Source organism: Pseudomonas sp. N040 (assembly GCF_015637705.1).
Classification (GTDB): domain Bacteria; phylum Pseudomonadota; class Gammaproteobacteria; order Pseudomonadales; family Pseudomonadaceae; genus Aquipseudomonas.
Genome location: NZ_JADOBE010000001.1, coordinates 453,602 through 567,232 on the forward strand (window position 1 = coordinate 453,602; position 113,631 = coordinate 567,232).

General features: G+C 64.4%; 107 protein-coding genes (2 of these 107 only partly in view). 57 read left to right on the forward strand and 50 right to left on the reverse strand.

Annotation, left to right across the window (positions count from 1 at the left end; all coding sequences use genetic code 11):
• The 7 genes from ISX93_RS02130 to dnaA form a co-directional block, all read right to left on the reverse strand.
• On the reverse strand, positions 1–175 hold the 5' end (the start) of the coding sequence (locus ISX93_RS02130) for an acetyl-CoA acetyltransferase (protein WP_195777033.1). 1,058 nt of this gene lie to the left of the window's left edge; the window shows 175 of its 1,233 coding nt (coding positions 1–175); the start codon lies at positions 173–175; its stop codon lies off the left edge, out of view.
• Positions 172–1,602: a carotenoid oxygenase family protein gene (locus ISX93_RS02135; RefSeq protein WP_195777034.1), complete on the reverse strand. Its 1,431-nt coding sequence runs from the start codon at positions 1,600–1,602 to the stop codon at positions 172–174. The genes ISX93_RS02130 and ISX93_RS02135 overlap by 4 nt, the downstream gene beginning before the upstream one ends.
• Positions 1,603–1,678: 76 nt before the next feature.
• Complete coding sequence (locus ISX93_RS02140) at positions 1,679–2,593, reverse strand: winged helix-turn-helix transcriptional regulator (protein ID WP_195777035.1); 915 nt, start codon at positions 2,591–2,593, stop codon at positions 1,679–1,681.
• A 3-nt stretch (positions 2,594–2,596) separates the two neighbouring features.
• A complete protein-coding gene (gene gyrB, locus ISX93_RS02145) occupies positions 2,597–5,014 on the reverse strand; it encodes a DNA topoisomerase (ATP-hydrolyzing) subunit B (RefSeq protein ID WP_195777036.1) in 2,418 nt (805 codons plus the stop codon).
• Between the two features lie 3 nt (positions 5,015–5,017).
• The gene (gene recF, locus ISX93_RS02150) at positions 5,018–6,118 is read right to left on the reverse strand and encodes a DNA replication/repair protein RecF (protein ID WP_195777037.1); all 1,101 of its coding nucleotides are present in this window, start codon (positions 6,116–6,118) and stop codon (positions 5,018–5,020) included.
• A gap of 11 nt (positions 6,119–6,129) precedes the next feature.
• Positions 6,130–7,233: a DNA polymerase III subunit beta gene (gene dnaN, locus ISX93_RS02155; protein WP_195777038.1), complete on the reverse strand. Its 1,104-nt coding sequence runs from the start codon at positions 7,231–7,233 to the stop codon at positions 6,130–6,132.
• Positions 7,234–7,272: 39 nt separating this feature from the next.
• Positions 7,273–8,715, reverse strand: coding sequence for a chromosomal replication initiator protein DnaA (gene dnaA / locus ISX93_RS02160; protein ID WP_195777039.1), 1,443 nt, complete (start codon positions 8,713–8,715; stop codon positions 7,273–7,275).
• Between the two features lie 492 nt (positions 8,716–9,207).
• On the opposite strand from dnaA, the gene rpmH reads away from it, so the two are divergent.
• The 22 genes from rpmH to ISX93_RS02270 all read left to right on the forward strand — a co-directional run bounded on the left by rpmH (position 9,208) and on the right by ISX93_RS02270 (position 31,375).
• On the forward strand, positions 9,208–9,342 hold the full coding sequence (gene rpmH, locus ISX93_RS02165; protein ID WP_195777040.1) for a 50S ribosomal protein L34: 135 nt from the start codon (positions 9,208–9,210) through the stop codon (positions 9,340–9,342).
• Positions 9,343–9,359: 17 nt separating this feature from the next.
• Complete coding sequence (gene rnpA / locus ISX93_RS02170) at positions 9,360–9,764, forward strand: ribonuclease P protein component (RefSeq protein WP_195777041.1); 405 nt, start codon at positions 9,360–9,362, stop codon at positions 9,762–9,764.
• Positions 9,757–10,002 (forward strand): membrane protein insertion efficiency factor YidD, encoded by a 246-nt coding sequence (yidD, locus tag ISX93_RS02175; RefSeq protein WP_195777042.1) that lies wholly within the window; start codon positions 9,757–9,759, stop codon positions 10,000–10,002. The genes rnpA and yidD overlap by 8 nt, the downstream gene beginning before the upstream one ends.
• Positions 10,003–10,004: 2 nt before the next feature.
• On the forward strand, positions 10,005–11,678 hold the full coding sequence (gene yidC / locus ISX93_RS02180) for a membrane protein insertase YidC (protein ID WP_195777043.1): 1,674 nt from the start codon (positions 10,005–10,007) through the stop codon (positions 11,676–11,678).
• A 66-nt stretch (positions 11,679–11,744) separates the two neighbouring features.
• A complete protein-coding gene (mnmE, locus tag ISX93_RS02185) occupies positions 11,745–13,115 on the forward strand; it encodes a tRNA uridine-5-carboxymethylaminomethyl(34) synthesis GTPase MnmE (RefSeq protein WP_195777044.1) in 1,371 nt (456 codons plus the stop codon).
• Between the two features lie 458 nt (positions 13,116–13,573).
• The gene (gene mnmG, locus ISX93_RS02190) at positions 13,574–15,466 is read left to right on the forward strand and encodes a tRNA uridine-5-carboxymethylaminomethyl(34) synthesis enzyme MnmG (RefSeq protein ID WP_195777045.1); all 1,893 of its coding nucleotides are present in this window, start codon (positions 13,574–13,576) and stop codon (positions 15,464–15,466) included.
• Positions 15,467–15,501: 35 nt separating this feature from the next.
• On the forward strand, positions 15,502–16,113 hold the full coding sequence (gene rsmG, locus ISX93_RS02195; RefSeq protein WP_195777194.1) for a 16S rRNA (guanine(527)-N(7))-methyltransferase RsmG: 612 nt from the start codon (positions 15,502–15,504) through the stop codon (positions 16,111–16,113).
• A 17-nt stretch (positions 16,114–16,130) separates the two neighbouring features.
• Positions 16,131–16,919 (forward strand): ParA family protein, encoded by a 789-nt coding sequence (locus tag ISX93_RS02200; protein WP_195777046.1) that lies wholly within the window; start codon positions 16,131–16,133, stop codon positions 16,917–16,919.
• A 9-nt stretch (positions 16,920–16,928) separates the two neighbouring features.
• Positions 16,929–17,801 carry a ParB/RepB/Spo0J family partition protein gene (locus ISX93_RS02205; protein WP_195777047.1) on the forward strand — a complete coding sequence of 291 codons (873 nt, stop codon included), beginning with the start codon at positions 16,929–16,931 and terminating at the stop codon, positions 17,799–17,801.
• 135 nt (positions 17,802–17,936) lie between these two features.
• Positions 17,937–18,344 (forward strand): F0F1 ATP synthase subunit I, encoded by a 408-nt coding sequence (locus ISX93_RS02210; RefSeq protein ID WP_195777048.1) that lies wholly within the window; start codon positions 17,937–17,939, stop codon positions 18,342–18,344.
• A 17-nt stretch (positions 18,345–18,361) separates the two neighbouring features.
• Positions 18,362–19,228: a F0F1 ATP synthase subunit A gene (gene atpB, locus ISX93_RS02215; RefSeq protein ID WP_195777049.1), complete on the forward strand. Its 867-nt coding sequence runs from the start codon at positions 18,362–18,364 to the stop codon at positions 19,226–19,228.
• 59 nt (positions 19,229–19,287) lie between these two features.
• The gene (atpE, locus tag ISX93_RS02220; protein ID WP_195777050.1) at positions 19,288–19,545 is read left to right on the forward strand and encodes a F0F1 ATP synthase subunit C; all 258 of its coding nucleotides are present in this window, start codon (positions 19,288–19,290) and stop codon (positions 19,543–19,545) included.
• A gap of 53 nt (positions 19,546–19,598) precedes the next feature.
• Complete coding sequence (locus ISX93_RS02225) at positions 19,599–20,069, forward strand: F0F1 ATP synthase subunit B (protein ID WP_195777051.1); 471 nt, start codon at positions 19,599–19,601, stop codon at positions 20,067–20,069.
• A gap of 12 nt (positions 20,070–20,081) precedes the next feature.
• Entirely contained in the window at positions 20,082–20,618 is a 537-nt protein-coding gene (locus ISX93_RS02230; RefSeq protein ID WP_195777052.1) for a F0F1 ATP synthase subunit delta, read from the forward strand.
• Positions 20,619–20,639: 21 nt separating this feature from the next.
• Positions 20,640–22,184 carry a F0F1 ATP synthase subunit alpha gene (gene atpA, locus ISX93_RS02235; protein WP_195777053.1) on the forward strand — a complete coding sequence of 515 codons (1,545 nt, stop codon included), beginning with the start codon at positions 20,640–20,642 and terminating at the stop codon, positions 22,182–22,184.
• A 64-nt stretch (positions 22,185–22,248) separates the two neighbouring features.
• Positions 22,249–23,109 carry a F0F1 ATP synthase subunit gamma gene (gene atpG, locus ISX93_RS02240; protein WP_195777054.1) on the forward strand — a complete coding sequence of 287 codons (861 nt, stop codon included), beginning with the start codon at positions 22,249–22,251 and terminating at the stop codon, positions 23,107–23,109.
• Between the two features lie 30 nt (positions 23,110–23,139).
• Positions 23,140–24,516 carry a F0F1 ATP synthase subunit beta gene (gene atpD / locus ISX93_RS02245; RefSeq protein WP_195777055.1) on the forward strand — a complete coding sequence of 459 codons (1,377 nt, stop codon included), beginning with the start codon at positions 23,140–23,142 and terminating at the stop codon, positions 24,514–24,516.
• A gap of 42 nt (positions 24,517–24,558) precedes the next feature.
• Positions 24,559–24,981, forward strand: coding sequence for a F0F1 ATP synthase subunit epsilon (locus ISX93_RS02250; RefSeq protein ID WP_195777056.1), 423 nt, complete (start codon positions 24,559–24,561; stop codon positions 24,979–24,981).
• Positions 24,982–25,078: 97 nt separating this feature from the next.
• Positions 25,079–26,443, forward strand: coding sequence for a bifunctional UDP-N-acetylglucosamine diphosphorylase/glucosamine-1-phosphate N-acetyltransferase GlmU (gene glmU / locus ISX93_RS02255; protein ID WP_195777057.1), 1,365 nt, complete (start codon positions 25,079–25,081; stop codon positions 26,441–26,443).
• A gap of 117 nt (positions 26,444–26,560) precedes the next feature.
• A complete protein-coding gene (locus tag ISX93_RS02260) occupies positions 26,561–27,331 on the forward strand; it encodes a DeoR/GlpR family DNA-binding transcription regulator (RefSeq protein ID WP_195777058.1) in 771 nt (256 codons plus the stop codon).
• A gap of 10 nt (positions 27,332–27,341) precedes the next feature.
• Positions 27,342–29,177 (forward strand): glutamine--fructose-6-phosphate transaminase (isomerizing), encoded by a 1,836-nt coding sequence (glmS, locus tag ISX93_RS02265; protein WP_195777059.1) that lies wholly within the window; start codon positions 27,342–27,344, stop codon positions 29,175–29,177.
• A gap of 122 nt (positions 29,178–29,299) precedes the next feature.
• On the forward strand, positions 29,300–31,375 hold the full coding sequence (locus ISX93_RS02270) for an LTA synthase family protein (protein WP_195777060.1): 2,076 nt from the start codon (positions 29,300–29,302) through the stop codon (positions 31,373–31,375).
• A gap of 105 nt (positions 31,376–31,480) precedes the next feature.
• Here the strand turns inward: ISX93_RS02270 and arfB are convergent, their stop codons facing one another.
• Genes arfB through ISX93_RS02290 form a run of 4 tightly spaced genes read right to left on the reverse strand, consistent with a single transcriptional unit; the run spans position 31,481 to position 34,008 of the window.
• Positions 31,481–31,894: an alternative ribosome rescue aminoacyl-tRNA hydrolase ArfB gene (gene arfB / locus ISX93_RS02275; RefSeq protein WP_195777061.1), complete on the reverse strand. Its 414-nt coding sequence runs from the start codon at positions 31,892–31,894 to the stop codon at positions 31,481–31,483.
• A gap of 18 nt (positions 31,895–31,912) precedes the next feature.
• On the reverse strand, positions 31,913–33,115 hold the full coding sequence (locus ISX93_RS02280) for an MFS transporter (protein ID WP_195777062.1): 1,203 nt from the start codon (positions 33,113–33,115) through the stop codon (positions 31,913–31,915).
• Between the two features lie 33 nt (positions 33,116–33,148).
• Positions 33,149–33,619, reverse strand: coding sequence for a DUF2721 domain-containing protein (locus ISX93_RS02285; RefSeq protein ID WP_195777063.1), 471 nt, complete (start codon positions 33,617–33,619; stop codon positions 33,149–33,151).
• Between the two features lie 35 nt (positions 33,620–33,654).
• Positions 33,655–34,008: an NADH:ubiquinone oxidoreductase gene (locus tag ISX93_RS02290; RefSeq protein WP_195777064.1), complete on the reverse strand. Its 354-nt coding sequence runs from the start codon at positions 34,006–34,008 to the stop codon at positions 33,655–33,657.
• Positions 34,009–34,099: 91 nt separating this feature from the next.
• Between ISX93_RS02290 and ISX93_RS02295 the strand changes: the two genes are divergently transcribed.
• On the forward strand, positions 34,100–35,062 hold the full coding sequence (locus ISX93_RS02295; protein ID WP_195777065.1) for a CobW family GTP-binding protein: 963 nt from the start codon (positions 34,100–34,102) through the stop codon (positions 35,060–35,062).
• A gap of 1 nt (position 35,063) precedes the next feature.
• Here ISX93_RS02295 and ISX93_RS02300 read toward each other — a convergent pair whose 3' ends face one another.
• From ISX93_RS02300 to ISX93_RS02325, 6 genes are all read right to left on the reverse strand, one after another.
• Positions 35,064–35,696 (reverse strand): DedA family protein, encoded by a 633-nt coding sequence (locus tag ISX93_RS02300; RefSeq protein ID WP_195777066.1) that lies wholly within the window; start codon positions 35,694–35,696, stop codon positions 35,064–35,066.
• 133 nt (positions 35,697–35,829) lie between these two features.
• Positions 35,830–36,237 carry a DUF3301 domain-containing protein gene (locus tag ISX93_RS02305; protein ID WP_195777067.1) on the reverse strand — a complete coding sequence of 136 codons (408 nt, stop codon included), beginning with the start codon at positions 36,235–36,237 and terminating at the stop codon, positions 35,830–35,832.
• A gap of 120 nt (positions 36,238–36,357) precedes the next feature.
• The gene (locus ISX93_RS02310; protein ID WP_195777068.1) at positions 36,358–37,347 is read right to left on the reverse strand and encodes a hypothetical protein; all 990 of its coding nucleotides are present in this window, start codon (positions 37,345–37,347) and stop codon (positions 36,358–36,360) included.
• Positions 37,348–37,414: 67 nt separating this feature from the next.
• Positions 37,415–38,170: an SDR family NAD(P)-dependent oxidoreductase gene (locus tag ISX93_RS02315; RefSeq protein WP_195777069.1), complete on the reverse strand. Its 756-nt coding sequence runs from the start codon at positions 38,168–38,170 to the stop codon at positions 37,415–37,417.
• Positions 38,171–38,273: 103 nt separating this feature from the next.
• On the reverse strand, positions 38,274–39,641 hold the full coding sequence (locus tag ISX93_RS02320) for a glutamine synthetase family protein (RefSeq protein ID WP_195777070.1): 1,368 nt from the start codon (positions 39,639–39,641) through the stop codon (positions 38,274–38,276).
• A 94-nt stretch (positions 39,642–39,735) separates the two neighbouring features.
• Positions 39,736–41,127: an aspartate aminotransferase family protein gene (locus ISX93_RS02325; protein WP_195777071.1), complete on the reverse strand. Its 1,392-nt coding sequence runs from the start codon at positions 41,125–41,127 to the stop codon at positions 39,736–39,738.
• 122 nt (positions 41,128–41,249) lie between these two features.
• Here ISX93_RS02325 and ISX93_RS02330 point away from each other — a divergent pair, with 122 nt between their 5' ends.
• On the forward strand, positions 41,250–42,029 hold the full coding sequence (locus tag ISX93_RS02330; RefSeq protein WP_195777072.1) for an SDR family NAD(P)-dependent oxidoreductase: 780 nt from the start codon (positions 41,250–41,252) through the stop codon (positions 42,027–42,029).
• A 218-nt stretch (positions 42,030–42,247) separates the two neighbouring features.
• On the forward strand, positions 42,248–42,907 hold the full coding sequence (locus ISX93_RS02335) for a GntR family transcriptional regulator (RefSeq protein WP_195777073.1): 660 nt from the start codon (positions 42,248–42,250) through the stop codon (positions 42,905–42,907).
• A gap of 778 nt (positions 42,908–43,685) precedes the next feature.
• On the opposite strand, the gene ISX93_RS02340 is transcribed toward ISX93_RS02335, so the two are convergent.
• Entirely contained in the window at positions 43,686–44,093 is a 408-nt protein-coding gene (locus ISX93_RS02340) for an SMI1/KNR4 family protein (RefSeq protein WP_195777195.1), read from the reverse strand.
• Positions 44,094–44,235: 142 nt separating this feature from the next.
• On the opposite strand from ISX93_RS02340, the gene ISX93_RS02345 reads away from it, so the two are divergent.
• Positions 44,236–44,697, forward strand: coding sequence for a methyltransferase family protein (locus ISX93_RS02345; protein WP_195777074.1), 462 nt, complete (start codon positions 44,236–44,238; stop codon positions 44,695–44,697).
• Positions 44,698–45,108: 411 nt separating this feature from the next.
• On the opposite strand, the gene ISX93_RS02350 is transcribed toward ISX93_RS02345, so the two are convergent.
• Both ISX93_RS02350 and ISX93_RS02355 read right to left on the reverse strand, forming a co-directional pair.
• Complete coding sequence (locus ISX93_RS02350; protein ID WP_195777075.1) at positions 45,109–45,477, reverse strand: VOC family protein; 369 nt, start codon at positions 45,475–45,477, stop codon at positions 45,109–45,111.
• Between the two features lie 59 nt (positions 45,478–45,536).
• Entirely contained in the window at positions 45,537–46,370 is an 834-nt protein-coding gene (locus ISX93_RS02355) for a Tim44 domain-containing protein (protein ID WP_195777076.1), read from the reverse strand.
• Positions 46,371–46,569: 199 nt separating this feature from the next.
• Here ISX93_RS02355 and ISX93_RS02360 point away from each other — a divergent pair, with 199 nt between their 5' ends.
• Entirely contained in the window at positions 46,570–47,928 is a 1,359-nt protein-coding gene (locus ISX93_RS02360) for an amino acid permease (RefSeq protein ID WP_195777077.1), read from the forward strand.
• Here ISX93_RS02360 and ISX93_RS02365 read toward each other — a convergent pair.
• The 4 genes from ISX93_RS02365 to ISX93_RS02380 all read right to left on the reverse strand — a co-directional run bounded on the left by ISX93_RS02365 (position 47,906) and on the right by ISX93_RS02380 (position 53,168).
• Positions 47,906–48,877, reverse strand: a complete 972-nt coding sequence (locus tag ISX93_RS02365) for a magnesium and cobalt transport protein CorA (protein ID WP_195777078.1) — start codon at positions 48,875–48,877, stop codon at positions 47,906–47,908. The genes ISX93_RS02360 and ISX93_RS02365 overlap by 23 nt on opposite strands.
• A gap of 33 nt (positions 48,878–48,910) precedes the next feature.
• Complete coding sequence (locus tag ISX93_RS02370; protein WP_195777079.1) at positions 48,911–49,399, reverse strand: hypothetical protein; 489 nt, start codon at positions 49,397–49,399, stop codon at positions 48,911–48,913.
• Between the two features lie 146 nt (positions 49,400–49,545).
• Entirely contained in the window at positions 49,546–51,741 is a 2,196-nt protein-coding gene (gene uvrD, locus ISX93_RS02375) for a DNA helicase II (protein WP_195777080.1), read from the reverse strand.
• Positions 51,742–51,956: 215 nt separating this feature from the next.
• Positions 51,957–53,168 (reverse strand): MalY/PatB family protein, encoded by a 1,212-nt coding sequence (locus ISX93_RS02380; RefSeq protein ID WP_195777081.1) that lies wholly within the window; start codon positions 53,166–53,168, stop codon positions 51,957–51,959.
• A gap of 223 nt (positions 53,169–53,391) precedes the next feature.
• Between ISX93_RS02380 and ISX93_RS02385 the strand changes: the two genes are divergently transcribed.
• Together ISX93_RS02385 and ISX93_RS02390 are read left to right on the forward strand one after the other, a co-directional pair.
• Positions 53,392–53,844, forward strand: a complete 453-nt coding sequence (locus tag ISX93_RS02385) for a bacteriohemerythrin (RefSeq protein WP_195777082.1) — start codon at positions 53,392–53,394, stop codon at positions 53,842–53,844.
• A gap of 42 nt (positions 53,845–53,886) precedes the next feature.
• Positions 53,887–54,345, forward strand: a complete 459-nt coding sequence (locus ISX93_RS02390) for a bacteriohemerythrin (protein WP_195777083.1) — start codon at positions 53,887–53,889, stop codon at positions 54,343–54,345.
• 15 nt (positions 54,346–54,360) lie between these two features.
• Here ISX93_RS02390 and ISX93_RS02395 read toward each other — a convergent pair whose 3' ends face one another.
• From ISX93_RS02395 to trhP, 3 genes are all read right to left on the reverse strand, one after another.
• Positions 54,361–54,693 carry a YnfA family protein gene (locus ISX93_RS02395; protein ID WP_195777084.1) on the reverse strand — a complete coding sequence of 111 codons (333 nt, stop codon included), beginning with the start codon at positions 54,691–54,693 and terminating at the stop codon, positions 54,361–54,363.
• 108 nt (positions 54,694–54,801) lie between these two features.
• Complete coding sequence (locus ISX93_RS02400; protein ID WP_195777085.1) at positions 54,802–55,302, reverse strand: SgcJ/EcaC family oxidoreductase; 501 nt, start codon at positions 55,300–55,302, stop codon at positions 54,802–54,804.
• An 89-nt stretch (positions 55,303–55,391) separates the two neighbouring features.
• On the reverse strand, positions 55,392–56,762 hold the full coding sequence (trhP, locus tag ISX93_RS02405) for a prephenate-dependent tRNA uridine(34) hydroxylase TrhP (protein ID WP_219840972.1): 1,371 nt from the start codon (positions 56,760–56,762) through the stop codon (positions 55,392–55,394).
• Between the two features lie 230 nt (positions 56,763–56,992).
• Here trhP and ISX93_RS02410 point away from each other — a divergent pair, with 230 nt between their 5' ends.
• From ISX93_RS02410 to ISX93_RS02440, 7 genes are all read left to right on the forward strand, one after another.
• Positions 56,993–57,922, forward strand: coding sequence for an alpha/beta fold hydrolase (locus tag ISX93_RS02410; RefSeq protein ID WP_219840973.1), 930 nt, complete (start codon positions 56,993–56,995; stop codon positions 57,920–57,922).
• Positions 57,923–59,194 (forward strand): MFS transporter, encoded by a 1,272-nt coding sequence (locus tag ISX93_RS02415; protein WP_308705272.1) that lies wholly within the window; start codon positions 57,923–57,925, stop codon positions 59,192–59,194.
• 144 nt (positions 59,195–59,338) lie between these two features.
• Positions 59,339–60,754 (forward strand): DUF1329 domain-containing protein, encoded by a 1,416-nt coding sequence (locus tag ISX93_RS02420; protein ID WP_374987647.1) that lies wholly within the window; start codon positions 59,339–59,341, stop codon positions 60,752–60,754.
• A gap of 135 nt (positions 60,755–60,889) precedes the next feature.
• Positions 60,890–61,912, forward strand: coding sequence for a Leu/Phe/Val dehydrogenase (locus tag ISX93_RS02425; RefSeq protein ID WP_195777087.1), 1,023 nt, complete (start codon positions 60,890–60,892; stop codon positions 61,910–61,912).
• A 103-nt stretch (positions 61,913–62,015) separates the two neighbouring features.
• The gene (gene pdhA, locus ISX93_RS02430; protein ID WP_229731974.1) at positions 62,016–63,110 is read left to right on the forward strand and encodes a pyruvate dehydrogenase (acetyl-transferring) E1 component subunit alpha; all 1,095 of its coding nucleotides are present in this window, start codon (positions 62,016–62,018) and stop codon (positions 63,108–63,110) included.
• Entirely contained in the window at positions 63,103–64,089 is a 987-nt protein-coding gene (locus ISX93_RS02435; protein WP_195777089.1) for an alpha-ketoacid dehydrogenase subunit beta, read from the forward strand. The genes pdhA and ISX93_RS02435 overlap by 8 nt, the downstream gene beginning before the upstream one ends.
• Positions 64,090–64,220: 131 nt before the next feature.
• Positions 64,221–65,330 (forward strand): dihydrolipoamide acetyltransferase family protein, encoded by a 1,110-nt coding sequence (locus ISX93_RS02440; protein ID WP_195777090.1) that lies wholly within the window; start codon positions 64,221–64,223, stop codon positions 65,328–65,330.
• A gap of 205 nt (positions 65,331–65,535) precedes the next feature.
• Here ISX93_RS02440 and ISX93_RS17270 read toward each other — a convergent pair whose 3' ends face one another.
• Together ISX93_RS17270 and ISX93_RS02450 are read right to left on the reverse strand one after the other, a co-directional pair.
• Positions 65,536–68,445 (reverse strand): HD domain-containing phosphohydrolase, encoded by a 2,910-nt coding sequence (locus ISX93_RS17270; protein ID WP_195777091.1) that lies wholly within the window; start codon positions 68,443–68,445, stop codon positions 65,536–65,538.
• 92 nt (positions 68,446–68,537) lie between these two features.
• Complete coding sequence (locus ISX93_RS02450; RefSeq protein ID WP_195777092.1) at positions 68,538–70,151, reverse strand: phytoene desaturase family protein; 1,614 nt, start codon at positions 70,149–70,151, stop codon at positions 68,538–68,540.
• Between the two features lie 118 nt (positions 70,152–70,269).
• On the opposite strand from ISX93_RS02450, the gene ISX93_RS02455 reads away from it, so the two are divergent.
• From ISX93_RS02455 to ISX93_RS02465, 3 genes are all read left to right on the forward strand, one after another.
• Positions 70,270–70,803 (forward strand): PadR family transcriptional regulator, encoded by a 534-nt coding sequence (locus ISX93_RS02455; protein ID WP_195777093.1) that lies wholly within the window; start codon positions 70,270–70,272, stop codon positions 70,801–70,803.
• 150 nt (positions 70,804–70,953) lie between these two features.
• On the forward strand, positions 70,954–72,681 hold the full coding sequence (locus tag ISX93_RS02460; protein WP_195777094.1) for an N-acyl-D-amino-acid deacylase family protein: 1,728 nt from the start codon (positions 70,954–70,956) through the stop codon (positions 72,679–72,681).
• A 99-nt stretch (positions 72,682–72,780) separates the two neighbouring features.
• On the forward strand, positions 72,781–73,680 hold the full coding sequence (locus ISX93_RS02465) for an alpha/beta fold hydrolase (protein ID WP_195777095.1): 900 nt from the start codon (positions 72,781–72,783) through the stop codon (positions 73,678–73,680).
• Between the two features lie 107 nt (positions 73,681–73,787).
• Here the strand turns inward: ISX93_RS02465 and ISX93_RS02470 are convergent, their stop codons facing one another.
• The 3 genes from ISX93_RS02470 to ISX93_RS02480 are packed head-to-tail and all read right to left on the reverse strand — an operon-like array spanning position 73,788 to position 75,607.
• On the reverse strand, positions 73,788–74,237 hold the full coding sequence (locus ISX93_RS02470) for an SRPBCC family protein (RefSeq protein WP_195777096.1): 450 nt from the start codon (positions 74,235–74,237) through the stop codon (positions 73,788–73,790).
• A 13-nt stretch (positions 74,238–74,250) separates the two neighbouring features.
• Complete coding sequence (locus ISX93_RS02475; RefSeq protein WP_195777097.1) at positions 74,251–74,658, reverse strand: GFA family protein; 408 nt, start codon at positions 74,656–74,658, stop codon at positions 74,251–74,253.
• Positions 74,659–74,707: 49 nt separating this feature from the next.
• Entirely contained in the window at positions 74,708–75,607 is a 900-nt protein-coding gene (locus tag ISX93_RS02480; protein ID WP_195777098.1) for an EamA family transporter, read from the reverse strand.
• A gap of 288 nt (positions 75,608–75,895) precedes the next feature.
• Between ISX93_RS02480 and ISX93_RS02485 the strand changes: the two genes are divergently transcribed.
• A complete protein-coding gene (locus ISX93_RS02485; protein ID WP_195777099.1) occupies positions 75,896–76,831 on the forward strand; it encodes an FkbM family methyltransferase in 936 nt (311 codons plus the stop codon).
• A 73-nt stretch (positions 76,832–76,904) separates the two neighbouring features.
• Entirely contained in the window at positions 76,905–78,131 is a 1,227-nt protein-coding gene (locus tag ISX93_RS02490; protein ID WP_195777100.1) for a serine hydrolase domain-containing protein, read from the forward strand.
• A gap of 15 nt (positions 78,132–78,146) precedes the next feature.
• On the opposite strand, the gene ISX93_RS02495 is transcribed toward ISX93_RS02490, so the two are convergent.
• The 3 genes from ISX93_RS02495 to zwf all read right to left on the reverse strand — a co-directional run bounded on the left by ISX93_RS02495 (position 78,147) and on the right by zwf (position 80,615).
• A complete protein-coding gene (locus ISX93_RS02495) occupies positions 78,147–78,554 on the reverse strand; it encodes an acyl-CoA thioesterase (RefSeq protein ID WP_195777101.1) in 408 nt (135 codons plus the stop codon).
• A 47-nt stretch (positions 78,555–78,601) separates the two neighbouring features.
• The gene (locus ISX93_RS02500; protein ID WP_195777102.1) at positions 78,602–78,958 is read right to left on the reverse strand and encodes a DUF1304 domain-containing protein; all 357 of its coding nucleotides are present in this window, start codon (positions 78,956–78,958) and stop codon (positions 78,602–78,604) included.
• A gap of 232 nt (positions 78,959–79,190) precedes the next feature.
• Positions 79,191–80,615 carry a glucose-6-phosphate dehydrogenase gene (gene zwf, locus ISX93_RS02505; RefSeq protein WP_219840978.1) on the reverse strand — a complete coding sequence of 475 codons (1,425 nt, stop codon included), beginning with the start codon at positions 80,613–80,615 and terminating at the stop codon, positions 79,191–79,193.
• Positions 80,616–80,732: 117 nt separating this feature from the next.
• On the opposite strand from zwf, the gene hexR reads away from it, so the two are divergent.
• Positions 80,733–81,599, forward strand: coding sequence for a transcriptional regulator HexR (gene hexR / locus ISX93_RS02510; RefSeq protein WP_195777104.1), 867 nt, complete (start codon positions 80,733–80,735; stop codon positions 81,597–81,599).
• 115 nt (positions 81,600–81,714) lie between these two features.
• Positions 81,715–81,906 (forward strand): transcriptional regulator, encoded by a 192-nt coding sequence (locus ISX93_RS02515; RefSeq protein WP_195777105.1) that lies wholly within the window; start codon positions 81,715–81,717, stop codon positions 81,904–81,906.
• Here ISX93_RS02515 and ISX93_RS02520 read toward each other — a convergent pair.
• The gene (locus ISX93_RS02520; RefSeq protein ID WP_308705273.1) at positions 81,878–82,831 is read right to left on the reverse strand and encodes a LysR family transcriptional regulator; all 954 of its coding nucleotides are present in this window, start codon (positions 82,829–82,831) and stop codon (positions 81,878–81,880) included. The two genes, ISX93_RS02515 and ISX93_RS02520, sit on opposite strands and share 29 nt — an antisense overlap.
• Before the next feature lie 186 nt (positions 82,832–83,017).
• Between ISX93_RS02520 and ISX93_RS02525 the strand changes: the two genes are divergently transcribed.
• The 6 genes from ISX93_RS02525 (at position 83,018) to ISX93_RS02550 (ending at position 90,229) form a co-directional block, all read left to right on the forward strand.
• Positions 83,018–84,433, forward strand: a complete 1,416-nt coding sequence (locus ISX93_RS02525; RefSeq protein WP_195777106.1) for an acetyl-CoA carboxylase biotin carboxylase subunit — start codon at positions 83,018–83,020, stop codon at positions 84,431–84,433.
• Between the two features lie 16 nt (positions 84,434–84,449).
• Positions 84,450–86,258, forward strand: a complete 1,809-nt coding sequence (gene oadA / locus ISX93_RS02530) for a sodium-extruding oxaloacetate decarboxylase subunit alpha (RefSeq protein WP_195777107.1) — start codon at positions 84,450–84,452, stop codon at positions 86,256–86,258.
• Positions 86,259–86,439: 181 nt separating this feature from the next.
• A complete protein-coding gene (locus ISX93_RS02535; protein ID WP_195777108.1) occupies positions 86,440–87,381 on the forward strand; it encodes a sodium-dependent bicarbonate transport family permease in 942 nt (313 codons plus the stop codon).
• A 1-nt stretch (position 87,382) separates the two neighbouring features.
• Positions 87,383–87,685 (forward strand): P-II family nitrogen regulator, encoded by a 303-nt coding sequence (locus ISX93_RS02540; protein WP_195777109.1) that lies wholly within the window; start codon positions 87,383–87,385, stop codon positions 87,683–87,685.
• 206 nt (positions 87,686–87,891) lie between these two features.
• Positions 87,892–89,025, forward strand: a complete 1,134-nt coding sequence (locus ISX93_RS02545) for a PilT/PilU family type 4a pilus ATPase (RefSeq protein ID WP_195777110.1) — start codon at positions 87,892–87,894, stop codon at positions 89,023–89,025.
• A gap of 61 nt (positions 89,026–89,086) precedes the next feature.
• Entirely contained in the window at positions 89,087–90,229 is a 1,143-nt protein-coding gene (locus ISX93_RS02550; RefSeq protein WP_195777111.1) for a GGDEF domain-containing protein, read from the forward strand.
• 42 nt (positions 90,230–90,271) lie between these two features.
• Here the strand turns inward: ISX93_RS02550 and ISX93_RS02555 are convergent, their stop codons facing one another.
• From ISX93_RS02555 to ISX93_RS02575, 5 genes are all read right to left on the reverse strand, one after another.
• Positions 90,272–90,697, reverse strand: a complete 426-nt coding sequence (locus ISX93_RS02555; protein WP_195777112.1) for an MAPEG family protein — start codon at positions 90,695–90,697, stop codon at positions 90,272–90,274.
• Between the two features lie 79 nt (positions 90,698–90,776).
• Positions 90,777–91,367 carry an MliC family protein gene (locus ISX93_RS02560; protein WP_195777113.1) on the reverse strand — a complete coding sequence of 197 codons (591 nt, stop codon included), beginning with the start codon at positions 91,365–91,367 and terminating at the stop codon, positions 90,777–90,779.
• A 26-nt stretch (positions 91,368–91,393) separates the two neighbouring features.
• Entirely contained in the window at positions 91,394–91,816 is a 423-nt protein-coding gene (locus tag ISX93_RS02565; protein ID WP_195777114.1) for a hypothetical protein, read from the reverse strand.
• 39 nt (positions 91,817–91,855) lie between these two features.
• On the reverse strand, positions 91,856–92,779 hold the full coding sequence (locus ISX93_RS02570) for a PliI family lysozyme inhibitor of I-type lysozyme (RefSeq protein WP_195777115.1): 924 nt from the start codon (positions 92,777–92,779) through the stop codon (positions 91,856–91,858).
• Positions 92,780–92,782: 3 nt separating this feature from the next.
• A complete protein-coding gene (locus ISX93_RS02575) occupies positions 92,783–94,501 on the reverse strand; it encodes an amidohydrolase (RefSeq protein WP_195777116.1) in 1,719 nt (572 codons plus the stop codon).
• A 160-nt stretch (positions 94,502–94,661) separates the two neighbouring features.
• Here ISX93_RS02575 and ISX93_RS02580 point away from each other — a divergent pair, with 160 nt between their 5' ends.
• The gene (locus ISX93_RS02580) at positions 94,662–95,723 is read left to right on the forward strand and encodes an NAD-dependent epimerase/dehydratase family protein (protein WP_195777117.1); all 1,062 of its coding nucleotides are present in this window, start codon (positions 94,662–94,664) and stop codon (positions 95,721–95,723) included.
• 97 nt (positions 95,724–95,820) lie between these two features.
• On the opposite strand, the gene ISX93_RS02585 is transcribed toward ISX93_RS02580, so the two are convergent.
• The 4 genes from ISX93_RS02585 to ISX93_RS02600 form a co-directional block, all read right to left on the reverse strand.
• Complete coding sequence (locus tag ISX93_RS02585) at positions 95,821–97,017, reverse strand: ABC transporter permease (protein ID WP_195777200.1); 1,197 nt, start codon at positions 97,015–97,017, stop codon at positions 95,821–95,823.
• Between the two features lie 127 nt (positions 97,018–97,144).
• A complete protein-coding gene (locus ISX93_RS02590; RefSeq protein WP_195777118.1) occupies positions 97,145–98,359 on the reverse strand; it encodes an ABC transporter permease in 1,215 nt (404 codons plus the stop codon).
• Positions 98,359–99,042, reverse strand: coding sequence for an ABC transporter ATP-binding protein (locus ISX93_RS02595; protein ID WP_195777119.1), 684 nt, complete (start codon positions 99,040–99,042; stop codon positions 98,359–98,361). Before ISX93_RS02595 ends, ISX93_RS02590 begins: the two co-directional genes overlap by 1 nt.
• Entirely contained in the window at positions 99,039–100,208 is a 1,170-nt protein-coding gene (locus tag ISX93_RS02600; RefSeq protein ID WP_195777120.1) for an efflux RND transporter periplasmic adaptor subunit, read from the reverse strand. Before ISX93_RS02600 ends, ISX93_RS02595 begins: the two co-directional genes overlap by 4 nt.
• 218 nt (positions 100,209–100,426) lie before the next feature.
• Here ISX93_RS02600 and ISX93_RS02605 point away from each other — a divergent pair, with 218 nt between their 5' ends.
• Positions 100,427–101,323 (forward strand): D-hexose-6-phosphate mutarotase, encoded by an 897-nt coding sequence (locus ISX93_RS02605; protein ID WP_195777121.1) that lies wholly within the window; start codon positions 100,427–100,429, stop codon positions 101,321–101,323.
• 222 nt (positions 101,324–101,545) lie between these two features.
• Here the strand turns inward: ISX93_RS02605 and ISX93_RS02610 are convergent, their stop codons facing one another.
• The 3 genes from ISX93_RS02610 to purE all read right to left on the reverse strand — a co-directional run bounded on the left by ISX93_RS02610 (position 101,546) and on the right by purE (position 103,757).
• Entirely contained in the window at positions 101,546–102,079 is a 534-nt protein-coding gene (locus ISX93_RS02610; protein WP_195777122.1) for a DUF3299 domain-containing protein, read from the reverse strand.
• Between the two features lie 94 nt (positions 102,080–102,173).
• Positions 102,174–103,262 (reverse strand): 5-(carboxyamino)imidazole ribonucleotide synthase, encoded by a 1,089-nt coding sequence (locus ISX93_RS02615; protein WP_195777123.1) that lies wholly within the window; start codon positions 103,260–103,262, stop codon positions 102,174–102,176.
• 3 nt (positions 103,263–103,265) lie between these two features.
• Complete coding sequence (gene purE / locus ISX93_RS02620; protein WP_195777124.1) at positions 103,266–103,757, reverse strand: 5-(carboxyamino)imidazole ribonucleotide mutase; 492 nt, start codon at positions 103,755–103,757, stop codon at positions 103,266–103,268.
• Between the two features lie 252 nt (positions 103,758–104,009).
• On the opposite strand from purE, the gene ISX93_RS02625 reads away from it, so the two are divergent.
• From ISX93_RS02625 to ISX93_RS02635, 3 genes are all read left to right on the forward strand, one after another.
• On the forward strand, positions 104,010–105,005 hold the full coding sequence (locus ISX93_RS02625) for an AraC family transcriptional regulator (RefSeq protein ID WP_195777201.1): 996 nt from the start codon (positions 104,010–104,012) through the stop codon (positions 105,003–105,005).
• A 118-nt stretch (positions 105,006–105,123) separates the two neighbouring features.
• Entirely contained in the window at positions 105,124–106,152 is a 1,029-nt protein-coding gene (locus ISX93_RS02630; protein ID WP_195777125.1) for a histone deacetylase family protein, read from the forward strand.
• A 47-nt stretch (positions 106,153–106,199) separates the two neighbouring features.
• Complete coding sequence (locus tag ISX93_RS02635; RefSeq protein ID WP_195777126.1) at positions 106,200–107,300, forward strand: polyamine ABC transporter substrate-binding protein; 1,101 nt, start codon at positions 106,200–106,202, stop codon at positions 107,298–107,300.
• A 43-nt stretch (positions 107,301–107,343) separates the two neighbouring features.
• On the opposite strand, the gene ISX93_RS02640 is transcribed toward ISX93_RS02635, so the two are convergent.
• On the reverse strand, positions 107,344–108,255 hold the full coding sequence (locus ISX93_RS02640) for a LysR substrate-binding domain-containing protein (protein WP_195777127.1): 912 nt from the start codon (positions 108,253–108,255) through the stop codon (positions 107,344–107,346).
• A 271-nt stretch (positions 108,256–108,526) separates the two neighbouring features.
• Here ISX93_RS02640 and ISX93_RS02645 point away from each other — a divergent pair, with 271 nt between their 5' ends.
• Positions 108,527–109,951 carry an aspartate ammonia-lyase gene (locus ISX93_RS02645; RefSeq protein ID WP_195777128.1) on the forward strand — a complete coding sequence of 475 codons (1,425 nt, stop codon included), beginning with the start codon at positions 108,527–108,529 and terminating at the stop codon, positions 109,949–109,951.
• 213 nt (positions 109,952–110,164) lie between these two features.
• On the opposite strand, the gene ISX93_RS02650 is transcribed toward ISX93_RS02645, so the two are convergent.
• Positions 110,165–110,980 carry a helix-turn-helix domain-containing protein gene (locus ISX93_RS02650; protein WP_195777129.1) on the reverse strand — a complete coding sequence of 272 codons (816 nt, stop codon included), beginning with the start codon at positions 110,978–110,980 and terminating at the stop codon, positions 110,165–110,167.
• A gap of 181 nt (positions 110,981–111,161) precedes the next feature.
• On the opposite strand from ISX93_RS02650, the gene ISX93_RS02655 reads away from it, so the two are divergent.
• On the forward strand, positions 111,162–112,604 hold the full coding sequence (locus ISX93_RS02655; RefSeq protein ID WP_195777130.1) for an alanine/glycine:cation symporter family protein: 1,443 nt from the start codon (positions 111,162–111,164) through the stop codon (positions 112,602–112,604).
• Positions 112,605–112,709: 105 nt separating this feature from the next.
• Positions 112,710–113,631: the 5' portion of an asparaginase gene (locus ISX93_RS02660; RefSeq protein WP_195777131.1), read on the forward strand. 86 nt of this gene lie beyond the right edge of the window; 922 of the gene's 1,008 nt are visible here — the first part of the coding sequence; the start codon lies at positions 112,710–112,712; its stop codon lies beyond the right edge, outside the window.

Below are 113,631 nucleotides of genomic sequence, written 5' to 3' on the forward strand. Positions count from 1 at the left end.
CGGCGGCAAAGTTGCCGATATGCGCGGCCTGCACCTGATCTGCCGGCAGACTGCATTCCGCCAGGCCACTCTGCACCACCCGCTGCATTTCGCCGGCCAGATCGCTGCCTTCGCGCTGCCAGTGGCGGGCAAAGTCGCTTTGCGCGCCACCGAGGATCAGCACCCTGCGGCTCATGCCGATCCCTGTGGCTTGAGATCCCGGCCTTCCACCCAGCAGGCATGGAAGCCTAGCGGCACGCGTTGCGGAATCGCCAGCCGGGTACAGGGCCCCGCTTGCAGGTCACGGGCATCGTAGATCCACAGCTCCGAGCGGTTGTTCACTTCGTCCTGCACAAAGCTCAGCAGGTAACCGTCATCCTCGTTTTGTGCCTGAGTGCCTGGGGCAAACGGGCTTTCACTGCCGTAGATCCCCTGGCCAAAACGCACCTGCTGATGCTTGCCGGTAGCCAAGTCGTACTTGCGGATGCCGTCGAAGCGCAGGGTAGGGCGGGGTCCGATGGTCACGGCATAGCCGTAGCGGGTCGGATAGCCCTGGTCGCGCGGGTTGATGCTGGGGAATTCGGCGTTTACTTGGTCGAGGCAGCGCTCGCTGGTTTGTCCGGTTTGCAGGTTGAAGCGCCACTCCCACAGCTCGGCATTCATCTGCAGGTTCTGCAGCATGCGCTCGAACTCACTGGCAGTGCTGTCTTCACTGTTGGCCACCGGGCTGGTCACCTTGTGAGCCAGCATGACCACCTCATCGCCTTCTTCCCAGGAATTCACCACGTGGTAGATGTAGCAGGGCGCGGCACTGAACCAGCGCACATCGGCCGCCGTGCCATGCCGTGGAATGATGGCAAAGCGTGAGCCCAGCTCCGGCCGATAAACGCTGCGCCAGCGCCCGCGCTGCAGTGCTTCGGTATCCACACAAACCGGCAGGTCCATGAGAATCGAATAATGCTCGGTGATCGCCATATCGTGGGGCAGGCGCGGGCCCGGCAACTCCACCGGGATCAGGCTGAGCTGTTCGCCGGCGGCGCTGACCACCCCGTAATGCAGGTAGGGCGGGCGCACCGAGTACTCGAAGAACATCATCTCGCCGGTACGCGCATCCACTTTCACATGCGCCGAGACTGCGGTTGTGCGCTTGCCGGCGAAGTCATCGACGCCCAGGGTTTGCAGGCTGACGGGATCTACCCGGTAGGGCTCGCCGCACTGGTACCAGAGCGCAAGCAAAGCACCATTGTGAAACTTCACATCGGTGTTGGCGGTGTCCTTGTAGGGCCGGCCAAGGGTCAATTTCCTTACCGGCTCGCGAATGCCCTGCCACTGCGCTTCACCGGTACTGCGCTCCAGCTGCAGCCCGGCTGTTTCGATCCAACGGTTGCGATAGATGGCGTGGCCATTGGCAATCTCCACGGCGTGGAGCATGCCATCGCCGTCGAACCAGTGATGCCGGCCTTCGGTCGCGCGCTGCGGATTGGGTCCGTTACGGACATAGACACCGGCCAGGTCCGCGGGAATTGCACCCGCCAGCACCTCCAGCGGGGCTTCGATTTCTTCTGTGATGGGTGCATAACTGCCGAGCAGGTAGGGGTTGGCTTCTGGGGCAATGCTGTTCATGGTCGCTCCTTTGCTTGCATAGTGAAACTATCTTTGGTTTCACTATGCAAGTCAACCAGCCAGCCACGAACCTGCCCTACGGCGCCTGCAGGCTGCTTGCCGACAGGCTCTGCAGGGTGACCGCAGTGCCGCAACTGCTGCAGCGCAGTTGCGGCTGCAACCAGTGGCCGCAGGGCAAATGACGCATGCAGGTTGCAGCCTGGGTCGCCGGGCGCAGCCAGCGATCGCCCCACTCGATCAGCGCGACAATCAGCGGAAACAGCTGCAAACCAGCTTCGCTGAAACGGTAGCGTGGCCGTTCGGACTGCTGCTCGGCGACGCGCAACAACACGCCGCCATCGCACAACCGTGCCAACCGATCCGCCAGGATATTCGGCGCGATGGCCAGGTGCCGGGCAATCTCGCTGTAGCGCTGCACCCCGTAAAAGCCGAGGGCGACAATCAGGGCGGTCCAGCGATCACCGAGAATTTCTGCCGCGCCCAGCCATTGCCCCGGCGACGATTCGGCGCGCGCACGCCGCAGCGGCTTGGGCAGGTGGCTGAGGTCGGGTACTGCGCCGGGACAGTCGAGATGGATGTCGCGGGCCAGGATGGGCTCCGCGCAGACCTTGCAGACCAGTGCCGGTACCAGGCTGTTTCCGCAGCAGTGAATGAGCGGCGCAGGAGCTGGCGGTTGCCCCGCCGCGCCACGATTCCAGGCCTGTGCCAGGCTGACCACCGGCAACAGGGCCTGCCCGGCAGCCGACAAGCGATAGCCGTGCGCTGTCGCCTCCAGGCAGCGCATTGCCAGCAAATGCTTGAGGCGGGCCGCCAGGGTGCTGCGCGGAATAGCCAGCGCCAGAAGCAACTGGCCAAATGTCTTTTCCTGCAACAGCAGCGCCTGGACCAGCGCCAGGGACCAGCGCTGGCCGAGCACATCCAACACCGCCGGGACAATGCTGGATGCCACATGAGCCGTGACATCCAGCGCCTGGGTCGAATGCGTCGGCACCGGTCAGAAGTCCAGGTTGGAGACCGCCAGTGCGTTGCTTTCGATGAAGTCCCGGCGTGGCTCCACCGCATCGCCCATCAGCGTGTTGAAGATCTGGTCCGCCGCGATGGCGTCTTCGATGGTGACCCTGAGCATGCGCCGTACGGCCGGATCCATGGTGGTTTCCCACAACTGCTCGGGATTCATCTCGCCCAGCCCCTTGTAGCGCTGGATGCTGTGGCGCTTGGTGCTTTCCGCCATCAGCCAGGCAAGGGCATCCTTGAACGTGGCAACCGGCTTCTTGCGCTCGCCACGCTGCACATATGCCCCCTCTTCCAGCAGGCTGTTGAGCTGATCACCCAGCGTGGTCACGGTCTTGTAGTCATTGCTGGCAAAGAAATCACGGTTGAAGGTGATGTAGTTGGACAGCCCATGGGAGATCAGTTCGACTTCCGGCAACCACAGGTGACGCTCGCGGTCTTCGCGCAGGCTGGCCTTGTAGACCAGGCCGGATTTCTCGACCAGGCGCAGGCGCGCTTCGTACTGCTCCAGCCAGGACTGCATGGCGGCCTGATCGGAGAGCTGCTCCAGGCTGACGCGTGGCAGGTAGACGAAGTGCTCGGTGAGCTCCTGCGGATACAGGCGTGACAGGCGCTTGAGGGTCTTCATCACCAGACGGTAATCGTTGACCAGGGTTTCCAGCGCCAGTCCGGACAGCCCCGGGGCACTTTCATTGACGTGCAGGCTGGCCTCTTCAAGCGCCGACTGGGTCATGTATTCGTCCATGGCGTCGTCGTCCTTGATGTACTGCTCCTGCTTGCCCTTCTTCACCTTGTACAGTGGTGGCTGGGCGATATAGATGTAGCCGCGCTCGACCAGCTCCGGCAATTGGCGGAAGAAGAAGGTCAGGAGGAGGGTGCGGATGTGCGAACCATCGACGTCAGCATCGGTCATGATGATGATGTTGTGGTAGCGCAGCTTGTCGATGTTGTACTCGTCGCGGCCAATGCCGCAGCCCAGTGCCGTAATCAGCGTGCCGACTTCCTGCGAGGAAATCATCTTGTCGAAGCGCGCCTTCTCGACGTTGAGGATCTTGCCCTTGAGCGGCAGGATCGCCTGGGTCCGGCGGTTGCGACCCTGCTTGGCCGAGCCGCCCGCGGAGTCACCTTCCACGATGTAGAGTTCGGACAGGGCAGGGTCCTTTTCCTGACAGTCGGCCAGTTTTCCCGGCAGGCCGGCGATATCCAGGGCACCTTTGCGCCGGGTCATTTCACGCGCCTTGCGCGCGGCTTCACGGGCCCGCGCCGCATCGATCATCTTGCCGACCACGGCCTTGGCTTCGTTGGGGTTTTCCAGCAGGAAGTCGGCGAAGTATTTGCCCATCTCCTGCTCTACCGCAGTCTTCACTTCCGAGGACACCAGCTTGTCCTTGGTCTGCGAACTGAACTTCGGATCCGGCACCTTGACCGAGACAATTGCCGTCAGGCCTTCACGGGCATCATCGCCGGTGGTGGCGATCTTATGCTTCTTGGCCAGGCCTTCCTGCTCGATGTAGTTGTTCAGGTTGCGCGTCAGGGCCGAGCGGAAACCGGCCAGGTGGGTACCACCGTCGCGCTGCGGAATGTTGTTGGTGAAGCACAGCAGGTTTTCATTGAAGCTGTCGTTCCACTGCAGGGCCACCTCGACACCGACACCGTCATCACGCTGCACGTTGAAATGGAACACCGAGTTGACTGCAGTCTTGTTGGTATTGAGGTACTCGACGAACGCGCGCAAGCCACCTTCGTACTTGAACAGCTCCTCTTTGCCGCTGCGTTCATCCTTGAGCACGATGCCGACCCCGGAGTTGAGGAACGACAGTTCACGCAGGCGCTTGGCCAGGATATCCCAGCTGAAGTGGATGTTATGGAAGGTCTCGGCCGAGGGCTTGAAATGGATCTGCGTGCCGGTACTGTCGCTGTCGCCAACGATGCGCATCGGCTCCTGCGGCACGCCGTGAACATAGGTCTGCTCCCACACATGCCCGCTGCGGCGGACGGTCAGCAGCAGCAGTTCGGAGAGGGCGTTCACCACGGACACGCCGACGCCGTGCAGGCCGCCAGAAACCTTGTACGAGTTGTCGTCGAACTTACCGCCGGCGTGCAACACGGTCATGATCACTTCGGCAGCGGAGACACCTTCTTCCTTGTGCATATCCACCGGGATCCCGCGGCCATTGTCGCGCACGGTAATCGACTCATCGGTGTGGATAGTGATGCTGATGTCGTTGCAATGGCCAGCGAGCGCTTCGTCGATCGAGTTGTCCACCACCTCGAAGACCATGTGGTGCAGACCACTGCCATCATCGGTGTCGCCAATGTACATACCGGGACGCTTGCGGACAGCATCCAGGCCTTTCAGCACCTTGATACTGTTGGAGTCATACGTATTGTTTTCGCTCATGCCTTACTCCCGGTAATCGTGGGTCTGGGTAATTCGACCATGTTCCACGTGGAACATGGCAACTGGCGTATCCGTCTGCCAGCATTCCCGCAGTATCTTGTGGTCAACGCAGGTTATGAAAACCTGGCAGTTCAAATCTTCGAGCAAGCCGCAAAGAGCATGCCGGTGGTGCTCATCCAGCTCGGAAGGCAAATCGTCTACCAGGTAAACGCACTCGCCGCTGCGTGACTGATTGACCAGGTAGCCCTGGGCTATCTTCAGCGCACACACCACCAGTTTCTGCTGTCCGCGGGACAGCACATCGACGGCGTTATAGGCGCCTACTCGAAGGCGCAAATCTGCGCGCTGGGGGCCGGCCTGGGTGTGGCCGAGTTGCTGATCGCGCAGCAGCGAAGTGCTAAGCACCTCGCTCAACTCCCGATCCTTGTCCCAGCCGCGGTAGTAACTCAACACCAGGTCAGGAAGGACCAACAACCGGGATAACGTCGCCTCAAACAGGGGCTTTAACGCCTGAATGTAGCTGCGCCGATAGGCGTCGATTTCATCACTGGCAACGCTGAGTTCGCGACTCCAAGCTGCTTCCGAAGCGGCGTCAAGTGTACCACGGCGCAACCACGAGTTCCGCTGACGCAGCGCCCTTTGCAGGCGCTGCCAGGCCAGCAGGAAGCGCGGTTCCACGTGGAACACTCCCCAATCGAGAAACTGTCGCCTGATGCGCGGATTGCCTTCCAGCAGACGGAAACTGTCCGGATTGATCAGCTGCAAAGGCAACGCCTGGGCAAGCTGGGCAGCGCTGCGGACCGACTGGCCATCGATGCGGATCTGAAACTCGCCAGCCCTTGAGCGCTGCACACCCAGTTGACGAGTGCCCACAGCAGATGCCAGTTCGCCAAAAATGGTCAGCGCCGGCTGCTCATACTCGATGACGGGCTGCAGGCGGGTACTGCGAAATGAGCGGGCCAGGCCGAGCAGGTGCACGGCCTCGAGCAGGCTGGTTTTTCCGCTGCCATTGTCGCCGGAAAGGATGTTGATGCGCGGGGAGGGTGACAATGTCACCGCGTGCAGATTGCGCAACGCGGTGACGTTCAAGCGGAGGAGGGACACTGCTATTGGGGCTACAGGCGCATCGGCATGACGACGTAAGCGGACTCGTCGTTATCGAACTCCTGCACCAGCGCGCTGCTGTTGGAATCGGAAAGAAGCAGACGAACCTTTTCCGTGGTCATCACCGCCATGACATCCAGCAGATAGCTGACGTTGAAACCAATCTCCAGATTGCCGCCGTTGTAGTCGACCGCTACTTCCTCTTCGGCTTCTTCCTGCTCGGGGTTGTTCGCCTGGATCTTCAACTGGCCGGCAGCCAGTTGCAGGCGGATACCACGGTACTTCTCGTTGGACAGAATGGCGGTGCGGGTGAAGGCTTCTCGCAGCGCCTGACGATCGCCGACCACCAGCTTGTCGCCACCCTTCGGCAGAACCCGCTCGTAATCGGGGAACTTGCCATCGACCAGTTTGGAGGTGAAGGTGAACTCGCTGGTGGTCGCGCGAATGTGATGCTGGCCAAGCACGATCGCCACTTCGGCATCCGGCTCGGTGAGCAGGCGCGCCAGCTCCAGAATACCTTTGCGCGGGACGATGATCTGGTGCTTCTCCTGCTGCTCGATCGGCGCAGAGAGCGAGCACATCGCCAGACGATGGCCATCGGTAGCCACCGCGCGCAGCACGTTGGCGCCGACTTCCAGCAGCATGCCATTCAGGTAATAGCGGACATCCTGCTGCGCCATAGCGAAACTGGTGCGCTCGATAAGCCGGCGGACCTTGGCTTGCGGCAGGTTGATAACCAGTGAAGTCTGGCCTTCCTCGGAGGTCGGAAAATCATTGGCGGGAAGGGTCGACAAGCTGAAGCGGCTGCGCCCGGCCTTGATCAGGAGCTTCTGCTCATCGAGCTTGATGTCGATCAGTGCATCCGCCGGCAGGCTCTTGCAGATGTCCATCAACTTGCGGGCGGGGACGGTGATCTCGCCCGGCTCGGCAATCTCGTCCAGGGCAACCCGGCCAACCAGCTCAACCTCCAGGTCGGTACCGGTCAGGGACAACTGCTGGCCTTGCACCACCAGCAGGACGTTAGAAAGAACCGGCAGTGTCTGGCGGCGCTCGACTACGCCGGCAACCAACTGCAGGGGTTTCAACAGGGCTTCGCGCTGGATGGTGAAATGCATGGTCTGGTCCCTTTGCCTAGGTGTTGTAATTAGTGGTGATCAAGTAGTCAGGGTGCGTAGCAGGTTTTTGTAATCCTCACAGATGTCCGCGTCGGATTCCCTGAGTTCAGCAATCTTACGACAAGCATGTAAAACCGTTGTGTGGTCACGCCCACCAAAGGCATCACCGATTTCCGGCAAGCTGTGGTTGGTCAGCTCCTTGGACAGTGCCATGGCTACCTGGCGCGGCCTGGCGACGGAGCGCGACCTGCGCTTGGACAGCATGTCGGAAATCTTGATTTTGTAGTACTCGGCAGCCGTGCGCTGAATGTTATCAATGCTGACCAGCTTATCCTGCAATGCCAGCAAATCCTTCAGCGACTCGCGAATAAGCTCAATGGAAATGTCCTTGCCCATGAAGTGCGCGTGCGCAATCACGCGCTTGAGTGCGCCTTCCAGTTCACGGACGTTAGAGCGGATTTTCTGCGCGATGAAAAATGCCGCATCATGCGGTAAGTCGACCTTGGCCTGTTCGGCCTTCTTCATCAGAATGGCCACACGGGTTTCAAGTTCGGGCGGCTCGACCGCAACTGTCAGGCCCCAGCCAAACCTGGACTTCAGGCGTTCTTCCAGGCCATCAATTTCCTTGGGGTAGCGATCGCTGGTAAGAATGACTTGCTGGCCACCTTCGAGCAGTGCGTTGAATGTGTGGAAGAACTCCTCCTGGGAGCGTTCCTTCTTGGCAAAGAATTGAATGTCATCGATCAAAAGCGCATCGACCGAGCGGTAAAAGCGTTTGAACTCGTTGATCGCATTCAGCTGCAGGGCCTTGACCATGTCGGCAACAAAACGCTCGGAATGCAGGTAGACAATCTTTGCGTTCGGGTTCTTCTTCAACAGGTGATTGCCAACCGCATGCATCAGGTGCGTTTTACCCAAGCCAACGCCGCCATATAAAAACAGCGGGTTGTAGCCATGCTTCGGGTTATCCGCCACCTGCCACGCAGCAGCGCGGGCCAGCTGGTTGGATTTTCCTTCGACAAAATTTTCGAAGGTGAAGGTGCGATTGAGGTAGCTGCTGTGCTTCAGCCCGCCTTCGACCTGGACGGTGCGCTCCTGCGATATCGGTGTCTGCTGCTGATTCGGCTCGGCGGCAACAGCCTTGGCCACAGCGGCAGCCGCGCGTGTTTCGGTAACCGCCGCGGTCTCCGGCTGAGTTGCTGTGGCAGTAGCACTGTGCATGGGCAACTTGTTGTTGCGCTTGCTGCCAATCACCAGACTCAATACCGGCGGTGCGCGATCGGCACGCTCATCCAGCAACTCGAGAAGGCGGCCCAGGTACTTTTCGTTGACCCAGTCGAGAACAAAGCGATTGGGTGCAAAAACACGCAGCTCATCTCCTTCGGCTTCCGCTTGGAGAGGGCGTATCCAGGTATTGAATTGCTGGGCAGGCAGTTCGTCACGCAATAGTTCAACACACTGCAACCAAAGTTCCACAGACACGCGGTATTCCTCGAAACGGTAAAGAAAAAGCGAGGTTAATTGTACCGGCCAGCCCTAAGGTTATCCACAAGGGAATCCCCGCAAAGTGATGTAACTCCGGTTTATTGGTTGAATATTAAGCGCATGATCGCCAAAAATTACCGCTTGTGGATAACGCTGCCTGCCCGCCTCAATGATCTGCAAATAATCATCTAATCAGGCAGTTGCTTCTTATCAGTAAAAGTCTACGCACAAGTTATTCACAGTGTTATGCCTGTTCGGGCAGCTGCGCCAACTCAGCGACACTGCAGCGACATGCTCTGCTGAAACAGCAGTACAACGATCGCCCGCCTACCTTCCGGCGGGCCCTTGATCAGGGGTTTTGCACGTTATGGTTTCCTTGCAATTAAAAGTCCGGATGAAATTGACCTGAAGGGCTTGTTTCTCTAGAATGGCCGGTCTCTTTAAACGGGGGCTGCCTTCAGCTCCCCCAGTAACCACCAGGTAAGCATCATGAAACGTACTTTCCAGCCAAGCACAATCAAGCGCGCTCGTACCCACGGTTTCCGTGCTCGTATGGCTACTAAAAACGGCCGTATCGTTCTGTCGCGTCGCCGTGCCAAAGGTCGCAAGCGTCTGACCGTTTGACCGATTCAGCTTGCCGGGTGAGTCTGGACTTCAGCAGGGAAAATCGCCTGCTGATTCCACGTCAGTTCAAGGCTGTTTTTGACTCTCCCAGCGGCAAGATTCCTGGCAAGAATGTTCTGCTTCTTGCCCGCGACAACGGTCTTGATCATCCACGCCTGGGCTTGGTGATCGGCAAGAAAAGCGTAAAGCTTTCCGTTGAACGTAATCGCCTCAAACGCCTGATACGTGAATCCTTCCGCAAGCATCAAGCATTGCTTGCCGGATGGGATATCGTGATCGTTGCGCGGAAAGGAATCGCTGACTCGGACAACGTCGAGATTACCCGACAGTTCGACAAATTCTGGAAGCGCCTGCAGCGCACCCAGAAAGCTGAAACGCAACCTGTCATCGACTCAGGAGTGGCGCCAAGCCAAGATGCGTAAACTGGCCCTCGGCACGATCCAGTTTTACCGTTATGCCATCAGCCCGCTGATGGCCAGCCACTGTCGCTTCTATCCCAGCTGTTCCTGCTATGCCCATGATGCCATCGAGCAGCATGGCCTGATGCATGGCGGCTGGCTGGCCCTGCGCAGACTGGGCCGCTGTCATCCCTGGAATCCCGGTGGATTTGACCCCGTACCGCCACCTAAATCTCCCCGATCCCCTTCGCTGGTCGAGTAATCATGGATATCAAACGCGCACTTCCGATAGTCGCTCTGGCTGTTGTTTCCTACCTGATGGTTTTGCAGTGGAACGAAGACTACGGGCAGATAACTCAATCGCCGGTTGAAAGCTCGGCTGCGCAAGCAGCGCCGAGCATTCCTGATGATTCAGCGACTGCCGCTGTCAGCAGCAGCGATGTGCCGACGGCTGACCTTCCCCGCGACAAACCGGCCGAGACTGAATCCGCCACAAGCAGCGATCTGATTCGCGTAGAAACAGATGTGTTGCAACTGGCCATCGATCCTCGCGGTGGCGACATTGTTCAGCTCAATCTGCCCCAGTACCCACTGAGCCAGAAGCAGCCGGAAGTACCCTTCCAGTTGTTCAACAACAGCCCGCAACGCCTGTATGTCGCCCAGAGCGGCCTGACCGGGACCAACGGTCCGGATGCCCGCGCATCGGGTCGTCCCCTGTATGCCAGCGCGAAACGTGAATACCGCCTGCAGGACGGCGCCGAGCAGCTGATTGTCGACCTGCATTACAGCGATGCCGGGGTCAACTACACCAAGCGCTTCACCCTGAAACGTGGCCAGTACGATCTGACCGTCAGCTACAAGATCGACAACCAGGGTGCAACTCCCTGGACTGGCAATCTGTTTGCGCAAATCAAGCGCGACGCCAGTGGAGATCCTTCATCGACCACTGCAACCGGCACAGCCACCTACCTGGGTGCTGCAATCTGGACGGCAGAAAAGCCCTACACGAAGATTTCCATGTCCGACATGGATGACAAGCAACTCAGCGAAAAGGTTCAGGGCGGCTGGGTCGCCTGGCTGCAGCACTACTTCGTGACAGCATGGATTTCACCGAAAGATGAAACCAATCAGGTAACCGCACGCAAGGACAGCCAGGGCAACTATCTCGTTGGCTTTACTGCCGCCGCCCTGAATGTTCCTGCAGCCACCCAGGCAGAAACCAGCGTGTCCCTGTACGCCGGTCCTAAAATTCAGGGCATGCTGAAAACCCTGGCCCCCGGACTGGAACTGACTGTCGATTACGGCATTCTCTGGTTTATCGCCCAACCGATTTTCTGGCTGCTGGAACATATCCACAACCTCCTGGGCAACTGGGGCTGGTCGATCATCATCCTGACCCTGATCATCAAGCTGATATTCTTCCCGCTCTCCGCCGCCAGCTACAAGTCAATGGCCCGCATGCGCGCGGTAGCGCCAAAACTGGCCGCTCTGAAAGAGCAGTTTGGTGACGATCGACAGAAGATGTCCCAAGCCATGATGGAGTTGTACAAGAAGGAGAAGATCAACCCCCTGGGCGGTTGCCTGCCTATTCTTGTGCAAATGCCGGTATTCCTTTCGCTTTACTGGGTGCTGCTGGAAAGCGTCGAGATGCGCCAGGCGCCCTGGATGTTCTGGATTACCGATCTGTCGATCAAGGATCCGTTCTTCCTGTTGCCGATCATCATGGGTGTGACCATGTTCATCCAGATGCAACTGAACCCGACCCCACCGGATCCGATGCAGGCCAAGGTGATGAAAATGATGCCGATCATCTTCACCTTCTTCTTCCTCTGGTTCCCTGCCGGTCTGGTGCTGTACTGGGTGGTCAACAACATCCTGTCGATTGCCCAGCAGTGGTACATTACCCGGCAGATCGAGGCCGCCAGCAAGGCAGCCTGATCAGAGCCAGTCCAAAGACGCCCCCTCGTGGGGCGTCTTGCTATCCAGCATCAGGAGAGCCCGGCAATGACCAGCAACCTCAAGGACACCATTGCCGCCGTTGCTACGGCGCAAGGCAGGGGCGGCGTCGGCATTGTCAGGGTATCCGGACCCGCTGCGCGCGCGCTCGCGGTTGATATCGCCGGCAAGCAACCGATTCCCCGTCACGCTCACCATACTGCGTTTCTTGGCAGCGCTGGTCAGGTCCTGGATGAGGGCCTGCTGCTGTACTTCCCCGGGCCGAACTCCTTCACCGGCGAGGACGTTGTCGAGTTGCAGGGGCACGGCGGACCAGTCGTGCTGGACATGCTCATGCAGCGTTGCCTCGAGCTGGGCGCCAGACAGGCACGGCCAGGCGAATTCAGTGAGCGGGCCTTTCTGAACGACAAGCTTGACCTGGCTCAGGCAGAAGCGATAGCCGACCTGATCGAAGCAAGTTCAGCGCAGGCAGCACGCAATGCCGTGCGCTCACTGCAGGGCGAGTTCTCCCGCCGCATCAACAAGCTGACAGAACGGCTGATCGACCTGCGCATCTATGTGGAGGCCGCCATCGATTTCCCCGAAGAAGAAATCGATTTTCTCGCCGATGGCCATGTCCTGAACTTGCTCGATGGCATCCGCGCAGAATTGCAGTTGGTCCTGCGCGAAGCCAATCAGGGAGCCTTGCTGCGGGATGGCATGACTGTGGTCATTGCCGGCAGACCGAATGCCGGCAAGTCCAGCCTGCTCAACGCGCTGGCCGGCCGGGATGCCGCGATTGTCACCGCCATTGCCGGCACCACCCGCGATGTTTTGCGTGAACATATCCTTATCGATGGGATGCCGCTGCATATCATCGACACGGCAGGGTTGCGCACAACCGAAGACCAGGTCGAAAAAATCGGTGTCGAGCGCGCCTTGAGCGCCATCGCTGAAGCTGACCGCATACTGCTGGTGGTTGATGCTACCGCCGCCGAAGCGGCAGAACCTTTCGCCCTTTGGCCAGAGTTTCTGCAAGAACGCCCGGACCCGAAAAAAGTTACCTTGATCCGCAACAAGGTCGATCTGTCGGGAGAAGCGGTTGCCCTGGAAACCTGCAGCGATGGACATGTCACCATCAACCTGAGCGCCAGGTCGCTGTCCGGCCTGGAGCTGTTGCGTGAACACCTGAAATCCTACATGGGCTTTGCCCAGACCACGGAAAACAGCTTCAGTGCACGCCAGCGCCACATCCAGGCCTTGCATGAGGCACAAGCCTCGATCGAGCACGGAAGGGCCCAGCTGACCTCTACCGGCGCAGGAGAGCTGCTTGCTGAAGACCTCAGACAAGCCCAGCAGGCACTGGGAGAAATCACCGGCGTTTTCAGTTCGGATGATTTGCTAGGTCGGATTTTTTCGAGTTTCTGCATCGGAAAGTAGTCTCAGCCGGCTGCTCGCTGGCAAAAAACGACTACCCAGCAGGACGGATTTCAGCAAATTTGCAACAATTACCTCCCTGAACCCTGTGGGAAAGTCCGGGTGAGCCCAGTACATAAGCTTGGGTTAGAAGCAGGGATAACTCGCCCTGTGCATAACTATCACTTCCACACACAGCATACCTACCGCTTCTCCCCCTGATACGGGCAGCTAAATCACAGATTTTCATTCTTCAACAGCCCTTTATTAATAAGGCTTTCAGACTGTTATCAACAGAAACAGTCCACACCATTAATAAAAACAAAAAGAGTCTTTATAAGAAATCTTTCTTTTTATTCTTGTTAATAGAGCTTTGCTGACAGGCTGGCTATTTTTTGTTCAAAAGCTTCATTCGGTCAGGCTAAATCCCTATACTTGTCGACCTTTCCAAATCCCCTTTTTGAACAGGCACGAGGTGCGTGGTGGATTTCCCTTCCCGTTTTGATGTGATCGTGATCGGTGGCGGGCATGCCGGTACCGAAGCTGCCTTGGCAGCGGCACGCATGGGCGTGAAGACACTGCTGCTCACGCACAACGTGGAAACCCTTGGGCAAATGAGCTGCAACCCCGCCATCGGCGGGATCGGCAAGAGCCACCTGGTCAAGGAAATTGATGCGCTGGGCGGCGCCATGGCCCACGCGACGGACAAGGGCGGTATTCAATTTCGCATTCTCAACAGCCGCAAGGGGCCCGCTGTACGTGCTACGCGGGCTCAGGCAGATCGGCTGCTTTACAAGGCGGCTATTCGCCAGGTTCTGGAAAACCAGCCCAACCTGTGGATATTTCAGCAGGCTTGCGATGATCTGATTGTGGAAAACCATCGGGTTCGCGGTGTGGTTACCCAGATGGGGCTGCGTTTCCTCGCGGAATCGGTAGTTCTTACGGCAGGAACCTTCCTTGGGGGACTTATCCACATCGGAATGCAGAACTATTCCGGTGGACGGGCCGGCGATCCGCCAGCGATCGCACTGGCCAAGCGCCTGCGCGAACTGCCGCTGCGGGTCGGACGCCTGAAAACAGGCACGCCCCCGCGTATCGATGGTCGCTCGGTGGATTTTTCGGTGATGACCGAGCAGCCTGGGGATACACCGCTGCCAGTGATGTCCTTTCTCGGCTCACAGCAAGAGCATCCCGCGCAGGTCAGCTGCTGGATTACTCATACCAATGCACGCACCCACGAAATCATCGCCAGCAACCTGGACCGTTCTCCCATGTATTCGGGAGTGATCGAGGGTATCGGTCCGCGCTATTGCCCATCCATCGAGGACAAGATTCATCGCTTTGCAGACAAGGACAGCCACCAGGTATTCATCGAGCCGGAAGGTCTGGATACACACGAGCTGTATCCGAACGGTATTTCGACTTCACTGCCCTTCGATGTGCAATTGCAGATCGTCCGCTCGATTCGCGGTATGGAAAATGCCCATATCGTCCGCCCGGGTTATGCCATCGAATATGACTACTTCGATCCGCGTGATCTGAAATACAGCCTGGAAACCAAGGTCATCGGCGGGTTGTTTTTCGCCGGACAGATCAACGGCACCACCGGCTACGAAGAAGCCGGCGCCCAGGGGTTACTGGCCGGCACCAACGCGGCGCTCCAGGCACAAGGCAGGGAGGCCTGGTGCCCACGCCGCGATGAAGCCTACATCGGTGTACTGGTCGACGATCTGATCACCCTGGGTACCCAGGAGCCCTATCGGATGTTCACTTCGCGTGCGGAGTACCGGTTGATTCTCCGCGAAGACAATGCTGATCTGCGTTTGACCGAAAAGGGCCGTCAGCTGGGTCTGGTGGATGATCGGCGTTGGGCCGCCTTCGAGATCAAGCGCGAAGCTATCGAACAGGAAGAGCAGCGCCTGAAGAGCACCTGGGTGCGCCCCGGGACTCCACAGGGCGATGCTATCGCTGAGCGTTTCGGTACGCCGCTGACTCACGAGTACCACTTGCTCAACCTGCTCGCGCGCCCCGAGATTGAATACTCTGGCTTGATCGAGATTACCGGCGCAGGAGCGAGCGATCCGCAGGTTGCCGAACAGGTCGAGATCAAGACCAAGTACGCCGGCTATATCGATCGCCAGCAGGAAGAAATCCAGCGCCTGCGCGCCAGTGAAAGTATCAGTCTGCCGCTCGATCTCGATTACAGCGCTATTCCCGGACTGTCCAAGGAAATTCAGCACAAGCTGGGACAGAGCCGCCCGGAAACCCTGGGCCAGGCTTCACGTATTCCAGGTGTAACCCCAGCCGCGATTTCCCTGCTGATGATCTATCTGAAAAAGCGCGAAGCGGGCCGGCAACTGGAGCAGAGCGCTTGAATTCTGCGGTAACCGCGGCACACGCCGACGAGTTGATGATGGGTGCCCACGAACTGGGCATCGAGATCAGTGCCAGGCAGCAGGAAAAGCTGCTGGCTTACCTGCAACTGCTGATCAAGTGGAACAAGGCCTACAACCTGACGGCGGTGCGCAATCCGGACGAGATGATATCGCGTCATCTGCTGGATAGCCTCAGTGTCCTGCCGCATGTTGCAAAAGCCGGTGAGTACTGGCTCGATGTGGGTAGTGGTGGCGGCATGCCAGGCATTCCGCTAGCCATCATGTTCCCTGAGCGACAATTCACGCTGCTTGATTCGAACGGCAAGAAAACCCGTTTTCTCACCCAGGTACAGCTTGAACTGCAGTTGGACAATGTCACGGTAGTGCATGCTCGAGTCGAAGACTTCAAGCCTGAGCGTCCGTTCGACGGCATTTGTTCGCGGGCCTTTAGTTCACTGGCAGACTTTGCCGACTGGACCCGTCATCTGGGTAATAACCAGACGTGCTGGCTGGCGATGAAAGGCGTTAATCCGGATGACGAGCTGCAGGTCCTTCCATCCGACTTTCATCTTCAGCACACCCATGTGCTGCGGGTGCCCGGTTGCCAAGGTCAGCGTCATCTGCTGATACTGCGCCGCACGATTTAACAGAGAGACCGGTATTCATGGCCAAGGTATTAGCGATTGCCAACCAGAAAGGTGGTGTGGGTAAAACTACCACCTGCATCAACTTGGCGGCATCCCTGGTAGCCACCAAGCGCCGTGTGCTTTTGATCGATCTGGATCCGCAAGGCAACGCAACGATGGGCAGTGGCATCGACAAACATGCCCTTGAACACTCGATCTACGATGTGCTGATGGACGACTGTGATCTGGGTACGGCAATGCAGTATTCCGAGCACGGTGGTTACCAGCTGCTTCCGGCCAACCGGGATCTCACCGCTGCGGAAGTCGCTTTGCTGGAAATGCAGATGAAGGAAAGTCGCCTGCGCAATGCGTTGGCGCCAGTCCGGGAAAATTACGATTACATCCTCATCGATTGCCCGCCGGCCTTGTCCATGCTGACGGTGAACGCCCTGGTTGCAGCAGATGGCGTAATCATTCCCATGCAGTGTGAATACTTTGCCCTGGAAGGCCTTTCCGACCTGATCAACTCGATTCAGCGCATCGCCCAGGCGCTGAATCCTTCACTGAAGATCGAAGGTCTGCTGCGTACCATGTATGACCCCCGGATGAGCTTGACCAACGATGTCTCATCGCAGTTGAAAGAACATTTTGGCGATCAGCTGTACCAAACCGTTATTCCGCGGAATATACGCCTGGCTGAAGCGCCGAGTTTTGGCATGCCCGCGCTGGTGTATGACAAGCAGTCGCGGGGCGCATTGGCCTATCTGGCCCTGGCAGGAGAAATGTCCCGTCGGCAACGCAACAACAATCGGGCTGCTACGGCATAAGGAATTCACATGGTTCTCAAAAAACGTGGGCTTGGCCGTGGCCTGGATGCGCTGCTCAGCGGCAGTAGCGCTGCGGCACTGCAGCAGGAGGCAGCCAGGAGCGACACCAGGGAACTGCAGAATCTGCCGGTTGATTTGATCCAGCGCGGAAAGTACCAGCCACGCCGGGATATGGATCCGGCGGCACTGGAAGAACTTGCCCAGTCGATCAAGGCGCAAGGATTGATGCAGCCGATAGTGGTTAGACCGATCGCTGGCGGTCGTTTTGAGATTGTTGCCGGCGAACGCCGGTGGCGGGCAACCCAGCAAGCGGGGATGGATACGATCGCGGCACTGGTTCGGGATATTCCTGATGAAGCTGCGATTGCCATGGCGCTGATTGAAAATATCCAGCGCGAAGATCTCAATCCCATCGAGGAAGCATTTGCCCTGCAACGCTTGCAGCAGGAATTCCAGCTGACCCAGCAGCAAGTTGCCGAAGCGGTTGGCAAGTCCCGGGTCACAGTTGCCAATCTGCTACGTCTTACGGCTTTGCCCGAGGAGATCAAAACCCTGCTTTCGCATGGTGATCTGGAAATGGGCCACGCCCGAGCGCTGCTCGGCTTACCTCTGGAAAGTCAGGTCGAGGGTGCGCGGCATGTTGTCGCACGGGGTTTGACGGTAAGGCAAACCGAAGCCCTTGTGAGGCAGTGGTTGAGTAGCAAGGAGCGACCGGTTGCGGCGGTAAAAGCAGACCCGGATATCACCCGCCTGGAACAGCGCCTGGCAGAGAAACTGGGCTCTCCAGTGCAGATCAGGCATGGCCAGAAGGGCAAAGGCCAGTTGGTTATCCGCTACAACTCACTGGACGAATTGCAGGGTGTCCTGGCGCATATTCGCTAAGCTGCATGCTTGGTCGGAAACTGTCGACTGGCGGTTGAACGGGGTTACCCCCACGCATATACTTCCCCGGCTAAATTTTCGGTAGTGAATTTGCCAGTTTGATTGACTGGCAGCCGAGAGAGGGGATCACCACTGATGGATGTGCGCATGCAAACCCGCTTGCCGCTTCATCGATTAGCTGTTTTCAAGGTGCTGATTGCCCAGCTGATTGTTGTGTTACTGATTTGCGTACTACTGTTGGTCTGGCGTGGCTGGATTGCTGGCTATTCAGGTTTGTTTGGCGGAGCGATAGCCTGGCTACCAAATCTGTACTTTGCCAAAAAGGCATTTAGTTTCAGCGGTGCTCGCGCAGCCCGGGAAATACTCAGATCGTTTTATGCCGGTGAAGCGGGCAAGTTTGTACTGACAGCAGTGCTTTTTGCACTGGTGTTTGCAGGTGTGAGGCCAGTGGATGCTCCAGCATTGTTCGGAGCTTTCATCGCGACCCAGATGGTCGGCTGGTTCGCACCTTTGCTGATAAAGGCTAAACCTTCGAGACCTTAAGAGCGGTTGAGGTAAAAATGGCAGCAGAAAGCATTTCGGGCTATATCAAACACCATTTGCAGAATCTGACCTATGGCCAGCTTCCCAGCGGCGAATGGGGTTTTGCCCACAGCGCCGAACAAGCCAAGGAAATGGGCTTCTGGGCTGTGCATGTGGATACGCTTGGCTGGTCGGTATTCCTGGGTTTCCTCTTCATCATGTTGTTCCGTGCTGCCGCCAAGCGCGCCACCAGCGGTCAACCGGGGGCTTTGCAAAACCTGGTTGAAGTGATGGTCGAGTTTGTCGACAAGAGCGTAAAGGATACCTTTCACGGCCGGAATGCCGTTATCGCCCCTCTCGCGCTGACCATTTTCGTCTGGATATTCCTGATGAACTTGATGGACTTCGTTCCAGTGGATTGGTTGCCAAAGCTTGCAGCAACAATCAGCGGCAACGACCACCTGTTCTTCCGTGTAGTTCCGACGACTGATCCGAATGCGACTCTGGGCATGGGTATATCGGTATTTGCCCTGATCATCTATTACAGCATCAAGGTCAAGGGTATTGGTGGCTTCCTCGGTGAACTGACCCTGCATCCATTCAACAGCAAGAATGTTGTGGTTCAGGCTTTGCTGGTTCCGGTCAATTTCCTGCTGGAGTTCACCACCTTCGTTGCCAAACCCTTCTCGCTCGGCTTGCGGCTGTTCGGCAACATGTATGCCGGTGAGTTGATCTTCATCCTGATTGCTGTGATATTCAGCGCCGGACTCCTTCTGGGTGTATTCGGTCTGGCCCTGAACTGGGCGTGGGCTGTCTTCCACATTCTGATTGTTACCCTGCAAGCCTTCATCTTCATGATGCTGACCATCGTTTACCTTTCGTTGGCGCATGAAGATAGTCATTGATTACGTTGTACTTTTTTGCAAAACCTTTAACCAATACGACATATAAGTCGGGAGGAAAGATGGAAACTGTAGTTGGTCTAACCGCGATCGCCGTTGCACTGCTGATTGGCATGGGTGCCCTGGGTACTGCCATTGGTTTTGGTCTGCTTGGTGGCAAGTTCCTGGAAGGCGCAGCGCGTCAACCAGAAATGGTTCCAATGCTCCAGGTAAAAATGTTCATCGTCGCAGGTCTGCTGGACGCCGTGACCATGATTGGTGTTGGTCTCGCGCTGTTCTTCACCTTTGCAAACCCCTTCGTTGGTCAAATCGCAGGCTAATCACTCGGCTTGAGTGATTGGTGTGATGGACAACGAAAGAGCGAGGTGTTGGCGTGAACATTAATGCAACCCTGATTGGTCAGTCCGTTGCGTTCTTCATTTTTGTAATGTTCTGCATGAAGTATGTATGGCCTCCGGTCATCACTGCCCTGCATGAACGGCAAAAGAAGATCGCCGATGGTCTGGACGCGGCCAACCGTGCTTCCCGTGATCTAGAGCTGGCCCACGAAAAAGTGGCCCAGCAACTGCGCGAGGCTAAAGGCCAGGCAGCTGAAATCATTGAGCAAGCGAAAAAGCGTGCGACCCAGATCGTTGATGAAGCCAGAGATCAGGCTCGCGTCGAGGCGGATCGCGTAAAAGCGCAGGCTCAGGCAGAGATCGAGCAAGAAATCAACGGTGTCAAAGACGCATTGCGCGCCCAGTTGGGTGGCTTGGCAGTGATTGGCGCTGAAAAGATTCTTGGTGCGACCATCGATCAAAATGCGCATGCGGAGCTGGTTTCCCAACTGGCAGCCGAAATCTAAGCGGGGGCAATCATGGCAGAACTGACCACGCTTGCCCGACCTTACGCAAAGGCAGCCTTTGAGTATGCGCAGAGCCAGAATCAGCTGACCGCATGGTCGGCGATGCTGGGCCTGGCGGTTGCAGTCGCTGGTGATGCGACTCTGCAGCAGATACTCAAGGCTCCGCGTCTGACGGGCGAAGAAAAAGCCAACACGTTTGTTGATGTGTGTGGCGACAAGTTGGATGCCAAGGTACAGAACTTTATCCACGTACTGGCTGAAAACGACCGTCTTCTGCTTTTGCCGGAGATTGCCGAACTGTTCGAGCTTTTCAAGGCTGAACAGGAGAAGTCGGTAGACGTGGAAGTCACCAGTGCCTTTGCATTGAATAATGAACAGAAAGACAAACTCGCCAAGGTTCTCAGCGCACGGCTCAGCCGGGAAGTGCGTTTGCACGCTACGGAAGACTCTACCCTGATCGGTGGTGTCATCATCCGTGCCGGCGACCTGGTTATCGATGGCTCGGTTCGCGGAAAAATCGCGAAACTGGCCGAAGCGTTGAAATCCTGAGTTTGAAGGGGCAGCAGAGCAATGCAGCAACTCAATCCTTCCGAAATAAGTGAAATCATCAAGGGACGTATCGAGAAACTCGACGTCGCTTCCCAAGCCCGCAATGAAGGCACCGTTGTAAGTGTCTCTGACGGTATCGTGCGAATTCATGGTCTTGCCGACGTAATGTACGGCGAGATGATCGAGTTCCCCGGTGGCGTTTACGGCATGGCCATGAACCTTGAGCGCGACTCTGTCGGCGCCATTGTTTTGGGTGCCTACCAGTCGCTGGCTGAAGGCATGAGTGCCAAATGTACTGGCCGCGTCCTGGAAGTCCCGGTTGGCCCGGAACTGCTGGGTCGTGTAGTCGATGCCCTGGGTAACCCGATTGATGGTAAAGGCCCTCTGAACAACGTCGCTACCGACGCTGTGGAGAAGGTTGCACCGGGCGTGATCTGGCGCAAGTCAGTCGACCAGCCGGTACAGACCGGCTACAAGGCGGTTGATGCCATGATCCCGGTTGGCCGTGGCCAGCGCGAGCTGATCATTGGTGACCGTCAGATTGGCAAGACCGCCCTGGCGATCGATGCCATCATCAACCAGAAGAACAGTGGCATTTATTCGGTCTACGTAGCTATCGGTCAGAAGCGTTCGACCATCGCCAACGTGGTGCGCAAGCTGGAAGAAAACGGCGCCCTGGCCAACACCATCGTCGTGGTGGCCAGTGCTTCCGAATCCGCTGCGCTGCAATATATTGCCCCGTACTCCGGCTGCACCATGGGCGAATACTTCCGCGACCGCGGCGAAGATGCGCTGATCGTGTATGACGACCTGTCCAAGCAGGCCGTTGCTTATCGTCAGATCTCCCTGTTGCTGCGTCGTCCGCCAGGCCGTGAAGCTTATCCGGGCGACGTGTTCTATCTCCACAGCCGTCTGCTGGAGCGCGCATCGCGCGTTTCCGAAGAGTACGTAGAGAAGTTCACCAACGGTGCCGTGACTGGCAAGACCGGTTCCCTGACCGCTCTGCCAATCATCGAAACCCAGGCTGGCGACGTTTCCGCGTTCGTACCAACCAACGTGATTTCGATCACCGATGGCCAGATCTTCCTCGAATCGGCAATGTTCAACTCCGGTATCCGTCCGGCCGTTAACTCCGGCGTTTCGGTATCGCGTGTTGGTGGTGCGGCCCAGACCAAGATCATCAAGAAGCTTTCCGGTGGTATCCGTACCGCTCTGGCGCAATATCGTGAACTGGCAGCCTTCTCCCAGTTTGCTTCGGATCTGGACGACGCCACGCGCAAGCAACTTGAGCATGGCAAGCGCGTTACCGAGCTGATGAAGCAGAAGCAATTTGCGCCGATGTCGATTGCCGATATGTCGCTGTCGCTGTATGCCGCTGAGCGTGGATTTCTGAACGACGTCGAAGTGGCGAAGGTTGGTAGCTTCGAATCTGCCCTGCTTGCCTACTTCAACCGGGATCATGCTGCCCTGATGGCGAAGATCAACGAGAAGGGTGACTTCAACGACGAAATCGATGCAGGGATCAAAGCCGGTATCGAGAAGTTCAAGGCCACTCAAACCTGGTAAGTCGCAGCGGAGGTTGTAAAACCTCCGTCTGCTAAACCGATAGGTTTTCCTATATAGGTGTTGCATGGCAGGCTCAAAAGAGATTCGCACGAAGATTGCGAGCATCAAAAGCACGCAAAAGATCACCAACGCCATGGAAAAAGTGGCGGTCAGCAAGATGCGCAGAGCACAAATGCGCATGTCTGCGGGTCGTCCTTATGCTGAGCGTATCCGTCAGGTTATCGGCCATTTGGCCAACGCCAACCCGGAATATCGTCATCCATTCATGATCGAGCGCGAAACAAAGCGTGTTGGTTATGTAGTGGTCAGTACTGACCGTGGTCTTTGCGGTGGTTTGAACACCAACTTGTTCAAAGCACTGGTCAAGCACATGGCAATCAATCGCGAGCAGGGCATCGAGATCGATCTGTGCGTGATAGGCAGCAAGGGCGCGGCGTTCTTTCGCAGCTTTGGCGGCAATGTAGTTGCGGCGATCAGCCATATCGGCGAAGAGCCATCGATCAACGACCTGATTGGTAGCGTCAAGGTAATGCTGGACAGCTACATGGCGGGTCGTATTGATCGCCTGTTCGTGGTGGCTAACAAGTTTGTCAACACCATGACGCAACAGCCGGCAGTGGAACAGCTGGTTCCGCTAGTCGCGGACGAGAGTGCCGAGCTGAAGCATCACTGGGACTACCTGTACGAGCCGGACGCCAAGCAACTTCTTGATGGTCTGCTGGTTCGTTATGTCGAATCCCAGGTCTATCAGGCGGTGATCGAAAACAACGCTTGTGAGCAGGCTTCGCGGATGATGGCGATGAAGAATGCCACCGAGAATGCCGGTGACCTGATCAGTGAATTGCAGCTGATCTACAACAAGGCCCGTCAGGCAGCGATCACGCAAGAAATTTCGGAAATCGTCGGCGGCGCAGCCGCGTTGTAAGACAGGTTCAAATTTTCAGAGGAACCAGACATGAGTAGCGGACGTATTGTTCAGATCATCGGTGCTGTTATCGACGTGGAGTTTCCATGTGAGCAGGTACCGAACATTTATGACGCACTGAAAGTTCAAGGTGCAGATACCACCCTGGAAGTTCAGCAGCAGCTGGGCGACGGCGTGGTGCGTACCATTGCCATGGGCTCGACCGAAGGGTTGAAGCGAGGCCTGGACGTATCCAACACCGGTGCAGCGATTTCCGTACCGGTGGGCAAGGCAACGCTCGGCCGCATCATGGATGTGCTGGGCAACCCGATCGATGAGGCTGGCCCAATCGGTGAAGAAGAGCGCTGGGGCATCCACCGCGATGCGCCATCCTTCGCTGAACAGGCCGGTGGCAACGAACTGCTGGAAACCGGGATCAAGGTTATCGACCTGATCTGCCCCTTCGCCAAAGGTGGCAAGGTTGGTCTGTTCGGTGGTGCCGGTGTCGGCAAGACCGTAAACATGATGGAACTGATCCGTAACATCGCCATCGAGCACAGCGGTTATTCCGTGTTCGCCGGTGTGGGTGAGCGTACTCGCGAGGGTAACGACTTCTACCACGAGATGAAGGACTCCAACGTTCTGGACAAAGTGGCCCTGGTCTACGGCCAGATGAACGAGCCGCCGGGCAACCGCCTGCGTGTAGCCCTGACCGGTCTGACCATGGCCGAGAAGTTCCGTGACGAAGGTAACGACGTGCTGTTGTTCGTCGACAACATCTATCGTTATACCCTCGCCGGTACCGAAGTATCTGCACTGCTTGGCCGTATGCCATCGGCTGTAGGTTACCAGCCGACCCTGGCGGAAGAGATGGGTGCCCTGCAAGAGCGGATCACCACCACCAAGAGCGGTTCGATCACCTCGATCCAGGCCGTCTATGTCCCTGCGGATGACTTGACCGACCCGTCCCCGGCGACCACTTTCGCCCACCTCGACGCTACCGTCGTACTGTCGCGTGACATCGCCTCGCTGGGTATCTACCCGGCGGTGGACCCGCTGGACTCCACCTCGCGCCAGCTTGATCCGCTGGTGGTAGGGGTTGAGCACTATGAGACCGCGCGTGGCGTGCAGTACGTTCTGCAGCGTTACAAGGAACTGAAGGACATCATCGCCATTCTGGGTATGGATGAACTGTCGGATGCAGACAAGCTGATGGTATCCCGCGCACGGAAAATCCAGCGCTTCCTGTCCCAGCCGTTCTTCGTCGCCGAAGTATTTACCGGTTCGCCAGGCAAGTACGTGTCCCTGAAAGACACCATTGCCGGTTTCAGCGGCATCCTCAAGGGCGAGTTCGACAACCTGCCAGAACAAGCTTTCTACATGGTCGGCGGCATTGACGAAGTAATCGAGAAAGCTAAGAAACTGTAATCCCCGAGCGCCCGTTCGCGGGCGCTTAAATGAGGCAAGCGTATGGCTATTACAGTCCATTGCGACATCGTTAGTGCTGAAGCAGAGATCTACTCCGGCCTGGTTGAGATGGTTATCGCTCACGGCAATCTCGGTGATTTGGGTATTGCGCCCGGTCACGCGCCCTTGATTACCGACCTGAAGCCGGGTCCGATTCGCATAGTCAAGCAAGGCGGCGAAGAAGAGGTTTTCTACATCTCTGGCGGCTTTCTCGAAGTACAGCCGAGCATGGTGAAGGTCCTCGCCGATACCGTTCTGCGTGCTGCGGATATGGACGAAGCTTCGGCTCAGGCAGCAGTTCAATCTGCACAGAAAGCCCTGGGCGAAAAAGGCGCCGAGTTTGATTACGCTACGGCGTCCAATCGGCTTGCCGAAGCAGTTGCCCAGTTGCGGACCGTCAAGCTTCGCCAAAAGTATCGCAGTTAACCCTGCGCTGCTTCAGGCCACAGAAGTAAAAGGGTAGCCTTGGCTACCCTTTTTTATGCCTGCATTAACCGCTGCAGACTTCATCAGGAAGATTGCCATGTCACTGAATATCGTCATTCTTGCTGCCGGTCAGGGTACCCGCATGCGCTCAGGCATGCCCAAGGTGCTGCACCCGGTTGCGGGAAAACCCATGCTTGGCCATGTGATCGACACTGCCCGCACGCTTGCACCCCGCAGCATCCATGTGGTGATCGGGCATGGTGCCGATCTGGTAAGACAGCGCCTGCAGGCGGACGACCTGAATTTTGTGGTGCAGGCAGAGCAGCTCGGCACCGGGCATGCGGTGGCGCAGGCGACCCCCCACGTCAGTGCAGAGCAGGTGCTGATTTTGTATGGCGATGTGCCGTTGATCCAGTCGGCCACGCTGCAACGCCTGCTGGCCAAGGCCGGGCCCGACCGCCTGGCACTGCTGACGGTTACCCTGGAAGACCCCACCGGCTACGGGCGGATCATTCGCGATGCCAGCGGCAGCGTGCAGGCAATCGTCGAGCAGAAGGACGCCACTGCACAGCAGCAGGAAATCCGCGAAGGCAATACCGGCATCCTGGTGGCACCGGCCAGCCGGCTGAGCGACTGGCTGGGTCGGCTGTCGAACAACAATGCCCAGGGCGAGTATTACCTGACGGATGTGATTGCCATGGCGGTGGCCGATGGCCTGGTGGTGGCAACCGAGCAACCAGTGGATGCCATGGAGGTGCAGGGCGCCAACGACCGCATCCAGCTGGCCGAACTGGAGCGGCATTACCAGCAGCGCGCCGCCCGGCAACTGATGGCACAAGGCGTGACCCTGCGCGATCCGTTGCGCTTTGACGTGCGCGGTGAGGTACAGGCGGGCCGCGACATCCTGATCGATGTCAACGTTGTGCTGGAAGGCCGGGTGATCATCGAGGATGACGTGCAGATCGGGCCGAACTGCGTGATCAAGGACAGCACGCTGCGCCGCGGTGCGGTGGTCAGGGCCAATTGCCATCTGGAAGGCGCGGAGCTTGGCGCGGGCAGCGACTGCGGGCCGTTTGCGCGTCTGCGTCCGGGCGCGGTGCTGGGTGCTATGGCGCATGTCGGCAATTTCGTCGAGATCAAGAATTCCCGTCTAGGTGATGGCTCCAAGGCCGGCCATCTGACCTACCTGGGCGACGCCGAGATCGGCGCCAACTGCAACATCGGCGCCGGCACCATTACCTGCAACTATGATGGTGCCAACAAGTGGAAAACCGTGCTGGGCAATGATGTGTTCATTGGCTCGAACAATTCGCTGGTGGCACCGGTCAGCGTCGGCGATGGCGCCACCACCGGCGCCGGCTCGACCATCAGTCAGGACGTTGCCCCTGCCGCACTGGGTGTCGGCCGGGCCAAGCAGCGCAACATCGAAGGCTGGAAAAGGCCGGAGAAGATCAAGAAATAGCCGTTCCGGCGGATACGCGAAAGGCCGCCAATGCGGCCTTTCGTCCGTTCAGAGGTTGACTAGACTGGCATATTGGGTTTTGATTCGCGCCAATATCTTTCGAATCGAAACAAGCCAATGTCAAAGCGCAACACGCCGCAACGCCGACACACCATTCTCGGCCTGCTCAACGAGCAGGGCGAAGTCAGTGTGGACGAACTGGCCCGGCGCTTTGCCACCTCCGAAGTCACCATCCGCAAGGATCTGACCGTACTGGAGAGCAATGGCCTGTTGCTGCGCCGTTACGGCGGCGCCGTGCCGGTACCACAGGAGCTGATAGCCGAACCGGCACAGCCGGTCTCACCCGGCAAGCGTGCCATCGCCCGGGCGGCGGTGGCACGCATCCGCGAACATGCGCGGATCATTATCGACAGCGGCAGCACCACCGCCGCGATGATTCCACAGCTGGGGCGCAAGCCCGGACTGGTGGTGATGACCAACTCGCTGAACGTGGCCAACGCACTGCGCGAGATCGAACATGAGCCGGTGCTGCTGATGACCGGCGGCACCTGGGATCCGCATTCGGAATCCTTCCAGGGCCAGGTCGCCGAGCAGGTGCTGCGCTCCTACGATTTCGACCAGTTGTTCATTGGTGCCGATGGCCTGGACATTGCCCGCGGTACCACGACGTTCAACGAATTGCTTGGTTTGTCGCGGGTGATGGCCGAAGTCGCCCGCGAAGTGATTGTGCTGCTCGAGTCGGACAAGCTCGGTCGGCGGATTCCCAACCTGGAGCTGCCCTGGAGCAGTATCCATACCCTGATAACCGACGAGCGCCTCGATCCCGCGGCGCGCTCACAGATTGAAGCCTGCGGCGTGGAAGTCATCTGCGCGGTGCTGGGCAACTAAGGAGAAGAATATGTGTGGCATCGTTGGCGCCGTCGCCGAGCGGCCGATTACCCCGATTCTCGTTGAGGGCCTCAAGCGCCTCGAATACCGCGGCTATGACAGCGCCGGTGTCGCCGTGATCAGTCCGTCCGGCGTGCTCGAGCGTTGCCGCCGCTCGGGCAAGGTCAGCGAGCTGGCCCAGGCCCTGCAGGGCGCGCCGCTGGAAGGCCGGGTCGGGATCGCGCATACCCGCTGGGCGACCCACGGAGCCCCCTGCGAGCGCAATGCGCACCCGCACTTTTCCGGGGCCGAGCTGGCCGTGGTGCATAACGGCATCATCGAAAATCACGAAGCGTTGCGCGAGCGGCTGAGCGGACTGGGCTATGTGTTCAGCTCGGACACCGATACCGAGACCATCGTTCACCTGCTGCACCTCAAGCTCAAGGAGCATCCGGAGCTGGCCGATGCGCTCAAGGCGGCGGTTGCCGAGCTGCACGGCGCCTACGGCCTGGCGGTCATCAGCAGCGCCCAGCCGGATCGCCTGCTTGCGGCCCGCAGCGGCAGCCCGCTGGTGATCGGCCTGGGCCTGGGCGAGAACTTCCTGGCCTCCGACCAGCTGGCGTTGCGCCAGGTGACCGACCGTTTCATCTATCTGGAAGAAGGCGACATCGCCGAGATCCGTCGCGACGGCCTGCAGATCTGGGATGTCACTGGTGCCCCCGTGCAACGTGAGCCGGTGCAGTACCACGAAGGCGCCGAAGCCGCCGACAAGGGCACCTTCCGCCATTTCATGCTCAAGGAAATCCATGAGCAACCGAGCGTCGTGCAGCGCACCCTGGAAGGTCGGCTGGGCGCCGATCATGTGCTGGTCCAGGCCTTCGGGGCGCAGGCCGCCGAGCTGTTCGCCAGGGTCCGCAATGTGCAGATCGTCGCCTGTGGCACCAGTTATCACGCCGGCATGGTGGCGCGTTACTGGCTGGAGGCGCTGGCCGGGATTCCCTGCCAGATCGAAGTGGCCAGCGAGTTTCGCTACCGCAAGGTGGTAGTACAGCCCGACAGCCTGTTCGTCAGCATCTCGCAGTCCGGTGAAACCGCCGATACCCTGGCCGCCCTGCGCAATGCCAAGGCCCTGGGCTTTCTCAGCAGCCTGGCGATCTGTAACGTCGGCACCAGTTCGCTGGTGCGCGAATCGGACCTGACCCTGCTGACCCAGGCCGGCCCGGAAATCGGCGTGGCCTCGACCAAGGCCTTCACCACCCAGCTGGTCGCCTTGCTGCTGCTGACCCTGGCCCTGGGCCAGGTGCGCGGCAGCCTGGACAAGGCCGTGGAGGCCGAGCTGGTGGAAGAGCTGCGCCGGCTGCCGACCCACCTCGGCGAAGCGCTGGCGATGGACAAGAAGGTGGAGAAGGTCGCCGAACTGTTCGCCGAAAAGCACCACACCCTGTTCCTCGGCCGTGGCGCACTGTATCCGGTGGCCATGGAAGGTGCGCTCAAGCTCAAGGAAATTTCCTATATCCACGCCGAGGCCTATCCGGCCGGCGAGCTCAAGCACGGGCCGCTGGCGCTGGTCGACAGCGACATGCCGGTGGTCACGGTGGCGCCGAACAACGAACTGCTGGAGAAGCTCAAGTCCAACCTGCAGGAAGTTCGCGCGCGCGGCGGCGAACTGATCGTGTTCGCCGACCAGCAGGCCGGCATGGGCAACGGCGCCGGCACCCACGTGATCGGCATGCCGCATATCCATGATGTGCTGGCGCCGATTCTCTACACCCTGCCGCTGCAGCTGCTGTCCTACTACGTCGCCGTGCTCAAGGGTACCGATGTCGATCAGCCACGGAACCTGGCCAAGTCGGTGACGGTCGAATAGAACCGGGAAACCGCCGCGGGGTGACGGCTCGTCCGCTCAATTAGGCCGGACAGCCGTTGCCCCCTAGAATGTGCGCGCCAGGTGTAGCCACCTCCATTGAACCAGCACGGAACCGCATCAGCATGAGCTTGCCCAATACATCATCCAGCCAGGGCTCTTCGGCCCCGCTGGCCAACCCGACAATCAAGAGCCATCTGGCCTTCACCCTGGTCAGCGGGCTGGCCTTGCTGGTGATCTACGGGCTGTTGCGGGTTGCCCTGCTGGTCTACAACCACGAGCTGATGGGCAGCACCCCGGCCAGTGAGTTCCTCGAGGCCTTCTACAACGGCATGCGCTTCGACCTGCGCGTGGTGGTGTATGCCTGCGTCCCTCTGCTGCTGGCGCTCTTCAGTGTGCGCGCGATGGCCGCCCGGCGCGGGCTGCGCCTGTGGCTGACCGGCTTTGCCAGCCTCACGCTGTTTCTCGGCATCACCGAGCTGGACTTCTACCGCGAATTCCACCAGCGCCTGAACAGCCTGGTGTTCCAGTACTTCGAGGAAGACCTGTACACCGTGGGCAGCATGCTGTGGAACGGTTTCCCGGTCGGCCGCTACCTGCTGGCCTGGGCCCTGGCCACCTGGTTGCTGGCCAAGTTGTTCAAGGGCCTGGACCTGCTGACCCGGCCCAAGGCGCCGTCGCAGCACTCCGCCGGCCCGGCCTGGTACTGGCGCGGCACGGCATTTGTCGTGTGCCTGCTGGTGGCCGTGATCGCCGCGCGTGGCCACCTGCGCCAGGGCCCGCCGCTGCGCTGGGGCGATGCCTATACCACCAGCTCGATGTTTGCCAACCAGCTGGGCCTGAACGGCACGCTGACCCTGGTGTCGGCGGCGCAGGCCAGCCTCGGGCCGCACCGGGACAACCTGTGGAAGTCCACCCTGTCCGATGCGGATGCCCTGCAGACCGTACGCGACATGCTGCTCACGCCGCATGACACCCTGCTGGATGCCGACACCGCGGCGATCCGCCGCGACTTCGTGCCGCCGGCCGAGAACACCCTGCCGATCCGCAACGTGGTGGTGATCCTGATGGAAAGCTTCGCCGGCCACTTTGTCGGTGCTCTGGGTTCGCCGCTGAACATCACGCCGAACTTCGACCGGCTGGCGCAGGAAGGCCTGCTGTTCGACCGCTTCTTCTCCAACGGCACGCATACCCATCAGGGCATGTTCGCCACCATGGCCTGCTTTCCCAACCTGCCCAGCTTCGAATACCTGATGCGTACCCCGGAAGGTTCGCACAAGTTTTCCGGCCTGCCACAGCTGCTGGGGCCGCGCGGCTTCGACAACCTGTACGTGTACAACGGCAATTTCCAGTGGGACAACCAGTCGGGCTTTTTCAGCAACCAGGGCATGACCAACTTTGTCGGCCGCGAGGATTTCGTCAACCCGGTGTACATGGATCCGACCTGGGGCGTGTCCGACCAGGACATGTTTGACCGCGGGGCCAAGGAGCTGGCCGCCAACTATGGCGACAAGCCGTTCTATGCCCTGCTGCAGTCGCTGTCCAACCACACGCCCTACGCCCTGCCGAAGGATTTGCCGGTCGAGCCGGTGACCGACCAGGGTTCTTCGAATGAGCACCTGACCGCCATGCGCTATTCGGACTGGGCCCTAGGCCAGTTCTTCGAGAAGGCGCGCAAGGAGCCCTATTTCAAGGACACGCTGTTCGTCATCGTTGGCGACCACGGCTTTGGCAGTAACCAGCAGCTCACCGAGATGGACCTGTTCCGCTTCAATGTGCCGCTGCTGCTGATCGCTCCGGGGATCCAGGAAAAATTCGGCAGCCGCAACCACAGTGTCGGCACGCAGGTCGACATCGTGCCGACCATCATGGGCCGCCTCGGTGGTAAGGTGCGCCATCAGTGCTGGGGTCGCGACCTCCTCAACCTGCCGGCCGGCGACCAGGGCATCGGCGTGATCAAGCCGTCGGGCGGCGACCAGACCGTGGCCATCGTCTCGCCGGAGCGCATCCTGATCCAGCCCAAGGGCTTCCCGCCACGCCTGTACGACTACCAGCTGGGTGCCGATGCCAGGGCCGAGCGGGTGCCGGGTGACCGCGATCCGCAGCTGCAGAAGGCCCTCGAGGCCTTCCTGCAGACCGCGACCAAGAGCCTGCTGGACAACACCGCCGGCGTGGTCGACGGCAAGCCGGACGCGCAGTAGCGCGGCTTGGGCAGACATAGGGTGTGTGCGTAGGGTGGGCTTCAGCCCACCCTACGCACACCCGTTTGCCGTCAGGCAACCTTCTCGCGCCGCCCGGGCACAAAATCAGTAATTCACCCTGCCGCGTCCGGCCTTGATCGCGCCGCGCAGGTTCTTGCCCTCCAGCCGGCGTTTCTTCGAACTCAGCGTCGGCTTGGTCGGGCGCCGGGCCTTGTCCACCTTGACCGCCGCCAGGATCAGCTCCCGCAGCCGCTCCAGCGCATCGGCACGGTTCTTTTCCTGGGTGCGGTACTGCTGGGCCTTGATCACGATCACGCCATCGCTGCTGATGCGCTGGTCGCGCAGGGCCAGCAGGCGTTCCTTGTAGAACGGCGGCAATGCCGATGCCTGGATATCGAAGCGCAGGTGCACGGCGCTCGACACCTTGTTGACGTTCTGCCCGCCGGCGCCCTGGGCGCGGATCGCACTCAGCTCGATGTCGCTGTCAGGCAGGTGCACGGTGTTGGAGATCAGCAGCATGGGCGGGGCGCAGGCAGGTCAGGGGCGTTCAGGATAACCCGTGCGGGCCGGATGCACCCGCAGCAGGATCCAGGCCAGCGTGGCGAACAGCGCACCGGCGGCGAAACAGCTGGCGGCGCCCCAGGTCTGCCACAGCCAGCCGGCCAGTCCGCTGGCCACCAGCATGGCCACTCCGCTGAGCAGGTTGAAGACGCCGAATGCGGTGCCGCGCAGGTCGGCCGGCGCGGTGTCGGCGACCATTGCTGCCAGCAGACCCTGGGTAAAGCCCAGGTGCAGGCCCCAGACGGCGACGCCAAGCAGCACGCAGAACAGCGAGTTGCCGGCGGCCAGCAGCAGGTCGGCGATCACCAGCAAGCCCAGGCCGGCACCGAGCAGGCCCTGCCGGCCGACGCGGTCCGAAAGGCGGCCCACCGGGTACGCCGAGAGCAGGTAGAACAGCCCGAGCAGGACCATCACCAGGGGAATCCAGGTGACGGCCATTCCCACCTGCTGTGCGCGCAGCACCAGGAAGGCTTCGCTGAAGCGGGCCAGGGTAAACAGCGCCCCAAACAGCGTCACCCACCAGAATGCCGCGGGGAAACGCCGCAGGCTGGCGCGGTTGATCGGCGAGCGCAACGCGGCATGCCCGACGGCCCTGGCCGGCTCGTGCAGGCCGAATACGATCAGCCCGACGGCGAGCAAAGCTGGCGGCACGGCAAACCACAGCACCAGCTGGATATTGTCGTGCAGCAACAGCATCAGTAGTACCGCCAGCAGGGGACCGAGAAAGGCGCCCACGCTGTCCAGCGACTGGCGCAAACCGAAGGCTGCGCCACGCAGGGCGGGCGGGGTGACATCGGCCACCAGCGCATCCCGCGGCGCTCCGCGAATGCCTTTGCCGATGCGGTCGAGTAGCCGCGCTGTGAACACCGCGTGGGCCGAGCCGGCCAGGGGAAACAGCGGCTTGCTCAGGGCGCCGAGGCCATAGCCGAGCAGCAGCAGGCCCTTGCGTTTGCCGAAGTAGTCGCTGAGGGCGCCGGAGAAGACTTTCACGATCAGCGCGGTGGCTTCGGCCGCGCCCTCGATCAGGCCGAGGGTGAGCATGCTGCTGCCCAGGGTGCCGACCAGAAAGATCGGCAACAGGCCGTGCACCAGCTCCGAGGAGATGTCCATGCACAGGCTGATCAGCCCGAGTACCCAGACGGTCCGCGGAATGCCGCGCAGCAGGGTGGCGTCAGGCATGCACAGTCTCCCCGGGGTGGGTCGTGCGGCGGGTCAGTCGGACCGGCCGTCGGTCATTTGCAGGATTTTCTGCGCCGAGGACTCGAGGGCTTTCGAGGCGATGCGGATTTCCCGCAGGAAGCTCAACAGCGCCAGGATAAAGGTGCCCATGCTGGCCACGAACAGGGCGGCCACCCACAGCGCAGCGTTGAAGCCCATCAGGTCGCTGATGAACAGCAGGCCGATCACCACGCAGATCAGCAGGGCGGTCAGGGTGCACAGGGTGATCGCGCGGTTGCACAGCACGGTGCGGCGGAACAGCACGGACAGCTCGCCGCGGCGCAGCCGCGAATGCTCCGGCCGCTCGAGGATGATGCCCTCGAGCTTGCGGGTGCGCTCGACCACGCGCGCGAGGCGGTTGGTCAGCACCGCCAGCATGGTGCTCAGCGCGGTGAGCAGGAATACCGGCGCTACCGCCATCTGGATGACATGGGCCAGATCAGGAATGCTGCTTGCGGGAAACATGGAAATACTCTCGTTGGCTGTGGTGGGCGGGCAGACTAGAACGCCGTCCAGCTACCCTTGTACTGTTGCTCGCAGGCGCGCTGGAGAATCCGCGCATCGCTGGCTACGCCGTAGTAATGAATGTCCTGCCGATAAGGCAGCTGGCTGACCATGGCATTGCGGCAGGCCCCGTAAGCGCCCGCCGGGCACTGCTCGACATAGCTGACCTCGACGGTCTGGCCCTTGAGTTGCGGCTGGCAGAAGCCGTCATGGAACATCTGTTGCGGGATACTGACGTTCTGCTGGCACACTTGCACCTCGACCTGGCTGCCGCGGCTGCGCACCACGCAGGCCTCGGCCTGCACCAGCGCGGGCAGCAGGGCGAGCAAACCGATCAGCAGACTACGCATGCGGGATTTCCGTGCAAACCAGGGCACGACTCTAGCAAGTCTTGCCTGTTCGCGTCCAAACTCCCCAGCGCAACCGCCGCAGGATAGCCCGATGCTTGCCGATATCCCCACCCATCTGATCGCCGGCCCGCTGGGCGCCGGCAAGACCAGCCTGATCCGCCACCTGCTGGCACACAAGCCGGCGCACGAGCGCTGGGCGGTATTGATCAACGAGTTCGGCCAGATCGGCCTCGACCAGGCGCTGCTGACCACCGCGGCCGACGGCATCAGCCTGGCCGAGGTGCCGGGCGGCTGCCTGTGCTGTGTCAACGGCGCGCCGTTTCAGGTCGGCCTGGCGCGCCTGTTGCGCCAGGCGCGGCCGGACCGCCTGCTGATCGAACCCTCCGGCCTGGGCCATCCGGTGGAACTGCTGCGCCAGCTGGCCGAGCCGCCGTGGCCGGGCGTGCTGGCCCTGCAACCGCTGGTGTTGGTGCTGGATGCCGCGGCGCTGGCCGCAGGCCGGCCGCTGCCGGAAAGCCAGCAGGCGGCACTCGGCGCTGCCGGGTTGTTGCTGCTGAACAAGGCCGAAGGGCTGGACGCCGGCGCGCGCGCCCTGCTGCAGGCGCGGCTGCCGCAGCGCCCCGTGCAGTGGACGACCCAGGGCCGGCTGGAGATTGCCGAGCTGCCCGGCATCAGCGTGCAGGCAGGGGCAGGCGGCGGCGATGCACTGTTGCCCAGTGGTCCGGGCGTCACCCCGGTGCTTTGGCCTGACCCAACCCAGCCTATCTGCCAGATTCAGGACCAGCCTGAAGGCTGGAGTATCGGCTGGCGCTTCCATCCCGGCCAGACCTTCGAGCTGATGCAGGTGCAGCGCTGGCTGGCTGGCCTGCCCTGGTGGCGCGCCAAGCTGGTGTTGCAGAGCAATGCCGGCTGGTTGTCGGGCAATGCCCTGGACGGCGCGCCGGTCCACTGGCAGAGCAGCGAGTGGCGCAAGGATTCGCGGCTGGAGCTGATCTTCGCCACAGCCCAGGACGTCGCGGTCTTGCAGGCGGGGCTGCTGGCCTGCCGCCTGTGACTCAGCGCAAGCGCTGGCGCAGGTAGCCGATCAGCATGGGCAGCAGCGACAGGCCAATGATGCCGAGGATCAGCAGGCTCAGGTTGTCCTTGATCAGCGGCACATTGCCGAACTGGTAACCGAGGGTCAGCAGGCCGCCGATCCACAGCAGGCTGCCAAGCAGGCTGAACGTGACAAAGCGCGGGTAGGGCATGCGCCCGAGGCCGGCGACAAACGGCGCGAAGGTGCGCAGGATGGGAAAGAAGCGCGCCAGGGTGACGGTCTTGGCGCCGTGCCGGGCGTAGAAGATTTCCGTCTGCAGCAGGTAATCGCGGCGGAAAATGCGCGAGTCGGTCTTGGTGAACAGGCGGATGCCGAAGTGCCGGCCGATCCAGTAGTTGGTGCTGTCGCCGAGGGCGGCGGCGACGAACAGGCACAGGCCGAGCAGCCAGGGATCCATGCCGTTCAGCGCGACCACCGCGCCGGCGATGAACAGCAGCGAGTCGCCGGGCAGGAACGGCATTACTACCAGGCCGGTTTCGCAGAAGATCACCAGTGCCAGCAGGGCGAAAATCCACACGCCATATTCCACGGAGAGCGCCTGGATATGCTGGTCGAGGTTGAGAAACAGGTCGATGAGGCTGGTGAAATCCATGCGGTCACAGGGGCTGTTGAACGGGGATGGCGATGCTAGCAGGTTTGCCGGCGTCTGCGTCTGGCACTGGCCGGTCTGGGTGCCACCAGCGGGCAAGAATTGTGTTGCAGCGATTGACCGGCCGCTACGCGGCTCACTGGGGCGTCTGGCCGGATCGCGCGTGCTCGCGCCGCCAGTCGGCCAGCTGGATCACCTGTGCCGAGGGCAGAACGTCCTCGTCACGCGCGCTAAACGGGTGCGGATCCAGCTCGATGCTGGCCAGCTGCCGGCCAAACAGGGTGATACGCCCATGCAGGCGCTGATCGCCGGTCACGGTGAATTCGAAGTTGTACTCGCGCGCCAGGCGCCGCCGCCCCTGGCGATCGCGCAGCAGGCGCAGGCCCTGCAGGGCGACGTTCTCGTCGAGCAGCTCGATGTCGATTTTCTCGCAGTGCCGGCGGGCCAGCAGCAGGGCCTGCTCGCGAATCCCGTGGCCGCGCCAGAGCCACGCGGCAGCAGCGACAAACAGCATCAGCAGGGCAACATCGAAGAGCGACAGCATGGGGCGATTCTCCTGGGCGACTGGCGTCAAGCTTAACAGGCGTTGAAAAGCGCCGTGGCGGCCAGGCCGGCGGTTTTTGCCGGACGCCTGGCCCGTGCCGGCTGTTGTCGCGGGCCAGCCTCAGTGCGCGGGCAGCAACTGGCCGCGCAGCAGCAGGAGCAGGGTGCGCACCAGCAGATAGGCGATGACCAGGCTGGCCAGCAGCACGGCAGCCAGTGCCACTTCGCTCGGCCAGCCGCCGCGGCGCACGGCCTCGACCACCGCCGACGCGAGGGCCGCCAGCGGGAAAGAGAATGACCAGAAGCTGAAGGAGAACGGCGTACTGCTCCACCATTGCCAGCGGGTCAGTACGGCAACCACCGGCCCGCAGGCGACGCCGATAGTGATTAGCAGGTAGTCGGCCGGCAGCTGCGGCCACAGCACGCTGAGGCTCAGGGCGGCCACCGCCGCCGGCGCCATCTCGATGCCCAGGGTCGGGCGCAGGGCCAGCGGCAGGGGGCCGTCGAACAGGCGGTGGAGGATGCGCATCTCCAGCAGTGCCCAGCCACCCAGGCCCATCCCCAGCACCAGCACGGCAAAGCCCTGCAGGCCCAGCGCGGCAAGGGCCATGGCGCCGACCAGGCCGCCGGGCACGATGGGCAGGTAGAGCACCGGGGTGATCAGCTCTTCAGGCATCTGCCCGGTGGTCAGCTGCTGCACCACCTGCCAGGCGATCAGGCCCTGCAGGGTCAGGGCCAGCAGGCTGCAGCCGAGGAGCACCGACCAGGCCTGCGGGTAGCGGCCTGCCAACTGGCTCACCGCGAGCAGCAGCGCCACCGGCAGCAGCGCCAGCAACGGGCCCTGCACCGGATGATAGAACTCGTTCTGCAGCTGCGTCCGGTGCGCCGCCAGCTTGACCAGCCAGAGCAGCGCCAGCAGCAGCAGGATGACCAGGCCTGCGAGCAGCAGGGCGTCGGCGATCACGCTGGCGCCGGTCACCTGCAGCGGGCCGAGGCGGCGCCAGGCGCCGTCCAGGCCGAGCAGGCCAAGGGGGATGGCAAACAGGCCCGGGTGCAGGCGGGTCAGCCAGGAGCGGGGCAAGGGGAGTGCGGCGGCAGGCGACAGCGGCATCTGGGCATCTCGTGGCGGGGCGTTGGCAGAGCTTAGCGGAGGCGCTCGGCGAGGGCCATGCGGCGGCCTACTTGCCGGCCGACAGGCCGAAATCGATCGCCAGGTTGGCCCCGGTAATGGCTTCGGCATAGGGCTGGCAGAGAAACCAGACCAGCTCGGCGACTTCCTCCGGGCGGATAAAGCGCGCCGCGCGGCCTTGCGGGTAGAGGCTCAGCAGGTCGCGTTTGTAGCCCTGCGGGTCTCCGCCACCGTAGCGCTCGGCCTGGAAGTCGAGCATCGGCGTGGCGATATCGCCCGGGGATACCGCATTCACGCGGATGCCATCGGCCGCCAGGTCCAGCGCCAGGGTCTTGCTCAGCAGGGTCAGCGCGCCCTTGCTGGCGCAGTACAGCGCGGCATTGCGGTTGCCCTGGTGGCCGGCATCGCTGGCGATGTTGATGATCGTCCCGCGGCTGACACGCAGCGGCGCGATGGCGGCGGCGCAGGTGAAGAAGGCGGCCTTCAGGTTGACGTTCAGCACCAGGTCGAAATCGGCCTCGCTGCAGGCCTCGACCGGCCCTTCGCGCCAGACGCCGGCGGCATTCACCAGCGCATCCAGGCGCCCGCAGCGCGCCAGCACCTCGTCGAGCAGGGTCTGACAATTGGTGGCGTGTCCGAGGTCGAGCGCCAGGCTGGCGGCCAGCGGCAGTTGCAGCCCCAGCGCCTGCAGGCCGGCAGCGTTGAGATCGGTGGCGGCGACCCGCCAGCCGCCGTTGGCAAAGCGCCGGGCGACGGCGCTGCCGAGACCGCCGGCGGCGCCGGTGATGAGCACGACAGGTTGCATGGAATACTCCCGGGAAGTGGTTGGGCGGCCAGCGGGCGCCTGATCCCGCGAGCTCGGGCGCGGTGGACCAGCCGCCGGTCGGCGTGATCCACCCGGCGGAGGGTCAGGCGTGGGTCAGGTACCAGCGCCAGTCCTGCTCGCCGACTTCGCCGACAAACTGGCGGAACTCTTCCCACTTGATGGCCAGGAAGATCTTCAGGAAGTCCTCGCCGAAGGCTTGTTTCGCCCAAGCCGATTGCTCCAGGGTGCGCAGGGCCGTCAGCCAGTCGGTCGGCAGGGTTTCGCGCGACTGCTCATAGCCGTTGCCGATGATCTCTTCGCCCGGGTCGATGCGGTTCTGGATGCCGTGGTGGATGCCGGCCAGGATTGCGGCGGCCGCCAGATAGGGGTTGGCATCGGCGCCGCAGATGCGGTGCTCGACGTGGCGGCTGTTGGCCGGGCCGCCGGGTACGCGGAACGACACGGTGCGGTTGTTCACGCCCCAGCTCTTGGCCAGTGGCGCGTAGCTGTTGGCCTGGAAGCGGCGGTAGGAGTTGGCATTCGGGCAGAAGATCGCCAGCGCGTCATTCAGCGTGGCCATCATGCCGCCGATGGCGTGCTTGAGCAGCGGCGTGCCATGCGGGTCTTCACTGGCCATCAGGTTGTTGCCCTGAGCGTCAGCCAGCGAGACGTGCATGTGCATGCCGCTGCCAGCCAGGTCGCCGAACGGCTTGGCCATAAAGCAGGCCACCAGACCATGTTTATTGGCCACGCCCTTGACCAGGCGCTTGTAGCGCACGCCTTCATCGACCGCTTGCAGGGCATCGAAACGGTGCTCCAGGGTCAGCTCCAGCTGGCCGGGGGCGTACTCGGAAATCGCCGTGCGCACCGGCAGGCCCTGGGCCTCGCAGGCGCTGTAGAGGTCGTCGAGGAAGGCCTGCTGCTGCTCCAGCTCCAGCACGCCATACACCTGCGGCGCTTGCGGGCGCACGCCGTTGGCCTGCAACGCCGGCTGCGGGCGACCGTGGGCGTCGCGCTGCTTGTCCAGCAGGTAGAACTCCAGCTCCACCGCCATCACCGGGTGGTAGCCGTCGGCCTTGAGGCGCTCGATGGCACGCGCCAGCACATGCCGCGGATCGCCGGCGGCGGCGGGTGCGCCTTGGGTCGGGTGCATGCTCACCTGCACCTGACCGGTGGGAGTGCTGCGCCAGGTCTGCAGGGTCAGCGAGCCGGGGATCGGGTAGGTCCAGCAGTCGGCGTCGGCGACTTCCCAGACCAGCCCGCTGGCCTCGACGTCCTCACCCTGAATGGTCAGCGAGAGAATGGAGCTGGGCAATGGCCGGCCGTTCTCGTAGATGGCCAGCAATTCGTCGCGGTGCAGCAACTTGCCGCGCGGGATGCCGTTGGCGTCGATCAGCATCAGTTCGATCAGACGCACCTCGGGGTGCTGGGCGAGGAAGTCACGGGCTTCCTGGATGTCGGCGAAGGTCATTGTGTTCTCTCACGCAGGGTGGAAAACCGCGTAGCGTTTTCCACCGGGGAAGGGCGAGGTGGAAAAGGCCTGCGGCCGTTTTCCACCCTACGGATTATTCACGCGCGCCGGGGATGGCCAGCAGCTCGACCAGCCCCGCATCGAGGGTTTCGATCAGTTCGTCCACATCTGCCGCCGTGGTGCTCGGGCAGCACAGGGTCATGTTGTGGAACGGCGTGATCAGGATGCCACGGTTGATCAGGTAGAGGTGCAGGGCCATCTGCAGCTCGTCGTGGAAGGCGGCCTCGGCCTCGGCACCGGTCTTCGGCGAGACCGGGCAGAACTGGAATTCGCTGCGCGCACCCAGCTCGGTCACCGACCATTGCAGGTGGTGCTTGGCGATCAGCGCGCGGAAACCGTCGGCCAGGCGTTTGGCCAGCGGCAGCATGTGGTCGTAGGCGGCCTGGGTCATCACCTGTTCCAGGTTGGCGCGCATGCAGTGCATGGCCAATGCGTTGGCCGAAAGGGTGGTGCCCATGCCGCTGTGACCATGGCCATGACTTTCCTCGCTGGCCTGCTTGCGCGAAGCGAGCATCTGCTCGGCCATTGCCGCGCTGCAACCAAAGATGCCGCACGGCACGCCACCGGCAATCGGCTTGCCGACCACGAAGAAGTCCGGGTCGAGGTTCCACAGCTTGGTGCAGCCACCGATGTTGGTGGAGATGGTGTGGGTCTCGTCGATGATCAGCAGCGAACCGTATTTGCGTGTGAGTTCCCGGCACTTCTGCATGAAGCCCGGCTCCGGCAGGACCATGCCGATGTTGGTCATCGCCGGCTCACAGAGCAGGGCGCAGACATCGCCCTGGGCCAGCGCGGCTTCCAGGGCTTCGACATCGTTGAACGGGATGGCGCGGCTGTATTCGGTCAGGTCATAGGCCTGGCCGACCAGCCCGGAGCGGTGCACCGTGTCGCCGTCGCGGCAGCGCACCATCACGTCGTCGACGGTGCCGTGGTAGCAGCCATCGAACACCAGCAGGGTCTTCCTGCCGGTGACCGCACGGGCCCAGCGCAGCACGTAGCGGTTGGAGTCGGTGGCGGTGGCGGTCACCTGCCAGAATGGCAGGCCGAAGCGCGCGGCCAGCAGCTCGCCGCAGACCACCGCGTCCTCGCCCGGCAGCATGGTGGTCAGGCCGTTGTTGGCCTGCTCGGCGATGGCCTTGGCGATCGGGTCCGGCGAGTGGCCGAACATGGTGCCGGTGTCGCCCAGGCAGAAGTCGATGTACTCGTGGCCGTCGACGTCGTAGAAGCGCGCGCCCTTGGCGCGCTCGACAAACAGCGGGCAGGGCGTCGACCAGTCGGCCATCCAGTGCATCGGCACACCGGCATACAGCGACTGGTGCGCACGCTCGGCCAGGGCCACGGACTTCGGGTTGCGCTCGAGGAAACGGGCGCGCTCGCGGGCGGTGAAGGTTTCCACGGCGGATGGGCTGATACCGCTGGCTGTCATGTTGAACACCTCGTTCGAATTTCCGCACATTCTTATATGTGATCACAAATAAGTCAAATAGAGGCATTTGCCGCTGCATTTGCTACCATCTGGCCAATTTTGTGATCACAAGAGTGGATAAGATGACCGTTTCCCTTTGGCAAGATCAGGTTGCGCTGGTGAGTGGCGCCGGCAGCGACAGCGGGATTGGCCTGGCCATTGCGCGGCGCCTGGGCCGCGCCGGCGTGCGCGTGTTGCTGACCGCCAGCAGCGCGCGCCTCCAGCAACGAGTCAGCGAGTTGCAGTCTGAAGGTATAGACGCTCGCGGCATGCTTGCCGACCTTACCGACGAAACCCAGGTCGCCGCGCTGGCCGGCTGGGCGCATGCCCAGTTCGGCCGCATCGACATCCTGGTGAACAACGCCGGCATGGCCATGCAGGGCAGTCCCGAGCCGCTGGCCGAAGTCGCCGGCATGGACCTGGCCACCTGGAACCTGTCCATCGCGCGCAACCTGACCAGCGCCTTCCTGCTGACCCGCGCCGTGCTGCCGGGCATGCAGGCGCGCGGCTACGGGCGCATCGTCAACATCAGCTCGACCACCGGCACCCGCGCCAGCAACCCCGGCGAAGCCGCCTACAGCGCGGCCAAGGCCGGCATGGTCGGCATGAGCATGGGCCTGGCGCTGGAAGTGGCGAAACAGGGCATCACGGTGAACAGCGTGGCACCCGGCTGGATCGCCACCGGCTCCTCCACCGACGAGGAGCGCCGGGCCGCCGCCTACACCCCGATCGGCCGCGCCGGGCGCCCGGAGGAAGTAGCCGGCGCCGTGGCCTTCCTCGCCTCGCCGGAAGCCAGCTACATCACCGGCGAGTTGCTGGTAGTGGACGGCGGCAACTGCCTGATCGAGAACAAGGCTCCCTGAATCAGGCATAAAGCTCACGTGACGTAGGTTGGGTTGAGCACAGCGAAGCCCAACAGCGGCATTCGTGCCAACCACAGCGCCGGCTTGTCGGGCATCGTCGCCAGCGACTCAAGCCAACCTACAGATGCGCACCTGCAAAATGGGTAAAAGACCATGCACAACTGCTCGCTGACCCTCGCCCAACTGCCTGCTCCGCCAGTATTGAACGGTGACGCTTGATGGCCGACAACTTGCAGGAACAGCTGTATCAGAACATCCGTGCGGCGCTGCTGGAAGGGCGCTTCCAGCCTGGCGAGCGGCTGAAGATCCGCGACCTGGCCGCGCAGTGGGGCACCAGCCCGATGCCGGTGCGCGCGGCCCTGCAGCGGCTGGTCGCCGAGGGCGCGCTGGAGGGCGAGGCGCAGCGTTCGCTGCGCGTGCCGGCGATGACCCGCGCGCGCTTCGAGCAATTGCTGCCGGTGCGCATCAGCCTGGAGGGACTGGCGGTGGAGCTGGCCAGCCAGCGCCTGGGCGAGGCCGAGCTGGCCAGCCTGCAGGGCTGTGTCGTGCGCATGCGGCAGGCCCTGCAAGAGCGCAATGTGTCGGCCTACCTGGCCGACAACAGCCAGTTCCACCTGACCCTGTACCAGGCCTGCGCCAACCCGGTGCTGCTGCGCCTGATCGAATCACTGTGGCTGCAGGTCGGCCCGTTCTTCAACCGCCTGTTTACCGAAGCGGACCTGTCGCTGCGCCTCAACGACTTCCACGAGGACTGCCTGAAAGCCCTGCAGGCCGGCAACGGCAAGGCGGCGCGTCTGGCCATGGAGCAGGACTTGCAGTACTTCGGCCAGTTCCTGCTCAACCTGCTGAGCCTGGAGACGACTCAGGGGGCTGGCTGATCAGGGTTGGTTTCTGGCGGATTGGAAATCCGTGGCTGATTTTTTGGGCTGCGCCGGGCTGGTTATCGCAGTCGCTAGATCGCTCCGGTTGCGCCCCGCCGGGCGCCTCACTTTTCTTGACTCGCGGCGCTCGCCCTGCGGGCCAGCCTGCGGCTGTTACTTCGCTACGCTGCGTTTGCTTGCGCAAAGAGAAAGTAAGCAAAAGAAACATCCCCCGGCATCCGGGTCTTCGCTGCGCTCAGACTCCCCTCGCTCCGGCACTGCTCCGAGGGTCGTCGCGAAGGGCCATCCATGGCCCATCGTTCCTCATTTGGCATCCATGCCAAATACCCCTCTGCACAGCACCTGCGCTCGGCCTCCTGACGGGGACGGTTCGACTACCGAAGCCATGCTGTTCGACTTAAGGCCGAAAAAGCTGTTGGTGTGCACGGACAGACAGTCCCGTCAGGAGGGTGAGCGGAATCGGTGTGGAGGGGGTTGAGCGGCATGGATGCCGCGAGAGCTGCGCTGGGCCAGGGACGGCCCTTCGCAGCGTGCCCCTGGAATGCCGATGGAGCGAACGAACCCCTAGCGCGCAGCGCTCGGGGCCGTATGTCGGGTGCGCTTTCTCTTTGCTTACTTTCTCTTTGCGCAAACAAAGAGAAAGTGAGGCGCCGTGCAAGGCGCAATCTGTAGCTGTGTGCCGAGGAAAGCGTATCGGCCTGGCTTGTAGCCAGCGCCAGTTAAAGAACTGCACACGGATTTCCAATCCGCCGTAGTTCTCCCTAGCCCACCACCCTCAACTCTCCAGCCACACGTCCCGCGCCCAGTGCCACACGGTTTCCCAGCTCTCGGCGGCCAGCTCTTCGGTGTCGGCCTCCCACAGGAACACCTCGCCTTCCGGGTCGACCACGTAGTAGTTGCGCCCGTCCTGGCACAGCGGCACCAGCCAGCGCGGCACGCCGAGGTCCCAGGCGGTAGCGGTGACTTCCGGCAGGTAGGTGTGCGAGTTCTGGTCGCTGGCGGTGACCGGCTCCAGATGGCCGTAGACCACGTCGCTGACGGTCAGCAGGAATTCGCGCAGGCCGTAGGGCAGGTGAATGAGGATCTGCTCCTGGATATCCACCAGGTCTTCTTCCTCGGGCAGCTCCAGCGGAACCGGTACCGGCTCGTTGAGCTCGCGCAATTGTTCGATGATTTCTTCCACAGCCGGCCTCCCCGCGTTGAGTCGCCCGTTATACAGTGGCGCGGCGTCCTGGCCAATCGTTGCCGTCACCCGCAGGATCAACTGCAGACGGCTGGCGTACGCCAGCGTCGTCCCATCACCACTGCCTGCACGAGGGCTTTGCATGAACGCGCTTGAACTGAAAATCCCGCCACCGCTGGTGATGCTGCTGACCGGCCTGCTGATGTGGCTGCTGGCGACGCTGTCGCCCGCGGCGACGCTGGCCTTGCCCTATCAGGGCTATCTGAGCCTGCTGGCCGGGCTGGCCGGTGCCTGCCTGATCGGGGTCAGCGTGCTGCTGTTCGTCCGCGCGCGCACCACCATCGAGCCGACCCATCCCGGGCGCGCGGCGCGCCTGGTGACGGGCGGGTTCAACCGGATTTCGCGCAACCCGATGTACCTGGGCCTGCTGCTGTGGTTGCTGGCGTGGGCGCTGTGGCTGGGCAATGGCCTGGCCCTGCTCTGCCTGCCGGCATTCGTGGCGTACCTGAACCGTTTCCAGATCAGCCTGGAAGAGCGCTTTCTGGCGCAAAAGTTTGGCGAGCAGTACGCGCACTATCGGGCACGGGTACGGCGCTGGTTGTAGCGAGGCCGGGCGGCTTGGTGCCGGGCTGCTTAGCGGGGTTGATTGACCGCGCTGGTTGTGTCGGCCGGGATCTGGTTGCCAGCCGCGCCGCTGCTGTAGAAAGGGTGCAACCCCGCAGCAACGGCGGGTTGCACCCGCCCTACAGCAGCTGGAAAGGGATTCGCAGGGTGGTCAACCGCGCAGCGTTGGCCCGTTAGGTGGAAAAGCCGCAAGCGGCGTTTTCCACCCTACGCAAGCGATGCGGCGCACCCCAATCCCCGTCAGCAGGCCGGATGCAGGGTGCCGAATATAGTGTGGCGGTATGGCTCGTTACTGAAGTCACGCAGAAGCAACAACAGCCATGGTTAGCCAGCCCCGCGCAGAACCCACAAAAAACCCGGGCAAGCCCGGGTTTTTTGATCATGGCCGGGCTCAGCCCATGTGGAAGAAGGCCAGCTTGTTGCCGTCCAGGTCGCGGAAGTAGCCGGCGTAGAAGCCCGGCATGCGCTCGCCTGGTGCGCCCTCGTCAGTGCCGCCGAGGCTGATGGCCTTGGCGTAGAGCTTGTCCACGCCCTCGCGGGAGCCGCCGACCAGCGCGATCATGTTGCCATTGCCCGGGGCCGCGGTTTCCTTGTTGTAGGGGGTGGCCACACCCAGCATCGGCTGGCCCATCTTGACGCCAAAGAAGGCGCCGCGACCGACATCCATCAGGATCTTCGCGCCCATTTCGCCGAGCAGTGCGGAGTAGAACGCCTTGGCCTTGTCCAGGTCGTTGGTGCCGATCATTGCATATCCGATCATGTTGCCGTCCTCGTGGTGGTGGTGCGGGGAACTGACTCTAGCAGAGCGCGGGCAAGTGCTCAGGCGTTTTGCCGGATACCGGCGACCAGCCAGGGCTGGTTGTCCCCGGCGGCGCGTTCCAGGCGCCAACTTTCGCTGAAGGCCTCGCCCTGGTCGAAGCGCGAGGTCTTGGCCAGGCCGCTGAAGGTCAGGGTGGCGATGGTCTGCGTCGGGGTATCGTCGAGGCCGTCGAGCTGCACCTGCAGGTCGTCGATGTAAGTGGACTGGAGGCCGTCACCCATGCTGGCGCGTTCCTGCTGCAGGAACTGGGTCATCTGCGGGGTGAAGAACTCGGCGATCTTCTCCATTTCGTTGGCGTCCCAGTGTTGTTGCAGGGCCAGGAAGTGCTCGCGGCCCTGTTCGATAAAGCGCGCCTGGTCGAACCAGGCCGGCGCCTTGAGCGCAGGCCGGGCGGCAGTGCCGGAGCCGAACAGGTTGCCCGCTTGCGCATTGTCGCGCGAGTAGGGTGCGCCGCCGGCCATGGCCGGCTGGCGGCGGGCGGCGAACAGGCGGAAAAGCAGGAAGGCGAGCAGGCCGAAGATCAGGATGTCGAACAGTTGCAGGCCCTCGAAGCCGTCGCCCATGAACAGCGAGGCGAGCAGGCCGCCGGCGGCGATGCCGGCCAGCGGGCCGAGCCAGCGCGAGGCGCCACTGCTGGCCGCGGCAGTCTTGCCGGCGCTCGTGCTGCTGGCGCTGCTGGTCGTGGCTGGCTGGGTCTGGCGCAGCTGGCTGGTCTGGTGGCTCGGCGCCGTGCCAAAGCTCTTGGCGCCGCCCAGGCGCTTGGCGGCATTGGCATCCAGGCTCAGGGTGAGGCTGAGGCACAGCGCCAGGGTCAGGCTGAGAAAACGTTGCATGATCGAACTACCCGGTTGTGGAAAGACGCGCGCATCTTGCCGGTGTGATGCCGGGCAATGCCAGCGGCAGAGTGTTTCGGGATTTTTGCTGGCGCGGCGGGCAGCGCCTGCAGGCCTGGCTCCGGATGTGCCACTATTCCCTGCACGGCGGCGGCGGCAGCCGCCGGCTGCCCGTTCGCCCAGCGCAGGAGCTGCCCGCATGCCTACCAAGAATGCCGACTCAGGCCAGCCGCGTGGCGCGCTCGGGCTGCTGGCCTGCACCGCCCTGGTGGTGGGCAATATGATCGGCTCGGGGATCTTCCTGCTGCCGGCGTCGCTGGCCGCGTTTGGCCCGATCGCCCTTGGCGGCTGGCTGCTGACCTCGCTTGGTGCGCTGATCCTGGCGATCATCTTCGGGCGCCTGTCGCAACTGGTGTGCAAGACCGGCGGCCCCTACGCCTACACCGAGGCGGGATACGGCGAGTTCGCCGGCTTCCTCATTGCCTGGGGCTACTGGATCACCCTGTGGACCGGCAACGCCGGGGTGGCCGTGGCGCTGGCCGGGTATGTCGGTTTCCTGCTGCCGGAGGTGGCGGCCTCGCCGGGCTACAGCCTGGCGGTGGCGCTGGGGGCGATCTGGCTGCTGACGCTGGTGAACATCCGCGGGGTGAAGCAGGCGGGTGTCGTGCAGGTGGTCACCACCCTGCTCAAGCTGCTGCCACTGCTGCTGATCGGCACGCTGGGCTTCTTCTGGGTCGAGGCGGCCAACTACCGGCCGTTCAACGTCAGTGGCCAGTCGGACCTGGCGGCGATCTCGGCGGCTGCCGCGCTGACCCTGTGGGCCTACCTCGGCCTGGAGTCGGCCACGGTGCCGGCCGGCGCAGTGGTCAATCCGGAACGCACCATCCCGCGGGCCACCGTGATCGGCGTGCTGCTGGCGGCGGCGGTGTATATCTCGGTGACCACGGTGGCGATCGGCGTGCTGCCCTCGACCACCCTGGCGGCCTCGGCGGCGCCACTGGCGGACGTCGCCAGCGCCATGTGGGGGCCGGGCTGGGGGCTGCTGATCGCCCTCGGTGCGGTGATCGCCACCTTCGGCACGCTCAACGGCTTCACCCTGCTGACCGGCCAGGTGCCGTATGGTGCGGCGCTGGACCGGGTGTTCCCGGCCAGCCTGGGGCGCTTGTCGCGCTTCGGCACGCCGGCCAACGCGCTGGTGTTCTCCAACCTGCTGGCGTCGATCCTGGTGATCATGAACTTCTCCCACGGGCTGGTCGGGGCCTTCAACGCGATCATCCTGCTGGCGGTGATGTCCAGCCTGCTGCCCTATGCGCTGTGCGCCTTTGCCGAACTGCTGATCCGCCTCAAGGGTGGCCCGGGGCTGCGTGGCGCGGCGCTGGCCAAGGTCGCGCTGCTGGGCAGCCTCGGCTTTGTCTATTCCGGCTGGGCGCTGTTCGGCGCCGGCGCGCAGACGGTGTTCCTCGGCACCTTGCTGATCCTCGGCGGGGTGCCGCTGCACATCTGGATGCAATGGCGCAACGCGCGGGACGACCAGGCTACAGCCAGCCCAGGCGCCTGAAGTTGGTGTACAGCCCGCAGCAGCCGGCGGTGATGATGCCGAGCACGCCGAAGTAGCCGTAGTGCCAGCCCAGCTCGGGCATGTTCTGGAAGTTCATCCCGTAGATCCCGGCCACCGCGGTGGGGAAGGCCAGGATCGCCGCCCAGGCGGCGAACTTGCGCTGCACCACGCTCTGCCGCGAGGACTCCAGCAGCAGGCCGATCTCGATGGTCTGGCTGGCAATGTCGCGCAGGTTGGTCAGGTCTTCGAGCAGGCGGTTGACGTGGATCGCCACGTCGCGGAAGTACGGGCGCATGTTCTTGTCGATGAACGGGAAGCTCAGGCTCTGCAGCTCCTGGCAGATCTCCACCAGTGGCGCCACGTGCCGGCGCAGGCGCAGCAGGTCGCGGCGCAGGCCATGGATGCGCTCGATGTCGTTCGCGCTGAGGGACCGGCTGAGGACGTTTTGCTCCAGCTCCTCGATTTCCGCGTGGATCTGCTCAGTCAGCGGGCGGTAGTTTTCGACGACGAAGCTGAGCAGGGCATACAGCACGAAGTCCTCGCCGTGGGCCAGCAGCAGCGGTCGCGCCTCGCAACTGCGGCGCACCAGCGAGTAGGGCGACGAGTCGCCGTAGCGCGCACTGATGATGTAGCCCTTGCCGGCGAACAGGTGGGTCTCGACGAAGTCCAGCTTGCCGGCGTTGCGCACCGGGGCGTAGAGCACCATGAACAGGGCGTCGCCGAAGGTTTCCAGTTTCGGCCGGCTGTGCTGCTGCAGCGCATCGCTGATGGCCAGCTCATGCAGGCCGAACTGCTGCTGCAGGCTGTGCAGTTCGGCCGGGTCCGGCTGCTGCAGGCCGATCCAGACGAAGTGCTCCGGCTGCGCGGCCCAGTGGCTGCCCTCGCTGAGCGCGATATCGCGGACTTTCTTGCCCTGGCTGTACACCGCGGCGGCGACCAGTCGTCCCATGCTGCAACTCCGTTGGCTGATGTTACCCGTTGCTCAGGGCCGCGGCGCGGTGTGGCGAATCTCGTCGACGGCGGTCGGGCTGTCCATCGGCGTGAGGAAGATGCGGTACTTCGGCCCGGACTGGCCGATGGTCATGTCATCCAGCTGGTACTGCACGTCGAGCTTGAGGTACTTGATCTCGCCGGGGGCGATGCTGACGTCCTGGCGGATATCGGCAACTTCCCAGTTGGCCGGCGCGACCAGGCCGGTAACCACGATGCTGTGGCGGCCGGCAGCGAGGTCGACGTTGAAATACTGGTTGAACTCGAGGACGCCGACGCTGCGGCCATCCACCAGGATCACCGGGTAGGCGCGGCGCAGCGGTTGCAGGCCCGGGTTGTCGGCCGGCGGCCGGTACAGGTAGAGCATGCCGCGTTCGGCCGATGTCGGCGGCACCGGGGTGAAGTAGTTCGGGCTGCCGGCACAGGCGGCCAGCAGCAACAGGGCGGGCAGGAGCAGCAGGCGCACAAGGAGTTTGGCCATGGGGTACACCAGTCAGGAGCGGATAGGCTTGGAACAGCAGGCGTCGATTTGCAGTGTAACCGAGGCGCGTGGCCTCGGGCCGTTGGCTTCGGCCCGTAGGGTGGGCTTCAGCCCACCAATTAGGCCTCCACCCTGCGGTTTGCCGGCTACAACGCTTCCAGCTTGGCATAACCGAGCATCAGCCACTTGCTGCCCTCGCTGGCGAAATTCACCTGCACCCGTGCCTGCGCGCCGGCGCCCTCGAAGTTGAGGATCACGCCGTCGCCAAACAGGCTGTGGCGCACGGCCTGGCCGAGGTGGAAGGCGGTCTCGGGAATATCGCTGCCGGCAAACAGCTGGCTGTCGCGCATGCCGGTGCTGCGCGTGCTGCTGAACGGGCGCTGCACGCTGTTGGCGAGGCGCACTTCCTGGATCAGCGCCGGCGGGATCTCGCGGACGAAGCGCGACACCTTGTTGAACGTCTCGCTGCCATACAGACGGCGGGTTTCCGCGTAGCTCAGGACCAGGTGCTGCATGGCGCGGGTGATGCCGACATAGGCCAGGCGGCGCTCCTCTTCCAGCCGGCCGGGCTCCTCCAGGCTCATCTTGTGCGGGAACAGGCCCTCTTCCATGCCGACCAGGAACACCTTGGGAAACTCCAGGCCCTTGGCGCTGTGCAGGGTCATCAGCTGCACGCTGTCCTCGTGCTCGGCGGCCTGGGTCTCGCCGGCTTCCAGCGAGGCGTGGCCGAGGAAGGCCTGCAGCGGCGACAGCTCCTCTTCCTCGCTGCCGTTCTCGAAGGCGCGCGCGGCGCTGACCAGTTCCTCGAGGTTTTCCGCGCGGGCCTGGCCCTTCTCGCCCTTTTCTTCCTTGTGGAAGGTCAACAGGCCGCTCTGCTCGATGACCGTCTGCGTCAGCAGGTGCAGCGGCATGCCCGGCACCCGCGCCGCGAGGTGTTCCAGCAGCTCGACAAAGCCGTTCAGCGCGCTGGCGGCGCGGCCGGGCAGGGCCTTGTGCGCGAGCATCTGGCGGATCGATTCCCACAGCGACAGGTCATGAGCGCGGGCAAACTCGCGGATGCTCTCGACAGTCTTCTCGCCGATGCCGCGCGGCGGCAGGTTGATCACCCGCTCCAGCGCCGCGTCGTTGCCCCGCCCGTCGAGCAGGCGCAGGTAGGCCATGGCGTTCTTGATCTCGGCGCGCTCGAAGAAGCGCTGGCCGCCGTAGATGCGGTAGGGAATGCGCTCGCGCAGCAGGGCTTCCTCGAGTACCCGCGATTGCGCGTTGGAGCGATACAGGATGGCGATCTCGCTGCGCCTGAGGCCGTCCTTGCGCAGCGCCTCGCCGATCGACTCGACCACGTAGCGCGCTTCGTCGTATTCGTTGAAGGCGGCGTACAGGCTGATCGGCTCGCCGTGCTCGCCCTCGGTCCAGAGTTCCTTGCCCAGCCGGCCCTGGTTGTTGGCGATCAGCGCATTGGCCGCCTTGAGGATGCCGGCGGTGGAGCGGTAGTTCTGCTCCAGGCGGATGGTCTGCACATCGCTGAAGTCGCGGCTGTACTGGTGAATATTCTCGATTTTGGCACCACGCCAGCCGTAGATTGACTGGTCGTCATCGCCGACCACCATCAGGCTCGCGCCGCCCTGGGCCAGCAGGCGCAGCCAGGCGTACTGCACGGCGTTGGTGTCCTGGAACTCGTCGACCAGTACATGGCGGAAGCGCCGCTGGTAATGCTCGAGCAGGCCCGGCTGGTCGCGCCACAGGTCCAGCGCGCGCAGCAGCAGCTCGGCAAAGTCGATCACCCCGGCGCGCACGCAGGCGGCCTCGTAGGCGCTGTAGATCTTCAGCATGGTGGCGAGGAACAGGTCGCCGCCGGCCTGGATATGCCGGGGCCGCAAGCCCTCGTCTTTTTGCCCGTTGATGAACCACTGCGCCTGGCGCGCCGGCCAGCGCTGCTCGTCGAGGCCGAGGTCGCGGATCACCCGCTTGACCAGGCGCTGCTGGTCGTCGGAATCGAGGATCTGGAAATTCTCCGCCAGTCCGGCTTCCTGCCAGTGCGCGCGCAGCAGGCGGTGCGCCAGCCCGTGGAAGGTGCCGACCCACATGCCCTGCGGGTTGATGCCCAGCAGCTGTTCGATGCGCACGCGCATCTCGGCGGCGGCCTTGTTGGTGAAGGTCACCGACAGGATGCTGTGCGGCGAGGCGTGCTCGACCTCGATCAGCCAGGCGATGCGGTGCACCAGCACGCGGGTCTTGCCCGAGCCGGCGCCGGCCAGCACCAGCTGGCGGCCAAGCGGCGCGGCCACGGCTTCACGCTGGGCCTCGTTGAGGGAGTTGAGCAGGTAGGAAATATCGTCGCGCATGCTGCGCATTCTATGGTCTGGAACGGCGATCTGTCTTGGCCTTGATACGCCGCACACCTGCCCCGTCGTCCGGCGCACATCCGCTTTTGGGCTTCGGCGCTGTGCACCTCAACCCAACCTACAGCCGCAGAAGCACCCCATAGGTTGTGGTTGAGCGCAGCATTTGCCGCGCACCATACCTGTTGGGCTTCACCGCGTTGCGGCTCAACCACAACCTAAGGAGTAAGGGCAGGGAAGGGCGAACCTAGACTGTCGATCGCCCGCTGCATGCGCGCCAGCGCCTCGTCGAGCAGCACCGGCGGCAGGGCGAAATTCAGCCGCAGGTAACCGGGGCTGCCGAACGCGGTGCCGTCGGACAGGCCGACGCCATGCTCCTCGAACCAGCGGCCCGGATTGCCCACGCGCCCAGCCAACGCGCGGGCGTCGATCCAGGTCAGGTAGGTCACCTGTGGATGGGTGTGCGCCAGCCCCATGCGCTCCAGCGCGGCGGAGACCTTGTCGCGGTTCTCGCGCAGCTGCGCCAGCAGCGCCTGGCGCCAGTCCTCGGCGTCGCCGAGGGTGGCCTGCAGCGCGGTATAGCTGAAGCCGCAGGGCTCCGGCACCAGCCGCTGCATGGCCGCGCGAAAGCGCTGGCGCAGGGCGCTGTCCGGAATGATCGCCCAGGCGATGCCGAGCCCGGCCAGGTTGTAGGTCTTGCCCGGGCCGTGCAGGGTGATGCTGCGCTGGAGCAGCGCCGGCGAGCGCTCGGCCATGACCCGGGCAAACGGCAGGTGCGGCGTATGGCCGTCGAGGATCAGGTCGGCATGCACCTCGTCGGAACAGACGTAGAGGTCATGGCGTTCGCAGAAGGCCGCCAGCTGATCCAGTTCGGCGCGGCTGAACAGGCGGCCGATCGGGTTGTGCGGATGGCACAGCAGCAGCAGGCGCGCGGCCGGCTGGTCGGCGGCGCTGACGGCCTGCTCCAGGGCGGCGAAATCGATGGCGAATTCGGTGCCGGCGGCGTTGCTGGTCTGCAGCGGAATGTTCAGCGGGCTGCGTCCCTGCAGTTCCGCCGCGTGCAGGAACGGCGGATACACCGGGGAAAACGCGATCACCCGCTCGCCCGGCGCACAGCAGGCCTTCACCGCCAGGTTCAGGCCGAGCACCAGCCCGGGCAGCCAGACGATCCACTGCGGCTCTATGGTCCAGCCATAGCGCTGGCGGTAGTCCTCGGCCAGTTGCTGCGGCAGCTCGCGCGGGGCATTCATGTAGCCGTAGTTGCCGTGCGCCACGTGCGCGGCCAGCGCGCGCTGCACGGATGGCGGCGAGGCAAAGTCCATGTCGGCGACCCACAGCGGAATCACGTCGCGGCCGCGGTACTTTTCCCATTTGCTGGCGGACCAGGCGAGGCGGTCCGCGACGCTGCTGAAATCGAAGGCTTGGCTCACGGCAACTCCAGGATGCGCAGGTCGGGCTGCCTACCCTACCCAGTCGGACGCCACGGCGGAAGCCCGGCAATGCAGCACCCGGCCCCGGCCCGCAAGCCGTGCCGGGGCCAGGCACTTTTTTATTCTTGCGCGAACAATCGAACCGTTGATCTGTGTCTATCTGCGGATTCGAGCGGCTTGTTAAGGTCGCCGCGAATTTGCCTTGCCAATGGAGAGTAACGACATGACCTTATTGTGGACGCCCGACCTGGAACTGGGGATCGGAGTTATTGATAGCCAGCACCAGCGCATCGTCGAATATATCAATCAGGTCGATCACGCCAGGCAGACCGCCAGCGCGGCCGAACTCGCGGAAGTATTGGACGAGCTCGTAGACTACACGCTGTCGCATTTCGCCTTCGAGGAAACGCTGATGGAGGAGGCGGGCTATCCGTTCATCAAGGCGCACAAGAAGGTGCACCAGTTGTTTACCAAGCGCGTGGATGCCTTCCAGCAGCGGACCAAGGCGGGCGAGGATGTCACCGAAGAGCTGCTGCATGTGCTCAAGGCCTGGCTGGTCAACCATATCAAGCGCGATGACAAGGACTATTCGGCAATCGTCATCGACAACATGGAAGCCGCCACCGAGCGGGTCAAGGCCAAGAAGGGTGGCTTCCTCAGCCGCCTGTTCAATTAACACCAGCCCCGCCACAGGGTTCCCCGCGCGCAGGAGTCAATAATGAAAATAATCTGGGGCAAGCAGTACGAAATCGGCATCGGCGTCATCGACAACCAGCACCAGCGGATTGTCGAATACATCAACGAGCTTGACCGGATCAGCAGCCTTGCCGCACCCCGGGAAGCGGTGAAGGAGGTTTTCGACAACCTGATCGACTACACTTTCTCGCACTTCGCCTTTGAAGAAGCCCTGATGGAAGAGGCGGAATATCAGGATGTCGATGTCCACCGGCTCTCCCACGAAACCTTCACCCGGCAGATCACAACCATCCAGAAGCGCTTTGACGAAGGTGACGCGGTCATCGAACAGCTGTCCGAAGTGCTCCTGCACTGGCTGCTCGTGCACATCGCCAACGACGACGTGAGCTACTGCGCGATCGTCAAGAAGAACATCGTCGGCAAGGGCGCCGAAGCCCACAAGAGCTGGGTGAGCCAGGCCGTGCGGCGCTTCTTTGCCTGATGGCGGCGGCGCTGGTTATGCGCCGCGGGGCGCGAACATGATGATGGCCATGCCGAGCAGCGCCACCGCCGAGCCGACGCAGTCCCAGGCCGTGGGGCGGATGCCCTCCACCGACCACAGCCAGAGGATGGCCACGCAGACATACACCCCGCCATAGGCCGCATAGACGCGGCCGGCCGCTGCCGGGTGCAGCGACAACAGCCAGGCGAACAGCGCCAGGCTCAGCGCCGCCGGCACCAGCAGCCAGACGCTCTTGCCCTGCTTAAGCCACAAGTACGGCAGATAGCAGCCGAGGATCTCCGCGACGGCGGTGATGACAAACAAGCCGAGGGTTTTCAGTTCGGGCATGGCGGGGGCTCGGGGTTGGCTGGAGTGGCTAAAGACTGGATTGGCTTGCCCCGCCGGGGGGGCGGGCGCGTAAAGGCGCGGAGGGAAAAAATAAAGCACGCCGACCCATTAGTGGTCTTTATTTTCCGGCATGGCCGAAGAGTGATGACTGGTGATCAGCCATTGCTGGCCATCCCATTTGTAGGTGTAAGTAAAGCGCGCGTGCACCTGGGCCCCGGTCTTGGCGAAGGTGAAGGTATACAGGCCGACATCTACCGCCGTGTTGCAGTACAGCTGGATGGTGCGCGAATCGATCTTGCCCGACGGCTGATTTTCCAGAAAGTGGTGGAAGTAATCCTCTTTCTGCTCGGGCGTCATCCGCGGCATGTTGGAGACGGTCGGCAGCAGCACCGAATCGACCGCGTAGTTGGCCACCACCCGGGACGGATCGCCAGTGAGCAAGGACTGGTTCCAGCGCTCGAACAGCTCGGCAATTTCCGCCTGACTGGTGGCCTTGCAAGTGTCGGTAAGGTTGTCGCCATTGGCCGGCGGCTGGCTGACCGGCGCCGAAGTACTGCAGCCTGCCAGCAGTAGGCTGGCGGTCAGGCTCAAGGCCAGAATTGGTTGCATCGACGTACTCCCTTCGCGTGATGGTTGCATCAACCCGGTCGGCAGGACCGGCTGCCGCAGAATAGCCACTGCACCAGAAGTCTGCCGTTTTAGCCGGGTTGTTCGCTGTGCAAGTGCCGCATCAGCAGCGCATGCTGCAGGTCGAGGTCTTCCGGCAGGGGCAGGTAGAGCACATGGCCGTCGCCGGGGGCCACGGCGGTGGCTTCGCCGCTGCCCTTTTCCAGCGTATCCAGACTGAAGTGCACGTTGCCCTGCGGGGTCATCAGTTCCAGGCGGTCGCCGACGGCGAAACGGTTCTTCACCCGGACCTCGGCCAGTGCGCCGCGGCGTTCGCCGGTCAGCTCGCCGACGAACTGCTGACGGCCGGACACCGAGCTGCCATGCAGGTAGTTCTGGTACTCGTCGTGCACATGCCGGCGCAGGAAGCCTTCGGTGTAGCCACGGTGGGCGAGGGATTCGAGGTTGTCCATCAGGCTCAGGTCGAACGGGCGGCCGGCCACCGCATCGTCGATCGCCTTGCGGTAGACCTGGGCGGTGCGCGCGCAATAGAAGTGCGATTTGGTGCGGCCCTCGATCTTCAGCGAGTGCACACCCATCTGCACCAACCGCTCGACGTGCTGCACGGCGCGCAGGTCCTTGGAGTTCATGATGTAGGTGCCGTGCTGGTCCTCGTAGGCGGACATGTACTCGCCGGGGCGGGTGCCGTCTTCCAGCAGAAACACCTGATCGGTCGGCGCACCGACGCCGAGGGTCGGCTCCACCTGTTGCACCGGGATCGGTTCGTAGCTCTGAACCGGAGAAGCATGGACTATGTCGCCGACTTCATTCTCTTTGGCTTCGTGGGTCTTGTATTCCCAGCGGCAGGCGTTGGTGCAAGTGCCCTGATTGGGGTCGCGCTTGTTGATGTAGCCGGACAGCAGGCAACGGCCGGAATAGGCCATGCACAGCGCGCCGTGGACGAACACCTCCAGCTCCATGCCCGGCACTTTCTCGCGGATCTCGCCGATCTCTTCCAGCGACAGCTCGCGCGAGAGGATGGCGCGGGTCAGCCCCTGGCGGCGCCAGAACTCGACGCTGGCCCAGTTCACCGCATTGGCCTGTACCGACAGGTGAATATGCATCTGCGGAAAGTGCTCGCGCACGAGCATGATCAGCCCTGGATCGGACATGATCAGCGCATCCGGGCCCATTGCCACCACCGGTTCGAGGTCCTTGAGGAAGGTCCGCAGCTTGGCGTTGTGCGGGGCGATGTTGACCACCACGTAGAACTGCTTGCCCTGGGCATGCGCTTCATTGATGCCGAGTGCCAGGTTGGCGTGGTCGAACTCGTTGTTGCGCACCCGCAGGCTGTAGCGCGGCTGCCCGGCGTAGACCGCGTCGGCGCCATAGGCGAAGGCGTAACGCATGTTTTTCAGGGTGCCGGCGGGGGAGAGCAGCTCGGGTTTGAACAGGGCAGACATGGCAGGACTCGGATGGCGCACGAAAGATAGGGGATTTTACGGGAAATTGCCGACGGCTGGCAGGGCAAGGCTTGCTGGCGCGGATGCGTAGGGTGGAAAACGCCGCTCGCGGCTTTTCCACCGGGTGTGCGTTGGTGGATAACGCTGCGCGGTTATCCACCCTACGGACTGCATTTACGGCATATCCGCGTATCATCCGGGCAATAGCCAATCACCCGCAGGTAGCAGCAGTGTCCAGAGTCCAGAGCAACGGTATCGAGATCGAATACGAGGAATTTGGCGACCCGCAGGCCCCGGTCATTCTGCTGATCATGGGCCTGGGCATGCAGCTGGTGGCGTGGCCCAGGCCGTTCTGCGAGATGCTCGCCGCGGCCGGGTTCCGCGTGATCCGCTTCGACAACCGCGATGTCGGCCTGTCCAGCAAGATCGAGGGCCGGCGCACGCCGAGCATGTTGCGGCTGATCATGAGCATGTTGCTGGGGCGCAAGCTGCGCCGCCCACCCTACACGCTGGACGACATGGCCGCCGACACGGTCGGCCTGCTCGCGGCGCTGGGCATCGAGCGCGCGCACATCGTCGGCGCCTCGATGGGCGGCATGATCGCCCAGACCATCGCCGCGCGCTATCCGCTGCGGGTGCTCAGCCTGACCTCGATCATGTCCACCAGCGGCGACCGCGAGGAGTCGGCCATGGAACTGCGCAACCTGCGCAAGATCTTCCTGCGCCCGCGCCCGCCCAGTGATGCCACGCGTGACGAAGTGGTCGAATACATGGCGACCACCCACGCGCTGATCGGCAGCGCCGAGCACCTGCGCGAGGTCAGCCATCTGCGCGACATGCTCAACCAGAGCTTCGAGCGCGGCTACTACCCGGCCGGCTTCATGCGCCAGGTAGCGGCGATCGTGGCGCACGGCTCGCGGCGCGCGCTGCTCCGGCAGATCCGCACGCCGACCCTGGTGATCCATGGCAAGCGCGACATCCTGGTGCCGCCGCGCGGTGGCCTCGACACTGCCGCACATATCCTCGGCGCGCGCATGGAGCTGATCGACGACATGGGCCACGACCTGCCGCCGGGCCTGTGGGGCCAGCTCAGCACGCTGATCAGCCAGCACTGCCGGCAGGCCGCGGCGGCGCCCCAGGCACAGCTCGGCGACCTCTAGGTGCTGGCTGCCACAGCCGCACCGGCGCCACGGCCGGCCACGCTGCTCCTGCTGGCGTCGCTGTACTGCGCCCAGGGCCTGCCCGCCGGGCTGCTGGCGCACTCGCTGCCGGTGCTGCTGCGCCAGCATGGCGTCGACCTGGCACTGATCAGCCTGCTCAAGCTACTGGCGCTGCCATGGATGCTCAAGGTGCTCTGGGCGCCGTGGGTCGACCGTCTGGCCTCGCGGCGCCTGGGCCATCACCGCGGCTGGATCCTGCCCTTGCAGGGGCTGGTCATCCTGAGTATCAGCAGCCTGGCGCTGCTGGCCCCGGAGCAGCTGTTCAGCCGCCAGCTGTGGTTGCTGCTCGGCCTGTTGCTGCTGGTCAACCTGGCGGCCGCGACCCAGGACGTGGCGACCGACGGCCTCACGGTACGGCTGTTGTCCGAACGCTGGCGCGGGCTGGGCAACAGCCTGCAGGTGGGCGGCTACAAGATCGGCATGCTGGCCAGCGGCAGCGGCCTGCTGCTGGCCATCGATGCGCTGGGCTGGAACCTCAGCCTGGGGATTGTCGCGTTGCTGCTGCTGGTACTCAGCCTGCCGGTCTGGCGCTTCCGCGAAAACCAGCAGCTGCCGCGTCACGCCGAACTGGCCGAACGCGGCGGGGCGGGTCTGTTGCTGCGGCATTATCGCGGCCTGCTGGCGCAACCGGGCATGCGCGGCTGGCTGGTGGTGGTGCTGACCTTCAAGCTCGGTGACGCGCTGGGCTCGCCGATGATCAAGCCGCTGCTGGTCGACCAGGGCTGGAGCAATGCGGCGCTCGGCCAGCTGACCCTGATCAGCAGCCTGGTCGGCATTGCCGGCGCGCTGCTCGGTGGCTTGCTCTATGCGCGCCTCGGCGCCTGGCGCGCGCTGCTGCTGTTCGGCCTGCTGCAGGCCGGCGGGATTGCCGCGCTGGCGCTGCTGGCGAACGCGGGCGGCGATACCGCGCTGGTCTACCTGGTCTGCCTGTTCGAGCAGGCGGCCGACGGCATGTCCACGGTGGCGTTGTTCGCGGTGATGATGAGCCACTGCCGCAGCGAGCACGAGGGTGCGGACTTCACCCTGCAGGCCTGCGTGCAACTGCTGCTGGCCGGGCTGGTCGGTGCCGGCAGCGGGGTGCTGGCCAATCTGCTCGGCTATGCGCAACTGTTCCTGCTTGCCGGCGGGCTCGGCATGGCCGGACTGGTGGTGCTGGCGCGCTACTTCCGCCAGTATCCGCAGGACCTGGTGCGCGACAATGCGCAGGCCTGATCGCGGATCATTCACCGGTCGGAAAGCTTCCCCCGGCAGATGGCGAATGGCGCCGGATAGGTTATTGTGGCACTCCAACTGCCTTTAGATTAACGCGTTGCCGGCGACTGCCGATAAGAACAATTCGAGGACTCCCCACCCGTGATCAACCAATTCCAGACCCCGCCAGTGCCGCAAACCCGCGCGTCTGCATCGCGCATTCCGATACTTGGTGCTGCTGCACTGCTCTGCTGCGGCCTGGCGCAGGCCGCCGTGTCGCCGGAGCAGGCGGCGCAGCTGGGCACCACGCTGACGCCGATCGGTGGCGAAATGGCCGGCAATGCCGATGGCAGCATCCCGCCCTATACCGGCGGCCTGCCCAAGGATTTTGCCCCGCCCGGCTACACACCCGGCGACACCATGCTGCCCGACCCGTTCGCCGGGGAAAAACCGCTGTTGGTCATCACCGGCCAGAACCTGCAGGAGCACAAGGACAAGCTGACCGCGGTGACCCAGGAGTTGCTCCGGCGCTACCCGACCTACCGGGTGGACGTCTACCCGACCCACCGCACGCCATCCCTTGCCCCGCACATCATCGAGAACGCCCGGCTCAACGCCACTGGCGCACGCACCAGCGAAGGCGGCCTGGCACTGGAAAATGCCCTGCCCGGCGTGCCTTTCCCGATCCCGACCAGCGGCTACGAAGCCATGTGGAACCACTTGTTCGGTGTCCCCGGCTATCTGGACCTGGAGATCAATACCCGCTACGAGTCGTGGAACGTCGCCTCCGACGGCACCCCGGTGCTGGCCACCAGTGGCGAGGTCTGGGGCGGCTCACCGCTGGCCACCACGGCGAGAATCCATACCCCGGTCGGGCCCAAGGATGTCTACGGGCGGATCAAGGTGAAGTACAACGCGCCGGCGCGGCGGGCCGGCGAGGCGATCATGGCGCAGGACTCGGTCAACCCGCTGGTGCAGCCACGGCGGGCCTGGCAATACCTGCCGGGACAGCGGCGGGTCAAGCTGGCGCCGGACATCGCCTACGACACGCCCAATCCGGGTACCGCCGGCAGCAGCACCTATGACGATGCCGGCATTTTCAATGGCGCCATGGACCGCTTCGACTTCAAGCTGGTGGGCAAGAAGGAGATGTACATCCCCTACAACACCTACAAGCTGAACTACGAAAAGGAGCCGGCCAGGTTCGTCACGCCGAATCACCTCAATCCGGATTTCATGCGCTGGGAGCTGCACCGGGTGTGGGTGGTGCAGGCCACCCTGAAGCCCGGCAAGCGGCACATCTACAAGACGCGGATCTTCTACCTCGACGAGGATTCCTGGCGCGCAGTGGCCTCCGACCAGTACGACATGCGCGACGGCCTCTATCGCGGCTCGTTCGGCCACGGCTCGGTGAACTGGTACATGCAGTCGGGTGCCGGCAGCAGCGTGATCTACGACCTGGTTTCCGGGGTGTACAGCGCCTCGGGGATCTTCGGACCGTTCGGCGGGATCAAGTACATCAAGCCGCTGTCCAAGGCCCAGTGGTCGCCGGAGTCGCTGGCGGGTGCCGGGATTCGCTGAGCGGACACTTCCCCTGCAGCACGCACAACGGCGCCCGCGAGGCGCCGTTTTCGTCTGTGCCGCCGGCCGGGCCGGAATCCGTCGCGAGCGCCGCAGGCTATCTATACTGGCGGTAATCCCGGAGGAGGGCTCAGCATGTTCGAGACGATGGCGGCTACCCGACTCGAGTCGCTGCACCTCGCGCAGGATCCGCGCAGCGGCTTGCGCGCGATCATTGCCATCCACAACAGCCGCCTCGGCCCGGCGCTCGGTGGCTGCCGCTTCCTGGCTTACCCCAGCGAGCAGAGCGCCCTGCAGGACGCCATGCGCCTGGCCCAGAGCATGAGCTACAAGGCCGCGCTTGCCGGCTTGCCACACGGCGGCGGCAAGGCGGTGATCCTGCGTCCGGCACATGTGGATAACCGGGCGGCGCTGTTCGAAGCCTTCGGGCGGATGGTCGAGTCGCTCGGCGGGGCCTACATCACCGCCGTCGACAGCGGCACCAGCAGTGCCGACATGGATTGCGTGGCCCAGGGCACCCAGCACGTCACCAGCACCAGCAGTGCCGGCGATCCCTCGCCATACACCGCCATGGGCGTGTTCAGCGGGATCCGCGCCACGGCCCTGGCACGCCTCGGCAGTGATGACCTGGAGGGCGTGCGCATCGCCGTGCAGGGGCTCGGCCAGGTCGGTTTTGCCCTCGCCGAGCAGCTGGCAGCGGCTGGCGCCGAGTTGCTGGTGAGTGACTACGACCAGGGCCGGGTGCAGCTGGCGGTGGAACAGCTCGGCGCCACGGCGGTGCCCAGCGCGCAGCTGATCGAGACCCCCTGCGAGATCTTCGCGCCGTGCGGGCTGGGCGGGGTGCTCAATCCGGACACGGTCGGGCGCCTGCACTGTACGGTGGTCGCCGGCGCGGCGAACAACCAGCTGTCGAGTCCGCAGATGGCCGACGAGCTGGAGGCGCGCGGGATCCTCTATGCCCCCGACTACGTGATCAATGCCGGCGGGCTGATTTATGTCTCGCTCAAGCACGGCGGCCAGCCGCTGCCGGCGATCACCGCGCACCTGGCGCGGATCGCGCTGCGCCTGACCGACATCTACGCCCACGCCCAGGCCGAGAAGCGCTCGCCGGCACGGGTTGCCGACAGCCAGGCCGAGCACCTGCTCTACGGCAACTGAGCGCGCCTGCCGGCCAGGCGACCCTGGCCCGCCGTTACCCGCGGCGGGCTGCTCCGGCACCGCCAGACGGGGTGTCGGGCATGGCTGTCCGAGGAGGTCTGTGATGCCTGCTTCGCTGAACATTCCCTACACCCGCCTGCTCGGCCCCGACGGCCAGCCCTGCGCCGAACTGCCGGCCTGGACCGCGGACAGCGCGCTGCTGGTGCGCCTCTACCGGCAGATGGTCCTGACCCGCCTGTTCGACCTCAAGGCCGTGGCCCTGCAGCGTACCGGGCGCATCGGCACCTACGCGCCGACCCTCGGCCAGGAGGCGATCGGCGTGGCCATCGGCCACCTGCTGCGCGCCGAGGACGTGCTGGTGCCGTATTACCGCGACACCGCCGTGCAGCTGCTGCGCGGCGTGCGCATGGACGAGATCCTGCTCTACTGGGGCGGCGACGAGCGCGGCAGCGCCTACGCCGATCCGGCGGCGCGCGAGGACTTCCCGCTCTGCGTGCCGATCGCCACCCAGGCCCTGCATGCCTGCGGGGTGGCCAGCGCGTTCAAGATCCGCGGCCAGCAGCGGGTCGCGCTGACCACCTGCGGCGATGGCGCCACCAGCAAGGGCGACTTCCTCGAGGCGCTGAACGTCGCCGGCGCCTGGCAGCTGCCGCTGGTGTTCGTGGTCAACAACAACCAGTACGCCATCTCGGTGCCGCGGCGCCTGCAGTGCGGCGCGCCGACCCTGGCGCAGAAGGCGCTGGGCGCCGGTTTCCCCGGCGAGCAGGTGGATGGCAACGACATCCTCGCCGTCTGCGAGCGCCTGCGCCATGCGCTGCAGCGCGCCCGCGAGGGCAAGGGGCCGCTGCTGCTGGAGTGCCTGAGCTATCGCCTCGGCGACCACACCACCGCTGACGATGCCAGCCGCTACCGCAGCGCGGCGGAAGTGAAGCAGGCCTGGGAGCAGGAGCCGATCAAGCGCCTGCAGACCTTCCTCGCCAGTCGCGGGCTGTGGGACGAGGGCCGCGAGCAGGCGCTGGTCGGCGAATGCCAGGCGCAACTGGAAGAGGCCGTGGCCCGCTTCGAGGCGACACCGCCGCAGGGCCCGGAATCGCTGCTCGAACACGTTTACGCACAGTGGCCGGCGGCGCTGGCCGAACAGCGCGAGCAGCTGCTCGAGCGCGCCGCACGGCGGGCCACGGAGGTGCGCCATGGCTGAGCAGAAATACGCCCTGCTGGAGGCGGTCAACCTGGCGCTGCACCGGGCCATGCAGGAGGACGCCAACGTGGTAGTGCTCGGCGAGGATGTCGGCGTGAATGGCGGGGTGTTCCGTGCCACCGCCGGGCTGCGCGAGGCCTTCGGCTTCAAGCGGGTGATCGACACCCCGCTGGCGGAAACCATGATCGCCGGGCTGGCGGTGGGCATGGCCGCGCAGGGCCTCAAGCCGGTGCTGGAAATCCAGTTCCTCGGCTTCATCTACGCCGCCATGGAGCAGCTGGTGTCGCATGCCAGCCGCCTGCGCAATCGCAGCCGCGGGCGCCTCAGTTGCCCGCTGGTGCTGCGCAGCCCGATGGGTGCCGGGATTCGCGCGCCGGAGCACCACAGCGAAAGCACCGAGGCGCTGTTTGCGCATATTCCCGGGCTGCGCGTGGTCATCCCGTCGTCGCCGGCGCGCGCCTATGGCCTGCTGCTGGCGGCGATCGACGATCCCGATCCGGTGCTGTTCCTCGAACCGACCCGGCTGTACCGGATGAACCCGCAACCGCTGGCCGATGACGGTCGCCGACTGCCGCTGGACAGCTGCTTCACCCTGCGCGAGGGCAGCGACCTGACCCTGGTCAGCTGGGGCGCGAGCATCCACGAAAGCCTGCAGGCGGTGGCGCGGCTGGCCGAGCAGGGCGTGTCAGTGGAGCTGATCGACGTCGCCAGCATCAAGCCGCTGGACCTGGCGACGCTGGAGGCTTCGGTGCGCAAGACCGGGCGCTGCGTGATCGTGCATGAGGCGCCGCGTACTGGCGGGGTCGGCGCGGAAATCGCCGCCAGTCTCTACGAACGCGTGCTGCTTGATCTGCAGGCGCCGATCCAGCGGGTCGCCGCGCCGGACATCCCGCCGCCGCTGTACCGCCTGGAGCAGCTGTACATTCCCAGCGTCGAGGACATCCTCGCGGCCTGCGAGGCGACGCTGAATTACGCCTGAGCGACCCGGACCTGTAGGAGCCAGCTTGCTGGCGATCCGCTGCCTGGATACCGCGATCGCCAGCAAGCTGGCTCCTACACAAGCAGGCGGAGCCTGAGGCTCTGCCCGGCGAATGAACATGGAGAACAACAATGAAATATTTCAAACTGCCCGACCTCGGCGAGGGCCTGCAGGAAGCCGAGATCGTCGAGTGGCACGTCCAGGCCGGCGACACGGTCAAGGCCGACCAGTTGCTGGTCGCGGTGGAGACCGCCAAGGCCATCGTCGAGATCCCGGCACCCTATGCCGGGGTGGTGGCCAAGTGCTTCGGCGTTGCCGGCGACATCCTGCATGTCGGCGAACCGCTGCTGGCCTACGAGGGCGAGGACGATGCTGGCACCGTGGTCGGGCGCCTGGAAGGCGGCGACGGCAGCCAGGCCGACAGCTTCTGCGTCGGCGCCGCGCCGTCGACCCGCGAGCACCTGGCGCCGCGCGCCACCCCGGCGGTGCGCCTGCTGGCGCGCCAGCTCGGCGTCGAACTGGGCAGCCTGAGCGGCAGCGGCGCCGCCGGCCTGGTCACCCGCGCCGATGTCGAGGCGGCGGCGCAGACCAGCCGCGACAAGTTCGGTGGCGAGAAACTGCGCGGGGTGCGCCGCAGCATGGCGCTGAACATGGCGCGCGCGCATGCCGAGGTGGTGCCGGTGATGATCGTCGGCGACGCCGACCTGCACCGCTGGCCGGCGCCGCGCGACCCGCTGGTGCGCATCGCCCAGGCGATTGCCGTCGCCTGCCGCGCCGAGCCGCTGCTCAACAGCTGGTTCGACGGGCGCAGCCTGACCCTGCGCCGGCATGCGCAGCTGGACCTGGGCATCGCCGTGGATACCCCGGACGGGCTGTTTGTGCCGGTGCTGCGCAATGTCGGCGCGCGCTCGGCGGAAGACCTGCGCCAGGGCGTCGAACGCCTGCGCGCCGACGTGCGCGCGCGCTCGATCCCGCCGCAGGAGATGATGGGCGCGACCCTGACCCTGTCCAACTTCGGCAGCCTGTTCGGCCGCTACGCCAACCCGGTCGTGGTGCCGCCGCAGGTGGCGATCCTCGGCGCCGGCGGCATCCGCGACGAGGTGGTCGCCTGGGACGGCAAGCCGGCGGTGCACCCGATCCTGCCGCTGTCGCTGACCTTCGACCACCGGGTGGCCACCGGCGGCGAGGCGGCGCGCTTCCTCAAGGCGCTGGTCGACGCGCTGGAGCAGCCCGAGGCCTGACTGGCAGGGCCTCTGATTGCTGCACGGTTAGCGGTTGCCGGGCGTCCGGCTGTTGTAGGAGCGCCGCCAGCTTTGGCTCTGCTCTGGCAGCATTGCGCCGGCCTTATCGCGGCGAGGGCGCCGCTCCTACAGGGTCCGTGGTTGCTGCACGGTTGGCGGTTGCCGGGCGGCGCGAGCTTTGGCCGCGGGCCTGCAGTCGCCGGCATCAGCCCAGGTAGACCTGGATATCCACCGCGTCGATCTGCTCCGGCTGCAGGTAGCGCTCGGCGTACTCGCGGTACACTCCGCTGCGCAGGAACAGCTCGAACAGCTCGGGATCGATGTGCTGGTCCTGCTTCATCGCGCCCATGATCCGGATCGCCTCGGAGAGCAGCTTGCCCTGCTTGTACGGCCGGTCGATCGCGGTCAGCGCCTCGAAGATGTCGGCAATCGCCATCATCCGTGCCGGCACGCTCATCTGCGCGCGGGTCAGGCGTTTCGGGTAGCCGCTGCCGTCCATCTTCTCGTGGTGGCCGCCGGCGATTTCCGGGACGTGCTGCAGGTGCCGCGGGAACGGCAGTTTCTCCAGCATGATGATGGTCTGGATGATGTGCTCGTTGATCTTGAAGCGTTCCTCCTCCGACAGGGTGCCGCGGCGCACACACAGGTTGTAGAGCTCGCCGCGGTTGTACAGGTACTCCGGCACGCTAACCTTGAAACCCCACGGGTTGTCCGCCGCCAGGCGCTCGCGCTCGCGGCGCAGGAACAGGTGCTCGGGCTTGTCGGCCAGCAGCGCCTCGCTGACCGGCAAGGCCGGCTCGGGGTTGCGCTGCTTGCGCTGGCGCTCCTCGTAGGAAATCCCCAGGCGGTCGGACAGGGTGCGTGTCCAGCTGCGCCGGGCCAGCGCCTGCAGGCGCTCGAGCTGCTCCGTGGTCATCGACTCGCCGCCCTCGTTGCACTGCGCGACAAAGGCGAAATCGTCATCCAGCTGGCGCAGCTGTGCCGCCAGCCCGGCCTGCAGCGCGGCGGCATCGCCGCCGGCGGCCAGTGCCTTGAGGCAGGCGATCTCGGCATCACGCTTGAGCACCTCGAAGCGCATGCGCACCTCGTGGATGCGGTCGTACAGGGTTTCCAGCTTGGTCGCCTTGTCGACCACGTATTCCGGGGTGGTGACCTTGCCGCAGTCGTGCAGCCAGGCGGCGATGTGCAGCTCTTCCCACTGGTCGTCAGTCAGCTCGAATTCGGCAAACGGGCCTTGCCGTTCGGCGCAAGCGGCGCGCGCCAGCATTTTGGTCAGCTCCGGCACGCGCTGGCAGTGGCCGCCGGTGTACGGGCTCTTGGAGTCGATGGCGCCGGCAATCAGCTCGATGAACGACTCGAGGAGGACCTTCTGTTCCTCGATCAGGCGCTGGGTGTTGAGGGCAATCGCGGCGGTGGTGGACAGCGCGCGGACAAACGCCATCAGTTCCTTGCTCAGGCTATGCCGCTGCTCGTCGACCAGCAGGGCCAGGGCGCCGAGCAGGATGCCATCACGGTTGCGCAGCGGCAGCACCCACAGGGTCAGGCTGTGCGCGATCTCGCGCAGCGCCGGGAAGAAGGTCTGCAGCTCTTCGACGGACAGCGGGCGTGGCGGCAGCTGTTCGTCGAGGCCCTGCAGCAGCGGATGGCCCAGGTCCTCGCCGGTGACCAGCACCTGCAGGCCGTGGCCGTCGAGCAGGCTGCCGCGCTGGCGCACCCGCGCCAGTTCGAGGTGGCTGGCATCGGCGTCGGCCAGGTAGATCAGGCTGGCATCGGCGCCGGTCACTGCCTGCATCTCGCGCAGCAGGCGCGCGAGCAGGCTGTTGAAGTTGGTTTCGCTGGCCAGCGCGGTGGACAGCTGCAGGAAGCGCTTGATGGTGCCTTTCATGTTGCCCATGGCCTCGGCCAGGTCGACCACCTCGGCAATCTGCGATTCGACCTCGAGCGCTTCCTCGAAGTCGAAGCGCTGGATCTTGCCGGCTTCGCGGGTCAGCCCGGCCAGCGGCCGCGAGGCCAGCCGCGACAGGCCGACGGCGGCGAGAATGCCGAGCAGCAGCAGGCCGCTGACGATGTAGAGGCCGCGTTGCAGGCTGGCCAGGACTCCGGCGAGTAATTCCGCATGCGGACTGGCAATCCACAGGGTCAGCCGGCTGCCGCCAAACTCCGGCAGGCTGATCGGCCCGCCTTCCCAGGCATTGCCCTGCGGATCCTCGAAGCTGTTGAAGGTGCCGCCACTGGCGGGGGTTTCGCGCATCAGCGTTTCCAGCATCGGCAGATCGAAATCACCGATCTGCGGCAGCCGGCCCTGGCCATCGGCGGTCGCGAGCATGGTCGCCGGGCCGAGGTGGGAGCTGAGGACCTGGCCCTCTTCGTTGAGCAGGACGATGCGTGTGCCGGGGGTGACCTTGCTGGCCATCAGCACCTGGTTGAGCGAGCGCAGGGTGATGTCCAGCCCGGCCACCCCGGCGCCAGTGCTGGCGGCTTTGGCAAAGGTCAGGCCGGCTTCCCGGGTGCTGGCAAACAGGTACGGTCGGGTCACCTGCAGGCTGCTGCTGTTGCGCGCCTGCATGTACCAGTCGCGCTGGCGCGGGTCGAACTGGTAGTCAGGCTTGCCGCGGCGCTCGATCAGGCTCAGGTCCGCGCGGAAAAACAGGTGCTCGCCGAGCATGCCGCCGTCCTTGCGCTGGATGCTCTGGACGATCCACGCCGTGTCCGCCGGCGGCTGGAACAGCGTCTGCAACTGCGGGTTGTCGCGCCAGCGACGCAGCATGAAGAAGTCGCCGCTGGCGTAGCCGAAATACATCGAGTTGGCGTTGGGTTGCGCGTCCAGTGCCGTCGCCAGCCACGCCAGGCTGTCCAGCCGCTGCTCCAGGGAGGTCGCCTGCGCCAGTGGCTGGCGGGCCAGCAGGGCGGTGCTCATGGCTGCCGGGCGGTAGAGGTTCTGCAGTTCGCCGATCGCCTGCTGGCCGATCAGTGCATAGCGCTGGCCGACTTCGGTGGTAATCAGCCGGCGCGTCTCGATGTACTGGAAGCTGCCGGTAATCGCGGCATAGGCGAGCAGCAGGCCGATGAACAGGTAGGAGATGTGCACGGCGAAAGGAATGCGGCGGGAAGGCACGGGCGTGCTCCTGGATGCTCACGGTTCCCTTCACTATAGATTCGCCGGGCCGGATTGGGCGCCGCTGGCTGCGCGCTCAACCGGCGCGCGGTTCAGGCGCTTTTCCAGCCCTTGAGCAGGCGGCCGACCTGATAGCCGCGCCAGCCGAGCATGCGCGTGGCGGTCATCACGCCGCCCATCAGGGCGCCGCCAACACCGGCGGTGAGCATGTCGGCACCGGTCAGGTAGAGGCCCTTGATCGGCGTTTCGCTATGAATCCAGTGCTGGTCGAAGCGTTCCACGGTGTGATTGAGGCCATAGATTTCGCCCTGCTCGTTCCACTGGAACCATTCGGTCGACAGCGGCGTGCCGAGTTCACAGAAGTCCAGCGCGTCGCGCAGCTGCGGGTAAAAGCGGTAGAGGGTTTCCAGCAACTCGGCAGTCAGTTTGGCCTTGAGCGCGTCGTACTCGGCGCCGCGCTTGCCCCAGGTGCTGCCTTTCCATTGGGCGAACAGGCTGGGCAGGGTCGGCGCGACGATTTCCACCGTGGCCTTGTGCGGGTAGCGGCTATCCCAGGACGGGTCCTTGGCCGACGGGAAGGAGATGTAGATCATCGGCATCTGCTCGGTCGCGCCGGTTTCGAAGCGGATGGTATTGGCGTCATGGTCGGCGCCCGGGTAGACCCAGTAGTTGGTTTTGGGCAGGCCCAGTTCGGCGGCGCTGCCCTTGAAGCCGGCATACAGGCACAGGCTGGCGGCGGACAGCTCGACCTGCTGCAGCGGTGCCAGCAAGCCCCTGGCTTCGGCAATTTCGCGTGGCAGCAGGCGCGTGTAAGTAGGAACCAGCCCGGCACCACTGACGATCTGCGGCGCGCGCAGCTCGACATCGTCCTTGTGCAAACGTACGCCGACGGCGCGGCCGTTCTCGATGATGATTTCCCTGACCCCGGCGTAGGTGAACACGTTGCCGCCAGCGGCTTCGATCACCGGGATGATGGTCGCCGCCATCTGTGCTGCGCCACCCACCGGGTAGCTGCCGCCGGCCAGATAATGCTTGGCGACCATGGCATGCATGACGAACGCCGACTGCGCCGGCGGCAGGCCGTAGTCACCCCACTGGCCGGTGAGCACGCCGATCAGCTGTTCATTCTGTGTCAGGCCTTCGAGTACTTCACGGGTGGTCTGGAAAAAGTAGTCCGGCAACAGGCGTCGGCGCAGCTTGCTGTAGAGCACGCCCAGCCGCCGTGGCAGGGCCTGGCCGACGAAGAACTTGGGTACCTTGGCGCTGACCTCGCCGAGCAGTTCGATATAGCGGTCGATGGCCACGGCTTCTTCGGGGAACTGGTGCTTGAGCGCGGCCTTGAGCTGGTCGCGACCCGCCACATAGTCGAAGGTCAGATCGCCGAGGATGATGCGGTCAAAGTGATCATCCATCGGCTCCCACTTGAGCTGGTTGTCGGAGATCACGTCGAACACCCGGCGCAGCACGGTCCAGGGTTTGTGCACCTCGCCGATGTAGTGCACGCCGACATCCCACTCGTAGCCACTGTTCTCGTAGGCATGGGTGTAGCCGCCTGCGGTGTAGTGCTGCTCCAGCACGCACACGCGTTTGCCCAGCCGCGCCAGCAGGGCGGCAGTGGTCAGGCCGCCGATGCCGGAGCCGATGATGATGGCGTCGTAGTCGTTGCGGGCCAGGCGGGGACGGAAGCGGGTGCCGGTTCTTTTCACGGGATACTCCAGGGCGAACTGTATATGCAATATTTTGCATATTGCCTGCCTGCTCAGGCTAATGCAACTAGTTGCATAGTGCGTATACTGCCGCGGTCTTCCTGCACGGCGCTTATCCATGTCCCTCAAGCACGCAATCCTGATCCTGCTGGAAAGCCAGCCCGGCAGCGGCTACGACCTGGCCAAGCGCTTCAAGGAGGGCCTCGGCTACTTCTGGAACGCCAAGCACCAGCAGATCTACCAGGAGCTGAAGAAGCTCAGCGCGGCGGGCTGGCTGGACTGCGAGGCGCAGGCGCAGGACAGTCGGCCGGACAAGAAGGTCTACCGCCTGACCGCGGCCGGGCATGCCGAGCTGCTGCGCTGGCTGGACGCGCCGGTGCAGCCGAACCGGATCAACGATGCCCTGCTGGTCAAGCTGTTCGGTGGCGCGCACACCAGCACGGCCAACCTGCGTGCGGAAATGGACCGGCACCTGGCGGTGCACCGCAAGACCCTCGACAGCCTGCTGGCCATCGAGCAGGCCTACCTGGCCCTGCCTGACGCGCAGCGCGCCGCCTGGCGCCTGCCCTACCTGACCCTGCGCCGAGGCATTCTCGGCGAGCAGGCCTGGCTGGCCTGGGCCGCCGAAGCGCAGCAGGTGCTGGCCGAGTAGCTCGTGCAGGCTTATTCGCCTCCAGCGGCTTGGCCTAACGGCGAATGAGCCTGCGTGCTGATCCGGTCTGTGGCGGATTCACCCCATCGAATTGAGCACCGGCGGAGCGCTGTTTCACTACAGTGTTGGCAAAGTTTCGGGAGAATGCGCGTGGACGTTGATCTGATCATCCGCAATGGCCGTCTGTTTGACGGCAGCCAGGCTCCTTCACGCACGGCCGATCTGCTGATCGATCAGGGCCGGGTGCTGAAGATCGAGGCGCAGAGCAGCGCGCGCGGCCGTCGCGAAATCGACGCCAGCGGCCAGTGGGTAATGCCCGGCGCCATCGATATCCACACCCACTACGATGCCGAGGTGGAAGTCGCCCCCGGCCTGCTGGAATCCCTGCAGCACGGCGTGACCAGCCTGATCTTCGGCAACTGTTCGTTGTCGCTGGCGCTGGGTAATGCCGAGGACATGATCGACCTGTTCGCGCGGGTGGAAAATCTGCCGCGCGAGACGCTGGCCAAGTGGTTGGATGGCAAGGTCGACTGGAAAACGCCGGGGCAGTACTACGAGCATCTGGAGACGCTGCCGCTGGGGCCGAATATCGCCAGCCTGATGGGCCACTCCAACCTGCGCCTGGCGGTGCTCGGCAAGGCCCGCAGCCTGAAGCCGACGCGCCTGGACTGGGGCGAGAAGAATGCCCTGCGCAGCCTGACCCATGAAGCCATGGAGGCCGGGTTCCTCGGCCTGAGCATCGACATGCTGCAGTGGCACCGCTGGAAAGGCTTCAAGTACAACGGTGCCTCGGCGCCGTCGCACTACGCGCGGATGAGCGAGTTCCGCCTGCTCGCCGATGTGCTGCGCCAGCACGACCGCGTGCTGCAAGCCACGCCGGATGCGGGGCGGCGGTATCTGGTACCCATGCTCGCGTTGCTCAGCCATGGCATCGGCCGGGCGCCACTGCGCATGAGCATGCTCACCAGCCTGGACTTCACCAACAACCGCCGCCTCGGGCCGATGACGCGCCGGCTGGCCAGCGTGATCAACGACGGGCTGAACGGGAATCTGCGCTTCCAGTCACTGGCGGTGCCCTTCGAGCTGTGGAGCGACGGCTGCAACACCCCGGTGTTCGAGGAGATGCAGGCCAGCGCCTGCCTGATGAATGCCGACAGCGCCGCCCAGCGCCAGCTGCTGTATCGCGACAGCGACTGGCGCAAGCAACTGCGCGGCGAATGGCTGAGCCGCTTCGGTGCGAGCTTTCACAAGGATCTGGCGCAGATGCGGATCGTCGGCTGCCCGGATGCCTCGCTGGTCGGCCACAGCTTTGCCGACATCGCCCTGCGCCGCGGGCAGGCGGCGGTCGATACCTTCCTCGACCTGATCAGCGAGTTCGACGAAAACATCCGCTGGCACTCGGTGATCGCCAACGACCGCCCGGCCGAAATGCGCCGTTACCTGCAGCACCCGTATATCCAGCTCGGTTTCTCCGACGCCGGCGCGCACAACCGCAATCTGGCGTTCCAGAATTCGCACCTGTGGTTCCTGCGTGACTGCCTGCTCAACAGCGATGCACTGCCGCTGGAAAAAGCCGTGTGGCGCATCACCGGCGAACTGGCCGACTGGTTCGGGCTGGATGCCGGCTATCTGCGCGAAGGCCGGGTGGCCGATGTGCTGGTGCTCAACCCGGAAGCACTGAAAACCGATCTGGGCGGCCCGCAGGAAACCACCGACCCGCGCTTTGACGGCGCCATGCGCATGGTCACCCGCTCCGGGCGCACTGTGCAGCAGGTCATCGTTGGCGGTCAGGTGCTGCTCGACCAGGGCCGGCCGCACGCCGAATTCGAGCAGCGCCGCTTCGGCCGCCTGCTGCGCAGCACCCACAAAAAACCGTAGGCTGGACATCTCGCGCAGCGAATGTCCACCAAGCCTGCCGGTGGAAAAGGCCATGCCGTTTTCCACCCTACGAATATTCGCGATAACAAGGAGGGCGGAGTGATAGACACCTTGCAGCACTGGAAGAACAGCGGGCGCTTTCTCGACTGGCAGGGGCAGCAGCTGTTTATCGTCGACAGCGCCGATCACGACCAGACAGCCAGCGAGAAGCCGGTCTTGCTGCTGGTCCACGGCTACCCGACGTCGACCTGGGATTTCAGCCACCTGTGGCCGCAACTGTCTGCCCGCTTCCGTGTCATCGGCGCCGACCTGCTCGGCCTCGGCTTCAGCAGCAAACCGCGGCCGCACCATTACTGCATGGCCGAACAGGCCGACCTGATGGAATTCGTCCTGCAGCAAGCCGGCGTGCAGCAATGCCACGTGCTGGCTCACGATTACGGTGACACCGTCACGCAGGAACTGTTGGCCCGTGATCTCGAGCGGGCGCAGTCACGCTACCAGTCGGTGATCCTGCTCAACGGCGGGCTGTTCCCGGAAACCCACCACGCGCGGACCATGCAAAAACTCATGGCCAGCCCGCTCGGTCCGTTGCTGGCGTACCTGACCAGCCGCAGGAAGCTGCTCGGTACCTTCAGTTCGGTATTCGGCCGCGCCACGCAGCCGGATGCAGCCACGCTGGAAGCGGTCTGGCAACTGGTCAACACCAACCACGGGCTGCACGCGTTACCGCCGCTGCTCGGCTACATGGCCGAGCGCCGCCAGCACCGCGAGCGCTGGGTTAACGCATTGCGCCAGGCGCGCATGCCGCTGGCACTGGTCAACGGCAGCGCCGACCCGGTGTCCGGCGCGCACATGGTCGCGCGTTTTCGCGAAGTGGTCGGCACGCAACATTTCATCCGCGAACTGCCGGGCATCGGCCATTACCCGCAGCTGGAGGCACCGCAGGCGGTGCTCGAGGCTTGTGTCGAATTCTGGCGAGGCATTGGGCTGGCGGCGTAACCCAGCGCGGGTAACAGGCATGAGCGTCCGCCGCCGGGTATCGCCATGCGCCACCCATCCTGCGAGCTACGGGTGTTGCCCAGGCCGGCCAGGCACCACTGGCGGCCTCATTCGGCGGGGATTTCGGCCTCCACCAGCTGCGCCAGCAGCACCAGCGAGTCCTGCCAGCCGAGGTAACACATCTCGACCGGTATCACGGCTGGAATGCCCTCCTGCACGATGTTCAGCTCCGTGCCGCAGGATACTGCCTTGAGTTCGATGGTCGTCTGCATCACGCCCGCCAGGTTCGGGTCATCGAACGTCTCCCGGTAGCGCAGCCGCGCGCCCGCCACCAGCTCCAGATACTCGCCGCCGAAGGCGTGAACCTGGCCGTTGCCGAAGTGGGTGAAGGACATCCTGAAGGTGCCGCCAACCCGCGCATCGAGCTGCTGCACGCTGGCGGTGAAGCCGTGCGGCGGCAGCCACTTGGCCAGCGCCTCGGGATTGAGGAAAGCGCGATAGACGCGCTCGGCCGGTGCCCGCAGGACACGGTGAAAACGTACGGTTCCGCTGCTCATCGGGGGTACTCCGTTATGACTTGCCAGGGGCGGCGCCGGGGTACTGCGGCAGGTCGTCGCCGATCCGCTCCCAGGCTGCCTTCGATGCGACATGGATGTGGTAGGCATTGGCGCATTCGAACGCCGTCTCGACCGTGCCCAGGCGCAACCGGCGCACCCCCGGCAGTTCGTCGCGGGCGCTGTAGATCGGACTGCCGCAGTTCGAACAGAACACCCGCGCCTTGTGCGGCACGGCGCGGTACTCGCGCAGCAGCTCCTGGCCGCGGACCATGCGCAGTCGCGCGCTGTCCACCGGGCTCACCGCCACATAGGCCGAGCCTTGCGCCTTGCGGCACTGGGAACAGTGGCAGAGCGAGATTTCCTCGATGCAGCCGTCGTACTCATAACGCACGCCACCACACAGGCAGCTACCAGTGATCATCTGCGCCACTCCCGGGAGAACTACAGCGTGCAGCTTAGCCGAGTCCGCGCTACGGGCGCTCGAGGCCGCGCAGACGCAGGCGTAACTGCGGCCACAGCAGGTTCAGCGCCAGGCCGCCGAGCACCAGTGCGGCGGCGCCGAGTTTCCAGGCCGGCAGGCGCTCATCCAGCCACAGCGCCGCGCTGCCCATGCCGAACAGCGGCACCAGCAGGGCCATGGGGGTGATGGTCGCCGCCGGGTGGCGGGCCAGCAACCAGGCCCAGGCGGCATAGCCGAACAGCGAGTTGCCCCAGGCCTGCCAGCCCACGGCCAGCCAGGTATGCGCATCAGCGGCGCGCAGGCCGCTGCTGATGGCGTCCCAGCCTTCCAGTTGCAGTGACAACAGCGCCAGCACCGGTACGGCAAACAGGCTGGACCAGACCACGTAGGCCAGCAGGTTGGTGCGCCCCGCCTGGCGCGCCACCAGATTGCCACAGGCCCAGGACATGGCCGCCAGCAGCACCAGCGCCAGCCCCAGCAACGTGGTACTGCCATCGGTATGGCGGATGATGATGGCGATTCCGCCACAGGCCAGCAGCAGTGCCAGCCACTGGATACGCTGCAGCCGTTCGCCGGAGAAATACATGGCCAGGCCGATGGTGAAGAACACCTGCACCTGAATCACCAGCGAGGCCAGCCCTGGCGAGATATGGCCATTCATCGCGACATACAGCACACCGAACTGGCCCACGCCGATCAGCAGTCCGTAGGCCGCCAGATTGCCCCAGGAAACCGCCGGTCTGGGCAGCAGGAACACCGCCGGCACGGCCGCCAGGCTGAAGCGCAGGGTGGCGAACAGCAGTGGCGGCAGCTGGCCGAGGGCCAGCTTGATCACCACGAAGTTGCTGCCCCACACCGCGACCACGGCCAGGGCCAGGAGCAGGTGACGGAACGGCAGGCTGGAGTTCATGGTGGATTCCGCGCGCCGCTGGGGCAGCCGTTGCAGGGGGGAGGTCATGCTACGCGCGGGCGGACTGAAGCGGCAAGCGAGGCTGCCGGTTTGACGCTGGGGCCGTGCTTTGCGGCGGTCCTCCAGCCGGTCAAAGCCGGCTTGCAGGGTGGACAACCGCATTCTTCTCCAGCATCTTTGCCCGGTCCGGCCAAGGGCTGACTTGGCCAATCCTGATACCGCCATCCTGCGCGGCTCATCCTGGCAATGGGCAGGCCGGGTCTTGCATCGCTGCTCCAAGGAGAACGCATGATTCAAAGGGAAATAGTGATTCTGGGGCAGCGCCGAACCGTAGCTGGCGACCGGGACTATCTCGGGCAAATGGGCGATGAGTTCGAAGCGGACACCACGGCGCTTCTGGCGGCGCTGTGCAACCCGGACGCTACGGCCGTCGACATTGGGGCCAACATCGGACTGACCACCCTCGCATTGTCTGCTATCTGCAGTGAGGGCAGCGTCCTGGCAATTGAGCCGGTGCCGGTCACATTCACGCTGCTGGACAGCAATCTCGCGACCGCCGGCGTGCAGAATGTCTCGACCTTCAATGTTGCGCTCGGGGCCGCGGAGGGCTCGGTCTCCATGTATGTCGATGCCAGCAACCTGGCAACTTCATTCGTGGTGGGTATTGATGCCGGCGCGGGCCATGAAATACCGATGACCTCGCTCGACTCCCTGGTCTCGCGACAACAGCTGCAGCGGCTTGACTTCATCAAGATCGATGTCGAAGGCTGCGAGCTTGAAGTGCTCAAGGGGGCCCAGGAAACACTTGCACGCTTCCAACCCATCGTCATGCTGGAGATGAATCACTGGTGCCTGAACGTCTTCCGCCGAGTGTCGCTGCCCGAGTTCAGAGACCGGTTGCTGGAGCTGTTCCCCTGCGTCTATGCGGTTGATCACCAAGGATTCCTGGACTTTTCCGAGCCGCTCAACGCCGGTTCCGTGTATCACGCCCATGTTTTCGAGAATCGCTACATGAATCTGGTGGCTGGCTTCGATCGGAAGAGCCTGCTGGCCCGGCTCGGTCGCCTGCCAATGGCCGCCCCCTCCGCTGCCGGGCCGTGCGCGGATGCTGGCCGCGACAGCGCCGAACAGCAACTGCAGGCGGTGCTCGATTCGACCAGTTGGAAACTGACGGCACCATTGCGCCGTCTCTGCCATTGGGCGAAAACCTCAAGAAAGGGGTAGGTATCCCGGAGGCCTGCATGCTTTGCAGTGGTATCCGTCCCGCAAACCTGAAAATCCAACAACAAGGTGCCCTATGTCCTTCGCTGCTCCCCGCCGCCTGCTCAAGCCGGCCCTCCTTCTCGTCGTGCTGGCCGTTCTGGCCTGGCTGGCGCATCTGGGTTATCGGGTCTGGCAGTTTGAAACGCTGTTTGCCCCGGAGCGGATCGTCGAGAACTTCCGCAACATGCCCAAGCTGTTCGACACCAACCTGATCCGCAACAGCGGCCCGGTGTTCGAGCTGGAAACGGCGCCGCAGGCACTGCCGCAAGACTTCAGTTTTCAGGGCAAGACGATTGCCATCAGCGACTGGATCAAGCAGTCCGACACGACCGGACTGGTGGTGATGGCCGACAACAAGCTGGTCTTCGAGCAGTATTACCAGGGCAACAGCGCCGAGACGCAGGCGATTTCCTGGTCGGTCGGTAAATCCTTTGTGTCGGCGCTGATCGGCTTCGCCCTGGCCGACGGCTCGATCAAGAACCTGCAGGACCCGGTCGGCCAGTATGTGCCGCTGCTCAAGGACAGCGGCTATGCCGACGTCTCCATTCAGGACGTGCTGGAAATGGCCTCCGGCATCGATTTCGACGAGAACTATGCCGACCCGAAATCCGGCATCAACCAGCTCGGTGAAGAAATCTTCCTCGGTCGTTCGACCAACGAGTGGATCGCCAAACTGCAGAAGGCCGGCCCGCCCGGCAAGGAGCACCATTACATCAGCGTCAATACTCAGGTGCTGGGCATGGTGCTGGAGGCGGCGACCGGCCAGGACCTGGCCAGCTATATGGAGAAGAACCTGTGGTCGCGGCTGGGCAGCGAAGCTGACGCGCGCTGGCTGACCGACGCGCATGGTGCCGAGCTGGGCTTCGGCGGCCTGAATGTGCGCACCCGCGACTACGCGCGCTTCGGCCTGCTGTACCTGAATCAGGGCCGCAACCTGCAGGGCGAACAACTGTTGCCGGCGCAATGGATCAAGGATTCGGTGACCCCGCGCACCGTTTACCTGCAGCCGGGCCGCAGCCGGTTCGAAGGCATCCCGGCGCTGGGTTATGCGTACCAGTTCTGGATTCCGCAGAGCACCGAGGGCGAGTTCATGGCCATCGGCGTGTACGGCCAGTTCATCTATGTGAACCCGACGCGGCAGGTGGTGATTGCCAAGAACTCGGCCTATGCCAACTACAACGTTGACGGCGACCGCATGGAATACGAGGCCATCGAGGCCTTCCGTGCGATTGCCCGGCAGGTGGGCAAAGGCGGCGCCTGACGCCAGCGCAAGCAGTCACTGCGCGGCGGACAGGGCCTCGCGCAGGGCCTGTGGCAGCGGTACCGGTTGCCGGCTTTCGGGATCGACGCAGACCTGGGTGAGGCTCGCGCGGAAGGTCACGTTGCCTGCCGCGTTGCGCGCCACCAGCAGAAACGTGAAGGAACTGGTTCCCGCGGGCTGGTGGCTGACCTGGATGTCGATCACATCATCCCAGGTCATGGTGCTGAGGAATTCGATCGACAGCGCCCGCGCCGGCGGCATGACGCCCATCCGGGAAATCTGGCGCAGCCCCGAGCCGCCCAGCAGATGCGTCAGGTATTCCTGCACCGCCTCCACCACGAAGTAGCCAACCCGCGGGGTGAAGATGATTCCCGCCGGGTCGCAGTCGCCGAAGAGGATGGTGCGCTTGGTTACAAAATCCATGAAATGTCGCCTTGCTCAGATGTTCGCTCAACCCGCCTGCCGGGTGCTCAGGACAACCATACCAGCAGCAGCCCGACAGCGGCCGGAACAGCCTGGATAAACAGAATCTTGCGGCTGGCGGTGGCCGCGCCATACAGGCCCGCCACCAGCACGCAGCTGAGAAAGAACACTTTCACGTCGCTGCCTTGTGCGCCGAGGAGCAGGCCCCAGAACAATCCGGCCGCGAGAAAGCCGTTGTACAGCCCCTGGTTGGCGGCCAGCACCTTGCTCGCGGTGGCGGCTTCCAGCGTTTGACCAAAGGCCTTCAAACCTGCGGGCTTGTCCCAGAGGAACATTTCCAGCACCAGAAAATACACATGCAGCAGGGCGACGAGGGTGACGACCAGATTGCTCAGGATGGACATGCGGGCTCCTTGCTCGGGCCGGGTGAGAGCGGGGTGGACGCGGAAGCTTAGAGCGGCTGGCGCCGGTTTGTACACTCCGGCAAACGTGCGGCACGCGGCATTGCGCAGCCAGGCCCCGCGGGTATTTTCAAGGCGCTGTACGAGTTAAGTGTTGGCGGCAACCCGTAGGGAGGGCGTAGGGTGGGCTTCAGCCCACCTTACGCCTACCAAAAGCGCATTCAACCAAACCCGTTCAATCCAGCCAGGCACGCCCTTGCAGCTCCAGCAGGCTGTGCGCCTGCTCCGGGCCGTTGCTGCCGGCCGGGTAGGGGCGCGGGCTCTGGTAGGTCTCCTGCCAGCCGCGGATGATCGGGTCGATCCAGCTCCAGGCCGCTTCCACTTCGTCCCTGCGCATAAACAGCGTCGAGTCGCCTTCGATGACGTCCAGCAGCAGGCGTTCGTAGGCGTCCCAGCGGCGGTTCTGCGGGGCGATATGGGCCATGTTCAGGTCCAGTTCGATCGGCGTCAGGCGCATGCCCTTGCCCGGGCTCTTGCCCATCAGCTGCAGGCTGATGCGTTCTTCCGGCTGCAGGCGAATGATCAGCCGGTTGGCCTGGCTGCCTTCGAACAGGCGGTGCGGCACAGGCTTGAACTGGATGACGATTTCCGAGCGCTTCTGCGCCATGCGCTTGCCGGTGCGCAGGTAGAAGGGCACGCCGGCCCAGCGCCAGTTGTCGATCTCGGCCTGCACGGCGACGAAGGTTTCGGTGTCGCTGTCGTTGTCGACGTGCTTCTCGAAGTAGTAGGCCGGCACGTCGTGCCCGCCGATGGTGCCGGCGCCGTACTGGCCGCGCACGGTCTTGTCCTGCACGTCGAGGCCGCTGATCGGCTTCAGCGCCTGGAGGATCTTGACCTTCTCGTTGCGCACCGCTTCGGCGTCGAAGCGCACCGGCGCTTCCATGGCCACCAGGCACAGCAGCTGCAGCAGGTGGTTCTGCAGCATGTCGCGCATGGCCCCGGATTCCTCGTAGTAGGCGCCGCGATTCTCCACGCCGAGGGTCTCGTTGACGCTGATCTGCACGTGGTCGATGTGCCCGGCACGCCACACCGGTTCGAACAGGGCGTTGGCAAAGCGCAGGGCCATCAGGTTCTGCACGGTTTCCTTGCCGAGGAAGTGGTCGATGCGGAACACCTGGGCTTCGCTGAACACCTGGCCCAGCGCGTCGTTCACCGCGCGCGCCGAGGCCAGCGAGTGGCCGATCGGCTTTTCCACCACGATCCGCGTGTTGGCCCCGGCCAGCCCGGCGATCGACAGGTTGGCGCTGATGCTGGCGACCAGGTCCGGGGCGGTGGCCAGGTAGTAGATGCGCTGGCGCGGGCCGAGCTTGCCCAGCGAACTGTTGAGCCGGCCGAAGTCGGCGCTTTGCGTGAGGTCCATGGGGAAGTAGTCGAGGCGCTCGGCGAAGCGGCTCCAGACCAGCGGATCGAAGTCGCCGGGGGCGACCTGGATGCGGCAATGGCGTTCGGCCAGGCGGCAGTATTCGGCCCGGCTCAGGCGATTGCGCGCGGCGGCGAGGATGCGCATGTCGGCCGCCAGGCGACCGTCACGGTGCAGGTGGTAGAGCGCCGGCAGCAGCTTGTGCAGGGCCAGGTCGCCGGTACCGCCGAACACCAGCATGTCACAGGGGGTAGGCAAATCAGGGCTCTCCGGGGGGTTTTGAGTGCGGTGGCGATACGCATGTAGTATAACTACAGGCGCACTACATCTGCCCCGATCATAACCGAGTTATTGCCCGTGAACCTCTTGCAACACATCGCCCAGTCCCGTCATTTGCTGCGCAAGTCGGAAATCAAGGTAGCCGAGCACGTGCTGCTCGATCCGGCGTCGGTCATGCACAGCTCGATGGCCGACCTGGCCCATGAGGTCGGCATCAGCGAGCCGACCATCGTGCGCTTTTGCCGCGCCATCGGCTGCAGCGGCTTCCAGGACCTCAAGCTCAAGCTGGCGCAGAGCCTGGCCGCCGGCGCCAGCTTCGGCCAGTTCGCCATCCACGAGGACGACTCGGTGGCCGACTACAGCCTGAAGATCTTCGACACCACCCTGCACACCCTGATGGAGGTGCGCGAGCGCCTGGACACCCAGGCCCTGCAGAAGGCCATCAACGCGATTGCCAGCGCCCAGCGCATCGAGTTCTACGGCTTTGGCGCGTCCGGCGCGGTGGCCGCGGATGCCCAGCACAAGTTCTTCCGCCTGTTGCTGACCGCGGCGGCCTACTCCGACCCGCACATGCAGGCGATGTCGGCGGTGACGCTGAAGCCCAGTGACGTGGCCATCTGCATTTCCCAGTCGGGGCGCAGCAAGGACCTGCTGATCACCGCCAACCTGGTGCGCGAAACCGGCGCCACGCTGATCACCCTGTGCCCGAGCCAGACCCCGCTGGCCGACCTGGCCACGGTCAACCTGGCGATCGACGTGCAGGAAGACACCGAGATCTACACCCCGCTGACCTCGCGCATCGCCCACCTGGTGGTGATCGACGTGCTGGCAATGGGCGTGGCCATGTCGCGGGGCCCGGACCTGGTCAACCACCTGAAGAGCGTCAAGCGCAGCCTGCGCAACCTGCGCCTGTCGCCGAAGACGGTGAAGGCGCAGGACGAGTAGGGCGGCAGGGCGCTCCCGCAGCCGCCCGGTCAACAGATCTTCATCGGGCTGACGGCAAACTGTCATGCCCGTGCGTCAGGCTGGTGCTCCCTGAAGACTACCCGGGAGCAGTGCCATGTCAGTTCGTCACGCAGAGTCCGCGCTGGACAAGAAAACCCGTATCCGCCTCGAAGACCAACGCCGCATGGCCTACCGCCGGGCCATCGAGGAACGCGTCGAAATGCGCCGCATCGAGCTGGAGCTGGACGCCAGCCTCGGGCGGCTGGTCGGCGCCTACCTCAGCCTGGGGTTGGCGCCGCTCCGCTGAAGCGTGCCCCCAGCCGGTCGATCAGCGCGCGTTCGCTGCGAATAAAGCCGATAAAGGCCTGCGCCACCGGCGACAGGCGCTTGTTGCGCGGGTGCACCACGCACCAGCTGCGGTACAGCGGCAGTTCCTGTACCGGCAGTTCGCACAGGCGTCCGCCGCCCAGCTCCATGCTCACCGCGTGGCGCGGCAGCAGGGCCAGGCCGAGCCCGGCCAATACTGCCTCGCGCTGCGCCTCGAGCGAGCCCAGCTCCATGCTCTGGGCAAAGTGCGCGCGCTTCTGGTGGCAGTATTCCTCGCAGGCCTTGCGCGTGCCGGAGCCCTGCTCGCGCACCAGCAGCGGCCAGCCGGTCAGGTCCTGCAGGGTCAGCGCGGGCTGCTGGCACAGCGGGTGATCGGGGCGCGCCACGGCGACGATCGGGTTGTTGAGGAACGGCAGGAACTCCAGGGCCATGTCCTGCGGCACCTGCGACATGATCAGCAGGTCGTCGCGGTTGACGCTCAGGCGCTTGATCGCCTGGGCATGGTTGACCACCGTCAGTTGCAGGCTGACTTCCGGATGCTGCTGGCGGAAGGCGGCAAACAGGTGCGGGGTGAAGTACTTGGCGCTGGACTCCACCGCCAGGCTGAGCTGGCCCTGCAAGGTGCCCCGCAGGTCGGCCAGCTGCATGTCGAGGCTGTCGAGGCGGGCGAAGATGTCCTCGCCGGCCTTGAGCAGTGTCTCGGCGGCCGCGGTCAGGTAGAGCTTCTTGCCGACATAGTCGAACAGTGGCTGGCCGAGCAACTCTTCCAGCTGGCGAATCTGCAGGCTGACGGCCGGCTGGGAGAGCGCCATTTCTTCTGCCGCGCGGCTGTAGGACAGGCTGGTGCACACCGCGCGGAATATCTGCAGCTGGCGAAAGGTGATACGCAGCAAGGACTTGCGCATGGCGGCGGGCAACTCTTGAGGGCTACCGGGCCAACTATAAGCCTTTACTTATGGCTAACCCAATAATTATTGATTTTCGTTAATCGACAGCAGCGACTAAGGTAATTCACCTGACCAGCCATGCCTTGCCGGTCACCTGTCGACCGGTGCGTCCGGTTGCCTGCCCACTGATCGAGGAGGTCGTCCGTGATCAAGAAAATCCTGATAGCCAACCGTGGCGAGATTGCCGTCCGCATCGTGCGCGCCTGCGCCGAGATGGGTGTGCGCTCGGTAGCGGTCTATTCGGAAGCCGACCGGCATGCGCTGCACGTCAAGCGCGCCGATGAAGCCCACTGCCTCGGCCCGGAGCCGCTGGCCGGTTACCTGAACCCGCGCAAGCTGGTCAGCCTGGCGGTGGAGACCGGCTGCGATGCGCTGCATCCCGGCTATGGCTTTCTCTCCGAGAACGCCGAGCTGGCGGAGATCTGCGCCGAGCAGGGGATCAAGTTCATCGGCCCGAGCGCCGAGGTGATCCGCCGCATGGGCGACAAGACCGAGGCGCGGCGCAGCATGATCAAGGCCGGGGTGCCAGTCACGCCGGGCACCGAAGGCAATGTGGCGGATATCGAAGAAGCGCTGCGCGAAGGCGAGCGCATCGGCTACCCGGTGATGCTCAAGGCCACGTCCGGTGGCGGCGGCCGCGGCATTCGCCGCTGCAACTCGCGGGAGGAGCTGGAACAGGCGTTTCCACGGGTAATCTCCGAGGCAACCAAGGCCTTCGGTCGCGCCGAGGTGTTCCTGGAAAAGTGCATCGTCAATCCCAAGCACATCGAGGCACAGATCCTCGGTGACAGCTTCGGCAACGTGGTGCACCTGTTCGAGCGCGACTGCTCGATCCAGCGCCGCAACCAGAAACTGATCGAGATCGCCCCCAGCCCGCAGCTGACCCCCGAGCAGCGCGCCTACATCGGCGACCTGGCCGTCAGGGCCGCGAAAGCGGTGGGCTACGAGAACGCCGGCACCGTGGAGTTCCTGCTGGCCGAGGGCGAGGTGTACTTCATGGAGATGAACACCCGGGTGCAGGTGGAACACACCATCAGCGAGGAAATCACCGGGCTGGACATCGTCCGCGAACAGATCCGCATCGCCTCCGGCCTGCCGTTGTCGGTGCAGCAGAGCGACATCATCCACCGTGGCTTCGCCCTGCAGTTCCGCATCAATGCCGAAGACCCGAAGAACAACTTCCTGCCCTCGTTCGGCAAGATCACCCGCTATTACGCGCCGGGCGGTCCCGGGGTGCGCACCGACACGGCGATCTATACCGGCTACACCATTCCGCCGTACTACGACTCGATGTGCCTGAAGCTGATCGTCTGGGCGCTGACCTGGGAAGAAGCGCTCGACCGTGGCCTGCGCGCGCTGGACGACATGCGCGTGCAGGGGGTGAAGACCACCGCGGCCTACTACCAGGAAATCCTCCGTGACCCGGATTTCCGCAGCGGGCAGTTCAATACCAGCTACGTCGACAGCCATCCGCAGCTGCTCGACTATTCGATCAAGCGCGACCCGTCGCAGCTGGCGGTGGCCATCGCCACTGCCATCGCCGCCCACGCCGGCCTTTAAGGGAAGGAAGCAAGACATGAGCAAGAAAATCAGCGTTACCGATACCGTCCTGCGCGATGCCCACCAGTCCCTGCTGGCCACCCGCATGCGCACCGAGGACATGCTGCCGATTTGCGCCAAGCTCGATCAGGTTGGCTACTGGTCGCTGGAAGTCTGGGGCGGTGCCACCTTCGACGCCTGCGTGCGCTTCCTCAAGGAAGACCCGTGGGAGCGCCTGCGCCTGCTCAAGGCCGCGCTGCCCAACACCCGCCTGCAGATGCTCCTGCGCGGGCAGAACCTGCTCGGCTACCGCCACTACAGCGATGACGTGGTGCGTGCCTTCGTCGCCAAGGCGGCGGTCAATGGCATCGACGTGTTCCGCATCTTCGACGCGATGAACGACGTGCGTAACCTGCGCGTGGCCATCGAGGCGGTGAAGGCCGCCGGCAAGCATGCCCAGGGCACCCTCTGCTACACCACCAGCCCGGTGCACACCACCGCTGCGTTCGTCGAGCAAGCCAAGGCCATGGCGGCCATGGGCGTCGACTCGATCGCGATCAAGGACATGGCCGGGCTGCTCACCCCCTATGCCACCGGCGAGCTGGTCAAGGCGCTGAAAGACACCCTCAGCCTGCCGGTGGTGATCCACTCGCACGATACCGCCGGGCTGGCGTCGATGTGCCAGCTCAAGGCCATCGAGAACGGTGCCGACCGCATCGACACGGCCATTTCCAGCATGGCCTGGGGCACCAGCCATCCGGGTACCGAGTCGATGGTTGCCGCGCTCAAGGGCAGCGAGTACGACACCGGCCTGGACCTGGAACTGATCCAGGAGATTGGCCTGTACTTCTACGGCGTGCGCAAGAAGTACCACCAGTTCGAGAGCGAGTTCACCGCGGTGGATACCCGTGTGCAGGTCAACCAGGTGCCGGGCGGGATGATGTCCAACCTGGCCAACCAGCTGAAGGAGCAGGGTGCGCTGCACCGCATCAACGAAGTGTTCGCCGAGATTCCGCGGGTCCGCGAAGACCTCGGGTACCCGCCGCTGGTCACCCCGACCTCGCAGATCGTCGGCACCCAGGCGGTGTTCAACGTACTGGCCGGCGAGCGCTACAAGACCATCACCAACGAGGTGAAGCTGTACCTGCAGGGTCGCTATGGCAAGGCCGCCGGGACGATCAACGAGACCCTGCGCGCTCAGGCCATCGGCAGCGAGGAAGTCATCGACGTGCGCCCGGCCGACCTGCTCAAGCCGGAGATGGACCGGCTGCGCGAAGAAGTCGGCAGCCTGGCGCAGAGCGAAGAGGACGTCCTGACCTACGCCATGTTCCCCGATATCGGGCGCAAGTTCCTCGAGGAGCGCGCCGCCGGCACGCTAAAGCCGGAAGCCTTGTTGCCACTGCCGGTGCCGGGTGCTCCCGCGGCCGCCGGCAGCGAAGGGGTGCCGACCGAGTTCGTGGTCGACGTGCACGGCGAAACCTACCGGGTCGACATCACCGGCGTCGGCGTGAAGACCGATGGCAAGCGGCACTTCTACCTGTCCATCGACGGCATGCCGGAAGAGGTGGTGTTCGAGCCACTCAACCAGTTCGTCAGCGGTGGCGGTAACAAGCGTAAGCAGGCCAGCGCGCCGGGCGACGTCAGCACCAGCATGCCGGGCAACATTGTCGACGTGCTGGTCAAGGTCGGCGAGGTGGTCAAGGCCGGGCAGGCCCTGCTGATCAGCGAGGCGATGAAGATGGAAACCGAAGTGCCGGCACCGATCGCCGGTACCGTCAAGGCGGTGCACGTGGCCAAGGGCGACCGGGTCAATCCGGGCGATGTGCTGGTAGAGATCGAGGGCTGAACCTAAGGCGTAGGGTGGGCTTTAGCCCACCCTACGCTGGGTCGCTGTAACAGATTTTCCCCTCCCGCTGGCGGAGGGCGCGCGTCGGCTACCGCCGGTGCACGATGCTTGGGTTGAACCGGCCCGGGTTGCCGCCCCTGTCCCACAAGGACAGGGCTTTGGAATTCCATGGAGTTAGAGAATGGGGCTAGATCCGGTCGTACTCTTCTTTATCTTCGGCCTGCTCGCCGGGTTGCTGAAAAGCGAACTGAAGCTGCCGCCGGCGCTGTATGAAACGCTGTCGATCCTGTTGCTGCTGGCCATCGGCCTGCACGGTGGCGTCGAGCTGGCCGAGCAGGCCAGTGTGCAGCTGCTCGGTCAGGTCGGGCTGGTGCTGGCGCTGGGCGTCCTTTTGCCGGTACTGGCCTTCGGCCTGTTGCGCGCGCTGCGCTTTGACCGCATCAACGCCGCTGCCGTGGCGGCACACTACGGCTCGGTGAGTGCCGGTACCTTTGCCGTGGTGGTGGCCTTCATGGTCTCGCGCGGCATCGATTTCGAGAGTTACATGCCACTCTTCGTGGCCATCCTGGAAATCCCGGCGATTCTGGTCGGCATCGTGCTGGCCAAGGGCATCAGCCGGGATACCCACTGGAAGGAGCTGGGCCGCGAAATCTTCCTCGGCAAAAGCATCATGCTGCTGCTCGGCGGCCTGCTGATCGGCGCCATCGCCGGCAAGGAAGGCATCAAGCCGCTGGAGCCGCTGTACACCAGCATGTTCAAGCCGGTGCTGGCGTTCTTCCTGCTGGAAATGGGCCTGATTGCCTCCGGCCAGCTCGGCGCGCTCCGGCAGTTCGGCCTGCGCCTGCTCGGTTTTGCCCTGTTGATGCCGTTGCTCGGCGCATTGATTGGCGGGTTGCTGGCGCGCTTCATGGGTTTGTCGCTGGGCGGTACTGCCATGCTGGCGACGCTGGCGGCCAGTGCCTCCTATATTGCGGTGCCGGCGGCCCTGCGCCTGGCGTTGCCCGAGGCCAATCCGTCGCTGTCGCTGACCGCTTCGCTGGGCATCACCTTTCCGTTCAACATCCTGATCGGCATCCCGCTGTACCTGGCGCTGGCCGAACAGCTGATTGCCTGGGGGCTCTGACATGCCGGCGCATACCCGTACCCTGCTCACCGTGATCTGCGAAGCCGCGCTGGAGAAGAAACTGCTGGTCGACCTCGAGCAGCTCGGCGCCCCCGGCTGGACCCTTTCCGATGCCCGCGGCCGTGGCGGCCGCGGCGTGCGCAGCGCCGGCTGGGACACTGAGGGCAATATCCGCCTGGAGATCATCTGCGGCGCCGAATTGGCCGAGCGCATTGCCGCCCACCTGCAGCAGCGCTACTACGCCAATTACGCGATGGTCTGTTACTTGTCACAGGTGCAGGTGCTGCGCCCGGAGAAGTTCTGAGCGGCCGGATGGCGCCTGTGGCAGGGCAAATACTGATCTGCGGCAGCTAAATTGCGCTTTCCGCCATCCCGGCCTTGGCATGGCACTGTGCGGCTGGCTAGGCTCCGGGGAGTGCACACGGCTGCCGTGCTTCGTTGCCATCGCTGGCCGTTGCCCTCCACGCCTCGGCAAAGGGTGCAGACAGTGTTCCCACAGGGGTTGCATGCATGGAAAACCAGACCGCGGAAACGCCAAAACCGGATGCCTACAACTACCTGCAGCAACTTTACGAGCAGGGCGGCTCGGACCTGTTTCTGAGTGTCGGCACCTGCGCGCAGATCAAGGTCGAGGGCATCACCCGGCCGCTCAACGAGTACCGCCTGCGCCCCGGCGAAGTGCAGCTGATGGCCTATCAGCTGATGAACCAGCGGCAGATCGCCGAGTTCGAGCGCGACCTGGAAATGAACCTGGCGGTGAGCGTCTCGACCAGCGCGCGCTTTCGCATCAATGTCTACTACCAGCGTGGCGAAGTGTCGATGGCGGTGCGCCTGATCCAGAGCCGGATCCCCTCGATCATCGAGCTGGGCCTGCCGGCGCAGCTGCAGAAACTGGCCATGCTCGATCGCGGCCTGGTGCTGGTGGTGGGCGCTGCCGGTTCGGGCAAGTCGACCACCCTGGCGGCCATGCTCGATCACCGCAACCAGCACAAGTCCGGGCATATCATCTGCATCGAGGACCCGATCGAATACATCCACCAGCACAAGCTGTCGGTGATCGACCAGCGCGAAGTCGGGCTGGATACCCACAGCTTCTCCGCGGCCCTGCGCAACGTCCTGCGCGAGGCGCCGGATGTGATCATGCTCGGCGAGATCCGCGACCTCGACACCATGCAGAATGCCTTGCACTACGCCGAGACCGGCCACCTGTGCCTGGCGACCCTGCACGCTACCTCCACCACCCATGCGCTGGAACGCATCGTGCGCTTCTTCCCCGAGGATGCCCGCCACCAGGTGCTGGCGGACCTGGCGCAGAACCTGCTGGCGATCGTCGGCCAGCGCCTGATCCCGGCGGTCAACCAGCGGCGCGCGGTGGCCGTGGAGCTGATGCTGGCCACCGCGCACATCCGCGACCTGATCCAGCGCGACCTGCTCGACGACTTGCGCGAGGCCATCGGCCGCGCCCAGGAGCAGGGCCTGCAGACCTTCGACCAGCACCTGTTCCTGCTCTACCAGGCCGGCAAGATCTCCATCGAGGAAGCCCTGCGGCATGCCGACTCGCGTACCGACCTGACCCTGCGCATCAAGCTGGGCAAGCAGGTCAGCGGCAATGACCTACCCTTTCATATGCAGGATTCGCGCTAGCGGCATTCGCGCAGGCGCGGCAACCCGGGGAGCAGGAGGCACAATCCCGCAGGAGAGGCCCATGTACCCCGATACCCGCACCCTGATCCTCGGCATGGCGATCAGTTGCTGTTTCCTGGTACTGGTGCTGGCCACCCTGTGGCGCCAGCAGGGCCGCGCGATCGGCGGGCTGGGTGAATGGAGCCTGGCCTACCTGCAGATTGCCCTGTGGTCGGCCCTGACCGTCAGTTTTCCCGAGTGGGTACAGTTATGGGTCCCGGCTATTTGCCTGGCTCTGAGCATGGTCATCGCGCATCTGCTGATCTATGAGGGGCTGCGGCGCTTTCTGCTGCTCCGCCGCGACTACCGCCTGAGCATTACCCTGCTGCTGGCCAGCTTCGCCGGCATGCTGCTGGCGAGCGCCCTGGAGAGCTCCGCGCTGCGCTTTTTGTCAGCCTCGACGACGATCCTGCTCAGCTACCTGCTGGTCCTGCGCGCGATTCGCCGGAGCAACCAGCATCTGGTTGCCAGCGGTGTGTTCACCCTGCTTGCGCTGATCATGACCCTGGCCTTCCTGTTGCGCCTGGCCAGCATCCTGGGCGGCGAGCGGGATATTTCCGTGTACGCGCTGAGCGAGATGCAGCAGTTCGTCACCCTGGTATTTGCTTTGCTGGTGCCGATGGCCGGGATGTCGCTGGTGCTGATGGTCAACGAGCGGGTGCAGCAGCGTCTGAACGAGCAGGCGACCCGCGATGCCCTTACCGGCATCTTCAACCGCCGGGCCTTTCTCGCTGCCGCCGAAGTGGAGCTGGAACGCAGCCGGCGCTATGGCACCTCACTGGGGCTGGTGCAGATCGATCTGGACCATTTCAAGCGGGTCAATGACACCTACGGCCACCAGGCCGGTGACCGCGTGCTGGTCGATTTCGCCGCGCGGGTCTCGGCGTTGCTGCGCGCCACCGATGTGTTCGGGCGCATGGGCGGCGAGGAGTTCATCCTGCTGTTGCCGCAGACCGGTCTCGACGAGTCGCTGCAGGTCGCCGAGCGGATCCGCAGCAGCCTGGCCGAAGCGCAGATCCAGCCGGCCTATACCGCCAGCTTCGGTGTGGCCACGGCGGCCGGTGGTGCGCCGGCGATCGAGATCCTCATCGGCAACGCAGATGCGGCGCTGTACCGGGCCAAGAGCAACGGCCGCAACCGCGTCGAGTTCACCCCGGCACCCTAGTAAGTCGCTGGCGTGCCTTGCCGGCGCGGCCCGCTGCCGCGATCAGCCCAGCGCCAGCGCGGCGTTGATGGTCAGGCCGACCAGCAGCAGCGAGGACAGCACGAACAGGGCGAAGCGCAGTTCGATCTTGTTGATCAGCACCTGCACCAGGCTGTGCACCACGCGCAGGCCCACATAGCCCCAGGCCAGCGCCAGGTTGATCCCGCCACCTTCGCCCTGCAGCGCCAGCACCAGGCTGATGGCATAGAACAGGGTCGGCTGTTCCATCAGGTGGTTGTAGTTGTCGGCCTTCCAGCGCACGGCGGCCGGCAGCAGGTTCATCTGCTCGCCGCGCGGGGCATCCGGATCGAGCTTCATATGGGCCCGGCGGACAGCCGGGATGCGGGTGATGTACATCCACAGCCAGATCAGCATGGACCAGGCGACCAGGGCAACGATGGGGGCGAGGATCGGGCTGGAGACGAACATGGAATAACTCCTGGTTGGGTGGGTGTGGCTCAGGCAAAGGCTTGCCGGGAGGGGGCAGTCTGCTGTCGGCCTCCGCGGCCTATCGGGCTTTGACGCAGGCCATCTCCGGCGCATCGTAGCCCCAGCGGATGGTCGCCGTGCCCTGATGTTCCCAGAACAGCTCGTTCGGTCCCTCGTATCTGGCGCCGCTGGCGCTGACGGCCTGGTACATCAGCGAGGTGCTGTCGCCGCGTTCGGCGATCAGGGTGGCGGGCACGGTCTTGAAGAAGGTGACGATGACTTCGTCGGCCGGGTTGCCGTTGCAGCTGAAGGTGACCGGCCCGATGCTCTCAACCAGGCGGTAGCGGGCCTGCAGTTCGCTGATGCGCCGGACGTAGTTGTCCCTGACGCAGGCCGGGATGTCGTCGGCCTTCCAGCAGTCGTCGCGACCCTTGATCCAGCCGCGCTGGGTCGGCTTCAGATAGGCCGGGTGTTCATTGCCGGCTTTTTTCAGGGCGGCGGCATAGACCGTGGCCATTTGCTGGTCGAGCGCGGACAGTTCGCTGTTCTGGCAAACCAGCTCCTCGATACTGCCATTTTCCACCTTGCTGCAATCAAACGAAGGACCCTGGGCCATGGCGCTGCCAGCAGCGAGCAGCAGGCTGCTGCAAATCAGTAAAGGTGCATTCATCGAATCTACCCCTGCGAAGTTGCCGTTCAGGCCAGAAATTGCGTGCTGATAAAGCCCCAGACAATCGCGCCGACACCACCGACTTCAGCGACGATCAACAGCCAGATGCCCCAGGTGGTGTTGAAGTTGCGCTGCCTGAACTGGTTGTCGGTTTTGTTCTCCAGACCGAGCTTGGTGTACTGCGCAATCGCGATGGCGAAGAACAGCAGCGGTGCGCCGGTGATCAGCAGTTGCACGGATTCGCTGTACGGGCTGAATTTCAGCAGCTCGGCCATCACCAGCGCGGCAAAGCTGTACATCAGCGCGGCGCGGTGGGCGATGTCGATGTACACCGGGGCGCAGTGCTCGGGGCTGCGCATGATGCCGCGGTACTTCAGTACGCCGAGCAGCAGGCCGGCGAAGAGGAAAATGCCGGCGGCGGCGAGGGTCAGCTTGATGGCCAGATTCATGCGGCGGGTTCCTGCTCGGTGCGGTGTGGGTGGACGGTTTCAATAGTCGACGACACGGTCAACCTTGAGCTGCCAGTTGGCTTCGCCAGGCACCAGTTTGTACTGGATCTGCCGGGTGCCGCCGGTGGGTTGGGCATTGCTGTCGCCCTCGCGGTACAGCGGGAAGCGCTGCACCAGGACGCCCTCGACTGTGCGCAGCTCATCATGGCCCATGAAGCCCTTGCCAAGGGTCGGGTTGTCGGCCAGCGGCGGAAGATAGATTTCACTGAGCGATTTATTGTGGTTGGCCGAATAGGCCACCAGCGAAGCATAGGAGCCGCTGCCGGCCGAGGTGACATAGACGTAAAGCTCGGGTGAGCCATCAGCATTGATGTCGGCAACCTCGGCGGCAGTGACTGAGCCATCGATCTCGCGCTCGATCGGCGAGTTATCGATCGCCAGTCCCGATGGCACGATTCTCAGCTGGTTGAGCGAACCCTGATGGGTCGCGCTGACCTTGAAACTGATGCCATGCAGCGCCAGGGTCTGCTCGAACGGCGCGTTGGCGGCGTTGGCTGTGGTCGGCGAGAGCGAGACCTCCAGGGCGTAATGCAGGGTTTCATTGCGCCGCGCGGCACTGCGCATCAGGTACACCCGTATGCGGTAGGTGCCGGCTGTACTGAGGGTGTCGGCAAAATCATTGCCGGCACTGGAGCCAATGAAGATCGCCGCATCCTGCGAGCCGGGTGGCAGCAGGTTGAAATAGCCCGCCAGGTTGTCCGGCCGGAAGTGCACCTGCAGTGATTGCCCGGCGGCTACTGGCAGCAGGTAATCGACAGTCTGGTCACCCTTGAGGCTGCCTTTCAGGCTGGCAACGCCCTGATCCAGAGTGAGCGGCTCTTCGCGGATCTGGCTAGCGGCCATCAACTGACTGCTCAGCAGCACGCTGAGCATCGCCAGTGCCAGCCAGGATAAAGACTTCATTGCTTACTCCTTCGCCGCCCGGTAGATGCTGCGGCCCTCCTTGAAGGTTTCAAGCACCTTGATGTCCTTGATCTGCATCGGCTCGACCGTCAGCGGGTTGCCGCTGAGGATCACCAGGTCGGCCAGCTTGCCGGGTTCCAGTGAGCCTTTGCTCTGCTCGTCGCCATGCTGGCGGGCGGCGTTGAGGGTGATCGCCTGCAGCGCCTCCAGCGGCGTGATGCGTTCAGCGCCGCCAATCAGCACGCCGTTGCGCGAGATGCGGTTGACCGCGGTCCACATGACGAACAGCTGGTCCAGCGGGGTGACCACGAAGTCGGTGTGGTTGCTCGGGCGCAGACCCATGTCGATGGCGGTGCGCATCGGGCTGATGAAGTCGGTCTGCTGCTGGCCACGCAGGATCAGGTGGGTGTCGGCAAAGAAGTAGGTGTGCTGGGTGAAGAACGACGGGGTGATCTTGTACTGCAGGTATTTGTCCAGCTGGTCCTGGCGCACGAACTGGGAGTGCACGGCGGTGACGTGGCGGTCTTTTTCGAGGTCGCCGGCGGCGGCAAATTCGTGGGCACGCAGCAGCATGTCGATGGCGCCGTCGCCGTTGGCATGCAGGTCGAGCGGCAGGCCGAGGTCGTACACGCGCTTGACCATCTGGTTGAGCTGCTGCTGGGTGAAGGGCGCCACGCCCTTCCAGGCCTTCTCGCCATTCGGGCCATCGACCAGATAGGGCGTGGTGAACAGCGCCGTGCGCCCCTGCACCGAACCGTCGATGGTGATCTTCGCTCCGCCCAGCTTCAGGCGGTTCTGGTAGGTGCCGAAGCTGGCCGGGGGGTTGCTCTTGAGGATTTCCTCCAGCTCGGTGATGAAGGGGTAGGCGACGATGTCGATCTGGTTGCCGCCGGCGGCGCCGACCCGTTGCATCAGGGCCAGGTCGCTGGCATGGGTGGCGCCCTCGTGGGCGGTGGTGATCCCGGCCTGGGCATAGAGTTGCTGGGCCGCCTGGCTCCAGCTCAGCTCCTCAGCGGTGGTGGGTTTGGGCAGTGCGGCGAAGATCGGCAGATAGGCCATTTCCATCACCAGCCCGGCCGGCTCGTTGCTGCCGGGTTTGCGCGTGATGATGCCGCCGGGTGGCGTCTTGGTCGCGGCAGTGATGTTGTACTTCTTCAGCGCCAGCGAGTTGAGTACCGCACCGTGCATCGAGACATGCGTGACCATCACCGGGTTGTCCGGAAAGTCCGCATCCAGATCGTCGCGGGTCAGGCCGATGCGGCCGGGCATGGCGGTGTCGTCATAGCCGTAGGCGATGATCATCACGCCCGGCGCGATCTTGTGCGAGTCGCGGAATTTCTTCAGCTGGGCGAGGATGCTCGGGATGTCCTTGCCGGGGCCGGCCGGTGGCGGGAACAGGTTGACCTGGTTGGCCACGCTGAGCGCGCTGAAATAGTGGCTGTGCGGGTCGATGAAGGCCGGCGTCAGGGTCTTGCCGGCCAGGTCGATCTTTTGCGTGGCCGCTCCGGCATGGGCCTTTTCCAGCGCGGCGCGGCTACCGACTGCGAGAATCCTGCCGTCCTTCACCGCCAGTGCCTCGGCGGTGGGTTGGGCCGGGTTGACGGTGATGATGTTGCCGCCGACATACAGCAGGTCAGCGACCGTGGCGCTGGCGGTCAGCGGGGTCGCGGCAAGCCCCAGTCCAGTCAGTAGTCCGAGGGTCAGCAGTGTGCTTCTGGTCATGAGCGAAGATCCTTGCGCAAAGCGTGGCGTGGGTCGCAGTGGAAGTGCTGACACACTAGCCAGCGTCGCTTCGGCTGTCCATGTCCGGCCGAGGTTTGACGGGCTCGCAGTAGTAATACCCGGCTAGACTGCTGACTCTGCCACCCACGAGGATTACCCCATGCAAACCATCGACAAGAGCAAGCCGGTGATGGTCACTGGTGCCACTGGCTATGTCGCCGGCTGGCTGGTAAAGAAACTGCTGGACGAAGGGCTGACCGTGCATGCCATGGTGCGCGATCCGAACAACCGGCAGAAGCTCGCGCATCTGGACGCCATCGCTGCCAGCGCGCCGGGCAGCATCAAATACTTTGCCGCCGATCTGCTGCGCGAGGGTGCCTACGATGAAGGCATGCAAGGCTGCGAGCTGGTGTTTCACACCGCCTCGCCGTTCACCAGCAAGATCAGCGATGCGCAGCGTGATCTGGTCGATCCGGCGCTCAAGGGCACGCGCAACGTACTCGCCTCGGTGCAGCGCACGCCCACGGTCAAGCGTGTGGTGCTGACCAGCAGCTGCGCGGCAATCATTGGCGATGCCATCGACTGCGAGGCCTACCCCAACGGCATGGGCACCGAGGCGCAGTGGAACACCACCTCCACGGTCGAGCATCAGGCTTACAGCTACTCGAAGACGGTGGCTGAACAGGAAGCCTGGAAGCTGGTCGCCGGGCAGCAGCGCTGGGATCTGGTGGTGATCAATCCGTCGCTGGTGCTCGGGCCGGGACTGAGTGCCGATGCCTCCTCGGAAAGTTTCAACCTGTTCCGTCAGCTGGGTAACGGCAAGATGAAATCCGGGGTGCCGGACTTCTCCATCGGCATGGTCGATGTGCGCGATCTGGCGATTGCCCATTACAACGCCGGGTTCACCCCTGCGGCCAACGGACGCAACATCATCTCTGCAGAGAACTCGGACTTCCTCACCCTCGGCAAGATCCTGCGCCAGCACTACGGCGCTGCCTATCCGTTCCCGCAGAAGAACCTGCCCAAGTTCATGGTCTGGCTGGTGGCACCGCTGGTGGGCTTCAAGCGCAAGATGATCAGCCGCAACGTCGGCCACAAATGGCAGGTCGACAACAGCAAGGGCAAGCGCGAACTGGGTATCAGCTACCGGCCGATGGAGCAGACGGTGGTCGAGTTCTTCCAGCAGATGATCGACAGCGGCCAGGTCAAGGCCAGGGGCTGACAAACCTGCACGGGTTCCTGTAGGAGCCAGCTTGCTGGCGATAGGCGCATGCAAGAGCATCGCGAGCAAGCTCGCTCCTACCGACTATCTGCCCAGACTATTCGCTGCGCAGCGCCTCGACCGGCGGCAGGCGCGCGGCGTTGCGCGCCGGGGCGAGGCCGGCGGCCACGCCGATGAGCGCCGACAGCAGCAGGGCGGCCAGCAGGAACAACGGTTGCAGCGTCAGCGGGATGCCCGGCAGGGCCAGGTGCAGGCCGCCGAGCAGCAGGCCCATCAGCAGCAGGCCGAGCAGGCCACCGGCCAGTGCCAGCAGGGTGGCCTCGGCGAGGAACAGCCCGAGCACCTGCCGCGGGCTGGCGCCGATGGCGCGCAGCAGGCCGATCTCGGCGGTGCGTTCGGCCACAGTGGTGGTCATGATGGTGAGGATGCCCACCGCGCCGACCAGCAGGGAAATGCCGCCGAGCGCGCCGATGGCGATGCTCAGGGTGCCGAGGATGCGGTTCAGGCTGGCGAGCATGTCATCCTGGGTGGTCAGGGAAAAATCCTCGGCGCCATGCCGTTCCAGCAGCAGCTGGCGCATGCGCTGGCTCATCGCCCGCGAGCTGGTGCCGGCGTTGAACACCAGATCGATCTCCATCAGCCCCTCGCGGTTGAACAGGCCCTCCGCCCAGTCCACCGGGATGTAGGCGATCTCGTCGAGGTCGAAGCCGAGCAGCTGGCCTTTCGGCGCCATCACCCCGATCACCCGGAAGCGCGTGTCACCGATGCGGATCAGCTCGCCCAGCGGGTTGCGCCCGCCGAACAGCTCGCGGTGCAGCTTGGCGCCGAGTACCGCCTGGGGTGGCGAGCGGCCGTCACGCGCCGGCGGCAGGAACTGCCCGAGGCTGAGCTGGAAGCGCCAGGCCTCGAGCAACTGGTAGCCGGCGCCGATCACGTCGCTGCGGCGGGTCAGTTGTCCGAACTGCACGTCGGCATTGCCCTGGATGATCGGCACCAGCGCCTCCACATGGGCCAGCTGGCGCAGCGCCTCGGCGTCGGCCAGGGTCAGCGGGCGCACACTGCCAAGCAGGCCGCCGATCCCGCCGGTCTGGGTCTTGCCCGGGTGCACGGCGATGATCCGTGTGCCGAACTGCGAGAAATTCTCCAGCACATAGCCGCGCAGGCCCTCGCCGATGGCGGTGAGCAGGGCCACCGCGGCGATGCCGATGGCTACCCCGAGCAGGGTCAGCAGGCTGCGCAACGGCCGGCTGGTGAGCGCCGTGGCGGTCAGGTGGAAGCCGTCGGCCAGGCGCATCATGGCCGGTCATCCGCGCTTGTCTGCCGGCGTACATGCGTAGGGTGGGCTTCAGCCCACCAATACAGTTGTGCTGGGAGACGGTGGGCTGAAGCCCACCCTACGGTCAGGCGAGCGCGCGGGCGGTTCATGTCCGCGCTCCGGCCGGGCGCAGTGCGGCCACCGGCTCCAGCGCTGCGGCGCGGCTGGCCGGCAGCCAGGCGAACAGCAGCGCGGTGGCCATGGCCAGCAGCAGCGAACTGGCGCGCGCCCAGGCCGGGGTGTACAGCGGCAGCTGCCACAACCAGCGTCCCAGCCAGAGCAGCCCTTCGCCGAGCAGCAGCCCGGCCAGGCCGCCACACAGGGCCAGCAGCGCGGCCTCGCCGAGGAACAGCAGGTGCACCTGCGCCGCCGTCGCGCCGAGCGCCTTGAGAAGGCCGATCTCGGCGGTGCGCTGGTTCACCGCGATCCAGGTCACGTTCATGATCAGGATCCCGGCCACCAGCAGGCTGATCGCGGCGATCCCGGCCACCGCCAGGCTCAGGGCATTGAGGATGTCGTTGAAGGCGGCGAGCATCGAGTCCTGGCTGATCACCGTGACGTCTTCCTTGCCCTCGTGGCGTTCCTTGAGCAGGGCGAGGATCTGCCGCTTGCCGCTGGCCACCAGGCTCGGCCCGCGCACCTCGGCGAACAGGCGGAACAGACCCTCGCGGTTGAACAGCGCCTGGGCGTTGGCCACCGGGATGATCAGCGCCTCGCCGAAGTCGATGCCGAGTGATTCGCCGCGCTCGGCGAGGATGCCGATCACCCGGAAGCGCCGGTCGCCGGCGCGCAGCCATTCGCCCAGCGCCGGGCGGTTGCCGAACAGTTCGCGGCGCAGGGTATTGCCGATCACGCAGACCGCCTGCGGCTGGTCGAAGGCCAGCCGCGGCAGCAGCTGGCCCTGGTCGACGTCGAGCTGGCGAATGGCGAAGAAGTCGCGGCTGGTGCCGAGGGTGAAGGTCTCGCGGGCGCGGCCGGCGTAGCTGACTTCCATCAGCCCGGCCTGCAACGGCGCGACCCGGCGCACCTGCGGCAGGCGGGCCACGGCCTCGGCGTCCTGCAGGGTCAGGTCGCGCGGCGCCAGGCCGGTGACCGGCGGCATGCCGCCGGTGGTTTCCTTGCGCCCGGGCAGGACGATCAGGGTGTTGCGCCCGAGCATGGCGAACTCCTCGAGGACGAAGCCGCGCGCGCCCTCACCCAGGCCGGTGAGCAGGTTCACCGCGATCACCCCGATGCCGATCGCCAGCAACAGCATCAGGCTGCGCGAGCGGTGCCCGCGCAGCGCGCCGAGGCACAGGTTCAGGGCATCGGCGCTGCGCATCAGCCGGCGGCCTGCGGGTGGTCGCCGACGATCAGGCCGTCGCGCATCTGCAGCTGGCGCTTGGCGCGCGCGCCGAGCGCCGGGTCATGGGTCACTACCACCAGCGTGAGGCCATCCCGGTTGAGCTCCTCGAGCAGGCCGACCACCTCGCCGCCGGAGCGGCTGTCGAGGTTGCCGGTGGGTTCGTCGGCCAGCAGCAGGGCCGGTTGCATGACCATCGCGCGGGCGATGGCGACGCGCTGGCGCTGGCCACCGGAGAGTTCCGCCGGGCGATGGGCGATGCGGTCGCCGAGGCCCAGGCGCTCGACCAGCCCGGCACTGCGCCGCCGCCGTTCGGCCGGCTCGATGCCGGCCAGGAGCATCGGCAGCTCGATGTTTTCCAGCGCGGTGAGGCGCGGGATCAGGTGGTAGGACTGGAACACGAAGCCGATCCAGCGGCTGCGCAGCTCGGCCCGGCGCACTTCGTCGAGGCTGCTGGTGGCTTCGTCCTTGAGCCAGTATTCGCCGGCATCCGGCACGTCGAGCAGGCCGAGCACGTTGAGCAGGGTCGACTTGCCGGAGCCGGACGGGCCCATCACCGCCACATAGTCGCCGGCGGCGATGTCCAGGTCGACGGCATCCAGGCCCATCACGCGCTGCCCGCCGAGTTCGAAGCAACGCGTGACCCCGCGCAGGCGGATCACTCGGCGGGCTCCGGCGTGCCGGCGGCCGGGTCGGCGTCCAGCGGCCGCACGCGAGCGCCGTCCACCAGGCCTTCCTGGTCGAGGCTGACGACGATCCGGTCGCCGGCCTGCAGGCCGCTGCCGACTTCGGTCCAGCGCCAGTTGGCCAGCCCGGGGGTCACCGCGACTTCGCGCAGCACGCCGGCGGCGTCGTCGTAACGCAGTACCCGCTGGCCGTCGAGCAGGCTTTCGGTAGGGATGCGCAGCACGTCCTGGCGTTGTTCCAGCAATACCTCGACATCGGCGCTGTAGCCGGTCAGCAGGTCGACCCCGGCGGGCGGCTGGTCGAAGCGCGCCTCGATATCCACGGTGCGCGCCTGCTTTTCCAGATCGCGCACGAACGGCGCCATGCGCGTGACCTTGCCGGCGAAATGCTGGCCGCGCAGGGCGTCGAGGCTGATGCGCACCGGCAGGCCGACCGTCACGCGGGCGGCATCCACCTCGTCGATCGGCGCTTCCACGTACAGGCAGCTGTCATCGATCAGGTCCACCGCCGGCGGGGTGGGAATGCCCGGCGGCGAGGGGGTGACGTACTCGCCGAGCTCGCCGTTGATCTCGGCGACGATGCCGGCGAACGGGGCGCGCAGGGTGGTCTGATCGAGCAGGGCATTCTGCAGCGCCAGGTTGGCTGCGGCCTGCTCGATGCGCTGGCCGCTGGCCCGGCACAGTAGCTGCGCCAGGCGCGCGCGGGTCTGGGCCTGGTCGAGCTGATCCTCGGCCACCAGCTTGCGCTCGGCCAGGTGCTGCACGCGGTCCAGGTCGCGCTGGTCGAGCTGCGCCTGGCTGCAGCGCTGTTCGCGGGCGTTGTGCGAGGCGGCAAGGTTGGCTGCGGCTTCGGTCACCCGCGCCTGCTGGTCATCCTGGCGCAGGCGCATCAGCACCTGACCCTGGGCGACGCGCTGGCCCTCGCGGATCAGCAACTCGCTGACCTGGCCGCCGAGCTTGAACGACAGGTGCGAACGGCGGCAGGCCTTGAGGGTGCCGGCGCGGCTGTTGGCCACCAGGCTCTCCACCGGCCCGCTGCCGACCTCGACCAGCGTCACCGTCAGCGGCTGCGGCCGCTTCCACCACCAGCCGAGGGCGGCGAGGCAGGCGACGATCAACAGGCCGATGAGGATCTTGCGCATGGGTTGCTCCGTTGCGGGATGGTTGCTTCAGGTTAGTCCGTAGAATGGGTTGCAGCGCTGGTGCCGCTACTCAGCGAGGGCGTGAGTGCTTGCTAGCGCTGCGCTTGGCCCTTCCTGCGCACTGCTCGTCGATTCGCCTGCACGCCGCTCCTCGCGCATTGCATCGCCGTGGCCGGACTGCGACCATCGTGGCCCACTTCACGCCAGGGAATGTGCGCATGTCCAGCAGCCGAATCGAACGCATTGAACGGGAACAGCTGGTCTGCTGGCGGGTTACCACCGCCGGCGCCGAATTGCTGGTTGCCGAGCAGGGCGCCCAAATCCTAAGTTACCGCCGGCACGGCGAGCCGCCGTTGATCTGGCTCAGCGAACAGGCGCGCTATCTGCGTGGCCAGGGCGTGCGCGGCGGGGTGCCGGTGTGCTGGCCGTGGTTTGGCGACCTGCAGCGCAACCCGCCGGCAGTGCGCGCGATGGTGCAGGGCGCCGCACCGTTTCACGGCTTGGCGCGCAGCCTCGCCTGGCAGTTGCTGGAGGTGCTCGAGCAGGCGGGCGCGGTGCGCCTGAGCTTTGCCCTGGCGCTGCCCGACGGCCTGCCCGGTTGGCCGCATGCCGCCAGCCTGCGGCTGGAGATCGAGCTGGGCGAGCAGCTGCACATGCGCCTGACCACGCGCAATCTGGGTGCCGCGCCGCTGGCCATCAGCCAGGCGCTGCACAGCTACTTCGCGGTCAGTGACATTCGCCAGGTGCGTGTGCACGGGCTGGACGGCTGCCGCTACATCGAGACGCTGGATGACTGGTCCGAGCAGCAGCAGGCCGGTGCCGTGCAGTTTGCCGGGGAGACCGACCGCATCTACCTGGACCTGCCGGCGCGGCTGGAGCTGCACGATGCCGGCTGGCAGCGGCGGCTGGTCCTCGAGGCCAGCGGCTCGCGCTCGGCGGTGGTGTGGAACCCGTGGCTCGACAAGAGCCGGCAGCTGACCCAGTTCGCCGCCGATGCCTGGCAGGGCATGCTGTGCATCGAGACGGCGAATGTGCTGGACGACCATGTGCTGCTGCTGCCGGGCGGCGAGCATGTGCTGGGGTTGAGTTTGTCCAGCGAGGCGTTGGATGAGTAGGGGTGAAGGATTGTCAGGCCGTGGCTGATTTATTGGCTGCGCCGGGCTGATTATTGCGGTTGCTTGACGGCTCTGGTTTCGCCCTGCCGGTCGCCTTACTTTTCTTTGCTTGTGCAAAGAGAAAGTGAAGCGCCGTGCAGGGCGCAACCTGTAGCCCAAAGCCGAGGAAAACGCTGCGTTGTGACTCGCTGAAAATGCCAGCCAAAATGGCTTGCCAACCCCTCACAGATCCTCTTCCTGCACCAGCCGCACAGTGCGCGCGTCCAGCGCATAGGCCGCATCGGCCAGCGCGTTGCTGACCGGCTCGATGTTCAGCTGCCCCTCGACCCACAGCGGCGCGTAGATGTCCTCGAGCAGGATGCCCCTGGGGTAGCGCACCAGCAGGATCTGGTTCGGCGGCGGGGGCGGCACGTGGATGCAGGCGCCGGGGTAGGGCACCAGGAAGAACAGCGTGCTGCGGCCCTGGCCATCGCTTTCCAGCGGCACCGGGTAGCCGCCGATACGAATGCTCTTGCCCTGCAGGGCGGCGACGGTCCTGTTCGAGTACATCACCGCCGGCAGGTCCTGCGCCTGCTGCTTGAGCCCGCCCGGGCTGGTGAAACTGCCGTCGCCTTCGGGGCCGGCATGGCTGATTTCGGGCATGGCCTCGAGTGCCTGGCGGTCTGCCGGCGGCATCAGTTCCAGCCAGTCGGTTTCCGCCAGCTCGGCACGGGCCAGCAGCGGGAGGAGTAACAGGCAGAGCAGGAGGCGGTGCATGCTGGCTGGCTCGCGATATCGACGCGGTTCTGACCGTTGCGCAACGCGGGGGTTCCGCTGCCGGTGCCGTAAACGGCAGAGGCAGCGGAACGCCTCAGGCGTGCTGGTCGATCAGGGTTTCCAGGGCCATGATCTGGCGATCGAGGATGTCGCGGGTGACGCTGCGCAGGGTCACATGGCCGACCTTGCGCCCGGCCTTGAAGGCCTTGCCGTAGTGGTGCAGGTGACAGTCCTCGAAGGCGATCACCTTGCCCACCTCGGGCACGCTGCCGATGAAGTTGAGCATGGCGCTCTCGCCGACCTTGCGCGTGGCGCCCAGCGGCAACCCGGCGATGGCCCGCAGGTGGTTCTCGAACTGGCTGCACTCGGCGCCTTCGATGGTCCAGTGCCCGGAGTTGTGCACGCGCGGGGCGATCTCGTTGGCCTTCAGGCCGCCGTCCACTTCGAAGAACTCGAAGGCCAGCACGCCGACGTAATCCAGCTGCTTGAGCACACGGCCGACATAGTCCTCGGCCAGCGCCTGCAGCGGGTGGTCGCTGCTGGCGATCGACAGCTTGAGGATGCCGGTGTCGTGGCTGTTGTGCACCAGCGGGTAGAAGCGCGTGGCGCCATCGCGGGCGCGCACGGCGATCAGCGAGACTTCACCGGTGAACGGCACGAAGCCTTCGAGGATGCACGGCACGCTGCCCAGCTCGGCAAAGGCGCCGGTGACGTCCTCGGCCTTGCGCAGGACTTTCTGGCCCTTGCCGTCATAGCCGAGGGTGCGGGTCTTGAGCACTGCCGGCAGGCCGATGCTGGCCACCGCGGCGTCCAGGTCGGCCTGCGTCTGGATATCGGCAAAGGCCGGGGTCGGAATGCCCAGCTGCTGGAACAGGGATTTCTCGAACCAGCGGTCGCGGGCGATGCGCAGGGCTTCGGCGCTCGGATAAACCGGGACGAACTGGGAGAGGAAGGCCACGGTTTCCGCCGGCACGCTCTCGAACTCGAAGGTCACCACGTCGACTTCATCGGCCAGCCGGCGCAGGTGCGGCAGGTCGTTATAGTCGGCCAGCAGGTGCTCGCCAAGGGCTGCCGCGCAGGCATCCGGGGCCGGGTCGAGGAAGGCAAAGTTCATGCCCAGCGGGGTGCCGGCCAGGGCCAGCATGCGGCCCAGCTGGCCGCCACCGATAACGCCGATTTTCATGGTTCAGGCCTCGCGCGGATCGGGATTGTCCAGCACCGCAGCGGTCTGTTCCGCGCGGAACTGCTTGAGCGCCGCGTGAAACTCGGGGTGCTGGTGGCCGAGGATGCTGGCGGCGAGCAGGGCGGCATTCACCGCGCCGGCCTTGCCGATGGCGAGGGTGGCGACCGGCACGCCGGCGGGCATCTGCACGATCGACAGCAGCGAGTCGACCCCCGACAGCATCGACGACTGCACCGGCACGCCGAGCACCGGCAGGTGGGTCTTGGCCGCGCACATGCCCGGCAGGTGGGCGGCACCGCCGGCGCCGGCGATGATCACCTGGATGCCGCGCCCGGCCGCCTGTTCGGCGTACTGGAACAGCAGGTCCGGCGTGCGGTGGGCGGAGACCACCTTGACTTCATGGGGGATGCCGAGCTTTTCGAGCATCTCCACGGTATGGCTGAGAGTGCTCCAGTCCGACTTGGAACCCATGATCACGCCAACCAGTGCGCTCATCGTCTTGCCTCATAAGGGTGCGCCGGGATGGCGCGTCAAAAACCAACAAGCCACGCAGTGGGCGTGGCTTGTCATGTGGGGTTCAGGCCGCTCTGTGGGCAGCCCGGGGCCGCGCATTATAGCGTAAAGATGGCAGCGGGGGCCCAATGCGGCTACCGTCCATCAGGCGCCCCGCTCAATCCGCGCTCAACCACGGCCCAGACCGGCGTCTGGCGCGCTCGGAACCCTTCATGCCTTGGTGAATGACGGATGTTGCTGTACTCCAAGCTGACCACCCTGCACGTGGTGACCATGCTCCTCGAGCATTTCGCCGGCCATCCCGAGGCCACCCGGCAGGTGCTGTTGCATGGCAGTGGCATCCGCGAGACCGAGCTGGGCAACCCGGATGTGCGGATCACCCGTTTGCAGGAGCAGCAGGTTTGCCGCAACGGCCTGCAGTTTTGCGCCGAACTGGGCCTGGAACTGGGTTGCCGCATGCATGTGTCGGCCTACGGTCTGCTCGGTTATGCGGCACTCTCCAGCAACACCTTTGGCGAGGCCTGGGACCTGCTGCTGCAGTACCCGGCTCTGCTGGGCACCTATTTCCGGCTCGAGCTGGTAGTCGAGGACGAGCTGGCGTGGATCAGTGCCAGCGATTACTGCATCCAGGACAACCTGGAAGTGTTCAATGTGGAGATGTGCCTGGCCTCGCTCAAGCTGCTCTGCGAAGATCTCCTCGGGCGGCCGCTGCGGCCCAGTGCGGCGCAGTTTCGGCATGCTCCGCCGGACTATGCCGAACACTATGGGCGCAGCTTTGGCTGTGCCCGGCAGTTCGAGGCGGCGCGCAATGCGTTTGCCTTTCCGGCCAGCCTGCTGCTGCAGCGTCTGCCGCTGGCCGATCCGGTGACCAACGCGGATATCCGTGCCCGCTGCCGGCGCCTGAATGCCGAGTTCAGCAATCGTCAGCTGTGGCTGGAGCGGGTCCGCGAACTGCTGCTGGCCGATCTCGCCGCGCCGCCGACGCTGGTCCAGCTGGCGGTGCAGCTGCATTGCTCGCCACGCTCCTTGCGCCGCCATCTGCAGGCACTGGGTACCAGCTATCAGGGCCTGCTCGACGACATGCGCTTTACCCGGGCCAAACACTTGCTGGGCGAGCAGGATATGCCGGTTTGCCGGGTCGCCGAGCTGTTGGGCTTCAGCGAGACCGCCAGCTTCCGCCACGCCTTCCAGCGCTGGAGCGGCATAGCCCCCAGCCGTTACCGCGCCTGAGCGGCGGTTGCGGCCATGGAAAGTTGGCCACTTCGATCCCCTATTGGCCGCCGCCAGCATTCTTGTTGCGCCTGGAATGGGAGAAGAATCAGCCAGTCCTTCCAGCGGAGCCTGATTCATGCTGACTTACTACAGCGATGACCACCACCTGCATCACGGCAACAGCGAGCTGATCGACGGCAAGCTGATGCCCTGTTTCGAGAAACCCCAGCGCGCCGACTTCATCCTGCAGCGGGTCAAGGATCGCCAGCTTGGCGAAGTGCTCGCCCCGGACGATTTTGGTCGGGCGCCGATCGAGCGCATTCACAGTACGGCCTACCTGGATTTTTTCCAGGGCGCCTGGCAGCGCTGGCTGGACGAGGGCGGCAAGGGCGACCTGCTGCCCTTTACCTGGCCCGCGCGCACCCTGCGGCAGATCCTGCCGCGCGATCTGCACGGCCAGCTCGGTTATTACAGCTTCGACGGCGGCGCGCCGATCACTGCCGGCACCTGGCGGGCGGCGTACAGTGCCGCGCAGGTAGCCCTCAGTGCGCAGCGGGCGATCGCTGCGGGACAGCACAGCGCCTTCGCCCTGTGCCGGCCCCCCGGACATCACGCAGCCGGCGAGTTGATGGGCGGCTACTGCTACCTGAACAACGCGGCGATTGCCGCCCAGGCCTTCCTCGACCAGGGGCGGCGGAAGGTCGCCATCCTGGATGTCGACTATCACCATGGCAACGGCACCCAGGACATTTTCTATCAGCGCAACGACGTGTTGTTCGCCTCGATTCACGGGGATCCGGCGATCGAGTTTCCGTTCTTCCTCGGCTACGCCGATGAACAGGGCGAGGGCGCCGGTGCCGGCTGCAACTTCAACTATCCGCTGCCCGCGGGCAGTGCCTGGGATGCCTGGGGCGCCGCGCTCGAGCAGGCCTGTCAGCGCATCGCTGCATACGCTGCCGACGTGCTGGTGGTCTCGCTGGGGGTGGACACCTTCAAGGACGATCCGATCTCCCAGTTCAAGCTCGACAGTGCCGACTACCTGAGCATGGGCCGGCGCATCGCTGCGCTGGGCCTGCCGACCCTGTTCGTCATGGAAGGCGGCTATGCGGTCGAGGCCATTGGCATCAACGCGGTCAATGTGCTCGAGGGTTTCAGCGGCGCCTGAGCGGCGCCGTACACAACACGTCTTCCATCAACGCAGAGAACATGACAATGAACAGACTCCAATGTTTTGTGGGTGCTGCCCTGTGTGGAGCAACCCTGCTGGCCGGCTCCGCGGGCGCCGAAACGCGGCAGCTGCGCGTGTACAACTGGGCGGATTACATCCTGCCCGAAGTGCCCAAGACCTTTCAGGCCAACACCGGCATCCAGGTCACCTGGGACATTTTCGAGACCAATGAGGGGCTGGAAGCCAAGCTGCTGACCGGTAACTCCGGCTATGACCTGGTGGTGCCGACCAACAATTTCCTCGAGACCGAGATCAAGGCCGGCGCGTTCCAGAAGCTGGACAAGAGTCAGCTGCCGAACTGGAAGAACCTCGATCCGGGCCTGCTCAAGCTGATGTCCGCCAATGACCCGGGCAACGAGCATTCGGTGCCTTACATGTATGGCACCGTGCTGATCGGCTTCAACCCGGAGAAGGTCAAGGCGGCACTCGGTGCCGACGCCCCGGTGGATAGCTGGGATCTGCTGTTCAAGGAAGAGAACATCGCCAAGCTGCAGAAGTGCGGGGTGGCGATGCTCGATTCGCCTGGCGAGATCGTGCCGATCGCCCTCGACTATCTGGGCCTCGACCCCAACAGCACCCGCACGGAGGACTATGACAAGGCCAGCGCGTTGCTGATGAAGATTCGGCCGTATGTGCGCTACTTCAATTCGGCCAAGTACATGACCGATATCGCCAACGGCGAGATCTGCGTGGCCATCGGCTATTCGGGCAGCTTCTACCAGTTTGCCAATCGCGCCAAGGAAGCCGGCAACGGCGTGGTGGTCGACTGGCGCCTGCCCAGGGAAGGTGCGCCGCTGTGGTTTGACTCCTTCGCCATTCCGGCCAGCGCCAGCAATGTCAGTGAGGCCCATGAGTTCCTCAATTACCTGCTGGAGCCCAAGGTCATCGCGCCGGTCAGTGACTTCCTCGGCTATCCGAACCCCAACGCGGCGGCGATGACGCTGGTCAGTCCGGCCATTCGCGACAACCCCAACCTGACTCCGACTGCCGCCGCACAGGCGAGCCTGTACGTCCTGCAACCGCTGCCGAATAAAGTCGAGCGGATCCGCACGCGGGTCTGGACGTCCGTCAAGTCGGGTACCTGAGCCACCCGCCGGGGCCGCATCGGCGCGGCTCCCGGCAGCCCGTTCAGCTGCCGGAGCTGTCCTCGGCATGCTCCAGCGTGCGCCACAGCTGGCGCACCCCGGCCTTGCGCTGCAGGGCGCTGCGGTACAGGCGGATTTCCAGCGGCACCTGCCAGTGCTCGCCGCCGCAGATGGCCAGCTCGCCGCGTGCCAGTTCGGCGGTCACCGACAGGCGCGGCACCCAGGCCACGCCGAGGCCTTGCAGGGCCATGCTCTTCAGGCTGTCGGCCATCGCCGTCTCGTATACCGTGGTGGCACGCAGGGCGCGCTGGCGCAGTAGCAGGTTCACCGAGCGGCCGAGAAAGGCGCCGGCGCTGTAGGCCAGCAGCGGTACGTTGAGCCCGGCATCCAGATCGAACAGCGGCTGACCGGCCGAGTCGACGGCACACACCGGCAGCATTGCCGTGCTGCCCAGGTGCAGCGAAGGGAAGATCTCCGGCGGCAGTTGCAGCGCGGCATCCGGGTCGTAGTAGGCGAGGATCAGGTCGCAGCTGCCCTCGCGCAGGGCATGCACCGCCTCGCCGACGTTGCTCGCCACCAGCCGGGTGTTCAGCGGCAGGCCCTGTGCGCGCAGTTGCGCGATCCAGGCCGGGAAGAAGCCCAGGCTCAGCGAGTGGGCGGCGGCAATCTGCAGCACTTCACCCTGCTGGCCTTCGATGTTGTGCAGGTGGCGCACCACTTCGCCGAGTTGCTCGGTCAGGCTGCGTGCGGTGATCAGGAACAGCTGGCCGGCTTCGGTCAGCTCCACCGGCGTGCGCGCGCGGTTGACCAGGGTCAGCCCGAGCATGGCTTCCAGGCTGCGGATGCGCCGGCTGAAGGCGGGCTGGGTGACGAAGCGCTTCTCGGCGGCCTGGGAAAAACTGCGGGTGGCGGCCAGCGCGATAAAGTCTTCCAGCCACTTGGTTTCCAGGTTCATCGATTCTCCGTGGCCCGGAGGCGTAGGGTGGAAAACGGCCGCAGGCCTTTTCCGCCGTGGCCTGTGGCGTGGACATTGGCCGCGCGGGTTGCACCCACCCTGCGGGAAAGCTGTGCAAAATTATATACGCGCGACATCCGTGCCGAGTCACGGCGACATTATGCCGATACGGCATACCATAGCCTCGAACAGCATTGGCCGGCAAATGTTTGAAGGCCTTATTCTATTGGACATCGCGGCGCCTGCCGTATTTCCGAAGAGCTTGACCGTCATGTCCGTTGCCGCATCAACCCGTATCGAAAAAGACCTGCTCGGCAGCCTGGAAGTCCCTTGTGAGGCCTATTACGGGATCCAGACCCTGCGTGCTGTGCAGAATTTCAGACTCTCCGGGGTGCCGCTGTCGCATTACCCGAAGCTGGTGATCGCCCTGGCCATGGTCAAGCAGGCCGCCGCCGACGCCAACCGCGAGCTGGGCCACCTGTCCGCCGCCAAGCACACGGCAATCAGCACCGCCTGTGCGCGGATCATTCAGGGCGAGTTCCACGAGCAGTTCGTGGTCGACATGATCCAGGGCGGTGCCGGCACCTCGACCAACATGAACGCCAATGAAGTCATCGCCAATATTGCGCTGGAAGCCATGGGCTTTGAGAAGGGCGAGTACCAGTACCTGCACCCGAACAACGACGTGAACATGGCGCAGTCGACCAACGATGCCTACCCGACCGCCATCCGCGTCGGCCTGCTGCTCGGTCACGACTTCCTGCTCGGCAGCCTCGACCGGCTGATCCAGGCGCTCTCGGCCAAGGGCCTGGAGTTCGCCCACGTGCTGAAGATGGGCCGCACCCAGCTGCAGGACGCCGTGCCGATGACCCTCGGCCAGGAATTCCGCGCCTTCGCCACCACCCTCGGCGAGGACCTGCAGCACCTCAAGCGCCTGGCGCCGCTGCTGCTGACCGAAGTCAACCTGGGCGGAACCGCGATCGGCACCGGCATCAATGCCGATCCGCGCTACCAGCAGTTGGCGGTCGAGCGCCTGGCGATCATCAGCAACCATCCGGTGGTGCCGGCGGCCGACCTGATCGAGGCGACCTCGGACATGGGCGCCTTCGTGCTGTTCTCCGGCATGCTCAAGCGCACTGCGGTCAAGCTGTCGAAGATCTGTAATGACCTGCGCCTGCTCTCCAGCGGCCCGCGCACCGGCATCAACGAGATCAACCTGCCGGCGCGCCAACCGGGCAGCTCGATCATGCCCGGCAAGGTCAATCCGGTAATCCCGGAAGCGGTCAATCAGGTCGCCTTCGAGGTGATCGGCAACGACCTGGCACTGACCCTCGCCGCCGAGGCCGGCCAGCTGCAGCTCAACGTGATGGAGCCGCTGATCGCCTACAAGATCCTCGACTCGATCCGCCTGCTGACCCGCGCCATGGACATGCTGCGCGAGCACTGCATCGACGGCATCACGGCCAACGAGGCGCACTGCCGGCAGCTGGTCGAGCAGTCGATCGGCCTGGTCACCGCGCTGAATCCCTACATCGGCTACGAGAACGCCACGCGCATCGCCAAGCTGGCGCTGGACAGCGGCCGCGGCGTGCTGGAACTGGTGCGCGAGGAGCAGCTGCTGGATGACGCCAGCCTGGCCGACATCCTGCGCCCGGAACACATGATTGCGCCGCGCCTGGTGCCGCTCAAGGCCTGAGTCGGCGCTACTACGAACCTGCTTGTCGGGGGCCAGCCCCGACCTTTACGGGCTGCATGAAAGTGCAGCCCGTTTTTTTTGGCTATGTCCCCGTTAGTTGTTGAATGCTTGAACCGCGTAGGGTGGATAACCGCGTAGCGTTATCCACCATGGACGCCCCGGTGGAAAAGCCGCAAGCGGCGTTTTCCACCCTACGCAAGGACCGTCGCTGTTTCACTCGATCTCGAACAGCCCGTCGCGGATATGCGCCGCTGCCAGGCGCTGGCGCACGTCGTCGTCGATGCGCGGGTCGTCCGGGCGGTAGAGCATCACCTGGCGATAGGCACTGACCCGATTGATCTCGGTGCCGAGGTATTCCCAGACCACCCGGGTGCACGCCGGGGTGCGCAGGTCGCCGCTGGAGACGCCAGTCTTCAGGCCGTTGAGGCGGATGATGCGGCTCTTGAAGCTGGGGATGAGGATGGTCTGGCTCATCTCGTTGCCGGTCAGCGACTCGTAGTCGATGAGGAACAGCCGCTCCTGCAGGTTGAAGGCGGTGCCCAGGTAGCGGCAGCGCACCCAGTCCTCGGCCTTGCCGCTGCCGCCGCGGGCGGGTTCCTGGCGCTCCTGGCGCTCGAACAGGTAGCTGCCGCGTTCCTCGCGCAGGTGCACCAGCGACAGCAGGATGTGCCCGGGCACCGACATGCAGTTGGCGTACTCGAAGTAGTAGCCGCAGTAGCGCGCCAGCGAGCTGGAGTAGGCGCGTAGCGGCTCGAGCAGTTCGAGCAGCGGATCACTGGCCGGTTGCGCCGGGTGCTGCCGGCGGGCGCCGACCAGCTCGGCGAACTGCTCGCTGGGCAGGACCAGCTCGTAGTCCTCGACGCCGAAGAAATCACCGATGCGCTTGAGGTTGTGGCGGGTCGGCCGGCTCTGTCCGGACAGGTAGCGGTTGAACTGGGCGCGGTTGATCGCCAGCCGCCGGCAGACCTCGGCGATCGACTTATAGTGATTGCACAGCAGCTGGAGGTTGCTACCGAGGGCGTCGGACATGCGGCTCTGCCAAGTGATGCGGGTGACGCGAATATAGCATCAACTCGCATCAGCTAGGTGCAACCCGCGAAATTGTCCGGGCCGCCATCCCCGCCGAGGATTGGCGCACAGCCGCAGCTGGCTCTGCGTGTGCCGCTCCCGGCGAACGGCAGTCCTGACAACAACAATGAGGGATGTCCCCATGCTAGATCTTCTCAACGACCTGCTCTGGAGCAAGGTTCTGATCGTCGCCCTGGTCGGTCTCGGCCTGTATTTCTCGATTCGCTCGCGCTTCGTGCAGTTCCGCTATTTCGGCGACATGTTCCGCATCTTCGGTGAAGCCTTCAAGCACCAGCCGGGGCATCTCAGCTCGTTCCAGGCGCTGATGCTCTCGGTGGCCGGACGGGTCGGCGCCGGCAACATTGCCGGGGTGGCGGTGGCGATCATGCTCGGTGGCCCGGGCGCGGTGTTCTGGATGTGGCTGGTGGCGCTGCTCGGCATGGCCACCAGCTACTTCGAGTGCTCGCTGGCGCAGCTGTACAAGCGTGCCGAGCCGGATGGCACCTATCGTGGCGGCCCGGCCTTCTACATCCTGCATGGCCTCGGCCAGCGCTGGCTGGCGGTGATCTTCTCGATCCTGCTGCTGGTGACCTTCGGCTTCGGCTTCAACGCCGTGCAGTCCTACACCGTGGCTACCTCGCTGCACGACACCTTCGGCCTGCCCACCCATGTCAGCGGCATCGCCCTGGTGCTGGTGATCGGCCTGATCATCTTCGGCGGTATCAAGCGCATCGCCAGCATGGCCGACGTGCTGGTGCCGGTCATGGCCTTCTCCTACATCGGCATGGCGCTGGTGGTGCTGGGCATGAATATCGGCGAGGTGCCGGCCACTTTGGCGCTGATCGTCAAGAGCGCCTTCGGCCTGGAGCCGGCGTTCGCCGGCGGCATCGGCGCGGCCATCCTGATGGGCGTCAAGCGCGGCCTGTTCTCCAACGAGGCCGGGCTGGGCAGTGCGCCGAACGTCGCCGCCGTGGCCGAGGTCAACCACCCCGCGGCGCAGGGCATCGTGCAGTCGCTCAGCGTGTTCATCGACACCATCCTGGTGTGCACCAGCACCGCGCTGATCATCCTGCTCTCGGGCGTCTACCTGCCGGGCAGCGAGATGGCCGGCGTGGTCCTGACGCAGACCGCGCTGGCCGCCGAAGTGGGCGAGTGGGGGCGGATCTTCGTCACCCTGGCGCTGACCCTCTTCGTCTTCACCACCCTGGTGTACAACTACTACCTGGGCGAGAACGCGCTGAGCTTCTTCAGCGAGAAGCGCTGGCTGGTGCAACTCTACCGCGTGCTGGTGGTCTGCCTGCTGCTGTGGGGTTCGATGCAGGACCTGTCCACCGTGTTCGGCTTCGCCGATGTGACCATGGGCCTGCTGGCGCTGGTCAACCTGGCCGCGCTGTTCCTGCTGTTCAACACCGGCCTGCGCTTGATGCGCGATTACGACGGGCAGATCAAGGCCGGCGTGCGCTCGCCGGTATTCGATCCGCAGGCCTATGCCGACCTCGACCTGGATCCGCTCGCCTGGCCGCGCCAGGGTCAGGGCCGGGACGAGGCGGTGGTCGCCCGCGACCTGAGCCTGCAGCAGCGCTGAGGCAGGCAAGCTGAAGGAGTGGGGGCTACGGCCCCCTTTTCCCTGCCACTGACCCGGCCCGGCCAGTACACTGCAAGCGAAACCGACAGTCGCCAGGTTGATCCCATGAATCCTTCACAGAAGCTGCTGGTGCTCTATACCGGCGGCACCATCGGCATGCAGATGAGCGCGAGCGGGCTGGCCCCGGCCTCCGGCTTCGAGGCGCGGCTGCGCGCCGAGCAGGCCGCCCACCCGGAACGCCCGGCGCCGCCCTGGCAGTTCGCCGAGCTGCTGCCGCTGCTCGACAGCGCCAACATGACCCCGGCCAACTGGCTGGCGATGCGCGATGCGATCGTCGCGGCGGTCGATGCGCAGGGCTGCGATGCGGTGCTGCTGCTGCACGGCACCGATACCCTGGCCTACAGCGCGGCGGCGCTGAGCTTCCTGTTGCTGGGGCTGGAGATTCCGGTGCTGCTGACCGGCTCGATGCTGCCGGCCGGGGTGGCCGGCAGCGATGCCTGGCCCAACCTGTTCGGTGCCCTGGCCCTGCTCGCCCGCGGCGTGGCCCCGGGTGTGCAGCTGTATTTCAACGGGCGCCTGCTGCATGGCGCGCGCGCCAGCAAGTGGCACAGCGAGGCCTTCGACGCCTTCCATGAGCACCAGCGCCCGCGGCATGGCCAGCGCCTGGGCGAGCTGCCCGCCGCGCTGCATTACCGCCAGCCACGGCGGCCGGTGGCGGTGGCGGTGCAGCCGCTGTTTCCCGGCCTGCACGCGGCGCAGTTGCGCGCGCTGCTCGACAGCGGGGTCGCGGCCCTGCTGCTGGAGTGCTACGGCAGCGGTACCGGGCCGGCGGATGACCCGCAGATCCTCGCCGTGCTGGGCGAGGCCCACGCCCGCGGCGTGGTGCTGGCGGCGATCAGCCAGTGTCCGCAGGGGCATGTGCAGTTCGATGTGTACGCCGCCGGCAGCGGCCTGGCCGCCTGCGGCCTGGTCAGTGGTGCCGGCATGGGCCGCGAGGCGGCGCTGGGCAAGCTGTTCAGCCTGCTCG

Bases quoted from the DNA above. Each gene is read 5' to 3' on its own strand.
- ISX93_RS02395 (WP_195777084.1), bottom strand. From the start codon at position 54,693: ATGCCCGAACTGAAAACCCTCGGCTTGTTTGTCATCACCGCCGTCGCG.
- dnaN (WP_195777038.1), bottom strand. From the start codon at position 7,233: ATGCATTTCACCATCCAGCGCGAAGCCCTGTTGAAACCCCTGCAGTTG.
- ISX93_RS02435 (WP_195777089.1), top strand. From the start codon at position 63,103: ATGGCTGAGCAGAAATACGCCCTGCTGGAGGCGGTCAACCTGGCGCTG.
- ISX93_RS02280 (WP_195777062.1), bottom strand. From the start codon at position 33,115: ATGCCTGACGCCACCCTGCTGCGCGGCATTCCGCGGACCGTCTGGGTA.
- ISX93_RS02250 (WP_195777056.1), top strand. From the start codon at position 24,559: ATGGCTATTACAGTCCATTGCGACATCGTTAGTGCTGAAGCAGAGATC.
- ISX93_RS02545 (WP_195777110.1), top strand. From the start codon at position 87,892: ATGGAAAACCAGACCGCGGAAACGCCAAAACCGGATGCCTACAACTAC.
- ISX93_RS02400 (WP_195777085.1), bottom strand. From the start codon at position 55,302: ATGCAACCAATTCTGGCCTTGAGCCTGACCGCCAGCCTACTGCTGGCA.
- ISX93_RS02310 (WP_195777068.1), bottom strand. From the start codon at position 37,347: ATGCCGCTGTCGCCTGCCGCCGCACTCCCCTTGCCCCGCTCCTGGCTG.
- glmU (WP_195777057.1), top strand. From the start codon at position 25,079: ATGTCACTGAATATCGTCATTCTTGCTGCCGGTCAGGGTACCCGCATG.
- ISX93_RS02335 (WP_195777073.1), top strand. From the start codon at position 42,248: ATGGCCGACAACTTGCAGGAACAGCTGTATCAGAACATCCGTGCGGCG.
- trhP (WP_219840972.1), bottom strand. From the start codon at position 56,762: ATGTCTGCCCTGTTCAAACCCGAGCTGCTCTCCCCCGCCGGCACCCTG.
- ISX93_RS02365 (WP_195777078.1), bottom strand. From the start codon at position 48,877: ATGGGACGACTGGTCGCCGCCGCGGTGTACAGCCAGGGCAAGAAAGTC.
- ISX93_RS02610 (WP_195777122.1), bottom strand. From the start codon at position 102,079: ATGCACCGCCTCCTGCTCTGCCTGTTACTCCTCCCGCTGCTGGCCCGT.
- ISX93_RS02440 (WP_195777090.1), top strand. From the start codon at position 64,221: ATGAAATATTTCAAACTGCCCGACCTCGGCGAGGGCCTGCAGGAAGCC.
- ISX93_RS02270 (WP_195777060.1), top strand. From the start codon at position 29,300: ATGAGCTTGCCCAATACATCATCCAGCCAGGGCTCTTCGGCCCCGCTG.
- yidD (WP_195777042.1), top strand. From the start codon at position 9,757: ATGCGTAAACTGGCCCTCGGCACGATCCAGTTTTACCGTTATGCCATC.
- rsmG (WP_195777194.1), top strand. From the start codon at position 15,502: ATGATGGGTGCCCACGAACTGGGCATCGAGATCAGTGCCAGGCAGCAG.
- ISX93_RS02570 (WP_195777115.1), bottom strand. From the start codon at position 92,779: ATGAAGTCTTTATCCTGGCTGGCACTGGCGATGCTCAGCGTGCTGCTG.
- ISX93_RS02655 (WP_195777130.1), top strand. From the start codon at position 111,162: ATGCTAGATCTTCTCAACGACCTGCTCTGGAGCAAGGTTCTGATCGTC.
- ISX93_RS02205 (WP_195777047.1), top strand. From the start codon at position 16,929: ATGGTTCTCAAAAAACGTGGGCTTGGCCGTGGCCTGGATGCGCTGCTC.
- atpA (WP_195777053.1), top strand. From the start codon at position 20,640: ATGCAGCAACTCAATCCTTCCGAAATAAGTGAAATCATCAAGGGACGT.
- ISX93_RS02650 (WP_195777129.1), bottom strand. From the start codon at position 110,980: ATGTCCGACGCCCTCGGTAGCAACCTCCAGCTGCTGTGCAATCACTAT.
- purE (WP_195777124.1), bottom strand. From the start codon at position 103,757: ATGAGCGCACTGGTTGGCGTGATCATGGGTTCCAAGTCGGACTGGAGC.
- arfB (WP_195777061.1), bottom strand. From the start codon at position 31,894: ATGCTGCTGATCTCCAACACCGTGCACCTGCCTGACAGCGACATCGAG.
- ISX93_RS02605 (WP_195777121.1), top strand. From the start codon at position 100,427: ATGTCCAGCAGCCGAATCGAACGCATTGAACGGGAACAGCTGGTCTGC.
- ISX93_RS02515 (WP_195777105.1), top strand. From the start codon at position 81,715: ATGTCAGTTCGTCACGCAGAGTCCGCGCTGGACAAGAAAACCCGTATC.
- ISX93_RS02475 (WP_195777097.1), bottom strand. From the start codon at position 74,658: ATGATCACTGGTAGCTGCCTGTGTGGTGGCGTGCGTTATGAGTACGAC.
- ISX93_RS02520 (WP_308705273.1), bottom strand. From the start codon at position 82,831: ATGCGCAAGTCCTTGCTGCGTATCACCTTTCGCCAGCTGCAGATATTC.
- ISX93_RS02315 (WP_195777069.1), bottom strand. From the start codon at position 38,170: ATGCAACCTGTCGTGCTCATCACCGGCGCCGCCGGCGGTCTCGGCAGC.
- ISX93_RS02425 (WP_195777087.1), top strand. From the start codon at position 60,890: ATGTTCGAGACGATGGCGGCTACCCGACTCGAGTCGCTGCACCTCGCG.
- ISX93_RS02555 (WP_195777112.1), bottom strand. From the start codon at position 90,697: ATGTTCGTCTCCAGCCCGATCCTCGCCCCCATCGTTGCCCTGGTCGCC.
- pdhA (WP_229731974.1), top strand. From the start codon at position 62,016: ATGCCTGCTTCGCTGAACATTCCCTACACCCGCCTGCTCGGCCCCGAC.
- ISX93_RS02580 (WP_195777117.1), top strand. From the start codon at position 94,662: ATGCAAACCATCGACAAGAGCAAGCCGGTGATGGTCACTGGTGCCACT.
- ISX93_RS02385 (WP_195777082.1), top strand. From the start codon at position 53,392: ATGACCTTATTGTGGACGCCCGACCTGGAACTGGGGATCGGAGTTATT.
- ISX93_RS02390 (WP_195777083.1), top strand. From the start codon at position 53,887: ATGAAAATAATCTGGGGCAAGCAGTACGAAATCGGCATCGGCGTCATC.
- ISX93_RS02360 (WP_195777077.1), top strand. From the start codon at position 46,570: ATGCCTACCAAGAATGCCGACTCAGGCCAGCCGCGTGGCGCGCTCGGG.
- ISX93_RS02600 (WP_195777120.1), bottom strand. From the start codon at position 100,208: ATGCGCAAGATCCTCATCGGCCTGTTGATCGTCGCCTGCCTCGCCGCC.
- ISX93_RS02495 (WP_195777101.1), bottom strand. From the start codon at position 78,554: ATGGATTTTGTAACCAAGCGCACCATCCTCTTCGGCGACTGCGACCCG.
- ISX93_RS02615 (WP_195777123.1), bottom strand. From the start codon at position 103,262: ATGAAAATCGGCGTTATCGGTGGCGGCCAGCTGGGCCGCATGCTGGCC.
- ISX93_RS02295 (WP_195777065.1), top strand. From the start codon at position 34,100: ATGCTTGCCGATATCCCCACCCATCTGATCGCCGGCCCGCTGGGCGCC.
- ISX93_RS02330 (WP_195777072.1), top strand. From the start codon at position 41,250: ATGACCGTTTCCCTTTGGCAAGATCAGGTTGCGCTGGTGAGTGGCGCC.
- ISX93_RS02565 (WP_195777114.1), bottom strand. From the start codon at position 91,816: ATGAATCTGGCCATCAAGCTGACCCTCGCCGCCGCCGGCATTTTCCTC.
- ISX93_RS02635 (WP_195777126.1), top strand. From the start codon at position 106,200: ATGAACAGACTCCAATGTTTTGTGGGTGCTGCCCTGTGTGGAGCAACC.
- ISX93_RS02575 (WP_195777116.1), bottom strand. From the start codon at position 94,501: ATGACCAGAAGCACACTGCTGACCCTCGGACTACTGACTGGACTGGGG.
- ISX93_RS02290 (WP_195777064.1), bottom strand. From the start codon at position 34,008: ATGCGTAGTCTGCTGATCGGTTTGCTCGCCCTGCTGCCCGCGCTGGTG.
- ISX93_RS02630 (WP_195777125.1), top strand. From the start codon at position 105,124: ATGCTGACTTACTACAGCGATGACCACCACCTGCATCACGGCAACAGC.
- ISX93_RS02210 (WP_195777048.1), top strand. From the start codon at position 17,937: ATGGATGTGCGCATGCAAACCCGCTTGCCGCTTCATCGATTAGCTGTT.
- ISX93_RS02200 (WP_195777046.1), top strand. From the start codon at position 16,131: ATGGCCAAGGTATTAGCGATTGCCAACCAGAAAGGTGGTGTGGGTAAA.
- ISX93_RS02230 (WP_195777052.1), top strand. From the start codon at position 20,082: ATGGCAGAACTGACCACGCTTGCCCGACCTTACGCAAAGGCAGCCTTT.
- atpG (WP_195777054.1), top strand. From the start codon at position 22,249: ATGGCAGGCTCAAAAGAGATTCGCACGAAGATTGCGAGCATCAAAAGC.
- atpB (WP_195777049.1), top strand. From the start codon at position 18,362: ATGGCAGCAGAAAGCATTTCGGGCTATATCAAACACCATTTGCAGAAT.
- oadA (WP_195777107.1), top strand. From the start codon at position 84,450: ATGAGCAAGAAAATCAGCGTTACCGATACCGTCCTGCGCGATGCCCAC.
- ISX93_RS02260 (WP_195777058.1), top strand. From the start codon at position 26,561: ATGTCAAAGCGCAACACGCCGCAACGCCGACACACCATTCTCGGCCTG.
- uvrD (WP_195777080.1), bottom strand. From the start codon at position 51,741: ATGCGCGACGATATTTCCTACCTGCTCAACTCCCTCAACGAGGCCCAG.
- ISX93_RS02585 (WP_195777200.1), bottom strand. From the start codon at position 97,017: ATGCGCCTGGCCGACGGCTTCCACCTGACCGCCACGGCGCTCACCAGC.
- ISX93_RS02590 (WP_195777118.1), bottom strand. From the start codon at position 98,359: ATGCGCAGCGCCGATGCCCTGAACCTGTGCCTCGGCGCGCTGCGCGGG.
- ISX93_RS02480 (WP_195777098.1), bottom strand. From the start codon at position 75,607: ATGAACTCCAGCCTGCCGTTCCGTCACCTGCTCCTGGCCCTGGCCGTG.
- ISX93_RS02550 (WP_195777111.1), top strand. From the start codon at position 89,087: ATGTACCCCGATACCCGCACCCTGATCCTCGGCATGGCGATCAGTTGC.
- mnmE (WP_195777044.1), top strand. From the start codon at position 11,745: ATGACCAGCAACCTCAAGGACACCATTGCCGCCGTTGCTACGGCGCAA.
- ISX93_RS02470 (WP_195777096.1), bottom strand. From the start codon at position 74,237: ATGAGCAGCGGAACCGTACGTTTTCACCGTGTCCTGCGGGCACCGGCC.
- yidC (WP_195777043.1), top strand. From the start codon at position 10,005: ATGGATATCAAACGCGCACTTCCGATAGTCGCTCTGGCTGTTGTTTCC.
- ISX93_RS02355 (WP_195777076.1), bottom strand. From the start codon at position 46,370: ATGCAACGTTTTCTCAGCCTGACCCTGGCGCTGTGCCTCAGCCTCACC.
- ISX93_RS02485 (WP_195777099.1), top strand. From the start codon at position 75,896: ATGATTCAAAGGGAAATAGTGATTCTGGGGCAGCGCCGAACCGTAGCT.
- ISX93_RS02325 (WP_195777071.1), bottom strand. From the start codon at position 41,127: ATGACAGCCAGCGGTATCAGCCCATCCGCCGTGGAAACCTTCACCGCC.
- ISX93_RS02350 (WP_195777075.1), bottom strand. From the start codon at position 45,477: ATGATCGGATATGCAATGATCGGCACCAACGACCTGGACAAGGCCAAG.
- atpE (WP_195777050.1), top strand. From the start codon at position 19,288: ATGGAAACTGTAGTTGGTCTAACCGCGATCGCCGTTGCACTGCTGATT.
- ISX93_RS02540 (WP_195777109.1), top strand. From the start codon at position 87,383: ATGCCGGCGCATACCCGTACCCTGCTCACCGTGATCTGCGAAGCCGCG.
- ISX93_RS02500 (WP_195777102.1), bottom strand. From the start codon at position 78,958: ATGTCCATCCTGAGCAATCTGGTCGTCACCCTCGTCGCCCTGCTGCAT.
- gyrB (WP_195777036.1), bottom strand. From the start codon at position 5,014: ATGAGCGAAAACAATACGTATGACTCCAACAGTATCAAGGTGCTGAAA.
- rpmH (WP_195777040.1), top strand. From the start codon at position 9,208: ATGAAACGTACTTTCCAGCCAAGCACAATCAAGCGCGCTCGTACCCAC.
- ISX93_RS02640 (WP_195777127.1), bottom strand. From the start codon at position 108,255: ATGAACCTGGAAACCAAGTGGCTGGAAGACTTTATCGCGCTGGCCGCC.
- ISX93_RS02135 (WP_195777034.1), bottom strand. From the start codon at position 1,602: ATGAACAGCATTGCCCCAGAAGCCAACCCCTACCTGCTCGGCAGTTAT.
- ISX93_RS02455 (WP_195777093.1), top strand. From the start codon at position 70,270: ATGTCCCTCAAGCACGCAATCCTGATCCTGCTGGAAAGCCAGCCCGGC.
- ISX93_RS02305 (WP_195777067.1), bottom strand. From the start codon at position 36,237: ATGCTGTCGCTCTTCGATGTTGCCCTGCTGATGCTGTTTGTCGCTGCT.
- atpD (WP_195777055.1), top strand. From the start codon at position 23,140: ATGAGTAGCGGACGTATTGTTCAGATCATCGGTGCTGTTATCGACGTG.
- ISX93_RS02320 (WP_195777070.1), bottom strand. From the start codon at position 39,641: ATGACCTTCGCCGACATCCAGGAAGCCCGTGACTTCCTCGCCCAGCAC.
- ISX93_RS02490 (WP_195777100.1), top strand. From the start codon at position 76,905: ATGTCCTTCGCTGCTCCCCGCCGCCTGCTCAAGCCGGCCCTCCTTCTC.
- glmS (WP_195777059.1), top strand. From the start codon at position 27,342: ATGTGTGGCATCGTTGGCGCCGTCGCCGAGCGGCCGATTACCCCGATT.
- ISX93_RS02285 (WP_195777063.1), bottom strand. From the start codon at position 33,619: ATGTTTCCCGCAAGCAGCATTCCTGATCTGGCCCATGTCATCCAGATG.
- ISX93_RS02370 (WP_195777079.1), bottom strand. From the start codon at position 49,399: ATGGCCAAACTCCTTGTGCGCCTGCTGCTCCTGCCCGCCCTGTTGCTG.
- ISX93_RS02345 (WP_195777074.1), top strand. From the start codon at position 44,236: ATGAACGCGCTTGAACTGAAAATCCCGCCACCGCTGGTGATGCTGCTG.
- ISX93_RS02535 (WP_195777108.1), top strand. From the start codon at position 86,440: ATGGGGCTAGATCCGGTCGTACTCTTCTTTATCTTCGGCCTGCTCGCC.
- ISX93_RS02300 (WP_195777066.1), bottom strand. From the start codon at position 35,696: ATGGATTTCACCAGCCTCATCGACCTGTTTCTCAACCTCGACCAGCAT.
- ISX93_RS02560 (WP_195777113.1), bottom strand. From the start codon at position 91,367: ATGAATGCACCTTTACTGATTTGCAGCAGCCTGCTGCTCGCTGCTGGC.
- ISX93_RS02645 (WP_195777128.1), top strand. From the start codon at position 108,527: ATGTCCGTTGCCGCATCAACCCGTATCGAAAAAGACCTGCTCGGCAGC.
- zwf (WP_219840978.1), bottom strand. From the start codon at position 80,615: ATGCTGGTGTTCGGCGGTACCGGCGACCTGGCCCTGCACAAGCTGCTG.